This window comes from Ferribacterium limneticum, assembly GCF_020510625.1.
Classification (GTDB): Bacteria; Pseudomonadota; Gammaproteobacteria; order Burkholderiales; family Rhodocyclaceae; genus Azonexus; species Azonexus limneticus_A.
Map to the genome: position 1 here is coordinate 3731840 of NZ_CP075191.1, position 115343 is coordinate 3847182.

Annotated in this window: 103 protein-coding genes (2 of these 103 running past the window's edge); 28 read left to right on the plus strand and 75 right to left on the minus strand. The window is 58.4% G+C overall.

What is annotated here, in order from left to right; all coding sequences use genetic code 11:
• On the minus strand, positions 1 to 270 hold the 5' portion of the coding sequence (locus tag KI617_RS17935) for a C40 family peptidase (RefSeq protein WP_226448628.1). The gene continues 231 nt to the left of window position 1, outside the view; the window shows 270 of its 501 coding nt (coding positions 1-270); it begins with the start codon at positions 268 to 270; its stop codon lies beyond the left edge, outside the window.
• A 63-nt stretch (positions 271 to 333) separates the two neighbouring features.
• Between KI617_RS17935 and KI617_RS17940 the strand changes: the two genes are divergently transcribed.
• The gene (locus tag KI617_RS17940; protein WP_226448630.1) at positions 334 to 1788 is read left to right on the plus strand and encodes an NAD-dependent succinate-semialdehyde dehydrogenase; all 1455 of its coding nucleotides are present in this window, start codon (positions 334 to 336) and stop codon (positions 1786 to 1788) included.
• A gap of 4 nt (positions 1789 to 1792) precedes the next feature.
• Positions 1793 to 2443, plus strand: coding sequence for a glycine-rich domain-containing protein (locus KI617_RS17945; protein ID WP_226448632.1), 651 nt, complete (start codon positions 1793 to 1795; stop codon positions 2441 to 2443).
• Positions 2444 to 2456: 13 nt separating this feature from the next.
• Here the strand turns inward: KI617_RS17945 and KI617_RS17950 are convergent, their stop codons facing one another.
• The 11 genes from KI617_RS17950 to glnL are packed head-to-tail and all read right to left on the minus strand — an operon-like array spanning position 2457 to position 15173.
• Positions 2457 to 4499 (minus strand): diguanylate cyclase, encoded by a 2043-nt coding sequence (locus KI617_RS17950; RefSeq protein ID WP_226448634.1) that lies wholly within the window; start codon positions 4497 to 4499, stop codon positions 2457 to 2459.
• A 33-nt stretch (positions 4500 to 4532) separates the two neighbouring features.
• Complete coding sequence (locus KI617_RS17955; RefSeq protein ID WP_226448636.1) at positions 4533 to 4676, minus strand: hypothetical protein; 144 nt, start codon at positions 4674 to 4676, stop codon at positions 4533 to 4535.
• On the minus strand, positions 4676 to 6619 hold the full coding sequence (locus KI617_RS17960) for a DUF4178 domain-containing protein (RefSeq protein ID WP_226448637.1): 1944 nt from the start codon (positions 6617 to 6619) through the stop codon (positions 4676 to 4678). Before KI617_RS17960 ends, KI617_RS17955 begins: the two co-directional genes overlap by 1 nt.
• A 10-nt stretch (positions 6620 to 6629) precedes the next feature.
• A complete protein-coding gene (locus tag KI617_RS17965; protein WP_226448639.1) occupies positions 6630 to 7643 on the minus strand; it encodes an SPFH domain-containing protein in 1014 nt (337 codons plus the stop codon).
• Positions 7644 to 7661: 18 nt separating this feature from the next.
• Positions 7662 to 8063, minus strand: coding sequence for a DUF350 domain-containing protein (locus KI617_RS17970; protein ID WP_226448641.1), 402 nt, complete (start codon positions 8061 to 8063; stop codon positions 7662 to 7664).
• Between the two features lie 57 nt (positions 8064 to 8120).
• Positions 8121 to 9806, minus strand: a complete 1686-nt coding sequence (locus tag KI617_RS17975) for a putative bifunctional diguanylate cyclase/phosphodiesterase (protein ID WP_226448643.1) — start codon at positions 9804 to 9806, stop codon at positions 8121 to 8123.
• Positions 9787 to 11094 (minus strand): HD-GYP domain-containing protein, encoded by a 1308-nt coding sequence (locus KI617_RS17980; RefSeq protein WP_226448645.1) that lies wholly within the window; start codon positions 11092 to 11094, stop codon positions 9787 to 9789. The genes KI617_RS17975 and KI617_RS17980 overlap by 20 nt, the downstream gene beginning before the upstream one ends.
• 22 nt (positions 11095 to 11116) lie before the next feature.
• Entirely contained in the window at positions 11117 to 11833 is a 717-nt protein-coding gene (locus tag KI617_RS17985; protein WP_226448647.1) for a type III pantothenate kinase, read from the minus strand.
• Positions 11830 to 12618 (minus strand): biotin--[acetyl-CoA-carboxylase] ligase, encoded by a 789-nt coding sequence (locus KI617_RS17990; RefSeq protein WP_226448648.1) that lies wholly within the window; start codon positions 12616 to 12618, stop codon positions 11830 to 11832. The genes KI617_RS17985 and KI617_RS17990 overlap by 4 nt, the downstream gene beginning before the upstream one ends.
• 10 nt (positions 12619 to 12628) lie before the next feature.
• On the minus strand, positions 12629 to 14041 hold the full coding sequence (gene ntrC / locus KI617_RS17995; RefSeq protein WP_319004125.1) for a nitrogen regulation protein NR(I): 1413 nt from the start codon (positions 14039 to 14041) through the stop codon (positions 12629 to 12631).
• Between the two features lie 49 nt (positions 14042 to 14090).
• On the minus strand, positions 14091 to 15173 hold the full coding sequence (gene glnL, locus KI617_RS18000; RefSeq protein ID WP_226448652.1) for a nitrogen regulation protein NR(II): 1083 nt from the start codon (positions 15171 to 15173) through the stop codon (positions 14091 to 14093).
• Between the two features lie 102 nt (positions 15174 to 15275).
• Between glnL and KI617_RS18005 the strand changes: the two genes are divergently transcribed.
• Both KI617_RS18005 and KI617_RS18010 read left to right on the plus strand, forming a co-directional pair.
• Positions 15276 to 16352, plus strand: a complete 1077-nt coding sequence (locus KI617_RS18005; protein WP_226448654.1) for an efflux RND transporter periplasmic adaptor subunit — start codon at positions 15276 to 15278, stop codon at positions 16350 to 16352.
• Between the two features lie 3 nt (positions 16353 to 16355).
• Positions 16356 to 19493, plus strand: coding sequence for an efflux RND transporter permease subunit (locus tag KI617_RS18010; RefSeq protein WP_226448655.1), 3138 nt, complete (start codon positions 16356 to 16358; stop codon positions 19491 to 19493).
• Positions 19494 to 19596: 103 nt separating this feature from the next.
• Here the strand turns inward: KI617_RS18010 and KI617_RS18015 are convergent.
• From KI617_RS18015 to KI617_RS18030, 4 genes are all read right to left on the minus strand, one after another.
• A protein-coding gene (locus KI617_RS18015) for an IS5 family transposase (protein ID WP_226445962.1) occupies positions 19597 to 20348 on the minus strand; the annotation gives its coding sequence in 2 pieces (ribosomal slippage) (positions 19597 to 20021 and positions 20021 to 20348; 753 coding nt in all).
• A 77-nt stretch (positions 20349 to 20425) separates the two neighbouring features.
• Positions 20426 to 20647, minus strand: a complete 222-nt coding sequence (locus KI617_RS18020; protein WP_226448657.1) for a hypothetical protein — start codon at positions 20645 to 20647, stop codon at positions 20426 to 20428.
• Positions 20648 to 21285: 638 nt separating this feature from the next.
• Complete coding sequence (locus KI617_RS18025) at positions 21286 to 21726, minus strand: AlpA family phage regulatory protein (RefSeq protein WP_226448659.1); 441 nt, start codon at positions 21724 to 21726, stop codon at positions 21286 to 21288.
• A gap of 6 nt (positions 21727 to 21732) precedes the next feature.
• Positions 21733 to 22038, minus strand: a complete 306-nt coding sequence (locus tag KI617_RS18030) for a hypothetical protein (RefSeq protein ID WP_226448661.1) — start codon at positions 22036 to 22038, stop codon at positions 21733 to 21735.
• Positions 22039 to 22149: 111 nt separating this feature from the next.
• Between KI617_RS18030 and KI617_RS18035 the strand changes: the two genes are divergently transcribed.
• Positions 22150 to 22368, plus strand: coding sequence for a hypothetical protein (locus KI617_RS18035; RefSeq protein WP_226448663.1), 219 nt, complete (start codon positions 22150 to 22152; stop codon positions 22366 to 22368).
• The gene (locus tag KI617_RS18040; protein ID WP_226448665.1) at positions 22365 to 22763 is read left to right on the plus strand and encodes a hypothetical protein; all 399 of its coding nucleotides are present in this window, start codon (positions 22365 to 22367) and stop codon (positions 22761 to 22763) included. The genes KI617_RS18035 and KI617_RS18040 overlap by 4 nt, the downstream gene beginning before the upstream one ends.
• A 155-nt stretch (positions 22764 to 22918) precedes the next feature.
• On the opposite strand, the gene KI617_RS18045 is transcribed toward KI617_RS18040, so the two are convergent.
• The 15 genes from KI617_RS18045 to KI617_RS18115 form a co-directional block, all read right to left on the minus strand.
• Entirely contained in the window at positions 22919 to 23212 is a 294-nt protein-coding gene (locus tag KI617_RS18045; protein WP_226448667.1) for an outer membrane protein assembly factor BamE, read from the minus strand.
• 364 nt (positions 23213 to 23576) lie between these two features.
• A complete protein-coding gene (locus KI617_RS18050) occupies positions 23577 to 24227 on the minus strand; it encodes a hypothetical protein (protein ID WP_226448669.1) in 651 nt (216 codons plus the stop codon).
• The gene (locus KI617_RS18055; protein ID WP_226448670.1) at positions 24227 to 24526 is read right to left on the minus strand and encodes a hypothetical protein; all 300 of its coding nucleotides are present in this window, start codon (positions 24524 to 24526) and stop codon (positions 24227 to 24229) included. Before KI617_RS18055 ends, KI617_RS18050 begins: the two co-directional genes overlap by 1 nt.
• 18 nt (positions 24527 to 24544) lie before the next feature.
• A complete protein-coding gene (locus tag KI617_RS18060) occupies positions 24545 to 27094 on the minus strand; it encodes a phage tail tape measure protein (RefSeq protein WP_226452039.1) in 2550 nt (849 codons plus the stop codon).
• Between the two features lie 39 nt (positions 27095 to 27133).
• Positions 27134 to 27619, minus strand: a complete 486-nt coding sequence (locus tag KI617_RS18065; protein WP_226448674.1) for a hypothetical protein — start codon at positions 27617 to 27619, stop codon at positions 27134 to 27136.
• A 42-nt stretch (positions 27620 to 27661) separates the two neighbouring features.
• Positions 27662 to 28096, minus strand: a complete 435-nt coding sequence (locus KI617_RS18070) for a hypothetical protein (RefSeq protein ID WP_226448676.1) — start codon at positions 28094 to 28096, stop codon at positions 27662 to 27664.
• A complete protein-coding gene (locus KI617_RS18075) occupies positions 28093 to 28791 on the minus strand; it encodes a hypothetical protein (protein ID WP_226448678.1) in 699 nt (232 codons plus the stop codon). Before KI617_RS18075 ends, KI617_RS18070 begins: the two co-directional genes overlap by 4 nt.
• Positions 28792 to 28795: 4 nt before the next feature.
• Positions 28796 to 29359 carry a hypothetical protein gene (locus KI617_RS18080; protein WP_226448680.1) on the minus strand — a complete coding sequence of 188 codons (564 nt, stop codon included), beginning with the start codon at positions 29357 to 29359 and terminating at the stop codon, positions 28796 to 28798.
• The gene (gene dnaB, locus KI617_RS18085; protein WP_226448682.1) at positions 29356 to 30741 is read right to left on the minus strand and encodes a replicative DNA helicase; all 1386 of its coding nucleotides are present in this window, start codon (positions 30739 to 30741) and stop codon (positions 29356 to 29358) included. Before dnaB ends, KI617_RS18080 begins: the two co-directional genes overlap by 4 nt.
• Positions 30738 to 31517 (minus strand): hypothetical protein, encoded by a 780-nt coding sequence (locus KI617_RS18090; protein ID WP_226448684.1) that lies wholly within the window; start codon positions 31515 to 31517, stop codon positions 30738 to 30740. The genes dnaB and KI617_RS18090 overlap by 4 nt, the downstream gene beginning before the upstream one ends.
• 1 nt (position 31518) lies before the next feature.
• Positions 31519 to 32064 carry a helix-turn-helix domain-containing protein gene (locus KI617_RS18095; protein WP_226448685.1) on the minus strand — a complete coding sequence of 182 codons (546 nt, stop codon included), beginning with the start codon at positions 32062 to 32064 and terminating at the stop codon, positions 31519 to 31521.
• A 12-nt stretch (positions 32065 to 32076) separates the two neighbouring features.
• On the minus strand, positions 32077 to 32328 hold the full coding sequence (locus KI617_RS18100) for a helix-turn-helix domain-containing protein (RefSeq protein ID WP_226448687.1): 252 nt from the start codon (positions 32326 to 32328) through the stop codon (positions 32077 to 32079).
• A gap of 291 nt (positions 32329 to 32619) precedes the next feature.
• Positions 32620 to 33891 carry a tyrosine-type recombinase/integrase gene (locus KI617_RS18105; protein WP_226448689.1) on the minus strand — a complete coding sequence of 424 codons (1272 nt, stop codon included), beginning with the start codon at positions 33889 to 33891 and terminating at the stop codon, positions 32620 to 32622.
• A gap of 238 nt (positions 33892 to 34129) precedes the next feature.
• Positions 34130 to 35545 (minus strand): type I glutamate--ammonia ligase, encoded by a 1416-nt coding sequence (gene glnA / locus KI617_RS18110; RefSeq protein ID WP_226448691.1) that lies wholly within the window; start codon positions 35543 to 35545, stop codon positions 34130 to 34132.
• Between the two features lie 200 nt (positions 35546 to 35745).
• Positions 35746 to 36915: a cation diffusion facilitator family transporter gene (locus KI617_RS18115; RefSeq protein ID WP_226448693.1), complete on the minus strand. Its 1170-nt coding sequence runs from the start codon at positions 36913 to 36915 to the stop codon at positions 35746 to 35748.
• Between the two features lie 47 nt (positions 36916 to 36962).
• Here KI617_RS18115 and KI617_RS18120 point away from each other — a divergent pair, with 47 nt between their 5' ends.
• From KI617_RS18120 to clsB, 4 genes are all read left to right on the plus strand, one after another.
• Entirely contained in the window at positions 36963 to 37415 is a 453-nt protein-coding gene (locus KI617_RS18120; RefSeq protein ID WP_226448695.1) for a rhodanese-like domain-containing protein, read from the plus strand.
• 71 nt (positions 37416 to 37486) lie between these two features.
• Positions 37487 to 38584, plus strand: coding sequence for a quinolinate synthase NadA (nadA, locus tag KI617_RS18125; RefSeq protein WP_226448697.1), 1098 nt, complete (start codon positions 37487 to 37489; stop codon positions 38582 to 38584).
• A gap of 4 nt (positions 38585 to 38588) precedes the next feature.
• Positions 38589 to 39347, plus strand: a complete 759-nt coding sequence (locus KI617_RS18130) for an endonuclease/exonuclease/phosphatase family protein (protein ID WP_226448699.1) — start codon at positions 38589 to 38591, stop codon at positions 39345 to 39347.
• Entirely contained in the window at positions 39337 to 40530 is a 1194-nt protein-coding gene (gene clsB, locus KI617_RS18135; RefSeq protein ID WP_226448701.1) for a cardiolipin synthase ClsB, read from the plus strand. Before KI617_RS18130 ends, clsB begins: the two co-directional genes overlap by 11 nt.
• Here the strand turns inward: clsB and gluQRS are convergent.
• Positions 40511 to 41416: a tRNA glutamyl-Q(34) synthetase GluQRS gene (gene gluQRS / locus KI617_RS18140; protein WP_226448703.1), complete on the minus strand. Its 906-nt coding sequence runs from the start codon at positions 41414 to 41416 to the stop codon at positions 40511 to 40513. The two genes, clsB and gluQRS, sit on opposite strands and share 20 nt — an antisense overlap.
• A 430-nt stretch (positions 41417 to 41846) precedes the next feature.
• On the opposite strand from gluQRS, the gene KI617_RS18145 reads away from it, so the two are divergent.
• Positions 41847 to 42191 carry an amine oxidase gene (locus KI617_RS18145; protein WP_226448705.1) on the plus strand — a complete coding sequence of 115 codons (345 nt, stop codon included), beginning with the start codon at positions 41847 to 41849 and terminating at the stop codon, positions 42189 to 42191.
• A 114-nt stretch (positions 42192 to 42305) separates the two neighbouring features.
• On the opposite strand, the gene KI617_RS18150 is transcribed toward KI617_RS18145, so the two are convergent.
• The 6 genes from KI617_RS18150 to KI617_RS18175 all read right to left on the minus strand — a co-directional run bounded on the left by KI617_RS18150 (position 42306) and on the right by KI617_RS18175 (position 48406).
• Positions 42306 to 44321 (minus strand): CHASE2 domain-containing protein, encoded by a 2016-nt coding sequence (locus KI617_RS18150; protein ID WP_226448707.1) that lies wholly within the window; start codon positions 44319 to 44321, stop codon positions 42306 to 42308.
• Positions 44322 to 44360: 39 nt separating this feature from the next.
• On the minus strand, positions 44361 to 44999 hold the full coding sequence (locus KI617_RS18155) for an OmpA family protein (protein ID WP_226448709.1): 639 nt from the start codon (positions 44997 to 44999) through the stop codon (positions 44361 to 44363).
• A 2-nt stretch (positions 45000 to 45001) separates the two neighbouring features.
• Positions 45002 to 45448 carry a FecR family protein gene (locus tag KI617_RS18160; protein ID WP_226448710.1) on the minus strand — a complete coding sequence of 149 codons (447 nt, stop codon included), beginning with the start codon at positions 45446 to 45448 and terminating at the stop codon, positions 45002 to 45004.
• A 163-nt stretch (positions 45449 to 45611) separates the two neighbouring features.
• Positions 45612 to 46004, minus strand: coding sequence for a hypothetical protein (locus KI617_RS18165; RefSeq protein WP_226448712.1), 393 nt, complete (start codon positions 46002 to 46004; stop codon positions 45612 to 45614).
• The gene (locus KI617_RS18170; RefSeq protein ID WP_226448714.1) at positions 46001 to 47299 is read right to left on the minus strand and encodes an Hsp70 family protein; all 1299 of its coding nucleotides are present in this window, start codon (positions 47297 to 47299) and stop codon (positions 46001 to 46003) included. The genes KI617_RS18165 and KI617_RS18170 overlap by 4 nt, the downstream gene beginning before the upstream one ends.
• A gap of 390 nt (positions 47300 to 47689) precedes the next feature.
• Entirely contained in the window at positions 47690 to 48406 is a 717-nt protein-coding gene (locus KI617_RS18175; RefSeq protein WP_226448716.1) for a WYL domain-containing protein, read from the minus strand.
• 316 nt (positions 48407 to 48722) lie between these two features.
• Here KI617_RS18175 and KI617_RS18180 point away from each other — a divergent pair, with 316 nt between their 5' ends.
• Positions 48723 to 51848 carry an Eco57I restriction-modification methylase domain-containing protein gene (locus KI617_RS18180; RefSeq protein ID WP_226448718.1) on the plus strand — a complete coding sequence of 1042 codons (3126 nt, stop codon included), beginning with the start codon at positions 48723 to 48725 and terminating at the stop codon, positions 51846 to 51848.
• 2 nt (positions 51849 to 51850) lie between these two features.
• The gene (locus KI617_RS18185) at positions 51851 to 52549 is read left to right on the plus strand and encodes a hypothetical protein (RefSeq protein ID WP_226448719.1); all 699 of its coding nucleotides are present in this window, start codon (positions 51851 to 51853) and stop codon (positions 52547 to 52549) included.
• Between the two features lie 226 nt (positions 52550 to 52775).
• On the opposite strand, the gene KI617_RS18190 is transcribed toward KI617_RS18185, so the two are convergent.
• Entirely contained in the window at positions 52776 to 53273 is a 498-nt protein-coding gene (locus KI617_RS18190; RefSeq protein ID WP_226448721.1) for a hypothetical protein, read from the minus strand.
• Between the two features lie 109 nt (positions 53274 to 53382).
• Entirely contained in the window at positions 53383 to 54333 is a 951-nt protein-coding gene (locus KI617_RS18195; RefSeq protein ID WP_226448723.1) for a hypothetical protein, read from the minus strand.
• 94 nt (positions 54334 to 54427) lie between these two features.
• Between KI617_RS18195 and KI617_RS18200 the strand changes: the two genes are divergently transcribed.
• From KI617_RS18200 to KI617_RS18225, 6 genes are all read left to right on the plus strand, one after another.
• On the plus strand, positions 54428 to 54841 hold the full coding sequence (locus KI617_RS18200) for a helix-turn-helix domain-containing protein (RefSeq protein ID WP_226448725.1): 414 nt from the start codon (positions 54428 to 54430) through the stop codon (positions 54839 to 54841).
• Positions 54842 to 55088: 247 nt separating this feature from the next.
• A complete protein-coding gene (locus KI617_RS18205) occupies positions 55089 to 55775 on the plus strand; it encodes a Tn7 transposase TnsA N-terminal domain-containing protein (protein ID WP_226448727.1) in 687 nt (228 codons plus the stop codon).
• A gap of 60 nt (positions 55776 to 55835) precedes the next feature.
• Complete coding sequence (locus KI617_RS18210; RefSeq protein ID WP_226448729.1) at positions 55836 to 57797, plus strand: Mu transposase C-terminal domain-containing protein; 1962 nt, start codon at positions 55836 to 55838, stop codon at positions 57795 to 57797.
• The gene (locus KI617_RS18215) at positions 57794 to 58753 is read left to right on the plus strand and encodes a TniB family NTP-binding protein (protein ID WP_226448730.1); all 960 of its coding nucleotides are present in this window, start codon (positions 57794 to 57796) and stop codon (positions 58751 to 58753) included. Before KI617_RS18210 ends, KI617_RS18215 begins: the two co-directional genes overlap by 4 nt.
• Positions 58743 to 59711, plus strand: coding sequence for a TniQ family protein (locus KI617_RS18220; RefSeq protein ID WP_226448732.1), 969 nt, complete (start codon positions 58743 to 58745; stop codon positions 59709 to 59711). Before KI617_RS18215 ends, KI617_RS18220 begins: the two co-directional genes overlap by 11 nt.
• Positions 59712 to 59727: 16 nt before the next feature.
• Entirely contained in the window at positions 59728 to 60519 is a 792-nt protein-coding gene (locus KI617_RS18225; RefSeq protein ID WP_226448734.1) for a TniQ family protein, read from the plus strand.
• Between the two features lie 284 nt (positions 60520 to 60803).
• Here KI617_RS18225 and KI617_RS18230 read toward each other — a convergent pair whose 3' ends face one another.
• The 14 genes from KI617_RS18230 to KI617_RS18305 all read right to left on the minus strand — a co-directional run bounded on the left by KI617_RS18230 (position 60804) and on the right by KI617_RS18305 (position 86295).
• Entirely contained in the window at positions 60804 to 62084 is a 1281-nt protein-coding gene (locus KI617_RS18230; protein ID WP_226448736.1) for a hypothetical protein, read from the minus strand.
• 308 nt (positions 62085 to 62392) lie between these two features.
• A complete protein-coding gene (locus KI617_RS18235) occupies positions 62393 to 62878 on the minus strand; it encodes a hypothetical protein (protein WP_226448737.1) in 486 nt (161 codons plus the stop codon).
• A gap of 9 nt (positions 62879 to 62887) precedes the next feature.
• Positions 62888 to 64012, minus strand: coding sequence for a HigA family addiction module antitoxin (locus KI617_RS18240; RefSeq protein WP_226448739.1), 1125 nt, complete (start codon positions 64010 to 64012; stop codon positions 62888 to 62890).
• 545 nt (positions 64013 to 64557) lie between these two features.
• Positions 64558 to 64932 carry an ASCH domain-containing protein gene (locus tag KI617_RS18245; RefSeq protein ID WP_226448741.1) on the minus strand — a complete coding sequence of 125 codons (375 nt, stop codon included), beginning with the start codon at positions 64930 to 64932 and terminating at the stop codon, positions 64558 to 64560.
• Positions 64910 to 65959, minus strand: a complete 1050-nt coding sequence (locus tag KI617_RS18250) for a hypothetical protein (protein WP_226448743.1) — start codon at positions 65957 to 65959, stop codon at positions 64910 to 64912. The genes KI617_RS18245 and KI617_RS18250 overlap by 23 nt, the downstream gene beginning before the upstream one ends.
• A gap of 3 nt (positions 65960 to 65962) precedes the next feature.
• Positions 65963 to 66505 carry an ATP-binding protein gene (locus KI617_RS18255; protein WP_226448745.1) on the minus strand — a complete coding sequence of 181 codons (543 nt, stop codon included), beginning with the start codon at positions 66503 to 66505 and terminating at the stop codon, positions 65963 to 65965.
• The gene (locus tag KI617_RS18260) at positions 66502 to 66969 is read right to left on the minus strand and encodes an ASCH domain-containing protein (protein ID WP_226448747.1); all 468 of its coding nucleotides are present in this window, start codon (positions 66967 to 66969) and stop codon (positions 66502 to 66504) included. The genes KI617_RS18255 and KI617_RS18260 overlap by 4 nt, the downstream gene beginning before the upstream one ends.
• On the minus strand, positions 66929 to 68407 hold the full coding sequence (locus tag KI617_RS18265) for a PIN domain-containing protein (RefSeq protein ID WP_226448749.1): 1479 nt from the start codon (positions 68405 to 68407) through the stop codon (positions 66929 to 66931). The genes KI617_RS18260 and KI617_RS18265 overlap by 41 nt, the downstream gene beginning before the upstream one ends.
• A gap of 482 nt (positions 68408 to 68889) precedes the next feature.
• Entirely contained in the window at positions 68890 to 70257 is a 1368-nt protein-coding gene (locus tag KI617_RS18270; protein ID WP_226448751.1) for an HlyD family type I secretion periplasmic adaptor subunit, read from the minus strand.
• A 25-nt stretch (positions 70258 to 70282) separates the two neighbouring features.
• Positions 70283 to 71485, minus strand: a complete 1203-nt coding sequence (locus tag KI617_RS18275) for a glycosyltransferase (protein ID WP_226448753.1) — start codon at positions 71483 to 71485, stop codon at positions 70283 to 70285.
• A 60-nt stretch (positions 71486 to 71545) separates the two neighbouring features.
• Positions 71546 to 82144: a putative Ig domain-containing protein gene (locus tag KI617_RS20420; protein ID WP_404826746.1), complete on the minus strand. Its 10599-nt coding sequence runs from the start codon at positions 82142 to 82144 to the stop codon at positions 71546 to 71548.
• A gap of 6 nt (positions 82145 to 82150) precedes the next feature.
• Positions 82151 to 82612, minus strand: coding sequence for a hypothetical protein (locus tag KI617_RS18295; protein ID WP_226448755.1), 462 nt, complete (start codon positions 82610 to 82612; stop codon positions 82151 to 82153).
• 291 nt (positions 82613 to 82903) lie between these two features.
• A complete protein-coding gene (locus KI617_RS18300; protein WP_226448757.1) occupies positions 82904 to 85105 on the minus strand; it encodes a peptidase domain-containing ABC transporter in 2202 nt (733 codons plus the stop codon).
• A 50-nt stretch (positions 85106 to 85155) separates the two neighbouring features.
• Entirely contained in the window at positions 85156 to 86295 is a 1140-nt protein-coding gene (locus KI617_RS18305; RefSeq protein WP_226448759.1) for a helix-turn-helix domain-containing protein, read from the minus strand.
• Positions 86296 to 86378: 83 nt separating this feature from the next.
• Here KI617_RS18305 and KI617_RS18310 point away from each other — a divergent pair, with 83 nt between their 5' ends.
• From KI617_RS18310 to rpoH, 4 genes are all read left to right on the plus strand, one after another.
• Positions 86379 to 86633: a helix-turn-helix transcriptional regulator gene (locus KI617_RS18310; RefSeq protein ID WP_226448761.1), complete on the plus strand. Its 255-nt coding sequence runs from the start codon at positions 86379 to 86381 to the stop codon at positions 86631 to 86633.
• A 162-nt stretch (positions 86634 to 86795) separates the two neighbouring features.
• Complete coding sequence (gene istA / locus KI617_RS18315; RefSeq protein WP_226448763.1) at positions 86796 to 88445, plus strand: IS21 family transposase; 1650 nt, start codon at positions 86796 to 86798, stop codon at positions 88443 to 88445.
• Positions 88442 to 89194, plus strand: a complete 753-nt coding sequence (istB, locus tag KI617_RS18320; RefSeq protein ID WP_226448765.1) for an IS21-like element helper ATPase IstB — start codon at positions 88442 to 88444, stop codon at positions 89192 to 89194. Before istA ends, istB begins: the two co-directional genes overlap by 4 nt.
• A gap of 581 nt (positions 89195 to 89775) precedes the next feature.
• Entirely contained in the window at positions 89776 to 90636 is an 861-nt protein-coding gene (gene rpoH / locus KI617_RS18325) for an RNA polymerase sigma factor RpoH (RefSeq protein ID WP_226448767.1), read from the plus strand.
• A gap of 64 nt (positions 90637 to 90700) precedes the next feature.
• Here the strand turns inward: rpoH and KI617_RS18330 are convergent, their stop codons facing one another.
• The 12 genes from KI617_RS18330 to KI617_RS18385 form a co-directional block, all read right to left on the minus strand.
• Positions 90701 to 91195, minus strand: coding sequence for a nitrate reductase cytochrome c-type subunit (locus tag KI617_RS18330; protein WP_226448769.1), 495 nt, complete (start codon positions 91193 to 91195; stop codon positions 90701 to 90703).
• 30 nt (positions 91196 to 91225) lie between these two features.
• Positions 91226 to 92131 (minus strand): quinol dehydrogenase ferredoxin subunit NapH, encoded by a 906-nt coding sequence (napH, locus tag KI617_RS18335; RefSeq protein WP_226448771.1) that lies wholly within the window; start codon positions 92129 to 92131, stop codon positions 91226 to 91228.
• Positions 92128 to 93000: a ferredoxin-type protein NapG gene (napG, locus tag KI617_RS18340; RefSeq protein ID WP_226448773.1), complete on the minus strand. Its 873-nt coding sequence runs from the start codon at positions 92998 to 93000 to the stop codon at positions 92128 to 92130. Before napG ends, napH begins: the two co-directional genes overlap by 4 nt.
• Positions 93001 to 93088: 88 nt before the next feature.
• Positions 93089 to 95641: a nitrate reductase catalytic subunit NapA gene (gene napA, locus KI617_RS18345; RefSeq protein ID WP_404826748.1), complete on the minus strand. Its 2553-nt coding sequence runs from the start codon at positions 95639 to 95641 to the stop codon at positions 93089 to 93091.
• Between the two features lies 1 nt (position 95642).
• On the minus strand, positions 95643 to 95915 hold the full coding sequence (locus tag KI617_RS18350) for a chaperone NapD (protein WP_226448775.1): 273 nt from the start codon (positions 95913 to 95915) through the stop codon (positions 95643 to 95645).
• 120 nt (positions 95916 to 96035) lie between these two features.
• Positions 96036 to 96797: a TatD family hydrolase gene (locus tag KI617_RS18355; RefSeq protein WP_226448777.1), complete on the minus strand. Its 762-nt coding sequence runs from the start codon at positions 96795 to 96797 to the stop codon at positions 96036 to 96038.
• On the minus strand, positions 96791 to 98044 hold the full coding sequence (locus tag KI617_RS18360; RefSeq protein WP_226448779.1) for a D-amino acid dehydrogenase: 1254 nt from the start codon (positions 98042 to 98044) through the stop codon (positions 96791 to 96793). The genes KI617_RS18355 and KI617_RS18360 overlap by 7 nt, the downstream gene beginning before the upstream one ends.
• On the minus strand, positions 98041 to 100194 hold the full coding sequence (locus tag KI617_RS18365) for a RelA/SpoT family protein (protein WP_226448781.1): 2154 nt from the start codon (positions 100192 to 100194) through the stop codon (positions 98041 to 98043). Before KI617_RS18365 ends, KI617_RS18360 begins: the two co-directional genes overlap by 4 nt.
• A gap of 21 nt (positions 100195 to 100215) precedes the next feature.
• The gene (rpoZ, locus tag KI617_RS18370; RefSeq protein WP_226448783.1) at positions 100216 to 100422 is read right to left on the minus strand and encodes a DNA-directed RNA polymerase subunit omega; all 207 of its coding nucleotides are present in this window, start codon (positions 100420 to 100422) and stop codon (positions 100216 to 100218) included.
• Between the two features lie 15 nt (positions 100423 to 100437).
• Complete coding sequence (gmk, locus tag KI617_RS18375; RefSeq protein ID WP_226448785.1) at positions 100438 to 101046, minus strand: guanylate kinase; 609 nt, start codon at positions 101044 to 101046, stop codon at positions 100438 to 100440.
• A 42-nt stretch (positions 101047 to 101088) separates the two neighbouring features.
• On the minus strand, positions 101089 to 103674 hold the full coding sequence (locus KI617_RS18380; protein ID WP_226448787.1) for a response regulator: 2586 nt from the start codon (positions 103672 to 103674) through the stop codon (positions 101089 to 101091).
• A 10-nt stretch (positions 103675 to 103684) separates the two neighbouring features.
• Complete coding sequence (locus KI617_RS18385) at positions 103685 to 104551, minus strand: YicC/YloC family endoribonuclease (RefSeq protein WP_226448789.1); 867 nt, start codon at positions 104549 to 104551, stop codon at positions 103685 to 103687.
• A 77-nt stretch (positions 104552 to 104628) separates the two neighbouring features.
• Here KI617_RS18385 and KI617_RS18390 point away from each other — a divergent pair, with 77 nt between their 5' ends.
• From KI617_RS18390 to hemW, 5 genes are all read left to right on the plus strand, one after another.
• Positions 104629 to 105573, plus strand: coding sequence for a serine/threonine protein kinase (locus KI617_RS18390; protein ID WP_226448791.1), 945 nt, complete (start codon positions 104629 to 104631; stop codon positions 105571 to 105573).
• Complete coding sequence (locus tag KI617_RS18395; protein WP_226448793.1) at positions 105573 to 106493, plus strand: PP2C family protein-serine/threonine phosphatase; 921 nt, start codon at positions 105573 to 105575, stop codon at positions 106491 to 106493. Before KI617_RS18390 ends, KI617_RS18395 begins: the two co-directional genes overlap by 1 nt.
• Positions 106494 to 106502: 9 nt before the next feature.
• A complete protein-coding gene (gene rph, locus KI617_RS18400) occupies positions 106503 to 107219 on the plus strand; it encodes a ribonuclease PH (RefSeq protein WP_226448795.1) in 717 nt (238 codons plus the stop codon).
• A complete protein-coding gene (gene rdgB / locus KI617_RS18405) occupies positions 107216 to 107803 on the plus strand; it encodes an RdgB/HAM1 family non-canonical purine NTP pyrophosphatase (protein ID WP_226448797.1) in 588 nt (195 codons plus the stop codon). The genes rph and rdgB overlap by 4 nt, the downstream gene beginning before the upstream one ends.
• A gap of 102 nt (positions 107804 to 107905) precedes the next feature.
• Positions 107906 to 109105 carry a radical SAM family heme chaperone HemW gene (gene hemW, locus KI617_RS18410; protein ID WP_226448799.1) on the plus strand — a complete coding sequence of 400 codons (1200 nt, stop codon included), beginning with the start codon at positions 107906 to 107908 and terminating at the stop codon, positions 109103 to 109105.
• A gap of 30 nt (positions 109106 to 109135) precedes the next feature.
• On the opposite strand, the gene KI617_RS18415 is transcribed toward hemW, so the two are convergent.
• The 9 genes from KI617_RS18415 to KI617_RS18455 all read right to left on the minus strand — a co-directional run.
• Positions 109136 to 109801: an OmpA family protein gene (locus KI617_RS18415; protein WP_226448801.1), complete on the minus strand. Its 666-nt coding sequence runs from the start codon at positions 109799 to 109801 to the stop codon at positions 109136 to 109138.
• Positions 109802 to 109896: 95 nt separating this feature from the next.
• Positions 109897 to 110307 (minus strand): YidB family protein, encoded by a 411-nt coding sequence (locus KI617_RS18420; protein ID WP_226448803.1) that lies wholly within the window; start codon positions 110305 to 110307, stop codon positions 109897 to 109899.
• Positions 110308 to 110393: 86 nt separating this feature from the next.
• Positions 110394 to 112073, minus strand: a complete 1680-nt coding sequence (locus KI617_RS18425; protein WP_226448805.1) for an ABC-F family ATP-binding cassette domain-containing protein — start codon at positions 112071 to 112073, stop codon at positions 110394 to 110396.
• A gap of 41 nt (positions 112074 to 112114) precedes the next feature.
• A complete protein-coding gene (locus KI617_RS18430; RefSeq protein WP_226448807.1) occupies positions 112115 to 112504 on the minus strand; it encodes a YchJ family protein in 390 nt (129 codons plus the stop codon).
• Positions 112501 to 113415 (minus strand): recombination-associated protein RdgC, encoded by a 915-nt coding sequence (locus KI617_RS18435; RefSeq protein WP_226448808.1) that lies wholly within the window; start codon positions 113413 to 113415, stop codon positions 112501 to 112503. Before KI617_RS18435 ends, KI617_RS18430 begins: the two co-directional genes overlap by 4 nt.
• Before the next feature lie 25 nt (positions 113416 to 113440).
• Positions 113441 to 114244 carry a tRNA (guanosine(46)-N7)-methyltransferase TrmB gene (trmB, locus tag KI617_RS18440; RefSeq protein WP_226448809.1) on the minus strand — a complete coding sequence of 268 codons (804 nt, stop codon included), beginning with the start codon at positions 114242 to 114244 and terminating at the stop codon, positions 113441 to 113443.
• Positions 114241 to 115023: a thiazole synthase gene (locus KI617_RS18445; protein WP_226448810.1), complete on the minus strand. Its 783-nt coding sequence runs from the start codon at positions 115021 to 115023 to the stop codon at positions 114241 to 114243. The genes trmB and KI617_RS18445 overlap by 4 nt, the downstream gene beginning before the upstream one ends.
• An 80-nt stretch (positions 115024 to 115103) precedes the next feature.
• Positions 115104 to 115307: a sulfur carrier protein ThiS gene (thiS, locus tag KI617_RS18450; protein WP_226448811.1), complete on the minus strand. Its 204-nt coding sequence runs from the start codon at positions 115305 to 115307 to the stop codon at positions 115104 to 115106.
• Positions 115308 to 115311: 4 nt separating this feature from the next.
• Positions 115312 to 115343, minus strand: partial view of an SDR family oxidoreductase gene (locus tag KI617_RS18455; RefSeq protein ID WP_226448812.1) — the end only. 739 nt of this gene lie beyond the right edge of the window; only the last 32 of its 771 coding nucleotides appear in the window; its start codon lies off the right edge, out of view; the stop codon is at positions 115312 to 115314.

Consider the following 115343-nt stretch of genomic DNA (forward strand, 5'->3'; position numbering starts at 1 on the left):
GCCCTGCACCCTCAAGCCGGTAGCCTGTCCGTAGATGTAACTGACCATACCGCTGCAGTCGAGGCCGGCTTCCGGATTTTTGCCGCCAAAGCGGTAGCCGGTATCGATCAAGCCCATGGCGTAGAACACCACCTCATTGCCCTTCTCACTGACCGAACGCGAGGCTTGCGCTATAGTTTCCGTCGAGGCGGAAGAGCGCGGCTCCTTGCTGCCGCAGGCAGCGAGCAACAGGACGACAAGGGAAGCAAAAAACAGGGCCGGGATGCGCATTGAACTGAAGCACTTTCTTGGAACAACACATAACTTACCGTTTTTACAGGATTTTTCAAGACCATGAACCTACAAAATATGGATTTGCTGCGATCGACCAACCTGATTGGCGGGGCATGGTGTGGTGCGGATGATGGCGCACAACTGGCCGTGATCAACCCGGCCACCGGTGAAAAGCTGGCCGACGTGCCACTTTGCGGCGCGGCCGAAACCCGTCGCGCCATCGATGCCGCCAACGCCGCCTGGCCGGCCTGGCGCGCCCTGACCGCCCGCCGCCGCTCGCAATTGCTGCAAGCCTGGTTCAGTCTGATCATCAAGCATGTCGACGACCTGGCCCAACTGGTCACGGCCGAATGCGGCAAACCGTTGCAAGAAGCCAAGGGCGAGGTGATCTACGGCGCCTCGTTTGTCGAGTGGTTTGCCGAAGAGGGCAAGCGCACCTACGGCGAAAGCATCCCCAGCCCCGCTTCGAACACGCGCCTGCTGGTCGTCAAGCAGCCAATTGGCGTCTGTGCAGCGATCACGCCGTGGAATTTCCCGCTCGCCATGATCACCCGCAAAGTTGCCCCGGCGCTGGCTGCTGGCTGCCCGGTCGTCGTCAAGCCAGCCGAAGCAACGCCGCTGACTGCGCTGGCACTGGCCGTGCTGGCCGAGCAGGCAGGTTTCCCGGCTGGCGTATTCAACGTAGTGACCGGCAAGCCGGCCGAGATCGGTGGCGAGCTATGCGCCAACCCCATTGTGCGCAAGCTGTCCTTCACCGGCTCGACCGGCGTTGGCCGCCTGCTGATGGCGCAATGCGCGCCGACCATCAAGAAGCTGTCGCTGGAACTCGGTGGCAATGCCCCCTTCATCGTGTTCGACGATGCCGATGTGAATGCTGCGGTTGATGGCGCCATTGCAGCCAAATACCGCAACACCGGCCAGACCTGCGTCTGCGCCAACCGCTTTCTGATCCAGGCGGGAATCTACGAGGAATTCGCCGCCAAGTTCGCCGAGAAGGCGAGCGCCCTGAAAGTCGGTGCGGGTATTGAAGCCGGTGTTGCCCAAGGCCCGTTGATCAATGCCGCCGGGCTGAGCAAGGTCGAAGCGCACGTTGCCGATGCCGTTGGCAAGGGAGCCCGCGTACTCTGTGGTGGCAAGCGCCATGAACGTGGCGGCAACTTCTTCCAGCCGACCGTGCTGGCCGACGTAACGACCGCAATGAAAGTGGCCCGCGAGGAAACCTTCGGCCCGGTAGCGCCATTGTTCCGCTTCGAGACCGAGGAACAGGCCATCGCCATGGCCAACGACACCGAGTTCGGCCTCGCCGCCTATTTCTTCACCCGCAATGTCGGCCGCTGCTGGCGGGTTGGCGAGGCGCTGGAATACGGCATGGTCGGCATCAATACCGGCATGATTTCCAACGAGGTTTCGCCTTTCGGCGGCATCAAGCAATCCGGCCTTGGCCGTGAAGGCTCGAAGTACGGCATCGAAGAATATCTGGAAATCAAATACCTCTGCTTCGACGTCAATACCTGAGCCCATGCCTAAACTCATCGCTTTCACCCTGCTGCTGCTGGCACTCGTCCTGCTCTGGCGCAAGTGGGCTACCCGGCAGCGGGCCGGCTACATTGAGACCTATCCCTATCAGCGCTTTCTCGACAAGCGACTCGCGGCCCGGCGACCGGAGCTGAGTGCGGAACAGCGGGCCGAGGTCTTCGCCGGGCTGAACGACTATTTCCAGCTTTGCCGCGCGGCCGGACGCCGCATGGTGGCGATGCCCTCGCAGGCGGTCGATGATGCGTGGCACGAGTTCATTCTTTTCACCCGGCAATACGACAAGTTCTGCCGGCATGCTTTCGGCTGTTTCCTGCACCACACGCCGGCCGAGGCGATGAGTTCGCCAACCCAGGCCAGCGACGGCCTCAAGCGCGCCTGGCGCCTGGCCTGTGCGCGGGAGAAAATCGATCCGAAGAAACCAGAGCGTCTGCCCCATTTGTTTGCCCTGGACGCCAGCCTCGGTATCGCCGGCGGCTTCGTTTATCAGCTTGACTGCATGGCGGCACGAGGTGCCGCCGGGGATGGCTATTGCGCCAGCCATATCGGCTGCAGCAGCGGCTGCTCGGGCGATTCTGGCGGCAGCGACGGGGATGGTGGCAGTGGCTGCGGTGGAGGCTGCGGCGGCGGGGACTAAAACCCAAGCCGACTCAGGCGCGGCTCGCGGCTGCGATCACCACCCGGTTGCGCCCTTCGTTCTTGGCCACATAGAGGGCCTGGTCGGCCGCATGGGTCAGTTCATCGGGCATCTTGCCGTGATCGGGGTAGGCCGCAACCCCGGCCGAGGCGGTAAAGGAAAGCTCGAAATTGCCGAAGGTGACGCGGATTTCGGCAATCTTGCTGCGCCAGCATTCGGCCCGCTCGGCCGCTATGGCCAGGGGCATGCGCGGCATCAGGATGACGAATTCCTCGCCACCATAGCGGCAAAGCACGTCCTCATGCCGGATGTCGGCACTCAGGGTGGCAGCCAGCACGATCAGCGCCTGGTCGCCGGCCATATGGCCATAGGTGTCGTTGATCAGCTTGAAATGGTCGAGGTCGAGAATGACCAGGGAGAGCGGGTAGCCTTCGCGACGCGAGCGGGATAGCTCGCGCTCCAGCGTCTCGTCGAGATAACGGCGGTTGAAGCAACCCGTCAGGCTGTCGCGTATCGCCTGCTCCTGCAGGGCGACCTGGAGTTTCTCGATTTCTTCCAGTTGATGGCGCAGCTTTTCGTTGGCGCTACGCAATTCGGCCTCGGAGCGCCGCCGCTCGGAGATGTCACGGGCGATGCCGAGCAGGGCGAATGGCTTGCCTTGAGAATCGAGCAGGAAACTCCCAACCACTTCCGATGAAATGATCCCGCCGTTCTTGTGCGGCTGCTCAATTTCGGCCATCGCCGACTGGGCGCTGAGATCACCCTCCGCCAGTCGGGAGAGATGATCCTCAATTGCCGCCACGACCACCGCATAGGAGGCCGGCGTCATCGCTTCGGCCAGCGGTTGATTGATGACCTCGTCCGGCGTAAAGCCACGCACTGCTTCGACCGAAGGGCTGACATAGGTAAAGCGCATGGAGGCAAGATCGAGCGTCCAGATCACGTCCTTGCTGTGCTCGGCCAGTTGCCGGTAGCGTTCTTCACTATGACTCAGCGCGCGTTCGAACACCCGCCGCGAAATCATTTCGCGAGTCAGGCGCCGGTTCAAACGAGCGAAATAGAATGCCGCGCCGGCAACCACAATGATCAGCAGCGATCCGCCGGCCAGCGCGTAGCCGAACCACACCGGCAACTTCCGCTCCTCGGCCTCGAAGATCAAGCCGGCAATCGACGGCTTCTCCGGCAACATGCCCAGTTCGGCGTAAGTCAGGGCAATTTGCTGCCAGCGGCTGGCTGACTGCAAGCCGATCTCGACCAGGTCCGGCTGCATCAGGCGCTTCAGCTCCTTCGCTTCGAACAGCAAATGTGCGCGCTCATGCCGCTTGGAGTACTTGTTCAGGATCAGATCGGCGACTTCCTCCGGGTGCTCCAGCGCATATTTCCAGCCCTGGATCACCGCCGCGCGAAAGGCCCGGACGCGCTCCGGCGTTCCGCGCGCGCGCCCTTCCGTCGTAAACAGCGTGTCACCGTAAAAATTGATGCCCGCCGCCAAGGGACTGAAGGCCAGATAGGGAAAGCCTGCCGCCTGCAAGACATAGGGTTCGTCGGTGACATAGCCGGACAGCGCATCAACGCGGCCGGAGATCAGGTCTTTGGGATCGAAGCTGTGGGCCACCGCCTCGTACTTCGCCACCCCTTCGCGCCGCAGGTAGGCAAACAGTTCGGTTTCGTGCGGCGTCAGCATGATGCGGCTGCCGTTCAAGGCATCGATGCTGGTGATCTTTCGGCGATTGACCAGCAGCACCAGCGGTGAGTGCTGGACGATGGCCGCCAGGGCCACGACCTGTTTGCCCTGCGCACGGTACAGCGCCAGCTCCGAGGCGGCGACGCCGAAATCCGCCTCGCCACGCAGGACGGTATCGACGGGGTTGCCCCCTTCGTTCAGCTCACGCAGACTGACATCAAACCCCGCATCGCGAAAGTACCCCTTGTCGATGGCGACGTAATAGCCGGCAAACTGGAACTGATGTTTCCAGTTCAGTTGCAGGACGACCCTCTCCACGGCGGAAGCCGGAACAGCAAGCAACAGGAGGATCAGGGAGACAATGAGCTGCACGGAAAGCATTATCAGCCGGATCGGGTATTTTTGTTACTTGTGATAAGTCCGACTGCTGCCGGAACCGCCATTCCCCGAATTCGCCACGTTGTCGAACATGTTCCAGCCCTGATGCTGGGCATAGGCGAAAAGCAGCAAGGCGAACACCCCAGCCGTGATGTTGAATTTATCGAACATCAGTCGTCGCCTCCGTCAGAATCGTCGCTGCTCACCGGCGCATGGTCGCTTTCTGCCCAGCGGCGCCCTTCAAAAGCGGCTCGCCGCATGGTCGTGAAGATCGGGAAGACCAGCAGGAAAATCATGACCAATACGAAATTCGACCAGCCCGCCACGGCGGTATGAACTTCGAGCCGGTCGCGCACGGCCACCGACTTGTCCGGTGCCATGTCGGGATCGAGCGTCAGGTAGTAGGTGCCGGCAGGGATGTTCAGGAAGACCACCTCGTCCTCCCGACTGCCTTCGGTCCAGTGGCCGTCGTCGTAACCGCTGTAGAAGGACAGTTCGCGGGCCGCCGGCCATGCCTCGCCGGTAGTCTTGTTGACCAGCATCATGTCGATGCCGATCCAGTTGTTATCGAGCGAGGTCGAATTCTTGACGGCGATCTTGCGCGCCTTGCCGGTGAGCTCGAATTCGCGGCTCTGCACCTCGTCGCCACTCCGCGGCTCGAAGGTGAAATCCTGGCTCAGCAACTGCTTTCCGCCGGACAGCGAGACGAAGAAAACCTGCACGACAATGGCGACCAGCGCCAACTTCCAGAACAGGCGCCAGACACTGCGATTGGTCGCATCCCAGGCATTGGGCTGGTTGGCAAAGACGCCGATCGGCGCGGGCAGATCCTTCGGCAGCTTGAACGCCTCGCCTATCGTTTCGGGCGACACATAGAAACCCTGTGACCAGTTCAGGTCATTGCCGGTTGACTCGCGGGACAGCATCAGTGGCGGCGCGACATAATCGACGACCCGATTGGTTTCGCCACGCCTGACCCGCCAGGTGAATTCACCAGAAACCTGGATCACCTCGGCTATCGGCGTCGTCGAAAAATGCTTGAAGGTCTGGCTATTCCAACGCAGGTCGGCAAGTTCCATGGCGCCACCGCTGGCCGGCGGGTTGGACAGCACGTCGACGATATTCCAATGGCCGTTGTATTCGGTCAGCCAACGGTAGGTGCCGCGATTTTCCGTCCCATCACCCGCCAGCAGGTATTCGCTCCAGTCATAAGCGATGCCGTCGACCTTGCTCCGTTTGACCAGGAAACCGATCACTTCGACCGGCTTGTCCTCCAGTCGCCCCTTGCTGCCGAGCGGCAGGCGGGGGGTGTATTTTTCATCGCGATTGCCCAGCGCTCTCGACAGCACCTGGTAGTTCTGGTCGGCGGTATTGACCACGGCCCCACAGGAAACGCAGCCAACGGCGAGAATCTGCGTCGAGCGTGCCTGCATCGGCGCACCACAACTCGGGCAGCGGAAGACCCTGGCCTCGACGGTAGCCGTCGGCGTGGCCATGCCCTCGCGCAGATTGGCCATTTTCAGCGACTTGAAATCGACGGCCTGGCCGACAAACAACAGGGGTGGCGTTTCGGAGTAGTCGAGGGTGGCGAAATTGGCGCCATTGCGCAGGTCGACTGCGGCGACCGGATAGCCGCCCCCGACCTTGAACGGTAGTTCGCCCTGACCGGCCACGCACTCGGCGTTTTCGATATTGCTGACCGTCCAGGTCTGGCTGGCCAGCACGAATCGCTGGCCGATCTTCAGGGCATCGAATTGCGGCAGCGCCTCCGGAACATACTGGGCGAAGGTGAGCACATACTCACCGCCCGCCTCCGACAGCCAGCCAGTTCGCATGTCGTCGAACAGCAGGTGCCACTCGTTCCAGATGCCCTGGCTATACTTGATCTGGATGCGGCCGATCAGGGCGAAATGGACGCCCTTGTAGCTGCCCTCAGAGCCCAGCTGCAGCGGCGAACGGTCTTCGACCAGCGCCGCCATCTTGCCGATGTCTTCCAGATTCTGGTCATGACGGACCAGCGTGCTCTGGCAGTACTCGCAGACGGCAAAGACCGACGACGCCGATTTGAAGACAACCGGCGCGCCGCAGGAAGGACAGGACGCGTTGAGGGCCATAGGCCGTGGATCAGGTCAGTTTCTTCAGCAATTCGGCTTTCTTGGCTTCAAACTCATCCTTGCTCAGGATGCCTTTCTCGACCAGCCCATGCAGCTTTTCCAGTGTGGCCACCACGTCGTCAGCCGAAATCGCGGCGACCGCCGGGGCCGCTGCAGTCGGTTGTAACGCAGCGCCCATTGCCTGCCCCATGACCTGCCCGAATCCTACGCCGGCGCCGAGGCCGACGCCCATTGCCGCCAGCCCACCCTCGTTCTTGGCAGCATCCGGGATGCTGTTGGCGACCTGGTACTGCGTGTAACGCTGCATGTCGCCGATCATGTTCATGCCGATCTTCTGGTCGAGAATCTTCTGCAGTTCTTCCGGCAGCGAGACGTTCTGGACGACCAGCGAATCGAGCGCCAGGCCATACTCGGCAAACATCGGGGCGGCCTTGGCGAACATCGCCTTGCCGAACTCGTCCTGGTTGGCTGCCATGTCGATGAAGGGCACACCGGATTCGCCGAACAGGTCGGTCATTCCGGCGACCATGGTGTTGCGCAACTGGCCTTCGAGTTCTTCGCGGGTGTAGACGTCACGGGTACCAGAAATCTTCTGGTAGAAAGTCTTCGGGTCAGTCAGGTGATACGAATAGATGCCGAAGGCGCGCAGGCGGACGATGCCGAATTCCTTGTCGCGGATGGTGATCGGATTCGGCGTGCCCCATTTCTGGTCGAGCTGGGTCCGCGTCGAGAAGAAGTAAACATCGGACTTGAACGGGGATTCGAACAGCTTGTCCCAGTTCTTCAGGTAGGTCAGGACCGGCAGCGTCTGCGTCGTCAGCTTGTACATGCCCGGCGCGAAAACATCGGCCACGGTACCTTCGTTGACGAACAGCGCAACCTGCGAATCGCGTACGGTCAGGCTGGCGCCGTTCTGGATTTCCATTTCGGCCATCGGGAAACGCCAGGCCAGCGTGCCGTCGGCATCCTCGGTCCATTGCAGGATGTCGATAAACTGTTTCTTGATGAAGTCCATCAGAGCCATGAATTTCTCCTTGAATGGTCAGGCGATGCAGCCGGCGTTGAGGATGCCGATGCCGAGGGAAAGCGAAGCGAGGAAAATCCCCGAGGCGACCTTGCCCTGGGGAATGTTCAGAACGAGTTGCGGCAGCGCCAGACGCGCCACGATGTAGGCCAGCAGTTGCACGACACAGGCGACGACACCCCAGCCGATCATCGCAACAATGTTGTGGCTGACCGCAACGGAGACGGCAATCGGCATGGCATAGCCGACCATCGCGCCGCCCAGGCTGACGGCCGCAGCGGTGTTGCCCTCGCGAATCAGGGCCATTTCGTTGTACGGCGTGACAAAGACATAAAGCAGGACAAAGACGGCGAGCAGCCCGATCGCTGTCGCGAAGTAGCCGGCAAAGGCTGGCAGGCTGTTGATGACCGGATCGAACATGGAATCTCCCGGAGGTGGCGCAATGACAGCGGATTGTCACCGCTCGCCGAGCTTTGTTCAAGCCTGGCGGGCGCGATACCAGGCGACGAAGTCGGAAAACGGCATCGGTTTACCGTAAAAATAACCTTGAATCCTGTCGCACCCGAGGGCCAAGAGCTGATCTCGCTCACCCACCTCTTCGACCCCCTCCGCCAGCGAGATCATGCCAAGATCGTGCGTCAGGTCGATGATGGTGCGCACGATGCGCAGATTTTCAGCGGACGAGGTCATACCGACCACGAAGGATCGATCGATCTTGATCTCGTTCAGCGGCAGCGTAGCCAGATAACTCAATGAGGAATAACCGGTTCCGAAATCGTCCAGCGCCAGTCGGATGCCCATGTCGCGCAGTTTGGACATCACCGACAGGCCGCGCTCGCGATCGACCATCATCGCCGACTCGGTCAACTCGAATGTAAAACGCTCGGCCGGCAGGCGCCAGGTTTCAAGGCACTGCGCGACCAGTTCCGGCAGATCAGTGTCGAGCAGATCCCCAGCCGTCAGGTTGAGCGACAAGCGGACGTCGACGCCGGCCGCCGCAAGTTCCACGCCCATGCGCAAGGCGGTGCGGATCAGCCAGTCCGTGAACTGATCCCGCCAGCCATACTCCTCGATCATCTCCACGATCAAGGGCGGGGGCACCCACTCGCCATTCGCCCGCTGCCAACGCAGCAGAAGCTCGGCCCCGGGGCAGCACTCGGTTTCGACATCGACCTGCGGTTGCAGGTACATGGTCAGCCTGTCCTTGCGCAACGCCTCACGGAGCTCTTCAGCAAGCTGATGACGGCGCTGCCAATCCTCTTGCATGCGGGGCTCGTACATGGCGAACGCTTCATTGGAGGATTGCAGGCTTGCCCGCGCCAGGCGGGCAGCACGAATGATCTCTTCGGCATCGTCACCATGTTCCGGCGACATGGCCGCGCCGATCGCCACATCCAGCGAGACACCGCGACCACTGAGCAAGACCAGAGGATGCCCGAAGGCGCGGCGGATCTGGGAGGCCGCCAGCACCGGCTGAGCGGCCGATTGCACCTCGGGCAGCAGGAGCAGCCACTCGCCTTCATGGCCGACGAATACCTTGTCCTGCGGCCGCAGCAATGCAGCAAGGCGATCAGCCAGCAGCACCGGCAGGCTCTGCAGTTCGCCGGCCGTCAGGTGCGACAAGGCGCGACGATTGACCATCGACGCCGACAATACGGCGGCGCCTCGGCCATTTTCAGCAAGTTGGCGGAAAGTCCGCATGGCGGAAAGCTCGCCGGGCAGACCAACACCTGATCGATGCGCCTCTTCACCCAACTCGATAGCACAACTGATTGCTGCGACGACACTGCGTCGCAAAATGGCAAACAAGTCGAGTTGAACCCGGCTAACCTGAAGCTGCTCACCGAACAAATCTGCTTCGGCACAGGCAATCGCCCGGTTGAAAAAACCAAACATGTCGGCCAGCTCAAAACCGCGACCGCTCAGTTTGTACCAGGCTTGCGTCCAGCGCTGCTGCCAGGCGACATCATTGATCATCTGCGGCAATTCGAGCGAGCGTTGGCAAAATTCTTCAAAAGCCGCATTCGCACCATAATCGTCCGCTACCTTGAGCACCGCGGCGCGCCAAATTCCGGACAGCGCACGAAGCGAACGCAGGTTCTCGGGGCTGACCCCGAAGGCCGCATAGTCGATGAACCCGTCGTTATCCAAGGTAGTAGTCATTGGCCGACAGGCTGTAGGCATTGTGGGGCAATGCTTTGGCTATACGCAGTTTGGCATGCGCCGCTTCACGCAGATCGAGGATGCGATAAACCCTGACCGGCTGCTTCTCTGCATCGAGCATCAGCACCAGCCGCGGCTTGGAGCGCTGCACCCGGTTCTGCTGGATGACGACCCCGACTTCGCCGCTGCTCAATTCGACCAGCGTCCCCACCGGGTAAAGGCCGACGCACTGAACGAACTGCTCCATCAACACCGGATTGAATTTCCTGCCGCGCAGATCGTGCAGTTCTTCCAATGCCTCCTGATGCCCCAAAGCGCAGCGATAGGGCTTGTCCCTGAGCATTGCACAGAAGGAATCCATTAATCCGGCGATTTCCGCCGCCATCCCGATCTGCTCGAATTTCAGGCCACGCGGATAGCCGCTGCCATCCCAGCGCTCGTGGTGGCGGGAGACTATTTCGATCACTTCGGCGGCCACATCGGCTTGAGAAAATAGAATTTCCAGCGAGCTGGCAACGTGCGAACGCACCAGGGTACGCTCATCGGACGACAGGGCCGTCGTCTTCCGCAACAACTCAAGCGGCAACTGCGTTTTGCCGACATCCTGCATGACTCCGGCCAAGCCGAGGTCGAGCAACTGCTGATCGCGCCAGCCGATATGCGTACCGAGCATGATCATATTGACTGCCACGTCCATCGCATGATCGAAGCTGTATTGATCGCGCTGCCGCAAACGCAGCAGCCACATCACTGCATCGGCGTTGCGCAACAGGCTGCCGGAAATGTCGCGCAAACCTTCCCGAACGGGAATTACGTCGACCTCCTTGCCCTCGGCAAAAGCGTCGAAGGCTTGTTGCAAGGCACCGGAAAGTTCGTCGTAACGCGGCTCGATATAAGTGAGCTCGCGTGACAAGGCTCGAACGTGCTCATCCTCCTGCTGGGAATTCAGGAAATCGAGAAAGCGGCGGCGACGCGCCTGCTGCTTTTCCTGGGCGAATGAAGCAAATGGCCGCTTGCCGACCGGCCCAGCCCTACGCTCCACCTCGGGGCTCTGAAAGGGAGATGACTTCAGCGCACGGTCGAAACCCACTTTCGGCTCAGCATAGTGTTCATTCAGCGAACGCGAGCGATCGATGGAAACGAAGCGGCACTTCTGCTGAAAAATATCAACTTGCTCAGGGCTGGAAATCACGAAGCCCTGAAAAGCAAAGGAAAACTCGCTCCAGGGGCAATCCGGCTCGGCAACGAACATGCCGATTTTCAAATCGGCAACCGAAACAATCTCCATCGTCTCTCTATCTTCTTTTGTATCAGGTCTCGAGTGCGAGGTGCCTCAAGCCTTCAAGAGGAAGATTGTGCGTCAGACGATGTCGAATCACAAGGTGCCCGGCTAGTTGTTCGGCATATCCACCGGAGAGCAGACAGCAGGCAGCCGGGTCAGACAGGCGGGAAAAGATGCGCTCGATCGCTCCGGTTTGCGCCTCGATCACGCCGCTCACAATCGCGTCATCGGTACAGCGTGGATTAGCCGCATATTCGCCCTCGGCAAAAGGCAGGGCCGCCGTGCCGTGGGCCAGCGAGCGCAGCATCAAGCCGACCCCGGGCATGATGACGCCACCGAGAAAATTGCCGTCGGCATCGAGCGTATCGATGGTCGTTGCCGTCCCGGCCATGACGACCACGATGGCAGCACTGACCTGAGCCCGGGCGCCAAGCAGCGCACACCAGCGGTCGATCCCCAAGCGCTCCGGGGTTTTGTAAAGATTGGTAACCCCACAGCGCCGGAATTCGCTACGCGCCTCATGAATAACCGGCGACCATGCCGCGAGTTGCTCACGAATGCGCCCACCGGCTTCGGCACCTGCGACGTTGGCCAGGACGACTTTTTCAGGCTGCGGCCATTCGGCGACCAAGCGCGATAGCTGCCCGACATCTGCCTGGGCGACAGCCCCTTGGGCCAGCCACTCGATGCCGTCATGCACCCCCCATTTGATGCGGGTATTGCCGCTATCCAGACAGACGATCATGCGCGACGCAGGCTGACATCGCCCGAAAAAATGCGTTCGACACCACGCGCCGTCGCAAGCAACAACGAGCCGTCATCATCCACGCCGAGACAGTTGCCCAGCAAAGGCTCCGCGCCGTCGCCGAGGACCTGCACGGACTGATCCTGCCAGGCGTGGTAGCCCTGCCATTCGCTTTTCAGCCCGACAAAGCCTTCGGCTCCAAACGCATCAAGTACCCGGGCCAGACTGCCGAGAATCACTGCCAGCACCTCATGACGATCAGCCAGTACACCCGCTTGCTTCAAGCCGGCCGCCGGCTGCGGCAAGTCGGCCTCCGGCGCTGCGAGATTGAGGCCAACGCCGATGATCGCCTGCATCCCGCGGCGATCGCCGGAAAGCTCGATCAGGATGCCGGCCAGCTTGGCAAAATCATGGCCCGACTGGAGCAGGACATCATTCGGCCATTTGAGCCGGACGCCCACGGCACCAAGCTTTTCCAGCGCCTTGGCCAGTCCCAGACCGACCGCCAGCGACAGCCCGCTCAAAGCGGCGGCTTTGCCGGGAAAACGCCAAAGCAGCGAAAAAGTCAGACTGGCTTCCGGAGAGGATAACCAGCTACGGCCACGGCGACCGCGCCCGGCGTGCTGCCGGTCGGCGACGATCACCGTGCCGGCCGGCGCACCGTGGTCGGCACGGCGCATCAATTCACTGCTGGTCGAGTCGCACTCGTCCAGTGCGTCAACGTCAAAACGACCGGCCAGGGCCCCCAGCCGGGTCTTGAGCAAGATAGGATCGATCAGTGCCATGCGGCAGATTTTACTCCGCCACGTGCTCCTTGCCGCCATCGATACCCAGCTCGGCAATCTTGCGGGTGATCGTATTGCGGCCGATGCCCAGGGCCTGCGCCGCCTCAATCCGCCGGCCGCCGGTATGCGCCAGCGCCCGGGAAATCAGGATACGTTCGAAGGTCTGGGCCATAAGGCCATGCACATCCGGCACGCCGCGCGCCAGCATGCGGTCGACCTCGCCCTCCAGCGCACTTTCCCAGTCGGTCGCCAGCGCCACGGAAGAGGCCTCGCGCAACTCGGCCGGCAGGTCGCCGACGTCCACCTGCTGCCCCGGCGCCATCACGGTCAGCCAGTGACAAAGATTTTCCAGTTGCCGGACGTTGCCCTGAAATTCCAGGCCGGACAGATACTTCAATGCCCCGTCAGTCAGGCGCTTGGTTTCCACGCCCAGCTCACGCGCACTTTTCTGCAGGAAATGGCGGGTCAGCAGCGGAATATCTTCGTGCCGCTCGCGCAGCGCAGGCAGGCGAATCCGGATGACGTTCAGACGGTGGAACAAGTCCTCGCGGAACAAGCCGTCCTTGACGCGCGTTTCGAGATTCTGGTGCGTCGCGGCGATCACTCGCACATTGGCCTTGATCGGGGAATGACCGCCGACGCGATAAAAATGACCGTCCGACAAGACGCGCAGCAGGCGGGTCTGCAACTCCGAGGGCATGTCGCCGATTTCATCAAGGAACAAAGTGCCCGCTTCGGCCTGCTCGAAACGGCCGCGCCGCTGCGCCTGGGCGCCGGTAAAGGCACCGCGCTCATGGCCGAACAGTTCGGACTCCAGCAAATCCTTCGGAATCGCAGCCGTGTTGATCGCGATGAAAGGTTTGTCGGCCCGCGGGCTGTGCCGATGCAGGGCACGGGCGACCAGTTCCTTACCGGAACCGGACTCGCCGGTAATCAAAACGGTGGCGTGCGAGAGTGCCAGGCGGCCGATGGCGCGAAATACTTCCTGCATGGCCGGTGCCTGGCCGAGAATCTCCGGCACCAGCCCCTCTTCCTCCAATGCACCACTCTGGTGCATTGACTCGTCAATGGCGCGCCGGATCAGTTCGACCGCCTGATCAACATCGAAAGGTTTGGGCAGGTACTCGAAGGCCCCGCCCTGAAACGCCGCAACCGCACTTTCCAGATCGGAATAGGCCGTCATGATGATGACCGGCACTGACGGAAAGCGGGTTTTGACCTCCTGCAGCAACTCCAGCCCGGACTGGCCGGGCATGCGGATGTCGGACAGCAATACCTGCGGCGGCTCGACGCCCTGTTCAAGCTGCGAAATCGCCTCGCTGGCCGAGGCGTAGCTCTTGAACGGGACACCCTCGCGGGACAGGGTCTTCTCAAGCACCCAGCGGATGGAACGATCGTCGTCTACGATCCAGACTGGTTTCATATTTTGTCGGCTCATCTTGTCATTGGAATAGGCTGAACAAAAGCAAAACTCAGGCCTGTTCTACCGGCAGGCGCAGGGTGAAGACCGTATTACCGGGCCGGCTGGAACAATCGATCGTCCCGTGGTGGTGCTGGATGAAATTCTGGGCGATGGTCAGCCCCAATCCACTCCCCCCCTCGCGCCCGGAAACCAGTGGATAGAACATGCGTTCGCGGATTGCGTCGGGAATGCCCGGGCCGTTGTCGACCACCTTGATCTCCATGGCCAGGCGATAGCGCTTCTTGGCCAGTGTCACCTGGCGCAGGGAGCGCGTCTTGAGCACGATCTCGCCTTCACCGTTCATCGCCTGCGCCGCATTCCGGGCAATGTTCAGCACCGCCTGGATCAATTGCTCACGGTCGCCGACCAACTCCGGCAGGCTGGTGTCGTAATCGCGACGCACCTGCAGGGAACCGGGGAACTCGGCCGTCAACAGGCTGCGCACCCGCTCCAGAATTTCATGAATATTGACCGTCGTCGGCAACATCGCCCGGTGCGGCGTCAGCAGGCGCTGCATCAGATCCTGCAGGCGGTCCGCCTCCTTGATGATGACTTGCGTGTATTCCTTGAACGACGGCGCATTTTCCAGATGTGCCAGTTCATGTTCCAGCAGTTGCGCCGCTCCACGGATGCCACCCAGTGGATTCTTGATTTCATGCGCCAGATTGCGGATGAGTTCACGACTGGCCTGCTGCTGCTCGATCAATCGTTCTTCCCGCGTCGCCGTCAGGTGGTGCTCGATAGGCTGCAACTCAAGCAAGAGGCGCATGCCGGCCGCGACCTCCGGGCGCAGCGGCGTCACCGTGCAGTTCAAATGCAGGATTTCACCATCGCTGCGTCGCAACTCGATATTCTGGCCGGTATAGCCCCAGTTGTTGTTCAGGCCATTATCCAGCGCCGCCTGCAAGGTGGCGGAACAGGTGCACACTGTCGACAGGGTCTTGCCGATGACCGATCGGCTGCTGACCGCAAGCAGATTTTCGCCAGCCGCATTGATATAACGGATGGCCTGCCCATCATCGATCAGCAGCACCGCCGAGGCCAGCAGATCGAGCCCGGCAAAGGAAGCATGGGTGATATTCATGGCCGCCATTGTAGCGATTTGGTCGTACTACCAGCGACAACTTGCGTTACTGACCAATGGTTCATTATCATGCAGCACTGCTCACCGGATACCGGAACAATGCCGAAGACCATGCCTCGTTTACTTACCCTGCTGCTCGGCGCCAGCGCCCTCCTCGCCGGCTGCCAGGCCGGCGATCCGCCACCGCCGGCAGCACGCACCGTACTGGTCCAGGAGGCGAGCAGCGCGCCCTTGAGCAGCGGCATTTATACCGGTGAGATTCGCGCCCGCCACGAAGTCGACCTCGCCTTCCGCGTCGGCGGCAAGATCACTGCCCGGCTGGTCGATGCCGGCGCCGAGATCAAGGCCGGCCAGGCCCTTGCCCGCCTCGATCCGACCGATTTGCAACTGGCCGCCGCCGCCTCCCGGGCGCAATTGGCCGCCGCCGAAAGCGAGCTGACTACCACCCGCGCCGACCGTGAGCGCTACACCGGCCTGCTGGCCAAAAAGTTCGTGAGCCAGGGCGCCTTCGACGCCAAGGACAACGCTTTCAACAGTGCCCAGGCCCGCCTGGAACAGGCGCGCGCCCAAAACCAGATCAGCGGCAACCAGGCCGCCTACGGCACACTGAGTAGCGAATTCCCGGCCATCGTCACCGCCGTACTGGCCGATGCCGGGCAAGTCGTCAGCCCCGGCCAGGCGGTACTGCGCATCGCCCGCCCCGAGGAAAAGGAAGTCGCCATCGCCATTCCGGAAAACCGGCTGGCCGAGCTGAAGGCCGCGAAAAACCTGGTGGTTAACCTGTGGGCCGACCAGAAGACCACGCTGCGCGGTGAACTGCGCGAACTTTCTCCGGCCGCCGATCCGGCAACCCGCACCTACGCCGCCCGCATCCGCCTGCTCAATCCGCCGCCCGAAGTTCGTCTCGGCATGACCGCCCGCGTCGCACTGGACAACAGTGCAGACACCAGCCTGCTGATACCGCTCAGTGCCGTGTTCGATCTTGGCCAGGGGCCACTGGTCCGTGTCGTCAAGAATGGCAAGGTTGCCTCCCGTTCCGTGCGGGTTGCCCAGTTTCGCGAGGATGGCGTCGCCATTACAGGCGGCCTGCAAGCCGGCGAACTGGTCATCGTCAGCGGCGCCGGCAAGCTGGTCGACGGCCAGGAAGTCCAGCCGAAACCGGCAACACCGCCGGCCAGGCAGCGTTAAGCCGTGAGCCACCGCTTCAACCTTTCCGACTGGACGCTGCACCACCGGACGCTGGTCGGCTATTTCCTGTTCGCCATCGCCCTGATGGGGGTTTTCGCCTACGGCAAGCTGAGTCAGGCAGAGGACCCGCCCTTCACCTTCAAGCTGATGGTGATCCGGACCTTCTGGCCGGGCGCCACGGCCCGTCAGGTCGAGCAGCAACTGACCGACAAGATTGAGAAAAAACTGCAGGAAACCCCGTATATCGACCGGGTTTCGAGCTACTCGCGCCCCGGTGAATCGACCGTGATGTTCTTCGCCAAAGACAGCACACCACCCGCCAATGTGCCCGATGTCTTCTACCAGGTCCGCAAGAAGATCGGCGATATTCGCCAGACCTTGCCCGCCGGGATTCAGGGGCCTTATTTCAATGATGAGTTCGGCGACGTTTTCGGCAATATTTATGCACTGACTGCTGACGGTTTTGACTACCCGCAACTGAAAGACCTGGCCGAACGCATTCGTGATGAACTGCTGCACGTACCGAACGTTGGCAAGGTGGAAATCTTCGGCATTCAGGACGAAAGAATCTACGTCGAACTCTCGAATGCCAAGCTGGCGACGCTCGGCATTGACCAGACGACCATCGTTCAGGCGCTCGCCCAGCAAAACACGGTCGCCAGCGCCGGATTTTTCGAGACGCAGAGCGAACGCATCCAGATCCGCCCCGGTGGCGCCTTCGATAGCGTTCAGGCCGTGGCCGATACGCTGATCCGGGCCGGTAACCGCAGCTTCCGTCTGGGTGACATCGCCACGGTTCGCCGCGGCACGATAGATCCGCCGGCGACGCAGATCCGCTTCGGCGGCAAGCAAGCCATGGCCATCGCCGTCTCGATGGCCAAGGGCGGCGACGTCATCCAGCTCGGCAAGGATTTGCAGAACCGAATTGCCACCCTGCAGGCCGCCCTGCCGGTCGGCGTCGATATCGGCGAGGCGGCCAGCCAGCCAGAGGCGGTCAAGCGCTCGGTCAAGGCTTTCGTCCAGGCGCTGGCCGAGGCCGTCGCGGTCGTCATGCTGGTCACCTTCATCAGCCTCGGCATTCGCACCGGCCTGGTCGTTGCCATCTCCATTCCGCTGGTGCTGGCCGCCACCTTTCTCGCCATGCACTTCTTCAACGTCGGCCTGCACAAGGTTTCGCTGGGCGCCCTGGTCCTGGCACTTGGCCTGCTGGTGGACGACGCGATCATCGCCGTCGAGATGATGTGGGTGAAGATGGAACAAGGCTGGGAGCGCACCCGCGCAGCCTCTTTCGCCTACACCAGCACGGCCGGCCCGATGCTCTCCGGCACCCTGGTCACGGTTGCCGGCTTCATCCCCATCGCCCTGGCCAAATCATCGACCGGTGAATATGCCTTCGCCTTCTTCCAGATCAATGCCGTCGCCCTGCTGATTTCCTGGCTGGCCGCCGTCGTTGCCATTCCCTGGCTGGGCTACAAGCTGCTGCCCGATCCACACGCGACCCGCCGGGTCAGCCGTTTTGAGCAGAAGTGGCCCCGCCTCGCCCGCTTTGGCGACAAGATCGGTCTGAATGGTCCGGGACATGCCGAAGACCATGACGTTTATGGGACGCCCTTCTACCTCCGTTTCCGGCAACTGGTCAGCAGGTGTGTCGGCCGTCGCTGGCTGGTGATCGGCATCACCATCGCGCTGTTCGCCCTGTCCATCGTCGGCATGGGCAAGGTGCAGAAGCAGTTTTTCCCGAACTCGACACGCCTCGAACTCAACGTCGAATTGCGCCTGCCCGAGGGCGCCTCGATCGCCGCCATCGATGCCGAAACCAAGCGTCTGGAAGACTGGCTGAACAAGGACAAGGCGGAATTCGACCAGTTCGAGCACTACATCACCTACGTCGGTTCCGGCTCACCGCGCTATTACCTGGGCCTGGATCAGCAACTGCCGGCCAGCAACGTCAGCCAGCTCGTCATCGTGGCCCGCAACGTCGAGGCCCGCGAGGCCCTGCGTGGCCGGCTGATCAGCCTGTTCGAGCAGGATGGCTTTGGCGCCCGAGGCAATATCAGCCGCATCGAAAACGGCCCGCCAGTGGGCTATCCGGTGCAATACCGGGTGTCCGGCGAAGACATCATGACCTTGCGCAAGATTGCAGCACAGATATCCGAGGTCATGCGCAAGAACCCAGAGCTGTCGAACGTCAATCTGGACTGGAGCGAGCTGTCCAAGTCCGTCGAAATCGAAATCGACCAGGACAAGGCGCGCCTGCTCGGCGTCTCCAGCCAGGATGTCGCGGCACTGCTCAACATGTCGCTCACCGGCTATACGGTGACCAGTTTCCGCGAAGGCGAAAAGACCATCGACGTGGTCCTCCGTGGTGACCGCGAAGAACGCAGCCACCTCTCGGCGCTGGCCAACCTTTCCGTGCCGACCCGGGCCGGCAAGAGCGTGCCGCTCAGTCAGGTCGGCCACGTGAAATACGGCTTCGAGCCAGGACTGATCTGGCGCCGCGACCGCCTGCCGACGATCACGGTGCGCGGCAACCTTTACGGCAAAACCCAACCGGCTACCGTCGTCGATCGCATCAAGCCGGAAATCGATGCCATCCAGGCCAGCCTGCCGGAAGGCTACCGGATCGCCGTCGGCGGCTCGGTCGAGGAATCGGCCAAGGGTTCCAGCTCTGTCGTTGCCGGCATCCCGCTGTTCATCCTGGCGGTCATCACCATCCTGATGATCCAGTTGCAAAGCGTCTCGCGTGTCGTGATGGTGTTGCTGACGGCACCGCTGGGCATTATCGGCATCGCGCTGTTCCTGCTCGTCTTCAATCAGCCATTCGGTTTCATGGCGCTGCTCGGCACCATCGCGCTGTTCGGCATGATCATGCGCAATGCTGTGATTCTGGTCGACCAGATCGAACAGGACATGGCCGCCGGCAAGGCGCGGCGGGATGCGATCGTCGAATCGACGGTCCGGCGTTTCCGGCCCATCGTGCTGACCGCAGCCGCTGCGGTGCTGGCGATGATCCCGCTATCGAGAAACGATTTTTTCGGACCGATGGCCGTCGCCATCATGGGTGGCCTGATCGTCGCCACCGCGCTGACCTTGCTCTTCCTGCCGGCGCTTTACGCTGCCTGGTACAAGGTGAAAGGCTAGTTGCTAGTTATTGGTCGCTAGCTTTTAGCAAAAGCAAAGGGCGCCGCGGCGCCCTCAAACTTCGCTAACGACTAGGGGCTGTTAACAATTGGGTTTTTGGCGATCATGCCAGCCAGATATAGGCGGAAGCGAGGTTGAGCATGGACATGAAGTTCTGCGCTAGCTTCTCGTAGCGTGTGGCGATGCGCCTGAACTGCTTGAGTCGGCAGAAAAAGCGTTCGACGAGGTTGCGGTCTTTGTAAAGGTGACGATCATAGGCACGCTGAGTCAGGCGATTACCGCGTGGCGGAATCACCGCCTGTGCGCCCTGCGCTTCAATGGTGTCGACGAATGCGTTGGCATCGTAGCCCTTGTCGGCGATGACGCTCTGCGCCTCAATCCCCTCGATGAGAGCGGCTGCTTCGGTAATGTCGGCGATTTGCCCAGCGGTCAGGCGCAAACGCAAGGGATTACCCAGGGCCTCAACCGCCGCATGAATTTTGGTACTCAGTCCGCCCCGGCTACGCCCGATGGCTTGATCGCCCGCTTTTTTTGGGCGCCAGTCGCGTGTTGGTGGGCTCGCACGATGGTCGCGTCGACAAACAACTGCTCCAGATCGGCGTCGCTCTTGAGTGCTTCGGCCATCCGCGCCCAAACCCCTTTCTTGCTCCAGCGGGAAAAGCGCATGTACGTCGTGTGCCAAGCTCCGAAGTGCGTGGGCAGGTCGCGCCACGGCGAGCCCGTGCGGGCGATCCATAGCACCGCTTCGACAAAGAGTCGGTTGTCGCGCCCAGTTACCCCGCGCTCGTTGGCTCTGCCTGAGCACAGGGCTTCGATTCGCCGCCATTGGTCGTCTCGCAACATCTTCCGGTCCATCCTCGCAGACTCCAAAAAGCGAGAATGTACATAGTTTCGTCATTTGTGAACAGCCCCTAGCAACTAACAACTAACAACTACTTCAAATTGCCCAGTTCCTTCTGAATCGCCTGGATATTGCGCTCATGCTGCCCGACGCGGTCGCGATAGGGCGCTGCACGGTCACTGCTTGCGCCAGTAGCCAGGAGGTCGGCCAGCTCCTTCTTCGCCTGCTCAAGACTGCGCTGTTCGCCGGCCAGTTCCTGCTCAAGGATATGGCGACGATCGCCATCGCGTGCTTTCTGGGTATCTTCCTGCACGCGCGGAAAGCCTGAAGGCGAAGGATTCGCTGCGGCGCCCGCTGGCTTCGCCTTGGGCGCCGGCAAGGAGTTTTCGGGGCCACCGGCCATAACCTTGCAATTTTTATCACGCCGGACACTAGGCTCGGCGTTTGTGTTTGCAATTTTCCGGTGGCCATCGGGATAAACACAAACGTACGTCTCATCAGCAAGACAAAGTTGCGACCAAGCTAACAAAAATACTATGCCAGTACGCAAAATCGAATATCGAGCACTACAACGCATTTGTCTCATTAGGAACTCAGATTTCTACGACGAGAGGAATATACGACAAACACGTGGCTCAATACGTTCTTGATACAAAATCAGTCGACAAAAAAAGGGCGGGAAACCCGCCCTTTTTTTTGCACAGCGCCGATTGCAGCTGTAGTACAGATCAATAGCAATTACGCCGGCCAGAACTGAATATAAAAGCAATATAGACAGACGGGCTACCCAATGGGCTACCTAAAACCACTACGCTAGGCATCGAAATAGAAGTGGGCCGAGACCTGAGCCGGTGGTATCTCAAGCGAAAACGCACCGATTCAGTGCCTCAAGTCCCAAATTGGTGCGCACCTGTCCAAGCCACAGGCAATATTGCCCTTTCCTTCCAATCGCTATCGCCCGGGTACGCGGTTGCTCTTCGCCACCATACCTGGCAGATCGATGCCACACAGCTTCAGCCGGGAATAGAGACGCCCCACGATCAGCCGCCCTTCGTCGTTGTGATGGAATACCCATCCGTGCGAGACCAGCCATTTGGCTTGGCTGGGCATGTCTTGGCGTCCGGTGATGAGAGCAAGTTCGCCCGGGTTCAAGACCTCGCCATCCATTGGCATTCTGATGATTCTGGCCAGGCTCTCGTTACCTCTATCCCTGCCAATCTCTCCCCGTACGCGGACCCATTCATCAACATCCGCTTCAATCCAACCTACAGAGTTTTCTCCAAGTCGAATCTGAGCAGGAAATTCCCCCCGCTTGATCATGTTGTAAACGGCGGATTTCCTGAGTCCAACTTTCGCCATGACCTCGGGCATACGGATTATTTTGTCTTCCATGGACTCTTACCCCTTTTTGGCATCCTGAAAGTGCAACTCTTCGAATGCTTCATCGACCATGCTGGCGAGTGCCAAGGCACCGGCAAGCATAGCCTCAAGCTCAACCGATGAAAAACGCGGGGCCAAATCGCCGCCGGAATTCATCCGCATATGATGATCAGCGACCAGTTTTATGGTGCTCCTGACGCTGTGCACCGCTCGATATAGTTGGCCGGCCTGTGATTCCGGGATAGTTACCTGAGCATCAAAATCCTGCCAGTGCTGATTCGTTTCAGTGTTGCTGCAATGCTCAACGGGGCTCGCTTGTTCCATTTGAAAATTCTCCAGGGGGTAAATTCGAATCCATTTATTATATATGTCTGTGCAGTATTATCAATACATCCGTGCAGTATATGATTCGATCTAGAATTAGGAGCCAATGCCATGACTAAGAGCAAGACCCAGCAAGCCCTTGACCTGATGCAGCAGACCCCGGGGATGACCGCTTACGAAGCCGCTGCGGCTGTCGGTGTCGGCAATGCCGCTGTGTATCAGGCCCTGCGCCGGACCAAGGGCAAGACTGTTTGCCCCTGCTGCAATCAGGTGGTGCGCGATGGATTTGAAATTAACCGCTCGGCTCTGAAGGATGCCGGGCAGTTATGAGAACAGTCCTCTCTAGCATTCCGCTGCTTCTCGTTGCCGCCCTGGCAGCAACTGCGTATTCGGTTTATTTCGACTGGGGGACAAGCTCGTGGGTGTGGTTCCAGCGTTCTGGCTCTCTTCTGGCACTGGCTGGCGCCGTTCTCGGTTACCGCAGCATCGTTCGACTCGGAGTGCATGGCGTCGGTGGCGCGAGCCCGACTTTCCTCAAAGCCACCCTCGTCTCCATCGATGATTCAGGCCAGAGGCAAATGGCCAAGGTCTCCTATGACGAGGAAACGCTCTCGACGCTTCGCCAAGCTGCGGTTGATCGGAACGCCGGCTATGTTGGCGCCTACATGATGGTTTCCGGAACCGTTATCTGGGGGTATGGCGACCTGGCCGGAGCCCTCTTCTGAGGAAGGATCCCCGGCACGCGCCCCCTCGGCTGGGCCGGCTACGCTTCTCCCCTAGCCTGAAATTGCCGCAAGACATTTCGCTCGAGGCGCAATTCCTCGATTCCCGCTCGGACGCGGTTTGCGCAATTTAGCAAACTGATCCGATGCTTGACCGGTCAGTCTTGGAATTCGTCGGGGATCGGCGGCGCCTTGATGACCCTGCCGGCCTTGTCGAAATCAACAACCAGCGTTCGGGTGCTGCCGGCCATGGTATTCACCCACACCCAGACATAGCGCGTCGCGTCGTTCGGGATCGTGGCTACGCGGGTCGGTGCGCCGAGCTTGGCCGTTACTTCGGGCTTCGTCATCCCGGCCTCGATCTGTCGGGCATCCGCCCACTTGAACGGAGTACCGGCACAGCCGATCAGAAGCAAGGCGCAGTATGCAGCAATCAACATTTTGCGAAACATGGGGTTCCCTCCTTTGCGGGGGGATTGTGCGCGCACCGGCCGATAGTTGAAACCAGCCGAACGTCATAGCGGGCCGCGCCCCGCCTGTAGTGAATACAAGCGGTCACGATGCGCAACGGAAACCTGCGCGGAAACCCTGTTCGGAAACAGCGCAATAACCACACTGCAAGCCCCGCCAATTCACGATTTATCTGTTCGAAAACTGTTGCGATATGCGTACCGTCGTGCGTACCACCCTCAACGGACCCGCTCAAGAATCGCCCGGCCGCGTTTCAGCAAATCGTTGATGATCTTTCGGTCTTCCATCAACGCAGCAGACCGCCCTCCGTGCTTCAGGGCGTTCTGTGCGGATGCAGCTTTTCCGTCATTCGTGCGGGGCCCGGTCGACCGTCTCCACGGTTGCCATTGTTGGATCAGCGCCGCATGCTTGGCCCGGCGCTCCGGCGTCCATCCGTTTGCCATTCCCAACCTCCAATAGTTCGTTTGCTTGATTCGGCGATTCTCCCCGCGCGTGCGCGGTGGCCACACCGTTGTTCACCTGTTGATGCCCTTGGGAGATATTCGCCTGTTGCGCTCTCACGAAGGCAACGGGGCGCGGGTTCTTGATCTCAGCAAGGGTTTGCAACGTGCTCCGGCATTGGGCCTGGGCCTTGAAGGCGAGCCGCAGATATGTTTCAGTCGCCCCCAAGTGCTCACCCACATTCAGCGCCGCTCGCCTGGCCATCTCGTTGAATATCGAGTCCAAGGCAACCGACTGCGCGGTAAGCGTTGCTTCCAAAGCGGCCAGATCGCCGGAATTCGCTTTGGACACCCTTTCGGTCATCACGTCGAGCGCGTCAAATAGCTTCACGTTCCCAAGCGCTCCCTGAGCAAACAATGCAGCGGTGAAGGAATTCCTTACGGAAGGGGATAGGGCCGCAATTGCGCGATTGCGACCAGCCGCCACCTCCTTTTGCACTTGCTCAAGTTCAGGGGCTTTGCTGGTTCTGTCGGACTGCTTTATGACCTTCGCCATTACTCGCCGCCCCCAAGGTGGTAGTTTTCGACTGCAAGCGCGGCCATCTCTTCCAGAAGACCGGCGGTCACCTTGCGGAAGAAGGCATTAACCGCCTGCACCGCCTCTTCCCCTGTCTTGGCATTTACCTCCAAGTTGCTGTTGGCAGCCAATCTCATGAATGCCGGGCGCAGGCGGGCGCAAACGTGCTGTATTGCGTCTTCGCTCGCACCTTTGGCCCGCATGAATTGGGAAATATCCCCCTCGAATACCTTCCACTCGCGAACCGGGCGGTCTGGAAAATTGCTGATATTGGTCATCTTGTCGTGCTCCTATGGTTAGACGTTTCCGGTGCGCTGGGCTTCTTTGAGAGCTGCGACCAGCCCAGCCTTGTTCCCGATCAGGAAGCGTTTCACGTCCCGGCTGTCCCAAGCCTGGATATGGTTGTGGACATGAACCGTTCGACCGCCCCCGCCCCCTTCATCTGCCATGCTCCGAATTACGTTTGCATGTTTTTCCGGCAGAATCATTTCTGCTGAGTGGGTCTGGACTATCGGATTGATGCCGGCCGGAATGTCGTAGCCCCCTGCTGCCGATGGCAGGCTACCGACTATCCCGGCAACCGCTGCGAAGGCCGCTGCCCCTGCTCCAACCGCAAGGATCGGACCGACGTAGGGAATGCTGGCCATAGCCGCGAATGCACCGGCCATGGCCTCCCACGCACTGATCATGATCGAACTGATCGCCGACCCGAGGCGCATCATTACCGACTGGCCAGACGCCGCAGTTTCGGCAGTCGTTCGGGTTGTAACCCCTGCGAGCGTGGCTGCTGTCTTTGCGGTTTCCGTACCCGAATGGACGGCTGCGCCGGCTGCATCAAGGCCCTGTTTCGTTGCGAAGAACGTTCTGTAGAGCGCGGTTTCCTTGAGCAACTCGCCCGCGAACGCAATACCTCTTTTGACAACGAATTCACTGATGAAGGCGTTGGTCATTGACTGGAATATGCTGTTCAGCCCTTGGCGCCATGTCTGGGCACGGGTCAGCATGCCGGTCAGCGCGCCGGAGAATGAGTTTTCCATTGCCGCAAACATGTTCTTTGCCGGCATGGCCTGGGCAACGTCGATTTTTCCATCAATCGCTCGCTTGTCCATCATGTGCTTGCGGTCGATTTCGAGTAGCTGGTTCTTCAGCTTCTGGTACTCGACCGCGCTCATGTTCGGGTCTTTTGACATCAGGGTCATGCGCTCTTCGATTGCCTGGGCGGCGATTTCGTAGCGTTGCTGTTCGAACTGGCGGTCAAGCTGCAGGCGCTCGTCGTTGCTGATCTGCCCCAGCGAATAGGCGAGGTCGGCGGCCTGTTCCTGAACTTCAATCCCGGACGATGCCGCGCGCTTCCATTCGTCGATGTCCATCTGAGCGAAGGCCCGGCCCTCGACGGCCTTGTCCTTGAGGATTTTCAGCGCCATGTCCGCCGACTTCTTGGTCAGCGCGCCGTATTCCTTATCGTTTTTCTCGACCAGGGCCAGCTTTTCATCCCAGAACTTCTTTTCCTGCTCAAGCGTCATTTCGTACATGTCGTTTTGCAACATGAACGCGGCTTTCTGCTGGGCTAGTTCGGCTTCCCATGCCGGCATGCGGGTTTTCTCGCCGCTGCCGGCCTTCTCTTTCTTGGGCTTGTCCGGCTCGCCCACGTAGCCCTTGCCGCTTTTGTCGCCGGCCTCAACGTCGGTTGGCGCCCCGAAAATCGCGCCGATTCGCTGGCTGGTTTCCTCGCTGGACTTGGTCATTTCGTCCATGGCCTGCGACCAGGCGGCCGAGATATTGCCGCCGACACCCTTGATTTCAGCCGCGGCCCCGGCAAAGTCACCGGTCAGCGCCTTGCCAATTGCCGCCGCCATGGCCCGGATAGGCTCGGCAACGGTGACCACCATCGCGTTGATGGTTTCCCAGACCACGACGACGCCGTTCTTCAGCCCCCAGAACGCCGACACAAGCCCGCCGACCGCGCCCTTTGTCACGGTGATGGCGGCCGGCATTGCTGCTGAGAGCCATTCGGCCAGCTTGGCAATCACCGGCATGACCTCGTTGCCAATGGTGTTGCGGAAGGCGGTCATGCCCATGCCGACCTTATCCATGGCCGAGTCGTACAGTTCCCATGCGGCGACCGATTCGCCGCTCACCTGGCCGCCGAGGCTGCGGATGTATTCCTCGTCCTGCTTGAAGGCTTCGGCGTTGGCCAGCAGCAGCTTGGAGTTGCCGGCGACACCGCGCCCGAATATTTCCTGCGCTGCCATGTTGCGGTCGGTGCCTTCCTTGTGGGAATTCACCGTCGTAATCGCGCTCTTCATGAGGGTGTCCATGTCGAGCATGTTTCCCTTCGAATCCCGCGTGACCAGGCCAAGCCGGTTCAGGCCGTCCTCGTTGTCCTTGAGTTGGCGGGTCAATCCCTTGGCCGCGCCTTCGACTTCGCCGGTCGAACTGCCTAGTTCCTTGGCGACTTCCATCCAGATGCTGGCCTGCGTTGCGGTTGTGCCCATGGCCCGGCCGAGCTTTTGCGCTTCCTCTGTGTAATCGGCGGTTTCGTTGGCCATCTGCACCATCTTTCCACCGGCTATTGCCGCGAATGCTGTGCCGATCAGCCCGCCAACCTTGCCGAACATCCCGGCCATTCCGGACAGGCCTCCGCCGATGTCGTCATTTGCCGCCTTGACATGATTCGAGATGGTCGACATGTGGCTGCTGACCGCATCTTTCAGGCCGGCGATGCTTTGCTTCATCCGATCAGACGAACGCTCAACGTCGGACGCGGCCGACTCCATCCCTGGCTTCAGGTCGGACGTTTCGGCGGAAATCCGTACCTGAATCTCGTTTTCTTGTGCCATTCCCATTTTGAAACTCCTTTCCGGGCTGCACGCCCGATTGATTGACTATGGCTTGAGGTGCCCAAAGGCTGCTTCCCGTAGTTCGGCCAAGGTTTCTTTCTGCATGTCCTTGAGGGCGCTACGCAAAAACGAGCGCTCCGGCAGGTCGACGGTTCTCTGATGCGCCCCCACGGTTGCCCAAACCGGCGACTTCAACGTTTTCCCGAAGGCCTGCTTCACGAGCCGCAGATGCTCACGGACCGTTTCTGTCCTCAACCCGCCAAACTCGTGTGCCTTGCCATATCCCACGTTGGTGCTGACCACGCCGGCAATGACGTTGCCGTCGGTGATGACTTGCCGATCGATCGAGCGCCGCAGGGTGCCAGTGCGAACCTTCAGCACCTGGCCGGACAACTTGTCCCGCATCACCCTGGCCTGAAGGCGCAGCACGAGCCGCCCGACAGAGTCAGCAAGGCGCGATCTGGCACCCTCTGGCAGCGCGCGGAATCGTCGTCCAACTTCTTTGTCACCAATAACCCGGTCATCATTCATGCTGTTCTCCTATCGGGAGGGTTTCCCCTCCCGTTGCTGTGGTCAGTTGATGTGCGGGTTATTGGCCGCCGGTACCGTGGCATCAACTGGCGATGCTGCCGAAGTCCAGCCAAGCCCACTCAGAACGCCGCTCAGGACCGCCCCCTTGCTGTCCGGGATGTAGCACTCGAAATTGCTGTTGCAGTACAGGACGGGAAAGGCGTCGGAAATCTTGATCTCGAGATACGTGCCGGGCTTGCCGTTCTCCCAGAACTTTTTCGGGCTGGCCTGCGGTGGCGTGTAGGTCAGGGCTGCCGAATCGAGGCGCATTCGGAAATCTGCGCCGCCATCCGGGATACCGGATTCGGAGCCGCTTCCGGTGCCGACGTTTTGGGCATCCTTGGCCGCCCCCAGTCCCAAGATGGTGAAGGCCCGGGCAAGCATCTTCCCGGTCATGATCTTTTTTACGGTGTCGGCGTTTGCGCGATAGATGGTCATTTCGTTGCTCCAGGTTGCTTGGTGATGTTGGCTGCATGCATCGCGATGGCGTCAAGGTGGCGCTTTGCCTGTTCTTTGGCGGCAAAAACCAATCCGTCGGTATCGATAAGTGTCTTGAATCGAACGTTCTGGTTGAACGTCGGTACCGGTGGCACTTCGGGAGAATTCGGGTAGCCAAAAGCTGCCATGTAGCGGCCCGTTTGGGGGTCGGCAATCTCGTCGATAGCACGGCAACGGCCGATTACTTCCGCGTAGGCCTGGGCAAGGTTGTCGACTGCCTCCTGATAGGCTGGCAGCGCCGCTTTTGCATGCTCTTTCAGAGCGGCGTGATACAGGTCGAAGCGGTCTTTTCCAATCGCGTGGATTTCCTGAGCAATGGCGCTTGCCTGACGCTGCAGTTCCTCGATTGCGGCTTCCGCACCCTCCCGGTTCGGTGCACCGGCTTGCGCCGCAGCTTCGGCCTCTGCAATGGCTTTCTCGGTGCCCGAAAGCTCACTGTTGTCGCCGGTGCCCAAGAACACGCGGGCCAAGATGGAACGGCGTTTGGCTTTCAGCGTGGCCGCCTGCTGAGCCGGTGCCTGGGCCTCGTGGGCTATCCCCTGAATCTGACGAATCCGGGCGTTGATCTGATTTACCTGTTCGCCAAGGGTGGCGACTTCGGCTATGTGTTGCTTGAATGCTTCGATTGCTGACATGGTGCTATTTCCCTTTCACAAAGCGGGGTTGGTTGGTGGCAATACGGCCGGCGTGGATGGACTTGATCAGGGTTGCAACCTCGTTGGTGTCGCCCTTGTTGTCGGTGATCGGGGCAACCTTGGCGGTCGGTTCAAATGCAACGTGGAACCGGGTACCGATTGGCGATTTCTCCAGCCGATCGGACCGGGTACTGATTGGCAGTTTCTCCGGCCACTCGGCAATGAGTTTTCGAAGGCGGTCACCGCTCTGGGTGCGCTGGCCGCTGGATAGGTGTTTCATGTGCTGCTCCTTTCGTTGGTTGCTTCGCCATCGGCTTTCACAAATGGCCTCTGTTGCGTTTTTTCGCCCCCGACCACGCCGACTGTATAGACCGGCATCCGTTGGCGCACCCTTGGCCACCCGGCGCAACTCCCAGAGCAATGCAAGGGCGTCACACGAATGGGTAATTCCAAGTTCCTTGACCGCAGCGCCCGCCCCCTCCTCGGCAGACATGCCCGGCCTGCGGTAGCAATAGGGCGGCACCTGATCGATGCTTGCTGTCGTAGTGGTCGTCTTCGTCTTGCTCATGACTCAAAACCTTTCGTTGCTTTGCGTGCCAGTGGCTTGGCCAGTTGGCGGGCCTCGAATAGTTCGCGCCTTGCCTCGGCTGTCAGGTTTTCGAACCGGCTGAATTCGCCACGGAACAGCACCGGGATAATTCCGGTCTCGCCCATGCGCTGCTTGGCGACGATGATTTCGGCAATGCCTTTGTCTGGGGTGTCCGGGTGGTAGTACTCGTCCCGATACATCATCAGGATCAAGTCGGCGTCTTGCTCAATGGCGCCCGAGTCTCGAAGGTCGGACATGAGCGGCCGCTTGTTCGGTCGTTCGTCGACTTTTCGATTGAGCTGCGACAGGGCTATCACGGGGCAGTTGAATTCCTTGGCCAGCGCCTTCAGGCCTCGGCTGATGCTCGAAACCTCCTGCTCCCGGCTTTGCCCTTCGCCCGTGGCCAACTGGATGTAATCGACCACGATCAAGGAAAGGCCGTGCTTTTTCGCTGTGCGACGTGCCCGGGACCGCATATGTGCAACGGTCAGGGCCGGAGCGTCTTCAATCAGCAACGGCGCCTTGAATAACTTCCCGAGGGCGAACGACATCCGGCTAAAGTCGTCCTCTGTCAGCTGGCCGGAGCGAAGGGCGGTCATTGACACTCGCCCGATGCTGGCAATCGATCGCTCCGAGAGTTGGTTTTTTGCCATCTCCATTGAGAACACCAGCGCCGGCTTGCCTTCATTCACGGCGACGTGCTCTGCCACGTTGAGAGCAAAGGCAGTTTTGCCCATGCTTGGGCGGCCGGCAACAATCACCAGGTCACCGGGATTGAGACCGCAAGTCTTCGCGTCAAGGTCATGGAACCCGGTGGATAGCCCGGTGATAGCTCCCCCTCGATCAAATCGGGCTTGGATGTCCTCAACGACGCTGGGCAGCAATGCCCCGATGGCCTCCGGGTCGTCTGAGCCTTCACCGCGTCGTTCCGCTAGGGCAAAAATGACCGCCTGGGCCTCGTCTATTCGCTGATCGATCGGCTTTGACCCCTCCGCATTGGCGAGGTCGGCAATCTGCGCGGAGGCGGCCAGCAAGTCACGCCGCGCCCGTTTTTCGCTGACCACCGCGGCATAGCGCCGGATGTTGGCCGCCGATGGAGTGTTGTCCGCCAGTTCGCCAAGGTAGGCGAGGCCGGTGTGGTCTTCGTCAACTCCGGCAGATGCCAGCGATTCGGCGACGGTGATCACGTCGACCGGCTGCCGCTCTGCCAGCATCATCACGATATGCCGGAATATCAGCCGGTGGTCTTCGCGGTAAAAGTCGGATTCCGTCAGCCAGTCGATACGGTCAAAGGCTTTCGGATCGATCAGCAGGCCGCCAAGTACGGACTGCTCTGATTCGAGGTGGAAGAGGGGGCTCATTCGCCAACCTCCTGCGAGTGGTACTTTCCTTCGATGATCTTGACCAGATTGGCGGGGGTGATGATCCATTCAAGATCAAGCTCGAACGGGGTGCGCCCTGGGGTGTGTGTCTTCCCGGTCAGGAAATCGCTCCCAGCGATGTAGGAAAAGAGCTTTTCCCACCATTCGATAGATTGGCGCTTTTCGTCTTCTCTCCAACGGGCCCGCAGTTTGGTTTCACGTGCAGGAGTCCAAAGGCGAACTTGCCTGCCTGTTGGCAGGGTGCGGTGATACAGGTCGATTATTTCCTGATGCGGGCAATGGTCGGCGGCTTTGCCGGCGACAAGTGACGCGTCGGCGTCTTCCCCTACATCATTCCCTTCCTTTCCTTCCTTTCCTTTCCCTTCCCTTCCCATAAGCGGCGTGGTGGTCGCGTCGGTGACGCGTGGGTCACGCGTGCCTGACGCGTCGGTGACGCGTGGTGGAATCGTGCTTGCTGACTCGCGGTTGTTGATGACTTGATGCTTGGCGAAAGTCGGTATTTCGGCGAAGGTCTGGCCGTCGATTTCGTAGGTCACCACGAGGCCGGCAGACACCAATTCGTCAGCAAGTGCTTCGATGTCGCACTGATCGCCGGGCAGATAGCGCAGCTTCAATGTTTTAGGGCGCCAAACAAATCGGCCCTCGCGATCAGCCTCAAGCCAAGTGGCGACGTACAGCAGCCGTGCCAATGGCGAGATACCGACAATGTCTTCGCTGGTGAAAAAATCTGGCTTGATGGTGCGGATTCTTGCCATGTCACACCCCGCCCCCAGCCATGCGGATTGCTCGCGACAACTCAAGACAAGCCCGCCAGTTGCGCAGGATCGCGCGGCGATGGATCGGCTTTTCTTCGTCGGGTAGCGAGGCCATGCCGGCGGCAATACCATCGGCGCATTGCCTTATGCATTTCGCGCCCGACTCGAAAAAATCAGTGGGGAGAACAGGGTTTGCCGTTTCTCCACTGCGCTTTGGAAGAAAGCCAGGCTGCGGCCACTCAGGGGAGCCGAGTGAGTAACTTGCAACGTTTCGACGGATTTCCCCGCGAAACTCAACTGCCGGGTGAATTGTGGTCAGGACATTGAAGCCCATGCACCGGAGGTCATGCACACGTGCTGCCGTTTCCGGGATCGCGCGGTCGGCCGTCAGAGTGAGGGAAAGGACCGGCTGCAGCTCGCGGATCAGTTTCAGTACCTGGCCACGTTGCCCAGTTACTATCGGCGGCGTACGATGGTGCCTGTCGAGAGCAGTATCAGAGGCCGCCCGGTTCGCATCCGGAGCGGCTTTTTTGTTGTCTTGTCCCATGATTGCCGCCTGTTACGCTTGGCTGGCAAGTTCAATGGGCGAGTGCTTCAGCGCTTTTCCGCGTGGAGTGCGAGGTGCAGAAAGACGGCTGGTCAGGAAGTCGGCCAGGGAGTCGCCGTCAATGCGGGTCATCCGGTAGCCCAGCTTTACCGCAACGATCTTGCCGTCGCTAATCCAGCGGTGCACCTGGGAGATGCTTGATTCGGTTGCTTCCGCCGTCGTTTCCGGCGACAACATCCGGCCGCGAAATTGATCAAAAGCCATGGCGACGATTCCTTCAAAAAAGCAACGGCCCCGAATAGGTCCGTACTGCTGCTAAATCGAAGGCTAACAACGCCACCAATGATGTTCAACTAACTGTTTTTATGCGATTTTTTCCGCCAAAGTCCATTGACCTCCACCGGCTTCCGCTGCCGTCCTTGAAATATATTTTCATCAATCTTCAAATATTAATAGCCACTGACTATAAATAAATCAGAACCCCCCCCGATCGTCCTTGCCACTCACAACAAGTCCTTGTTTCCCGGATCGGTCCGGTGGTTTCCCCCGGTGGCTCTATGCCGCCATGGGCTTGAAGGGCAATATCTTGGTGCTTTCCTTGCCGCTTTCCAGGTTGCTCAAGAACGAAAGCCACAAATCGGCTGCAGCACGGCGGTGCTCAACGAAATCGGCCTTGTCGTAGATCGCATCCATGCCCTCAAGGGCGTGATCGAGGTATCGCTGCCGGGTTTCGTAATCGACGCGAAGTTCAGACAGCCACGATTTGCACGTCGACCGCAAGTCATGAGGGGTGATGCGGCGCCACTTGGCGCCAACCCCCTGCATCTTGTCGAGCCAATCGCCTACCGTTGTGCGCTTGCTCATGCTGTTGCGCCCGTCCGAATGGCGGCGAGACTCGACCGGGAGAAGGTGAGCGTCACGATCAGCTAGTTTGATCAATTCGCGCACCCACTCAACCGCCATCGGAGGAAGAGGAATCACGAAAGGCCCTGTGGTATGCCTGCGATTTTTACGCCGTTCCCAAGGAACCAACCAATGCCCTGCATCAAGATCAAATTCGGAAATCATTGCTTCGGTCAGCGTGCCAACACGAACGCCAGTCAGCAGGATCAACCGAATGGCAAGCGCGTACTGCCTCGGGATCGTTTCCAGCGCCGGCAGGAATGCGGCAAGCTCGGCGGCCGTGAGCGCTGTCCGCTGCTTCGGCGCATCCTGTTTGCCGACGATGGCGGATAGTTTCAGATCCCGGCAGGGATTCGACTCCCTGACTGCATTGCCAACCGCGTGCGCGAAGATCAGGCTGCAATGTGTGAGAGTGATATTCGGCAGCGTTTTACCGGCGGCCAAGCTCTTCTTGACCACATCAACAATCAGCGCCGGAGTGATGCTGTCGGCGCGGTAGGTGCCGATGTTCGGCGAAACGAATCGTTCATGGATGCTCTTGCGCTGGCCGAAGGTGTGCGGGCTAAGCTCCTTCTCGGCCTTCTCGAAATACGCCTTTGCCAGGGCATCGACCGTGACTGCTGATATGGCCTCCTGCTTCCGGCGCTGCTTCTCTTGAGCAACGTCAACGCCGTCATCAACGGCCCGGCGCAACTCCTTCGCCTTCTCTCTAGCGTCCGCAATCCCCCACGCCGGATACTGGCCGATGGTTGCTTCCTTGCGCTTGCCTTGGACGTAGTAACGCAACACCCATGAAGCGACGCCGGTTCTCGAAGCTCCAATAGTGAGACCCGGGACGGCTCCGTCTGCATGCGTGATCGTCCGCCCTTCACTCTTGGCCCTCGTGATGAGGCTCCGGACTTCCTTGTCTGTGATTCCTGCCATTGATCTTCCTCACGGGTAGCTTGCCGAACAGCCCGCCCACCCTTGCCAACGCTGGAGAAGGAGGGGCAACAGGTAGCTTGCATCAACATCACAGGTAGTTCGTACCCGCCAAGCTACCCGTTTAGTATGCATAGCACCGCGTCTTATGGCAACTTACAGACGTAAAAAAGCCCGGGATTGCCGGGCTTTCCTTGGGTTCAGTGCGCCTAACTGCTACGCACTGAGTATCAGTCAATTTTCAGCAGCTGTAGTACAGATCGAATTCGACCGGGTGGGTCGTCATACGAACCTTGTTCACTTCGTCCATCTTCAGGGAGATGAAGGCGTCGATCCAGTCATTGGAGAAGACACCGCCACGGGTCAGGAACTCGCGATCCTTGTCCAGAGCAGCCAGGGCTTCTTCCAGCGATGCGCAGACGGTCGGGATCTTTGCATCCTCTTCCGGCGGCAGATCGTACAGGTTCTTGTCAGCCGGATCGCCCGGGTGGATCTTGTTCTGGATACCATCCAGGCCGGCCATCAGCAGCGCGGCGAAGCACAGGTACGGGTTGGCGATCGGATCCGGGAAGCGCGTCTCGATACGACGAGCCTTGGTGGAGGCGACGTACGGAATGCGGATGGAAGCAGAACGGTTCTTGGCAGAGTAAGCCAGCTTGACCGGTGCTTCGTAGTGCGGGACCAGACGCTTGTAGGAGTTGGTACCCGGGTTGGTGATGGCGTTCAGTGCCTTGGCGTGCTTGATGATGCCGCCGATGTAGAACAGGGCCAGTTCAGACAGACCAGCATAGCCGTCGCCGGCGAACAGGTTCTTGCCATCCTTCCAGATGGACTGGTGAACGTGCATGCCGGAACCGTTGTCGCCAACGATGGGCTTCGGCATGAAGGTGGCGGTCTTGCCGTACTGGTGCGAAACGTTGTGCACCACGTACTTCAGGATCTGGGTCTGGTCGGCACGCTTGACCAGGGTATTGAACACGGTACCGATTTCGCACTGACCGGCAGTGGCGACTTCGTGGTGGTGAACTTCAACCGGGCAGCCGAGGGCTTCCAGGGTCAGGACCATGGCCGAACGGATGTCGTGCAGGCTGTCGACCGGGGGAACCGGGAAGTAGCCGCCCTTGACAGTCGGACGATGGCCGGTGGAGCCATTGCCGTCGTTCTTCTCGCCAGAACCCCAAGCTGCTTCAGCAGAGTGGATCTTCAGGGAGCAGCCGGACATGTCGACATTCCACTCGACGCCGTCAAAAATGAAGAATTCCGGTTCCGGACCGAAGTAGGCGGTGTCGCCAATGCCGGAGGACTTCAGGTAGGCTTCAGCGCGCTTGGCGATGGAGCGCGGGTCGCGGTCGTAGCCACGGCCATCGGCCGGATCAACGACGTCGCAGGTCAGGACAACGGTGGTTTCATCGAAGAACGGATCGATGTAGGCAGTGGCCGGATCCGGGTTCAGCTGCATGTCGGAAGCTTGAATGCCCTTCCAGCCAGCGATGGAGGAACCGTCGAAAGCGTGGCCGTTTTCGAACTTGTCTTCGCTGAAGGCGGAAACCGGCACGGTAACGTGCTGTTCCTTGCCACGGGTATCGGTGAAACGGAAATCGACGAACTTAGCGTCGTTTTCCTTGATCATCTTGATCACGTCTTGGGGGGTTGCCATAAGCGTCAGTCTCCTAAGAAAACAAGGTGCCGGGCGATCCGGCGACAATCAAAAAATTGTAACCCAGGAGCTTTAGCAGAAAGCATGCCAAACGCTCGGGAGCAATCTTTCTATTTTGCCACAAGGAGATGCCGGTTTTAAGCAAAGAATTCGTCGATCAACGCGAGCACCACGATTGTGCAAAGACGATAAAAATTGCACTATTTTGGTGCAATCAAACAATTCAACGAGACGCAACGCACGGCAGCATGGGCTTTCAGCTGCTCAGCCAGGGCTTCTTCAGCTCGCTTGAGCGCCTCGCCGTTCTCGAAAAAGGCATGGCTCAGAAAAACCTCAAGCTCGACCTGTCCGTTCAAATAATGCAAAACCACCTTTTCCGGCTTCGGCAACCCATCCAGCAAAGGCTTCAATTCGGCCAGCAAGGCATCGCGGCCTGGCAAGCGGGCAGCAAAGATATCCGGATCCATATCGTCTTCCGGATCGATATGGACCAGCACGTCGAGCACTTCCGGATGTTCGCGCAGCACTCGGGCACGCGCCGACTCGGCAATGCGATGCCCCTCGGAAACGCTGATCCGCGAATCGACCTGAACATGCGCATCGACCAGCGCCTGATGCGCCATGCGGCGTGTCCGCAACTGGTGCAAGCCACGCACGCCGGGCGTTTCCAGCAGCGTCGCGCGAATTGCCTCGACCTGCGACTCATCCAGCCCGGTATCAATCAATTCCTTGATCGCGCCCCACGCCAGGCTGGCGCCCATGCGCAGAATCATGAAGCCCATCAGGGCCGCTGCCAGCAGATCGAGAAAGGACCAGCCAAGCAGCGCGCCGCCGATACCGACCACGACGACCAGCGCCGACGCGGCGTCAGCGCGGGTGTGCAGCGCATTGGCGGTGAGCAACTGCGAACGCTGACGCTCGGCCACCCGGATCAAGTAGCGGTACAAGCCTTCTTTGGAAATGACCGTGGCGATGGCCACCCATAAAGCCGAGTACTCGACGACCTGCAAGGCGTCGATGTGCTGCAGACGCATACCCGACTCCCACAGGATGCCGCCGCCGATCAGCGTCAATGAGGCGCCGAGCACCAGCGTTGCCGCCGTTTCCATGCGGGCATGACCGTAGGGATGAGCCTCGTCGGCAGGATGGGCGCTTTGCCGACTGGCGTAGATGACCAGAAAATCGGACAACAGATCGGAAAACGAATGCAGGCCATGCGCCACCAGCGATTGCGAATGCGCCAGCCAGCCGACAATCAGCTGGGCGATGGTCATCACCAGATTGACCGCAACGCTGACCCACGTCGCCTTCTGCGCCTCGGCCGCACGCTCGGCGAGGGATGTTGCTGCGTGCTGATGCTCTTGCGCCATGTTGTCTGCCCTATACTGTTGGCTTGCGATTTTAGCAGTTCAAAATTATGGGAAAGTTAACCGAGATACTGAATCTGGCCCGGGCCCGCGGCGAAGCGCTTGGCCGCCCCTATCAGGGCGAACTTACGCCCCAGGAGGCCTTCCAGGTGCTGCAACTGGCGCCCGGCGCAAAGATCGTCGATGTTCGGACCCGTGCCGAATGGGATTGGGTCGGGCGCGTCACCGGCACCGTCGAGATCGAGTGGAACCAGTACCCGGGCGGCGTGCGCAATCCGAACTTCGTGGCCGAGCTGAAGCGCCAGGTTGATCCCGAGGCGCTGGTCATGTTCCTTTGCCGCAGCGGGGTACGCTCGGTCGGTGCGGCGGCTGCCGCGACCGAAGCTGGCTACAACACTTGCTACAACATCCTCGAAGGATTCGAGGGCGACAAGGACGCCAACGGCCACCGCAACAACATTGGCGGCTGGCGCAAAGCCGGCCTGCCCTGGATTCAGGGATAATCCGCACACCAAGGGCAACTGCCTGCGAGGTGCAGTTGATACCCAAATACGGCCAATTTTCAGAGTACAGCATGCAAACAGCGACCATCTCCTTCGATCCATTCAACAGCCTCTCCGACGAAGCCTGCCACGAACGCATCCGCGCCGCCCGCGCCAAGCTCGGCAAGAAGGCCGTCATCCTGTGCCACCACTACCAGCGTGCCGACGTTTATCAGTACGCCGACCTGACCGGTGATTCACTGAAGCTGTCGCGCCTGGCTTCGCAGACCGACTCGGAATACGTCATTTTCTGCGGTGTGCATTTCATGGCCGAAGTCGCCGACATCATGACCGCGCCGCACCAGAAGGCCATCCTGCCCGACCTCGCCGCCGGTTGCTCGATGGCCGACATGGCCAACCTGGCCAAGGTAGAACGCTGCTGGCGCGAGCTGAACGAAGTGCTGAATGCCGAAGAGGAAGTCACGCCGGTCACCTACATCAACTCAGCGGCCGACCTGAAGGCCTTCTGCGGCGAACATGGCGGCATCGTGTGCACCTCGTCGAATGCCGGCACGATTGCCAAGTGGGCCTTCGAACGTCGCCCGAAAGTCCTGTTCTTCCCTGACCAGCACCTCGGCCGGTGGACCGGCCACAACATGGGTTTCGCCATGGATGAGATGGTCGTCTGGGACCCGGACCTCGAACTCGGCGGCCTGACGCCGGCCCAGATCAAGAAAGCCCGCATCCTGTTGTGGAAGGGCCATTGCTCGGTTCACCAGATGTTCCAGAAATCGCACATCGATGCCTTCCGCGCCAAGTATCCGGAGGGCAAAGTCATCGCCCACCCGGAATGCAATTTCGAAGTCTGCGCCGCGTCGGATTACGTCGGCTCGACCGAACACATCGTCAAGACCATCAAGGAAGCGCCGGAAGGCACGCGCTGGCTGGTCGGCACCGAGCTGAACCTGGTCGATCGCCTGGCCAGGGAAGTGCTGCCGCAGAACAAGATCGTCCAGTTCATGGCCACCACCGTCTGCATGTGTTCAACCATGCAGCGCATCGACCCGCAGCATCTGGCCTGGACGCTGGAAAACCTGGCCGAGGGCAAGGTGGTCAATCAGATCGCCGTCCCCGAGCACGAGGCGAAGCTGGCCAAGCTGGCGCTCGACCGCATGCTGGCGATTTCCTGACCCCATGAATCAACCCGCGCTGCACATCACCACCTTCAACATCCACAAGGGCTTTTCGCAGTTCAACCGGCGGATGATGGTGCATGAGCTGCGCGAGCGCCTGCGCGACCTGAGCCCGGATATCGTCTTTCTGCAGGAGGTGCAGGGCCTGCATCTGGGCCATGCCGAGAACCACGATGACTGGCCCGATTCGCCGCAGCATGAATTCCTGGCTGAAGATGTCTGGGCGTCTTCCGCCTACGGCCGCAACATGATTTACGACCACGGCCATCACGGCAACGCGATCCTGTCGCGCTTCCCGATTCTGCACTCGCACAACCAGGACGTCACACACCTCCAATTCGAGAAGCGTGGCCTGCTGCATTGCCGGATCGAACTGCCGACCGGACCGGCGGCGCATTGCGTCTGCGTGCACCTCTCGCTGTTCGGCTATTCGCGCCGTCGGCAAATGGAAGCGCTGGCCGATTACCTCGACAAAATGGCCGAACCGGACGCACCGCTGATCATTGCTGGCGACTTCAACGACTGGAGCAACCGGGCCGGCGAGCATTTGCTGCGCCGCCTGAAGCTGCACGAAGTCTTCAGCGGCCCGAGCGGCCATCCGGCGCGCAGCTTCCCGGCCGCCATGCCGATGTTCCGCCTCGACCGCATTTACGTGCGCGGCTTCGACATCCAGCGCACCGAAGTCCATCACGGCCTGCCGTGGTCGAAAATTTCCGACCACGCCGCGCTGTCGGCCTATCTGGCCAGGCATGGCCGCTGAGTTTCTGCCGGGCAACCGGCTGACACTGCTCAATTCGGGCGACGACTATTTCCCGGCCCTGCTCGCCGCCATCGATTCGGCCAACCTTGAAATCTATCTGGAAAGCTATATCTTCGCCGACGACGAAATCGGCCATGAAGTCGCCGGTGCGCTTTGCCGTGCCGCCCAGCGCGGCGTGCAGGTCAGTGTTACCGTCGACGGCTTCGGCGCGAGCAATTTTGCCGCCGACTTTCTGCCCCGCCTAACCGAAGCGGGCGTTCGTGCCTTGTTCTACCGGCCGGAAATCGGGCGCTTCCATATCAAACGTCATCGCCTGCGCCGCCTGCATCGCAAGCTGGCCGTCATCGACCACCGGATTGCCTTCGTCGGTGGCATCAACATCGTCGATGACAACAATGCGCCGGAAGACATGCGCCCCCGCTTTGACTACGCCGTGTCGATCGAAGGCCCGACCCTGCAGCAGGTGCATCACGCCGTACGGCACATGTGGGAAATCGTTTCCTGGGCCAGCCTCAAGCGGCGCTTCCGGCTCAGCCCGGTCTCTTCCCCGCAATGCCAAGCAGTCGGCACACAGAGCGCCGCCTTCCTGATTCGCGACAACATCCGCCATCGCAACGACATCCTGCATGCTTACGTCGAGGCAATCGACAACGCCAAGGATGAAATCCTGATCGCCAATGCCTACTTCCTGCCCGGTGTGCGTTTTGGTCGCGCCCTGTACGCGGCCGCCAAGCGTGGCGTCAGGATCACCGTGCTGCTCCAGGGCAAGACCGACCACCAGTTGCTCCGTTACGCCACCCAGACGCTCTATGCGACCGCCCTCGAAACCGGCATCCGCATCTTCGAATACGAAAAAAGCTTCATGCACGCCAAGGTGGCGGTCATTGACAGCGCTTGGGCGACGGTCGGTTCATCCAACATCGACCCGTTCAGTCTGCTGCTCAACAAGGAAGCCAACATTGTCGTGCGCGATCCGCGCTTCGGCGGAGAGCTGAGAGACAGCCTGCTGAACGCCATCGAGCACGGCGCCCGCGAATTGCAGCCCGAAGAACTGTCCCGCCAGCCGTGGCACTCACGCCTGTTGCGCTGGCTGGCCTACGGCGTTGTGCGCGCCATGGTCGGTATCGCCGGGTACGGCCAGCATCACTGGCAAAACCAGGACACTAAGCCGGAACAACAATAGCCGGCTGACGGGGAACGGCCGCGAACGACCAGCCCTCTCTCGCCCAAGCCCAGACTTCAGCTACCGGAGCGCGGGCCAGTTCCGCCGGCACCCTCTGGCCAAGAAATCTGAGCGCCTGAACCAACTCACCCGCTGCGGCCTCGGGTCGCAATGGCGCCGCCCGGGTTTGCTTGGACAGTTTTTCACCGGCCGAGTTGGCCGCAACCGGCAAATGGGCGTAAGTCGGCGTGGCGAAATTCAGGCAGCGCTGCAGCCAGATCTGGCGCGGCGTTGAAGCCAGCAGGTCGGCCCCGCGAACAATGCTGGAAATACCCTGGAATTCGTCATCGACCACCACCGCCAATTGATAGGCGAACAGGCCATCGGCCCGGCGCAGCACAAAATCGCCGACGTCGCGTTCAAGCCGCTGGGCCACACGGCCCTGCACACGATCATCGAAAGCAATTTCGTCGTCATTGACCAATAGGCGCCAGGCTCGCACCGCCCGGCCGGCCGCCAAGCCAGCCCGGCAACTCCCCGGATAGGCCAGCCCGCCATCGACCGCCGGGCGCGTGGCTGAATCGGCAATTTCCTTGCGCGAGCAGGCACAGCCATAAGCCAGACCGGCACTTTTGAGTTGCTCCAGCGCGGCAGCATAGTCCTCGCTGCGGGTGCTCTGATACAGCACCGGCCCATCCCATTCGAAGCCGAAAAGCGCCAGCGTTTTCAGAATGGAATCGGCTGCCCCCGGCACGTTGCGCGGTGTATCGACATCCTCCATCCGGACCAGCCATTCGCCGCCTTGGGCGCGTGCATCCAGATAGCTGCCAACAGCGGCAACCAGCGATCCAAAGTGGAGCGGGCCACTCGGTGAAGGGGCAAAACGCCCGCGCGAGGTCAATTTCATGAGTTCAAAAAGCGGCTACGGGGCGGCCGTGACGGCCAACCCGGTCATTATCGCTCCGCCCGGATGAAGTCTTGAGCGAGCCGTCGCGATAAGTTGCGATGGCGCGATGGAAGACCGGTGTTTCCGCTGTTGGCGCACTGATTTATCCCTTGCCGAAAATCAGGATTGCTCAGCGCCCGAGCAGAGCCGATTCCGGCCATTGCCCTTGGCCCGGCATCGCGCCTGGTCAGCCATCGCATGGCCAGGGCTCAAATGAGCCGTTGATCATGACAGGAATCATTCGAAACAATTCGGTCACCGACGGATACACAGCATTACGTTTCTACTGACATCCATCGGTCAGGCAGGCGCGTTATTCGGCACAAGGCGCTGCAAATTGTTGTCAGCACCGAATACCGAACAAACCACCTACCCATTCAGGAGAATCAAAATGCAAGTTTCCAAAATCATCGTTGCTCTGACCGTTGCTGCTGGTTTCGCTTCCGCTTCTTTCGCCCAGGGTACTGCCGCCCCGGCCCCCCAAGCCGCTCCGGCTGCCAAGCAAGCTGCTCCGGCACCGGTAGCTGCCGAGAAAAAGGTCGAAGCCCCGAAAGCGGCTGAGCCGGCCAAGGTCGAGGTAGTAAACACCGAGACGCCGAAGGCCGAAGCCGCCAAGCCGGTCGAAAAGCCGGCGAAGGCCAAGGTAAAGGCTCACAAGGCTGAAAAGTCTGCCCCCGCAGCCGAAGTGAAGGCTGAAGCCAAGCCTGCTGCCGCCCCGGCCGCTGCTGCGAAGTAAGCGAATTTCTCCGGCTGACAGGGCTGGAGAAATGGGCTGATCGGAAAGTCCAGGAAAGGGTCCGCAGAGGTGGGCCCTTTCTGCATTCCAGCGCCTGGAAATGCGTGCTCGCCGCTACTCCACGGGGTCAGCAAATTCCTGGGCTACCTGGTAAAACTCGGCGTTCCGGGCCACAAATGCCGCGACGACCTCGGGATCGAACTGCGTACCGGCTTTCTGGAGGATGAAATCGCAGACTTCGGCATGGGTAAAAGGCTTTTTGTAAACGCGGCGACTGATCAGGGCGTCGTAAACATCGGCCAGGGCCATTAATCGACCGGCCAGAGGAATGTTCTCGCCCTGCAATTGATGTGGATAGCCGCGACCATCCCAGTGCTCGTGGTGGGACTCGGTCATTTGCCGGGCGTAATCAAGAAAACTTTGTTTCTCCGGGTGGCCGCTGCCGCCAACGACCCGGGCCAGCGCTTCGGCGCCGATCAAGGTGTGGGATTGCATGATTCCGTATTCGGCCTCGGTCAATTTCCCCGGTTTTTGCAGGATGCTGTCGGGAATGCCCACCTTGCCGATGTCGTGCAACGGAGCTGACTTGGCGAGCAACTCGATATCGAACGGCGTCAGAGATGCGTACCGGGGGGATGCCGCCAACTGCCTGGCCAGTATCTCGACGTAACGCTGCGTACGAAGAATGTGGCCGCCGGTTTCCTTGTCACGCGCTTCGGCCAGCACGGACATGGCGACGATGATCTCGTCCTGAGCATCGAGCAGATCCTGGGTGCGGAGACGCAATTTGTGCGCCTCGATGCCATATTTCAGCAAGCTCAAGGCAGTGCTGATCAAGACCAGCGCCAGCATGGGCAACAGCGGTGAAAGGTGGATGCCCTGACTGATCATCAGCTGGCGCGCCCCCCAATAGAAGCCGATCGTTCCGATGATCATCGTGACTGACGAAACGACGAATCCGGACCGGCTCAAGAGCAAGGTGGCGAGAAGGCCGGCCATCAGAACGCAGGCCAACTCCACCCCCCTAGCCCAATTCGGCCGCATGACGAAGGTGCCGGCCAGAATGTTGTCGATGACCGTGGCGTGCACATCCAGCCCGCTGACCGAGCCCCCCAAAGCGGTACGATGCTGGTCGCCGAGCCCCTTGGCCCAGGCGCCGACCAGAACGATCCGCCCACGCAGACTTTCAGGCGGCAATTCACCGCGCAGCACGCTCAGGGCGGAAAGCGGCTGATGCGGCATGCTGCGAAAATCGAGCAGCAGGTTGCCGGCCGCATCCAGCGGAATAGTCCGCTGGCCCCAGCGCAAAACGTTTTCCCCGTGATCGGTCAGCAGATGCAGTTGGCGCTCCTGCGAGGCGGCGAGCAGGGCCGCGAACGCCAGTGACGGATACTCCCGGCCATCCACGGCAAGCAGCAGGGGAACACGACGCAAGCTGCCATCGATATCCTCCTGGGCATTCGTAAATCCCTCGGCAGCGGCGGCTTTGGTCAGCATCGGCAGGCTGCGGATCTGGCCCGGAGGCAGGCGCCGGGCCGGGTGATTTTCTGCGGAGCGCGCCACCACCATGCCATCCGGTGCCGCGGGTGGCGGCCGAAGCTGATCCTGGTTGCCGGGCTGGACAAAATCCAGGTAATAACCCAGCACGACCGGGCTTTGCGCCATGGCCCGGGCAAGGCGTTGGGAATTGCTGTCCGTTTCGTTCGGCGAGGCCGCCGCGGCCGGTTCGACCAGATCCCGCCGGCGCTCCTGGCGAATCACCTCGGGAGAGGTTCTATCCGATTCCGGCATCAGGAAATCCAGCGCGATCACCCCGGCACCCAGGCTTTGCAAACGCTCAACCAGCATGGCCAGCCGATAGCGCGGCCAGGGCCACTGCCCAAAAGCCGCCAGGCTTTCTTCATCGATACCGACCAGCACCGGCTCGGCAGACTGCGGCGGCATGGCACGACTGGCCAGCAACTGGTCATAGACGAACAGATCGGCCTTTTGCAGCGTTACCGGCGGAAAGACTGAGAGCATGGCCACCGCCAGCGTCAGGCCGAATCCGGTGAGCAGGATCAGCAGCCGGCTCCGCCACCAGCCAGCGGATTCGGAAAGGGATTTATCCCTGGTGCTGCGCTCGGTCATGGCAGAAGGAAGCTTTAAACCCGGCAGGGCTCGCCTCTTTTAGTGGACGATGACCACGACGCGCCGATTGCGCGGCTCGGGCACGCCATCCGGCGTGGGAATAGCCGGATTGCCCTTGCCGTGGGAAGAGACCGAGATCAGCCGGGGATTGACGCCTTTTTGCTGCAACAAGGTTTTGACCTGCATGGCGCGGTCGAGCGACAAGGCATCGTTCACCTTGTCGGAGCCTGTCGCGTCGGTATGACCGGTAATGCTGACGCTGACTGCCCCTCGCCGTTCACTGGCGGCAACGACCGCTGGAATCAGCTTGAGCGAACTCTCGGTCAGCGTGGCAGTGCCGGTTTCAAACATCAGCGTGAAGGTCTGGGCCGGTGGCGGCTCGATTGCCAAAGCCTCGGCAAAGGTGCTGGCGATAAACGCCGGGTCGGCTGTGCTGACTGCCGATGGCGCGTTTGATCCGCCGCTGGTGCGCGTCATTTCGCCGGGGCGCTCCAGTCGCTGCTTGCCGCCGGAGGTCACCACCTCCGCCTTGCCGACGTGACCTTCGGGGTCCGCCACCAGAACGATGGTCTGTCCGCCACAGGCGCCCAGAAGCGCGGGGATCGCCGCGACCAGCACCAAGTGGCGAAGGCCGGCTGTTAGCGACGCCAGCACCGCTGTTGCATTTTGCTTAGCCATGACTACTCCTTGATCTGGACAAGCAGTTTGGTTCCGCGCACCGCGATGGTCGCATCCGGCGTCAGAACACGCGCTGAATCCGGCGCCAGTTTGACGATCTGCCCGGTGATGTAAGAGAAGCTTCCCTTGACCATCTTGATGGCCAGCGCGAATTTGCCCTGCTTCGGCTCAAACACGTATTCGTTCAGTGACAGTTCGCTGCCTGAGCCCAGGGAGACCGTCGTGTCATCCGTCAACACGATACCGACGGCTCCCGGCTTGCCGGTCCGGATCAGGTCATTGCGCTGAAGTGCCGCCCCCGCCGTAGCGGGCAGCGTTGTTCCGGCTCGCTGGATGAATGCCTGCCCGTCTAGGGTCTGGATATAACCGATCGTTTCTGTGCTTTGGTCCGCCAAGACTGGCGCCGACAACAGGATTGCGACAGAAAAAACACATGCCGAAGTTTTCATGACAGTGAACTCCAAGGGCCGCACATATCAAGCAGACTCATCCGGTGATTCCGTCATGGGTGGAGACGGGTCCAAAACCGAGTAAAGCCACTGTATCAAACTCGACCCCGGCCGGGGGAGTGCCGGACGGAAATGCCAAACAAATGTAGCGAAGGCGGCCCGCTTATTTCGCCGGCGGCCGGGAAGCTGCCTTCAACGCTGCCCGGCGCTTCAGCCAGAAAATCACCTCGTCAATATCCTCAGCCTCGTCCGCCCAGGACGCTGAGAACGCAGTAAAGTCGTCGGGATCGACCAAGGCGCTTTCGGCCAGCCGTAAAAAGCCGGAAAGCGCTTCGGGCACATGCAATTGTCTGACGGCAATGTTGAACGCCGGCTGGCAGCAATAAAAGATGTCGTAATAGAGATCGATCAGCCCGGCTGCAGGAACGACAGGCAGCCGATCAGCCAGCCCCTGGATGAACTCGGGCTCGGGCTGGTAGGCCAGCAGGTTGTCCAGTTCGGCCCGGACATCGGCGCTCTGCCTGTCCAGCCAGTCATTTATCCGAACATCCATCATGCGCTCCTGTGGCGAGGCGGCGTATCCACGGTGCCATATCGGCGCGCCGCATCCACCGCCAGACCCGCCCCGATGCTGCCAAACAGGTCGCCCTCGACCACCCTGGCCTGTGGCATCAAAGCCGAGATACGGCGGCGCAGACTGGGGATTCCGCTTGAGCCGCCGGTAAAGAAAATGGTGTCGATGCCGGCTGCTGCCAGCCCTGCCTCGGCCAGCAGACGGGAGACCGCGGCTTCGACTTTTTCCACGAGCATTCCCGTCGCCAGATCAAACTCAAGGCGCGTCAGCGTCTTTTGCTCGCCCGGGGCAAAGCGCTCCAAGGGGAGGGCTGCTGTCTCACCATCGGAAAGGGCGATCTTGGCCTGTTCGACTTGATGCGCCAGCCAGTGACCGGCCCGCTCCTGGATCAGGGCCAGCAGACGATTGAGGCTTTCCGGCTCCAGGGCATCGAGGAGCAGACGCTGCTGCTCGCTCCACACCTGGCGGGCGTAAGCGAAATTGATCGTGTGCCAGGTGGCGAGGTTGAAGTAGATGCTGGAGGGAATTTCCCGACCGCTCTTGAGTCGGCTGCGGTAGCCCAGCAAAGGCATGGCAGTGGCCAGACTCAACTGCTTGTCGAAATCAGTCCCGCCGATATGGACCCCGGTGTTGGCCAGCACATCGCTCCAGCGCTCCACCGCCCGGGCTCGCGCCGGAGAAAGGCGGACAATGGAAAAATCGGAGGTTCCCCCACCGATATCAGCCACCAGCACCACTTCTTCATGCGCCAGCGTGGTTTCGTAGTGAAAGGCGGCGGCAATCGGCTCGTACTGAAAACTGACCTCGCTGAAACCGACATCACGGGCAATATCGGCCAGCGTCTGCTCGGCCAGGCGGTCGGCCGCAGGATCATCATCAACGAAGAACACCGGCCGCCCGAGAACCGCCTGCTCGAAGCCACGGCCACCTTGTGCTTCGGCCCGTTCCTTCAAGGTGGCGATGAACCGGGTCAGCAAGTCACGAAATGCGACGACCGTGCCCTGAACCTCGGTGCGACCGTCAATCAGGCTGCTCCCCAGCAAGCTTTTTAGGGAACGCATCAGGCGGCCCTCATACCCGTCGAGATACTCCCTGAGCCCGGCCCGGCCAAAACTCACCGAACTCTCTTCGGCATTGAAGAAAACGACCGAAGGCAGCGTTGGCCGGCTGTCTTCCAGCGACAACAGGGTCGCATGCCCCGGCCTCAGCCAGCCAACGGTGGAATTGGATGTGCCGAAATCGATACCACAAGCGCGGGCGAAAGAAGAGTGAGACATCGGAAGGAATTGCAGAAGGGGCGGCGATACTACGTGGCCGCGGCGACGCTGTCCAGAATGAATTCTGGCTGGTTTGCTGATGCAACAGTGAGACTTTAGAAGCCCCAGACCGTTCCCCCAACGAAGGAACCCCCCTCAGTGTCGGTTTTCATTGAGTAGCAAAGTGCTGCCTCTTGTAATTCAATACGATAGTGGAAAACAAACCAGAGCCCTCTGAACTGGTTTCTCAATTAACTCTGAATTTTCACCAAACTCTGTCACTTAATTCTGAATTTTCACCCTAAGCTGAAGAATTTCCAGATGGGTTTCGATTACTCAAAGAAGCTCCACAAGGAAAATGGACAAGTTCTTGCGAATAAAACTGATACAACGGGGCGCTGGGGGAAATCACTATTTTTTGTAGCCCCGGTCAAATTCAGCAACATCTGAATAGTTACGAAGACATATCGGGCTTGCGGCAGCAAACGCGTCACTCGGCCTCAAACGGAGATAGTCGAGAACGTAAGGAAGCACAGCCCGTCGTAACTTGAGCTCAACGAGATAACCCCCATCCCCATCGGGTTTCATCCCATATTCACGAGCGGTCACTTCCGCTTGACCACAAGAGAGCCCCTTGGCAGTCGCAATATGCAAGCTAACTAGCTCAAACCAATCCTCATCTCGCGGCCCCCTCTCAAATGTGGATGTTTCTCTAGCGCTTACAAAACGTGCGAGGGCCAAATCCCTATAAGCTTTGTGACGACCATCCCATCCTCGAACCAACCAGCGCAGACCTGTAAAAATTAGAGCATGCGGTACGAAGTAGCGACTTACAGGCTCCGGGGTTGTCAATGACTGATAACTCACCTGAAGCGCTGTCTCCCCTGTAATGCAGCGGCAAATCGCCGCAAGCAACTCTCGGTCGATTGCGACGGCAAAAGGAGGCATCCCGTCGACGGGAAGCGCAAAGCCAAGCAAGCGTCCGCGCTCCTGGTCGGGCAACCAGGCAGTTGCAGCAATTGTAGTCAGCAGATTCGCAGGATTATCAATTGCGAAGATTGGTTTGAACTGCTTCGTTGGACGGAAACACTTCTCCGCGATGTCATAGCTTAGGTTCTGAGGTGCCATCGCTCGATATCGCTGAAAATCAAGCGATACGTGGCTAACACTTACACCAAACGTAGAGGCCACTGCACGTCGACCAATACGGCCGACCCACAGAGCAGCTCGCTCGATGAACTCAAGTCTCCTCAACTGATCTGGAGATGGTGCGGCATCTGCGCTTTTTCGCGGCCTGCCACGCTTTACTGCATCCACAGTCGGCTCGCGCTCCACGGAAAGTGTTCTCGACACAGTATTAATTTAATGACATGTAATATTTAAAATGATATCATTATTTTAATACACACTAGCAACAAAGAGCTGCATACGCCAAAGTTAGAAAATGGATAAGCGACCAGAATCTCTCGGACCTTGGGTCGCAGAGCTCGGCTACGATAGAGTAGATGGGGCACTGGTGCGCGGTGGCGCCCAGACAGTAGACCTTCACCCATTTGCACCAGAACTTCGCGCAATTCTGACGCCAAATTACGGCCTTCCCGCGCAAGCGGTGTTTTGCGTCGACCGGGTGCCAACCGTGTGCCTACTCGACCAACAACAGCTTAGTTCCGACCCTCAAGTTCGGCGCAACGAATTGCGTCAATTTTGCGAGCGCCTATGGAATCAGAATCTGGCTCGTGTAGTACTCATTACCGACACCAACTCGCTTGAGGCATGGTCAGTCGACAACCCTAACGCCACTCCCTTGCTCTATTCGTCACAAGAGCGCGAAGAGGCGACTCGCGCGTGGTCCGTTTCCGGTTTGCTTGGCGGAGAGGCCCTAAATGGCCGTGACGATTGGTTTGATCCCCACAAGCGCGTCGACAAGGTTCTGCTAGATAACATTATTGTGTTGGTTGAGAACCTTGTGCGATGTGACCTTGATGCGTCCGCCGCTCGTAGACTGGTGGCTCGGCTCATCTTCATCACATACCTCGAAGATCGCGGGATTGTCGGCGAAACCTACCGGTCACAACACCATGTCCGGCCTTTGTTCGATGTCATCCGCGAACGCGATAGCACGGGGCTGCGCAAGCTGATCAAGCGCCTACGTACGGATTTCAACGGAGATTTTCTTACTTCTGCCGACAGTGAGATTGGTTGGGAAAATCTTTCCCACGATGCATTTGACTGGATTTCCAAGTTTCTTAGCCAGACAACACTTCGCACTGGACAGGCCAGTTTCTGGCGATATGATTTTAGCCAGATCCCAATCGAGCTAATTGCCGGCATTTACGAAACCTTTCTGGCCACCAAGGAGGCCGGGGAAAATCAACTGCCTTCCGAAAAGGAGAAACGCAAACGAGGCGCCTATTACACACCGCGTCTGCTTGCCGACTGGGTTGTTGATCTAGCTATTCAGGATCGAGACGTACTGAGCGAGTACATCTTCGACGGCGCATGCGGTTCGGGAATGTTGCTGACTGCAGCTTTCCGCCGTCTTATTCGCGCCTTCGAAACCCAAAGCGCGCGCAATGGTTTGCCTGCCGAAGCTGACTTCATAACTCGGCGCAACCTGCTCACGGAGCATATCTTTGGTGGCGACATAGATGAAGACGCCTGTCAACTAACTGCCTTCAGTCTATATCTTGCACTTCTAACCGATTTGAATCCGCGCGATCTCGCAGAGCTGCGCAGAGGGGGCCATAAATTACCGAGCCTCACGCACAACATTAGGCGAGGTGCAGAGGGCGATTTTTTCTCTAACGCCAGTGAAATCGCGAATTGCAAGCAGTACAGCATTTTCCTGTCAAACCCACCTTGGCGCGAACTAACAGCGAATGAGCCTGCGGCCGAAGCGATGCGCTCTTGGCAGTTGCGACAAAAAAAACCGAGACCGCACGTACCGAAGCGTCAGATTGCAGCAGCATTTGCTTTGGGCGCTGCCGACACGCTCAAACCTGGCGGAAGAGTCGCACTTATCCTGCCGGTCAATCCATTTGTATCAGCAGATCCTACGCAACGCGATTTCAGAGCACACTTGCTCGGCAGGTACCGCATTGAAAAAATTATCAACTTCGCAGATATGCGTCGACTGATATTCGCTGACGCAATTCACCCATTCGTTGTGCTAATTGCACAGGCACGCCCGCCCGAAGAACGCTTCACCAGTGTGGAAGCCGAGAGTTTTGAGTACTGGACTCCAAAGACAGATATTTCACTTGCTTTTGGTCGCCTCGCAGTACATGGCGGTGATCGCGAAGACCTATCCGCCTCTATGCTTATCAGCGATGAAGCGCAACTCGCAATTCGTTACTGGGGCTCGAAAACAGACATTGCGTTACTACAAAAACTCAAGCGCTACGGCTGCATTGGCGACCTTGTGCAGGACGGTTGGCTAGATGCAAAGGGGTTTCATGCACGTGACGAGGACCGACGTCGCCCGGAGGAGACTTGGTACACGGAGGTCCCTGACTGGATGGCAACAAACCGCTTCCTCCCCACCACTGGACTAACCAGAGACTTACCGTTTGTACCGAAATCAGCTCTCCGCGACTTTCCCTTCGATAAGATTGCTCGTATCACCCCCAAACGCCTTTTCGAGGGGCCGCGAGTCCTCTGGACCGATGGAGCTCACCCTGAAGATGGCGTCAAAGCAGCGTATGCAGAAATGCTGTTTACGTATCAACACTCGGTCGCTGTATTGTCAGCGCCAAACAATCTCGATGGCCGACTAACAGCCCGCTTCCTTACCGCCTATATTCGATCCCCCATGGGCCTTTGGCTCCTGCTACTCCTGAGTAGCAGTGTTGCATCTGAACGCCCAAAATTGCATGTTTGCGAGGCTATGGATTGGCCATTTTGGTCACTTGAGCGACATCCAGAACCAGCTCATGCCCGCTGTGTTATGGAGGAAACAGATAGGTTGCTTGCGGTAGTAGAAGAGAGCAACGAAATATTCCAAACACACGAATGGGAACAACTACAGCCGCAGCTTAACGCACTCGTTTACTCTTACTTCAAGCTAACGGTCGATGAGGTTGCGTTGATTGAAGAGCTTGCGACACTGGTGGGACCAGCTTTACAGCCAACTAGCTTGCGCCACCGCGCGCTGATGAGACCGCTACGCCAAGCACCTACCGCCGAATTGATGCACAACTATTGTGTAGCTCTCACTCAAACACTTGAAAAGTGGCGCGATGCGACCGGTGGCGAAGGAGAAATTCATGCCGCAACTTGGACTGGCCACAGTGTCCCGCTGGCAGCTGCAGTCCTTACACTTGGTGGCAATGCTCCCAATGATCGATACGGCGATGATTGTTTAATCGAGGAGCTTAGTGCTGCGTTGCGTCGTGCGGCCGATTTGCCTGCGGAAACCCTCCTAACAATACCAGACCTTGCGATTGTGGATGGCAATCGCATATTCCTGATAAAGCCTATGATTGCGCGTTTTTGGATGCGACGATGCGCTATCGAAGATGCGAATCGCCTCGCGATGCAATTCCAAAGCCTTTCTAAATCACGGACGTAAAAGTGACGCGATTGCTTGGGCTCCACAAAGCATCAGACTGGACATGGGTTGTGCGGCGCCCACCGGCCGCACAAATACTCGAATATCTCGTCAATAAGTGGCTGGATTACGAGACAAAATACTCCGGAATTGGAGAACCATTCGCCAGCCGTAACGAGCCTGCGCTAACGGAAGGTTTGGCCGCGTATCTCGATGCCGAGTATCAGGCAGGGGCTCAACCTTTTGACGGAGAATTCTTCGCCGAACTGAACCACTACGATCTACTGCCCGATGGCAAGCGGAGCATTATTGGCCGATCGGACATTGAGTGGCGATTATCTGGTGCCCCAAATTTCATAATCGAATTCAAGGTCATCGGTGGCGGCCGTCCCGCCAAGGCATATATCACTGATGGGATGATTCGCTTTGTGGATGGCAGGTATGCACCGAAAGCGGCGGAAGGGGCAATGTGGGCTTTTTTTCGGCCAAACTCAACAGAAACTGTAACCGATATTGAAGCAATCATCGATGAACATGTAGCGCACCTACGGTGTCAGCCCGAAAATGGAATGCATCGGATTTCGCCTTCCGTGCTGGCGCCCAATATTGCGAGCTTTGACTCCGTTCACGAACGAGTTCATCCGGCGATTTCTATTCGCTTAGCACACATTTTTGTTAGCATTTCCGACAAGTCAATGCTGCTCCCAAATCCTATCAAATAAAGAGACAGCGATGGGGTTTTCGTGCTCAAGACATTTTTGCGCCACTTCCTTGTTGTTCTTGTTCCGGTTTGCTCAAGAATACATAAGGCGATATTATCGAATCAAAGCAAGCCTCCGGTGTGACCTCTGCGCAAGCATGCCCCCGGGGGCATAGTCTTTTCTGGGCCGCCGCTACACACGCGATAGCCTACCGCCTGACACTAGGCGCAGCAGGTTATCTGTTACTTTAGTATCCCGACTCTGCTCGCAGGTAGGCGTTGCGGATCGCGCGGGCGTCCGATAAGGCAAAGTGCGGTTTTTGATCCGGATGGCGCAGGAAAAAGGCCGCCATTTCATCGTTGAACAAATTGCGCTGCGTGCCGTTTGTAAAGTTGTCCGGGGTTTTCTGAAAACGCCAGTTGCCTGGCATGGTTTTGCCGAGCGAAGTGAAGGTCTTATTCAGTATCTTCTGGTCCCAATTAGAATCGGCAATGAACAGGAAATCGCCACCTAAGTTGCGGAGCCAATCGGTCAGCGAGGAAAGAAAGTCAGCCGTTGAAATCGGGGACAAGGACAGTAGAGGCAAAACCGTTGCCTTCACAAAATCATTGCAGGCGTCTTCTTCGTAATCTGAAAGCTCGGCGTAAAAGTGATCACCCGATTGGGTAATAAACCCCGCAGAGATCAACGATGCTGAACTGCTCAGATCGGTGAATTCACAGTCGAAGAAAAGTAATGTGATCATCTTTATCAATTTCCGTGACATAAAACTGGTTTCGATAGGCAATTCTCTTCGGAAATATTTCCTTGAACGGCAGAGGAGCCAATCACTTCTACATTGAGCACGAACGTTCTCAGGGAATGATCGGTCGTGGATTGTCTAGGTTAGTAGGTGTGACAAGGCTCTCCAGCATCCTCTCTGCGGCCATTACCAACCAGCTGGTCGGCAATCCAATTCCATAACAAGGCGCTTGACTGTATCGCATTGGGGCGAACTCCTCCGCTTTCAGCTTAAGCATCAATTGGCGTTCCAAAGCACTACCGATCCGCTGGCAACCAGGGTAACTCGCTATGCCTTTCAATAGGACCATCGCACCTTCGCGTGCCCTGCCGAAACGAAGGCCGTCTCCGATCTTCACGGCCTCATCTGTAAGCAGCGCGAGGGCGCAGAGCGAATCTACCCCCGGATTTTCCAACAGCATTTGGATTTGACGCTTCCCGCCATAGCGACGCGTCCAGCCCATGGTTAATCCCTGTCGTTCAAATAGCTGGGACATGATTGGCTCTGGCAATCGCATCATCGACAAATGAATGAGCGCTAGGTCGTTCAGCGGAACGTTGATCTTGCGCCGATGCCGAAGTTTGGACTGGCCTCGGTTTATCGCTCGCCATTCCTGAACCAACGTCACATCCCCTCGACGTGCAGCGTCGGCAATCCAGGGTTCTGGAATTTTCCGGAAATGTGCATCCCAGAATATCGCCGATTCAACCTGTCCAAACAGCCAGTCGAATATCGGGTGGAAAAAGGCCAGCGATGATCCGGGAAATTCAAGTTCGGCGGCCAGCAGCCAAGGGGCTATCACAGACCTCCCCAAGCGAGGTTCAAACGCAACGGCACGATGCAGGCGGAAATAATCGCGCACCAGATCGACTGAAGGAGGAGTGAGTCCTCTTGCCTCGTATTGCCGCTCACGGATTCGCCGCTCCAGCCGGACCATCCCCAGACCTGTCTCGGCCCGCAGGCGATCGATGAAATAGCCTGATCGCAAATACAGCGAAGGTTGTGCAATTTTTGCCGATGACAAATCGTTTCTCCTGCGATTTATGGGGGGAAATTGCACCCTATTCCCGGGGACTGGCAACTGATATTTGTTGACTCACTTGTTTCCATTGTCAGCCATGTCGCCCCAACCCCATCCTGAGACCTTTCCGAAAATCCTCGTCACCTTGAGGAAGGCTCGCGGCTTGTCGCAAAAGGCGCTGGCCATTTCGGCAGGCATGGATCAATCCTACGTAGCCGGACTTGAGAATGGCAGGCGTCCACCACCTAGGGATCGGCAGATTGCCAGATTGGCTCAGGCCCTGCAGGCCAGCCAGGAAGAACACGCCCGTCTACTGGAAGCCAAAACGGCTGCATTGCTTGCCCGCGTATCCGCGGAGGCGGGTGGCCCGCATCGGGACATGCTGGCGCAACTGATCATGATCGCAAGTCGCTTGAGTGCCACCGACCTCGCGATACTGGACCGGGTCGCCGGAGCCATGTGTTCCTCATCCAACATTTCGACATGCGAGGAGAGACATATGAGCCCGTAAAAAAAACCGGCCTGCGAGGGCAGGCCGGCTCTTTCCCTATGAGGGGTACTGCGGATCGACAACTTCAGTATCGCCCTCCACCAAGGCCAGGTCAACGCCCTTCGTTGGATGGAAGAGAGTCCTATTGCGCCTCGTCGGCCATTCCGCCGAATCCCCGAGTCCGTTTTCGTCAGGATGGTGTCGGCAGCACTAGCTGCCTCAACACGCCTGTGAACGATCAATCCGATCTTCAAGCGCAAGGACCATCATGGAACCTTCCAATCGCAAAATCATTTCCCGCTCCCCCTCGCGAACGGTCCGGATCATCAACCTGCCTGGCTTGCTGCAGACCCCGGTTGCCGCCGAATCCTCCCTGGAGGCCGATTACGTACACCGGGCCGCCCTGGTTCCCCAGACCAGTGCGCTGCTGGCACAACCATTCCGCCTACCCGTCAGCCCCCAAGGCTATACCCCGGACTACCTGCAGACATTTTCGAACTCGACCTTGAAAGCCGTCATCGAGATCAAAATCGAACGCAAGCTGGCCGACTACAAATCCTTGTTCGACAGTGCCGCTGCCTTTCTGCGTGATAAGGGCTACACCTTCTACGTGGTCACCGAAAAGGTATTGCGCCGTCATAACATTGACCTACGCACCAAGCGGATTCTGCGATACGCCAAGGCAATCTTCCCGCAACCGGATTGCAAGCACGTCGAGCAACTACTGGCGGAGTACCCCGAAGGTCTCCCCATGGGAACACTGCGCCGCAAGGCCCGCATTAGCCTTGAGCTCATCCTGCATCTGATCGCTACCAAGCGAATCTCGACTGGCCATCGCCTTCTGCTCGACGACTCGGTTGTCGTCAGGCAGCCGCCCAAGCCGGGGAGCTACGCCGACAACCCACTAGAGGAAGCACTCGGCATAAAGCCCTGGAAATCGGCCACCCAATCCTGAACCAAGCTCCCTCCGCATCCCTTCTAGCAATGCGAGGGAATCATTCAATCGGACAATTACATGCGAATCACATTTTCCGCAGGCCTCGTCCTGCGCCATGGACAACGGACACTGGAACTGATCCGCCAACTCAATCCCGACGAATATCAGTTTGAAGACTGTCTCACCCGTCGGCCCATCGTTCTCAGCTGCGCGACCCTGACCAAGCGAATCTGGGACAACACCTACGAAGTGCTGGTCGGCACCAACACTTCATCGAAAGAGCCTGGGGTGCCCCTGGCTCAGCCAAATTTGATCGACCTGCGTTCACTTAAGGATGAGGTACGCACCGGCATTGAGCGTCGGATGCATTACGTCAAGGCAGCCCAAAAAGCTCATATCGGACGAGGACAGCGCGCGCGTATCGAAAAGCTGATTCCAACCGTTGCCACGCGCATCAAGGACGAGAAGCCGCCATCGGCCAGCTCGGTGATGGCGTGGATCCGCAGTTACCAGAATACGAATCTCAATCCTCTCGCGTTGCGCAACGGTAACACCATGCGCGGCCCTCACCGCCGCACTCACCCTTTGATGGATGAAATCGTCAAACGCAACATCATCAAGGAATACCTGACCCGGTCACGCAATTCCTTGCAACACACGCTTCGCTTCATCCTCCGGGAAGCGCGGCGGCTGGTTGAACAGAAAAAACTGGAAGAATCGGAAGCCGTTTTCAGTTTATCGAGCCTCTCACGGCGCGTGAGGGAAATCGACCTGTTCCGACGGATCGCCGCTAGGGAAGGGCATGCCCGAGCCCGGATGGTTTGTCGGACGGTCATGGATGGTGCCGGGGCCGCTTACCCTTTGCAGAGAGTCGAAGCCGATCACACCCCCCTTAACTGGGTCGTGGTCTGCGACCGGACTGGGCTCCCCCTAGGTCGCCCATTGCTAACGGTCATTATCGATTCCTATAGCAATTACGTACTCGGCATCTACATCAGCTTCTATGGGGCCGGGATTTCCTCCCTTAGCGGCGTCCTGCGCAATGCAATCATGCCTAAGGATCAGTTCGTGTCCGGACTTTCCCTCCAGCACCCCTGGCTTGCCAGCGGCGTACCGGACGAAATCATCGTAGACAACGGCCTTGAATTCCACGCCTCGGTCTTCAAGCTGATGGCTTGGGAACTCGCTTCCGACCTGACCTATTGCCGCGTCCGCACACCGTGGCTGAAACCTCACGTCGAGCGCTTTTTTGCGACGCTGGACCATCTCTCGCTCAACCGCGGTCGCATCCACAAGCGTGTCGCGAACGTGATGAACATCGACCCACGCAAGGATGCCGCCATCAAGTTCTCCGATCTTGTTAAAGGTCTGGTGATGTTCGTAACCGACGTCCATCCCTTCGAGATCAACGAGCGGAAGCTGGCACGCCCCTACGATCTCTTGATGGAGGGGCTGGAATACTGCCCCCCTGCTTCGTTCCCGCTCAGTTTCGACAACCTGCGCCTGACGACTGCGCTGTCGAAAACAACGACGCTGGGCCCTGGCGGCATTGAGTTGCGTGGGCTGCCCTATGGACGTCAGGAATTGCTGCCCTTACGCAAACGCTATGGCCAAACGTTCAAGGTGCAGGTGAAGTGGGATCCCGACAACATGAGCCACATTTGGGTTCGCCATCCGGAAGAGGAGGGCTGGATTCAAAGCCCATGCCGCTGGTTCGAGTACGCCAATGGCCTGAGCTGGAACCAGCATCTGATCATCCGGAACTTCACCCGGCGCGAATTGAAACTCAAGGGGGCTCACGAAGACCTGATGCAGGCGCACCTGCGTCTCCACGACTTCTGGATGGAGGCCACCTCCTACAAGACCAGTGCCGACGCCAAACTGGCCGCCAGGTTTTCTGGCGCCACTTCCGCCAAGGTCATGGAGCCCCCATCAGATCCCGACAGTCCCGAACGCATATCGACGACAGCCATCGCCGACATCGAAATCTCTCAGGCCCAGCCTTCCATTCCCGACTTTGAATCCTTCGTCATGCCATGAAAAACAACGAATTCAACTTTATCGACATCGATGACCCGGTCGAAGCCGAGGAACGCCAAATCAATACCCGCCGCCTGGCGGAATATGGGGCTGAAGCGTTGCGAGTAGGCAGCCAGGTCGAAAGCCTGTATGTCACCTATTCCGAATTCAAAGCAGCGCTGGCCGCCTGCGACCGAATATTCAGCCTATCCAAGATACTGGAAACACCACAGGGCATGATCATCACGGGACCTCCGGGCTCCGCGAAGACATCGCTTGCCCAGTATTTCATCGCTTCATTGCCGCCGAGTGACCTGTTTGAAACTGGCTTCGGCGCCATCTTCCTTCGACTGCGGGTCGCCCCTACCCAAGGGCACATCATTTCGGCCCTCCTGCATGCGTTGAAATATCCGTTCACGCAAATTCGACGAGGGAGAACCTACGCTATGCGTGACATCTCCTTTGAAGCCCTGCGCCAGCGCGGAACCAAAGTCGTTTTTGTCGACCAGGGGCATTGCCTGGCAACTCAAGCACGGCCACGCCATTCCGACGTTCTGGAAAGCGGCGCTTCGGATACGCTGCGGGAAATGATGGAGGAGACGGGCGTTGGCCTGATTCTACTGGCCGACGCCAGCTTTGGCGGGCTGCAGCACGTGGACCGTGCGCTGGATGACCGGATCACGGTCCGGATGGATTTTTCGCATTTTTCTGATGACAACGAATGGAAGGGATTCCTGAGCGCTTTCGTCAAAGGAATTCCGGCCATTGATCTCTCGATTCTGAACGTCCCAGATATCGCCACACTCACGCATACGGCAACCAACGGCAACCGCAGATCCTTCCGCCGCCTCATCGTAGAAACCGCGATGCTCGCCACCGAATCGAAGGTCAGCGCAGTTCAGGTGGAGCATCTTCGGAAAGCGTTCGACACGGTCAACGGTAACGCGCCTGGCAGGAGCAATCCGTATGCAGCGTGAACCACTATCCCCCCTCCCGGTCCGACTTGCCCCAGGCGACGACGAGTCAATAATCAGCCTGCTTTATCGAACGGCACAAGCGAACGGCATGGATCTTCAGCATCTCAGGCAGTGGCTCGGACTGCCGTACTGGGTGCCGTTGCCAACGCGAAGTTGTCCCGCACTGGCCTGGATATCGGGCGTTTCAACCGCCTGGCTGGCGCGGCGAGCCATCCAGACCACGCTGCTTAGCGGCGCGCAGCGCTATTTGTTCATGGACCATGAGTTTGGGAAGGGTTCCATCAACTTCGCCTGCCGGGCACGCATTTGCCCTTTCTGCGTAAAGCGTCAGAAATATACGCGCGCTGCTTGGCAACTCCGCACTATCTGCGGCTGCGTCGAACATGCATGCATCCTGATGGACAGTTGTCCGGTATGTGGCGCGCTATTGGATTGGCAACGTCCGGCCATCGATATCTGCCGCTGCGGTCGATTCTTGACTGCTCCCGCTCAGCAGCCGCCGCCGCTGCCAGAGAGGGTATCGAACTGGATTCGCTGGAATGAAGCCCGCCTGAAAAACCCCGAGACGACGATTCCGGCAGAAACCTTTGGCCTACCAAAACTGCTCTCAACGCTGTCGATCGATGGAGCTTTACGCTTTGTTCTGTCCATTGGACTGCACCCACATCCCGCGGCTTTGGAGCATGCCGATGATCGCCGACATTTGAGCAGCGAGGGTACCTGTGTACAGGTCGGGCGAGCGCTCGAGCGTCTTACCGCCATAGGCGATCAACTGGGTAATTTGGCATCGCTGGGTCCGCTTGCTCACCAACCGGCTCTGGAACGCTTGCGTTCACACGGCATTTCAGAAAGTGATCGCCGCTATGCGGCTTGGCTACTCGCCACGTTGCAGGGAGGCCGTGACGCTGCAAGCGGAAGCGGGCGTCGTCAGCGGGGCCAATTGAGCTTATTCGAATGACTACGGGGAGAACGTAATGACAAACTTCCTGGTCAACGTGCCGGAACCCCAATTGTTCGAGGCAGCTAGTTCCTGGTTGAGCCGCTTGGCATTGTCACAAGGGATCAGTCTGACAGAACTGATGGCGTTTCTTCACCTCGACCCACGCGATCGCATGCATCTGGACCGTGACCTGCGTGACGCTCGCCTTTCCGAATTGCGGGCGTTGTGCAAACTGCCACAAACGGTACTCCAAGTGCACGAAAGAATCGCGTGCTCGCTGGAGAAACTGGATCCGGAGCGACTTGTTGGCTTCCTCAACATGTCCGAATCCAAGGCCATTTTTCGTTATTGCCCTGCCTGTCTCCGGGAAATGAGGGTGCCACATGTTCCGATCCATTGGCGATTCATAGCCTGGCGCTGGTGCCCGATGCATGATTGCCTAATGGAGGAGGTCTGCCATCATTGCGGCCGAGCGCAACACAGCCCTGTCGACCTAGCCATTGCCGATAGCGGGAAAAGTGGCTTTCCATGGTTCAGCCGATGCCAGCATTGCAGTCGTTCGCTGGGCGAGGCCATTCCTATTTCTGCGCGCGAACTGTCTCATGCAGAACGCTACGTGCTAGAGCAAGGGCGAGCTTTTTTGGCGTCAATGTTTCATGGACACTACAGAAATGGGGGCATTGGCGCCATTTCTGACTTGGTCAATCTCAGCTCACACGTAAGATTGAAGACGTTTTCTCAGGAATTGAAATTCCTGTCTCCAGCGTGGAGAAGGGAATGGATGTCTGAAAATGGTCGTACGCCCCGCAATTTCAACCTGTTCTGATGAGATCTTAACCGGATGCTTCGGCAAGTTCGTTCCTGCCGTAGAAGAATGAGGATACGAGGTATATCTACCTCCGACGCTGAACAGTCTCTCGACTACTTCAGGCAGTTCGTTGAAAGCGGTCTCTCAACGAAACCATGCCCCGTTGGTGAGTGAAGAGTTTCTGATTTGCCTATTGCAACAGGTTAGACGCAAGGGTTAATGCAGGCTGTGCCAGCTTCGGCATTCGAGGGCTCGGACCATGCAACTAATTTGCAAACAGTCCGGACGGCCCGAGTTCGATATCAGCCCTTCTTTTGGCGGATTAACTGCATCAGCTTGTTGCGGTCTGCTTCTAGAATAGACTGGACTGAAGTCGATGGTCGGCGGTGCGCTCGATCAAGGAATGCTTCCGGCAGGAAGTAGTCCGACAGCGCATCCATACGTTTTGGCCCGAGGCGATTGCCTAACCACTCGGCGACATCGCTATCGAAGAATGGGATATTCATCTTAGAGGGCCGATGCACTGCAATCGCCCGTAACTTCGTAGTGTTGATGATGTCAGATACATCGCCGTCGAAGCTGAGCACCTCCGCCACATAGAAGTCCACGTGAGGAGATTGGTCAGGAGTAACGGAGGTCAAGGCATCCAGAGCGCGAGGAATGTACATGTCCCAAGCGCAGTTTCTGATCAGCGCCAGAGGATCGGCATGGTTCTGAATAGAGTTGAGCTTCTTCGAAATTCTTGACCGGTTACTACGAAGCAAGATGTCACCGCAAACAATCAGCTCCCTTAGCATGACGGTGGACAGTTCTTCGTGCATGTAGGCGACCAACTGCGCCAGCTTGTGCTCCTTAGCCTTCTTGGAAGTCAGCTCGATGAGTTGGCTCCTAATCAGGACGGCCTCAATGAGATCGAGTTGATTCTCCAAGCCGGCAAAAAGCCCAGCCTTCAGGTTTCGTTCGAACTCCACAATCAGGCCGGTGGCAAAATTCTCGGCGCTCACACGGAAGTCTGAGCGGAAACGCCGGCCCCATTCCGCAGTCAGCTTGCTTCCTGAGGACGATAGTGCGTGGATCGCGGCCACTGATTCTTTGCATCTGGCAACTGTCTCATCGTTCCAGCTGCGGAGCGATTCCCACAGATAGAGATAGGGGTTGAGATGTTGCAGCCTTGCCCCGACCTGGTTAATCAGATCGGCTCTGATCAGCGCTTCTGGCGATGGAGCGTCCTGGTAAGCGAGATGGCGAATATAGGTGGCCGCATTGGAGTCTACGAACATGGCAGAGCCGCCATGAAAACCCATTGGGCTGGACTGCGAGACAAATGGCGCATCCATCAACCATAGCGATTTTCCCCGGAATACAGATGTCGCAACGCCGGAGGTACCTAGTGTCTGGTCCAGCAGCTTAATGGACCCGGCGTCGCTCTCCTCTGCAAAGAGGATCTGCCATTCCTGCAATGCGCCCGCGTTCCTCTCGAACAGGCGGTGGGCTTCCAGCGCATTGGGAGCTGAACAGATCTCCTTTACCAGTTGCAGTTCAAAGAGTTCTTGGGATGGTGTTCGTTCGGACGATGCGGACATTGGAGCGGGGGGAAAGCTGAGCCCGAAGAAAAGGAAGAACTACCTTACTCACTCCAGGAAGCTGGAGTCCAAAATTGTTGCTTCAGTCGTAATTTCTCGTCACATTTACGTGTGTATTTCACACGTATGCGCCGCACCGTAATTTTGCTCTCAGACGACATGTCAAAGAAGGGCAGAAAAGTGGGGCGCTCCTCGGCCTGAGCAGCCATCCAGTTGCCAACTGTCGCCCGGCCGTTTCAGGTGGCCTCTGACTTTAGTGAGCGACATGCGTACACAACGCCTACTCCAATCAGTACTGAGTTTCCAAATTACGCGGCTTCGCCGGTACCATAGCCAGGTGAATTCAAGCGCTCTTCCACGTCGTACGTGAAATCCATCTCCTGCTGAATCGGCTCTTCGTCGGGGTGCTTACTGTTCCAGATCATCTCGTCGATCTTGAGGTGCACAGCATCCCCAACCATTTGCTGCCGGCGATCGGCGAGGGACCACAACATCTGCGGGCGAGTGGCATCTTCCATATCAACCCACAGCACCATCTGCCGGCCATCGCGCGTTCTTTTGCGCAGTGCATGGTTTGCACGATAAGACAAGCCAGTCTTTGGGTCGACACGATACTCGGCACGTGCTGCATCGGCCAATTGGGCTGCGAATAGCTCACGCGCAGTCTTAGGCTTTGGAAGAATGGCTCCTTGGCTGATCGCCCAGTCGGCAACTTTTTCCAAATCGACGACCTTCTCTCCGGTTTCCTGCTTGTACCGATTGATCAGTGCTTGCAACTTCTGATTTTTGGTCATGCTGCTTCCTTAGCTTAAGCCCACTGGGGCGACGTCGCCCCAGCCATCCACAACCGCACTGGGCAATATGCGATCACGAATCTTCGCCAGATGAGACCGGAACAGGTCATACCTGCCCGTCTTGAATTGAATCTGTCCGGCCACGAGAGCCGGGTGCACGCCAAGCACCTTCGCCAGTCCCAGAAAGTCACGCTCTGGAAAGAGGGGGGCTTTGCGCTTGATGAAGCTGTCGATGCGCGCCTTAGGCGCACAAAACTCAGAAGCAGCCGCATTGGCCAACTTCTCTTCTTCATCGACGACATCCCCATTGAGATCAACATCAAGCGAGGGCTCGACCTTGCCGTGGCCCAGCAAAACGTGTTCCAGTTCATGGCGAAGCACAAACCAAAAATTATCCATACGGTCGAACCTCATCGTCATGCCGATCACGGGCGAGTGCTCGTCCAGCCACAGACAGACACCGTCGATCTTGGACGACTTGAGCGCTTCCACGACGACAAATCGGATGCCGCATTCCTGCAAGATGCGTGGCACGTGCCGTGCCTCTTCGGGAGCACTGAGTAAGGCCTGGAGCCTAGGGAGCGCAGCGCGCGCAACGGATTCCTGATACTTGGGTACCAGTAGCTCTTTGGCGATCTGTCGAACCCGGTACAGCCAAGCCAACTGTGCAGCCGACGCTTGTTCGCCTGCGGAGGTCTTCTTAGCCGCATGCGGCGTGCGTACGATCTGGCTCGGGCTCTGGCCGTCAAAAAATGTGCAGAGCGCCTGATCTACGGCATCCAAGTCGCGAATGTTCTCGGCCTTGATCCATTGGCGCTTGATCAGCTCGGCCACGGGCAGTTCGGCGAACACCTGGGCCCGTTCGGCGCGCACCGGATTGGGAATTGTGACGATGCGTGCTTTGGCCAAATCAAGGTTGCGCTGAAGCTCAAGAAACCGCTCGGCGGGTATACCAAACACTTCCTCCAGAGAGATCGCCACCTCCGGTGTGACAGCCTTCTTGCTGGAGATCAGCTTGCTGATGCCCGTTTCTTCGACTTCAAGCACAGCGGCAAGGATGCGGTTGTTCCACCCGCGTTCGTTGAGCAATGCCTCGATGAGCTGGCCAGGGGTGCGGTATTGGGTCTTTTCCATTTGTTTGCGATAGTACTCAAACTTGCACCAAATCGCAAACTAAAATTTTCGCAAACAGATGCCACCATGCCTGCGTGGCACGACCGTGCCGCTGCACGAGAGCGCCCAAGCTGTCAAGTCAGATTCGGCCGAAAAACGGTCTCATGCTCACGCCAACAGTCGGTACCTCGGCCATTGCAGCCCTTTAACGTGTGGCAGAGATCAGTCCGCTTCGCGCTGGCTAGCGGGAGCGACGCCGGTTTGATCATGAGATTTTTCCTGCTGCTGGGGCAGGCTATAGAAGTGATACGGTTTTCCGGCCTTCCCTACTGGGAATATCTCAGCGAGGCGAATGAGCGAGGCTCCGAGCTCACATATTCGGCCACAGACGCCCCTCCGCCTTATTTGTCGGAGATCATTGGATTACGTCAAATTGGAAACCCTGGCAACTGCCTAAGAAAAAAATCAGTACAAAGCATATTTGCCTTGCACTGATTCGGTTCTCAAAATGCCACCTTGTAACGCTCACGCCAAGCGCAATCGGTTGGCTAGGCCCGCGAAGGCGATTAAGTCAAATAACAAAATGATTGAGGTGCAACGCCACTACGTAAAACAGAACCAAGCTCTAGGGGTTCATCGTAGCGTCTGGCCTCCTTGACCTTAATCGCATAGGCTCTATTACGGCCGTGAAAATATTCATTGAAGAAGCGCTTCGTAATACCTGAGTACTCTGCCGTGATTGACCAGAGGTCGTTCGGTCTTTCAGACAGGAATTGGTCGATATCAAATTCGCCTACCACCTTGCCAACCGGCTTGGTGGCATATATTACGATGGTGGTAACGCCTGGTGCTTTGGGGATCACTTTACGGAATTCGTAGTGCTTATTGCCCTCGAGAATTTTCTCAGCATATTCAGGCTTAATGGACAATAAGACTTTCATCAATCTTTCCTCGTTGGATGATTTCTGTAAATTGTTGATGGGTGATTGGCATGAAACCCCAGTACGCATTGCCATCGAGGCCAACCTCTTCAATCATAGTGCCTCGAGTAACGCGCTTTTTTAATGCCACGTTGTAGGTGAATCGGATCACATGGGGATACTTCTTGTCCGTCCAAAACCCAATTAACTCTTTTTCTGTAAACACGCTATACGGCCGGCAATAGTCGAGGAATTCCTCGCGCGATGCAAAGGAATGGATCGAGCGATATTCCTCAACTACGCAAATTGACGTCGCTACCGAGCGAAAATGGGCCGCGCCGAGACCATCGTTTGTACGGTAAATAAGAAGGACATCTCCACGTTTTAGAGCCTGCATCCCTTCCATCTTGGCAAGGTACACCTTATGGATGCTATTAGTGTGAGAGATGTCTTGAACAACGTCGGTGTTCTCGTTTGCCAAGATCGAATCCGGCAGCAGGCGCGTGTGCCATTTTGGGTAAAGCGATAGCAAGTATACGCGTTCTTGATTCAAATGGAACTGCGGATAGCTCGTAACAACATCAATGTACTTACCGTGTAATTCCCTTACTAACACTAGCTCAGTACCGTTTGGCGTGGTCTTCTTCGCTCGACATTCGAATCCATATCGCTGAAGGAGACCAAGCAAGCTCTGGTGGTGTTCAAATACGGTGAGATAGATTTCCTCCGCGCTTTCGTAAAGAGCATTGTCGAAGATTTTTTTGATGAAACGCTCACCAAGCTTGGTGCCGTGTGCATTGATCTTAAGGGTACCTACCTTAATTCTTCTCGCCGGAGGCAATGGCGGTTCGGCATCAGCAACGGGCCCGTCTTCACCTTTCAGGTAAAGAAAGCCATCGAGCAAGCCAGTGTCTCCCGTAAAAACGTATGCGTATTCTTCAGCCTTCTTAGCGAACCAATTAGAGAACTCCGCGTAGTCCGCCTTAAGAGAATCAAAAAAAGGGTCTTGGAGGTTTGTGTGCTTGAACTTTTTGTATTCAAGTAGCATGCGTTACTTCCCCCCTGCTGGTTTTGATACTGTGGCAGAAATTGTTTCGGCAAAAATATCAGCGCTTGGCGTATTTAGAGTATGCAACGGAATTCCGAGTGCATGACACACCGCCTGCGCTTGTGTGCGCTCCGCTTCGATGAATTTCCCTGTCTCGCCAATATCAATCTCTCTCTCGTCACGCTTGCGGATACGCATAGCGATGGTATGTGGATCGGCTTCAATCAGCACCGCGGCATTCAGATTTAAGGATCTAAAAACGTCTGGGCTTAGAGGAGTGAACTCGCCTTCTTTATTTAGAAGAACAAAATGTCCATCTAGAAGCAGGCGGGTACCAGCATCGTTGTAGCGCTTGACTGCGGTGGCAAGTGCGATTTGGTTGGCGTCGACATCGCCAACCCTCTTGTCGCTCCCCCATTCAGGCATCTCGCGTTCTTCCTTGATTAGCTTACTGGCAGATGTATGCAAAAGACCGAAATCGGGTGGAAGCTTGGATGCCAAGTACGTCTTGCCAACGCCATGTACGCCAGCGACAAAGATATTCATACCTGTTCCTCATTTGGAAACATTGCCCGCATGGTACGGTGGAAATCTAAAGGCTCTAGGTAAGCGAATGATTGAGGCGGTGTGAAGTCAGGGAATAGATCTTTGGGGTCGATCTGGACATCGGCAACCCTTACACGGCTTATCAAGATCCCAAATGCCGTCTTCTTACCCTCAACATAGGCTTTTAACTCGTCGTACGTCACTCCCCCCCCGTTGGCGTCGGCGATAGACCACAAACTCTCAAAATCGCACTCTACAACATCGTCTATGAAGACCAAGCCAACCAATTTTTGGACTGGAGCAGACGAATACAACACCATGACCCCTATGTCGCTAAATGGCCAACTACGGCGCAACTCAACTCGCTTAGTTCCGGCGAGGATGAGGTCGGCGTACTTTGGCTTAATCGATAGCAGGACCGCCCTACCGCTCGGCTGCTCGGAGGATTCGGGAAAAAGACTCATCAGAAATACTCGTAATGGATTGAATAGGCCCCGTAACTACCCGTAGGCGGCGCAATTGTTCGAACGACACGGAGGGCTCAAAGTGCTTGATCAGCCGGAAGAGCATCACTTTGGTTTCGGTCTGCGCCATCTCCTCTATTTGCTGGTCGGAATAAACCGTCCGGCGACTCACAATACGTGCGATCTCGTCAGCGGATTCGGAGTACTGATAACTTTCAACAATTCCCAGTGTTGTCACCGCGCGCATATCGTGGCTTCGGTAAAACAGAACCACATCACCCGGCCGGGGCTGTTTGCTGGGAGTGTGGCAGAGATAGGCAAGTTTAATGGCGTTCCCGACATGGCGTTGAGGATGGCCCTCAGGTAGTGCGTGCCCGGGCGCTAAGTAATCTGGGAAAAGAACGTCATGGAAGCGCGGCTGGACAGGCACTAGGAACTTTTGGACTTCGAGGCCCGCCACATAGTGCGGGTAATACAACCGCACATATTGGAATGGGTCAATTTGGAGCGCTAATGGATTAACTGGGTGCATTTTTACGTAGACACCATCCCCCTTGTAGTCACCCGTATATCTGAAGCCGAAATCTTCAATTAGGCTCTTTAAATGGCTTTGCTGCTCGTCATTCGCATGCAGGAAAATCCACTCGCAACGATGGGTGGTCGCGTACTGGAAGGCCGCCCGCAAGAATAGTTCGCCGATCTTACGCCCTCTAACGGAATCGCCAACCTTGAACGTGCAAAGCTTTAATGCGTCGCCTTCGAGGACATCACCATCATCGGTGATTTGCACGTCTGTCTGAACAGTGTAAATACAGATAGCCGCTACACCCTGATTTGCGCCATCTCGGTATACCCAAGCTCTTCGACCTTCTCTGGCTATGCGCTCGAACCAAGCGTCAAAGCCAGCGTAGTCCCCCCGGATACTGTCAAAAAAAGGTTGGGCAAGTTGATTGGTGATTGTGTGCAGTTCAACGTCGTCAATGTTTGGTAGTCGAACATCACCGGGTTCATGCAGACGGCGAAGCCAGTCATCAGCAGATTGGATGAAATAAACACGATCGTTCAGACCACGTTCGCGCGCTTTGCGATGTAATCCCTGATCTTCAGTTACGAGCGCGTGAGCGGCGTTCCGCTCAAGGGCATACAGAATTTCGTTGTCACAAGCATCGTTAACTGACGTTTGCGGGGTATTCCAGGGGCAACTGGGGCCTTTCTGCAATTGCGTGTATTGGCCTAGTCTGGCTAACGTCCGATCGCGGCGCTCTACATTGGTGTCCCGTCGGATGTCCTCCATTGACGCGGGGTGGTACAGCATTTGGTGGCCGTACGCATTACACAATCGAACGAAGTTGGTAAGGCTTGGCCGGAGCACAACCATGGAATCCTGAAGAGGGATCAAGATGTTGGTGTCCAGCAAAAATCGAAGACGCAGTGACAAGGATTCCTCCCATCGGTATTTCACCGGCGCACGACAGTTGCAGTCGCTTGCGACATCGTTGGCGCCCCTTTATGCCGTATCCAACGTAGCCTTAGTCGGCAGCCCAATTAGAACAGCCTTTTTGTGACAGGCATTTTATGCAATTAGTCTAGTAGCCACAACCGAGCTGTTTATAGCCAAGCGCGACATCGTCGCTAATGACATGGATAAATATGGGGGCAACCGTTCAGACTGATAGAAACTTGATAGTTGCACGTGCAGCAATCGTGTATATTCCAGTGAATATGAGCAACCCGCCCGGCGTCATGAGCATCCATCCCGTTGCTCATGAGCAGTGTTGAAGGACAGCGGTTAATTCGATACCAAATTTGTGTTATTTAATAAAATTAATGGTTTTCCCACCGAGCTCCCCCTGGGCTCGGATCGGCGAAGCCGAACGAGCCAGGCGGCAAGCGAAGCGCGGCAGTTTAATGCGATACGTACTATCGCTCTCGCCCAGCTTCATGCCAGGCCTTACGAACGGGTGAGAGCAGATACTCCATAACCGTTCGGTCACCTAACCATATCTCAGCATTAGCCTGCATCCCTGCAGAGAGTTGGAAACGCTGCTGATCCATCTCCAGTGTCATCTGCTTCAATTTGACCAACGCTTTGTAGACCAATGGCTGATTTTTCTTGGCGGGATCATTTTGCGTATTACCTCCGCCAGTATTGGTATCAGCAGCATCAGCGCTGACATGCTCAACAACTCCTTCTGCCATCCCGTATTTCTGGAATGGGAATGCCGCAAACTTGAGCTTGACGCGCTGCCCTTCCCGAACAAAACCGATGTCCTCGTTCGAAACCCAGACCTCAGCACGTAGAGTTTCATCTTTCGGCACCAAGGTTAAAAGCACCGTGCCCGGCTGGACCACAGTGCCGGATGTATGCGTGGCCAAGTCTTTAACGAAGCCATCCTGCGGCGCCTTGAGTTCAAGTAGGTCTTGTTTGTGTTCCTGCTTGGTAACTTCCTGCGCCAGCTTGTCGAACTGTCCCTGAATTTCGTTGCGTTCAGCATGTAGTTGTCGCCGATAATCTGAGTCAATCTGGGCTAGCTTCTTCTCTGATTGGAGGATGCTCGCCTTGGCGGATTCAATCAGAAAGCCTTGCGTTTGTAGTTCCTGTTCTTTCTCCAGGCGTTCGCGCTTTTTGTCGCTACCCATTAGCGCTCCGGCAAAGCCATCCTTGACGAGCTTCTCGTAGGCTTTGTCCTGCTCCCGGTAATGCGGCAGGGTTTCCTCGAGCTTTTTCTTGACTTGCTGCGCTGCGGCCATTTCCTGGCGCGCTTTGATCAGGCGGGACCGCTCTTCCGCCAATGCTGCTTCGAATGCCGCACGATTAGCCCGATATTGCGCAGCTACGTCCTCAGCCAATGCCGATGGATCATCCTTTTCGGGGATGAATGGCTGACCAGACAACTCCGCTTTGATTCGCCTTAGGGTCAGCCGCTTGCGTTGATATTCCCCTTCGACCGACTGGGTGTCGGCATCCGTGATCAAGGCATCCATGCGCATCAGGATCTGTCCGGCCTTGACGCTCTGCCCCTCCCTGACCAGGATATCTTTAACTATGCCGGACTCGGCCGGCTGGACAATCTTCACGTAGCTCTCCGGGATCAGCTTGCCTTCAGCGACAGCGACGATGTCGAGACGGCCAATCAATGCCCAGATCAGCAATCCTGCCAAAAGGCCAAGTAGCGTCCAAAGCACTTTTCGCCCCAGCGGATTGGGGGGCTCATCCTGTAGGCGAAGTAGCGGAGGAGAGAAATCGTGGTAGTCAGTTTCGCCGCCAAAAATTGTTTTGCTGGTCATATTGAATGTCACTGCTTTCTTTCAGTCAGTGAAGCTTGCGTTGACTGTAATCGTGGGCCATTAGCGTTTCCAAAACGTTCACTGTCGCCACAACCGCTTGATCCGGGTGGAAGCCCTCATGTGCCCGAGAGAACGCTTGTGCCCCTCTGCGAAAACTAGGTGTTTCAATCAAAGTCTTAATCATTCGCTTGAAGGTGTCTTGGTTACGATCTGTGCCCATGCTCATGCCGGCTCCGAGCTGTTCTACACGCTGTGCCGCCCAATATTGTTCGACATGAGCGGGGACGCCCAACAGTGGAACGCCTGCCAGTAGCGCTTCATTCATCGTGCCACCACCTGCTTGGCAGATCATCAGGTCTGCCTCTTTGAGCAAAGCGCCAAATGCGAGAGGCTTCAAGGAAATTCTCGTTTGCCGGTTAGCGAGTTGCCTGGCCGCTTTCGGCGACAAACCGGGGATGACACAAATTTTTTCGGCATCGATGTCAGCAAGCGCGCTCATCAATATTTTGAAACCGGCTATCTCGGGCCGAACATACAGCAGGATTTTTCGGGCCTCCGGATTCTGCCAAGTCGCATGAAGCCCATTGGATATGCCAAAAATAGGCCCGATATACTGTCCATGCTCTCTGGCTCCGAAATGATCAAGTTCAGGGAAGGTATCGAGCAGGCTGGATTGTCCAAATAGCGCTTGCAATGATATCGGCTGAGTCACTCCAAAGCGTGTCGCCAAAGCATCCAGGTTCTGTTGCAACCGTTGATCGGCCTGCTGCAGCCGTTGTGTCGAAACATCGTCCCATGGACGAATTGAGGGTAATGGTGACTGATCGGGAGGAATAGCAAAACCGTTCCCGATCGCCACCTTGGGAATATCCATGAGATGGGCTGCCAGCAATGCTGTCGGCGAGTGATCTGCCAGAAGCACGGACGAGCCATGAAGATTCAGAAGTGTTTTCCAGGCCTGGGTCATGCCGAGCAACACATTTGCCTCCTGGTACCCTCCACCCAAGAGAATTTCGGCATAGCTTGTAGGAGGAGAACGCGGTATCGCTCGACACTGGGAAACGGGCGCCTGGCAATAGGCAAGGCCGTCGGCAGCCAGCATTTCTGCGGCAGTACGCAAATCCCGAACGGCCAACATGACCTCATGCCCACGACTGCGCAATGCCTTGGCAATCGGCAGGCAACGGGCTATATGGCCATAATTGCCACCGAGTTCCCAAGCAATCATGATCCTGCTCACTCCGGCACCTGCCGGAGTGAGCGGAAATTAGAACGAGTGATCAAGCGATTATCCGAGCGTCTTCACGCCTTCCTGAAGCCCTCGGAAGCCATTGAGTTGGGTGCCGCTGCTACCGCACAGAGACACCGTGTCCGGCGCATGTGCCGCTGAACCGGAATTCGACAGCCCAGCCAGCCAACGCATATCCGCGCCATGCGAGTCACTCGTCCAACCCTTGTCTTGTTGGCTGTCCGCCATAAGTTTGGCAAGCGCTTTATCCATTTCGGCCCAGCGATGATAGAAGTCATCATTACTTGCCCCCGAATCGTGACCACGATTTGTATCGGTCTCCCGGTCACGCAAACTTGTGTGGTTCAGATCCAGATAGGCAAAATCGCCTTCACGAGTTTTGCTCTTACCCCAATCATCGAACCAGTCGTCGCGCTTATCGCTCTTGGACTCCTTGGCATCATCGTGACTATCCTGATCGCGTCCGTGATGTCCTGAGTTTCCTGGTCCGCTGCCAGCGCCATCGTTCTGGTTTTCCGAATGTCCGGGCGGTGGTGGATCTTCGCCGTTACCAAGCCCCTCATTGCCATGGACGCAATTTGTTTTACCAAAGTCGACCTTGAAGGTATCACTGGCAACGGATGCCGAACCATGACCATCACTAGCCGTTACCGTGATGTCGATACCGTCCTTCGCATTTGCCGGAACGTGGCCACTGAAGGTTTGTGTCGCCGCGTCGAACTTCAGCCAACTGGGCAGCGCCTTCCCATTTGAAAGCGTTGCCTTGTAGGTCAGAGTATCCCCTGCGTCAATGTCCTTGAAGGTTCCCGCTGGAATCTGCCAACTGACATCCGAGTTCTTGGCCAGGGTCCGATCAAATAGTGACTTTTGCAACCACGGCTTGTCGTTTGCTCCCGCAACAGCAACGCTCAACTCACCGATGCTGGAATCCACACCATCGCTGGCGGTGTAGCTGAAACGGTCAATAGCAGATTTGCCTTCGGCGAGCGCCTGGACGGCAGTCGAAGCATTGTTCAGAACATAGCTATAACTCCCGTTGTTCATCAGGTACAAGGTGCCGAATTCGCCTTTCCGAATTCCGGCATCCGCAACCTTGAGTTGGGAGCCAGCATCGGCATCCCGATCATTGGTCAGGACATTGCCACAAGCCAGAAGCTTGCAGTCCTCCTTGACGCTGGCACTATCCGGATTAGCGACGGGAACGGAATTTCCGCCCGTAACGGCCAGAGAGAAAGTTTGACTGGCTGTAGCCCCCGATGGATCGGTTGCTGTCACGGCAAAGCTGAAAGTACCACTGACGTTGGTAGTGGATCCGTTGAAGACCCCACTGACCGCGTCGAAGCTCAACCACGATGGCAATGCACTTCCATTGGAAAGCGTCGCACTGTAGGTTAGTTGATCGCCGTCAATGTCGGTAAAGGCTCCGTTCGGCAAGGCATAGTTAAACGCTGTGCCGCCACGTATTGTTTGATCCGACAAACGGAACCCGGTGCCTGGAGCATCGTTGACCGGGGCAACATCGATCAGCACCTGTCCTTGCGTCAATCCGCCGCGACCATCGGCAACCGTATAGCTGAAGCCAGCCTGACCATTGAAATTGGCATCTGGCGTAAACAGGATCGCACCAGTATCACTCAACGAAACCATCCCATGCGATGCATCACCAACAGCCTCAATACTGAGGACGTCATTCGTCGGGTCAATATCGAGGTCATTAGCCAGCAAGGCTGCCGAAGTCAGACTCAAGGCATTGTCCTCGTTGATCGAATACGACTCGCTATAGACTGTCGGCACATCATTGACATTCTCTACGGCGATGTTCAACCCCGTACTGACACTGGTGCCTGCCAGATCGGTAGCTGTCACAAGAACCGACCAACTCCCGACCTTGCCGTTGTCTGGTTGCCCGGAGAACGTTGCAGTCAGCGCATCGAAGGCCAGCCAATTCGGCAGCTGCGATCCGTCCCCCAGCGTTGCCGACAAGGTCAGCGTGTCGCCCTGGTCGATATCGGAGAACGTATTGCCAGGAACACTGAAGGTAAAAGATTGATCCTCCTGCACTGAGAGATCCGCCAGTGGCTGATTCACGACCGGTGCATCGTTGGTATTGGCTACCGTGAGATTAAACGTCTGACCAACTGACGCGCCAGCCAGATCGGTAGCGACGATGCGAAGACCCAAGCTGCCGACGTCGCCATTGGTGGGGACGCCACTAAATATCCCGGTGGCCGCATCAAAGCTCAGCCAAGAAGGCAATGCGTCGCCATTGGCCAGTTCTGCGGAAAGTGTCAGTTGATCGCCTTTGTCGACATCCCGGAACGCATTTTCGGGAAGCGTGTAAGCAAAGGCCTGCCCCTGTACTGCTATCCGGTCAGTGATTTGAGTGGCTACTTCTGGCGCATCGTTCGTATTCGCAATATTGACCTTGAAGGTATGTGCAGCAGAGGTTCCCATCGTATCTGTTGCACTAATGGTGACGTTGAATTCGCCGACGTCGGCGTTTTCCGGGGTGCCGTACAGCGTCCGCGTTGTCGGGTCGTATTTCAGCCAGGCGGGCGCTTGGTCGTAGCCGGATACCGAGACGCGCTCGATCAAGGCATCGCCGTCGGCGTCGATAAATAGATCGGCCGGCAATGCCAGAAGGAATGGCGCATCTTCGAGAATCGCTTGGTCGGCAATCGCGCTATTGACCTCAGGTACATGATTGAGGAATTCACGGAGGCTGATCGTCGAACCATCGGCAAATTCAAACGTGTCCACGACCGTCCCTGCATCAACGCCATCAGGTGCGTAATTCGTGATACGGATGCTGTCGCCAAGCGCGCCATACTGTACAACCAGATCGGCGCCATCTTGCTCGAAACGAACATCCTCGCGTGCAATGCCTGCTCCGAAGGTAACGATGTTGCCGACGCCGGATTCGACGGTGTCGAAAATGACATCCTGCCCGTCACCCAGATTAACGACATACGCATCACGACCCGCGCCACCATCCAGTTCGTCGTCACCACTTCCGCCAGTCAAAACATCATTGCCGGCACCAGCCTCCAGCAAGTCGTCGCCGGCGTAGCCGTATAGGCGGTCGCCTACCGACGTCCCGCTCAGTCCATTGGCCGTGTTGTCGCCTTCGACCACGAAGGTCCAGGAAATCAGGGTTGCGTAGTCGACCACCGTGCCATCGGCAAACTCGAACTGCTCAACGGCATGGCCGCCGTTTTCAACGTCGTCCGGATTGAATCCGAGCAAGCGCACCACGTCGCCTTCGTTACCATAGGGCAGGAGCAGCACGTATCCGCCCAGGCCATCAGCCTCGAAGCGCAGATTGGTACGCAGGTTGTCAGTGGAAATACCGTCGCCAAACCGCAGGACATTGCCTTCGCCCTGCAACGCATTGTCGTCAATGGTGACAATGCCATCCCCCAGATTGACAACGTACTGATCGTTTCCTGCACCACCGGTTAGCAGATCTCCTCCTGGCGTTGCATCGATCAAATCCGATCCTGCCAAGCCTTGAATCCGGTCCTGCAATGTCGTTCCCGATAGTTGGTCACTTTCGGCGGTACCAATGATGTCAAAGCCCCGTGAGAGCAATTCTTCGTAACTGATCTCGGGACCGCCTTCGCCAAAGCGGAAGCGCTCGACAGCTCGGGCTCCCAGCGGATCTGCCGGATCAAAACCGGACAGGCGAACTGTGTTGCCTGTCGCGCTTGATTCGATAATCAGGTACCCCTCGTTGGCATCGAACGACAAGCGAATGTCATCGAGAGTAACGCCATCCGGGAAAATTACCAGATTGTCCTCTGTTCCGTTGGCTAGATCGATGATGGTGTCGACACCACCATCCGGCTCCACCAGATAGGTATCGCTGCCGGCTCCGCCACTCATCTGGTCGTTGCTTTCCAGTCCAACGAAGAAATCATCAAGCGCCGTACCTGACAGGATATCGCTCTGCGGCGTGCCAATAATGCGAATGCCGCGCGAAAGCAGTTCGTCGAAGCTCAGCGTGACACCGGAATTCCAAAACGAGACTTGATCGACAGGGGCCTGCATGCCCGGAGCACGGGGATCGAAACCGGCGAAACGAACCGTGTCGCCACCATCGCCCAGTTGAAGCAGCAGATCCTTGCCGTCAAATTCCAGGAATGCTTCATCCGGATTTACATTGCCATCGATTTGGAGCTGATTGCTGTCACCCGCTTGCCAGACCTCTTCAATCGTCGTTTCGGAAACGATAGAACGGTCATAGTTCTGATAAACCGTGTAGGTGTCGCTACCTGCTCCCCCGACCAAACGGTCGCTACCACCGCCGCCGGAAAGTTGGTCATTACCTTCGCCGCCAATCAATCTATCGGCCAGATCGCTGCCGTATAGCCAATCATCGCCATCGGTACCTGTTTCGTTCAGACCGGCATACTCCAGGCTGTCAGCCGCAATCTCTGTCCCATCGGCAAACCGGAAAATATCGACCGACCGCGTCTGCGTCGCCCGATCCGGGCGATAGCCCCGAAGAATGACTCGATCTTGCGAATGTGCGAACTCAATCAACAAGTCGCCGTTCAGTTCGGAATAACGCAAATCTTCCGGTCGGATTCCAGCGCCAAATGCGAGGACGTTCGGCACATTATCGACCAGCATGCCGCCATATCCTCCACCGTAACCGCCTCCGTAACCACCGCCATAATCTCCGCCATAGGCAAACTCAGAGGCCGCAAAAGCCGCCATTTCACCGCCGTACCCCAGGTTTCGGACCCAATGGTCGTCGTCGATAATCACTTCGCCATCGCCCAACTGAACGGTATAGGTGTCGCCACCCCATTCACCGAACAACTGGTCGTTACCGCCGCCACCCGTCAGGCTATCTGCACCGTAGCCTCCGTACACGATGTCGTCACCTACGCCACCATTGAGAGAGTCGTCGCCGTCCAAGCCGAGAATGATGTCGTTTCCGGCGTTACCGTCGATGTTGTCTGATACATCGGTGCCGAACAGGACATCGTTACCAGAGGTCGGACTATTGTTGGTCAGCATTGGCTGGGCAAACAAATCACCGGTTTGGGCATAAGCAATCGCTTCAAGCCCGCCAGCCGGCGCAACCGTACCAGTGAGTTCGAATCCAACGCCGGCAAATGCTAAAGGCGCATTTTCGCTGCTCGACGCCAGCGCCGCAGCCTGATTCCGAACCCAGTCTGCAAAATCAAAAATACGAACATTGCCGTCGGTGGCGACAAACTGAAGTCGTTTGGCAACACCCGCCTGAGTGCTGGAAATGCTTTCCAGGGAAGCATCTTCCAAGGAAATGGCACCGGCAGTGCCGGCATCGACATACAAGGTCAGACGGCCTTGCGAGTCGAAGGCGACCGTGATTTGCTCCGGCAAAATCCCTACGCCAAAGGAAAGCGTATCCGTGCCATTACTGTTCCCGACAGCCACGACGTCGTGGCCATCACCACGGTTGAAGACGAAGGTGTCGTTGCCGGCTCCGCCGTATAGCTGATCGTCGCCCGCTTCGCCCGCGATCAGGTCATTCCCGCCACTGCCATCAACGCGGTCGTCACCGGTACCGGCGCTGATAATGTCGTCACCGCCAGAGAGATATACAGAGTCGTCATTTCCACGGGCACGGACAATCAGATCGGCATCCCCGGTGTAGTCATTGATGTAGTCATCTGCTTCACTACCGACCAGCGTTGAAGCATCACCCTGATAGTGATACTGACTTCCCACTGTGCCGTCCACCTTGGCAGCCATGTCACCCAGAGATAGTTCTGTACCATCCTCGAATCGGAAGCGGCGAATACCCCCTTCATTCAGATCGGACCAGTTCGCATTCTGGATCAGGAAAGCATCGTTGCCGCCAATACCGACGACCATCTGTAGGTAACCGATAGCGCCAACATTGCCACTCCAGGAACGATTACCCAACTGAACAGTAATATCTTCCGGACGAATGCCCACCCCAAAAACCACCGTATCATCGGCCACAGCAACCTGATCCGTATAGACCGTGTCCAAGCCGGTGCCGGCTTCCAGCACATAGGTATTATTGCCAGCATCCCCTTGGAGGGTATCTCGACCGCTACCGCCAATCAGCAGGTCGTTGCCGTCGCCGCCGTTCAAGGTATCGCGACCGCTATCGCCTCGTAGCGTGTCATTGCCGACATCGCCCACAAGATAGTCATCGCCGTCTCCACCACGAAGTTCGTCGTCGCCACCCAAGGCATACAGCGTCGAGTTGGCCGCAGTCCCCGTCAGAACGTCGTCGCCCGGCGAGCCGTAAATGATTTCAGCGCCACTGGCGATGTTGATGAGTTCGGAAACGTTCAGAGCCGAGAGCGTCGTGCCGTTGTCGAAAGCAAAGGCATCGATTCGCGACCAGGTAGCTTGCCAATCCTTGATCCGCAAGGTCTCGCCGGAAGCGTTCAGGGTAGCGACAAGATCGTTGCCGTCAGCAGAGAAACTCACATCATTGGGGCCGATGCCACTCTTGAACGAGATCCGACCACTCGGATCGATAACCGTATCATTGCCATCACCAATGCCAAAACGGTAGGTGTCGTAACCACCAAGATCCCGGAAGCTGTCATCGCCAGCGAGGCCTTCCAAAGTTTCGTCGCCATAGCCGCTAACGATCTCGTCGTTGCCATTCGTTGCCGAGATAGCGAGCGCCTCCAATGTGGCACGATCCCAGGTTGTTCCGTCGGTGAAGCGCAGGGCCTCGATGCCCGTACCAACGCTGGCCCACGGTTGTAACTGCCCCTGAACAATCAGGCGATCATCTCCCTGCTTCAACTGGATGGACAAGTCGCTTTGTAGCGTACGGCGAACAAGGACGTCGGCCGGTACGATATCCGCTGCCAACTCGATGACATCGGTACTGGCAGCATCGCCATACGCTTCACTGATCAAATCCTTGCCCGAACCGTTGCCGAAGCGGTAGGTGTCACTGCCGGCGCCACCGGCCATCTGATCATCGCCGGTGCCACCATCCAGCAGGTCGTCACCGCTGTTGCCGTACAATTTATCGTTGCCACCAGCCCCAACAAGAACGTCATCGCGGTTAGCGTAACCAAGCAGGAGATCATCTGTCGAGTCGCCAATCAATACCTGCTTCTCAATTTCATCGAGATTGAGCAGGGTACCGTCGGCCAGGGCCAGTTCTTCAATCCTGAATCGCGCGTCGGCAAACTGGTTCTTGACCGTCAGCGTGTCGCCGGTATCGCGAATGGTCAGCACAAGGTCGCCGTTCACACGTTGCAGACGGATATCTGCCAGCGTAATGCCGGATTTCAGTTCGATGCGATCAAGGGCACCGGTGCTCCAGGAGTCGTCAATTACCGTGTCGTGACCATCGCCCCGACCAAAGCGATAGGTATCAGCCTCGTTGCCAGCTTCATAGACGTAGCTGCCACCCCACTCTACGCTATTGCCGCGCAGGATGTCGTCGCCAGAACCGCCATCGAGAATATCGCTGCCAGCCCCTCCGAGCAGTACGTCGTCGCCGGCACCACCTTCGAGAAGATCATTGCCGGCATCGCCCAGTAATTTGTCGTTGCCGGCTTGCCCGGCAAGATGGTCGTCCAGACGGGAGCCAGTGATCGTTTCGGCGTTATCCGAACCGGCAAACAGGATGTCCTGGACGTCACCATATTGCCATGTTGTGCCGTCAGCAAAGGTGATGTTTTCGATCAGGTAAGTGGTGTTGCGCCCGTCATCCCAATTGCCAAAATAGTCGCGCAGCGTCACGCTGTCGGTGCTCCCCCGAATGGAGAGCAACAGGTCGTTGTCTGCGCGGGAAACGCTGATATCGGAGGGCGTGATGCCTTCTTTGAAACGCAAGGTGTCGTTATTGCCGGCTGTCCAGTCGCTGTCGATGATCGTGTCTTGACCATCGCCGCGTCCAAAGAGATAAGTGTCGTTGCCGTTGGCTGAGGTTTGCTCGCCCAGTCCGCGCTCGATACGCCAGGTGCCGTTGTCGTTGATCCAATTCAGGGCGGTGCTGCCGATCAGTAGGTCGTTGCCAGCGCCGCCATCGACGGTGTCGTTGCCGGCGCCGCCGACCAAGGTGTCGTTGCCTGCCAGTCCGCTGATCGTATCGCCGGCACTGCTGCCGAAGATCACATCGTCATTTTCTGTGGCGGCAGTCACGGTGGCGCGCAGGGCATCGTCATGACTCCAGACCGTGCCATCGTCGAAGACATACTGACCGACCCCGTTGTTGCTCCACCAGTTGCCCGAGCGCGGTACGCTCAAGGTATCGCCGGTGGCTTTGACGGTGAAGACGAGGTTGTCGTTGAGATCGGCGGTGACTGCTATATCGGCCGGATTGAGGCCGAGGAAGCGTACGGAGTCGAGTTTCTGACCATTCTGTTCGTGGTCGAGGATGGTGTCGTGACCACCACCCGTACCGAAGACGTAAGTATCGGCGCCGTTGTCGCCGTACAGGACGTCGTCGCCAGTGCCGCCTGAGAGTAGGTCGCTGCCTTCGCCGCCGAACAAACGATCATTGCCGGCCTGGCCGTACAAGCGGTCGTTACCGTTATTGCCATAAACCGTATCGTCGCCGGCATTGGCGAGAACGATGTCATTTTCGCTGCTGAGCCATGGGCTATCGTTACCGGCTGACAGACGTTGCACCTTGAATTCGTCGAGCAGTGCTGTGATGGCGGGGGTTTGGGACAGGCTTTCTATCAGGCTGTCGAAACCGCTCATACCGTCCCAGTTGGTGCCGGACAGGATATTGCCGGCGTAGCGGTCGAGGTCGAGCAGGTCGCCGAGGGCGTTTTCCGGGTCAGAGGTGAGTTTTGTCCGAATGCTTTGGTTGAGGGCGTTGGCATCAAAATGTAGCCCTGTCTCATCGAAGACTAGATCAATCTGATCAAGGTAGGGCTTGAGGCGGGTTTGCAGCACGAGCGCGCCATAAACACTATCCTTCAGTGCCGCGTAAGCTTGATCAAGCAGATCGAGTTGTTGCTGGGCAAAACCGATGGCCAATACGGGTTTGAAATTGGCGGCATCTATGGCGATGGCGCTGTAGTACGCCGCCTGCTGGCTGCTAGCAGCCAGGGTGAAACCAACGTTGGCGCTGGGGGTCTCGCTTTTTTGCTCGGGAAGATTGAAAAAATACTGACCGTTGAAGGCCTCTAGAATATGAAGTTTCTGGTTCCACGAGGCGATCAGGTTTCGATAGCTCGCATCAAACATTGCATTGTCAACATTGAGCGGCCGATTCAGGTAAATCTCATTCAGGGTGCCGATGGAAAATGGATCAGTCAGCAGAGTCGTATTCATGTGACTACTGCGCCGTTCGTTGCCGAAAGCCATATATTCGATGCGGTATTGGCCGGCGGCGCGCTCGTCGAGCGTCTTGGCCATGCCGGAGGTATCAGCCCACGCAGAAAGCAGTTGATCAACTTGTGCTAATTGTTGAGTGCGAGTGGTTGCCGACTGGAACTGAACCAACTTTCCAGCCAAGGCATCCGACTGGGCCGCTGCTTGTTGCATTTCGCGAATATAGCCTGTGCCACCGATGGTCGGCAGCGACTGGAGTGCATCCGGAATGTCCACCTGTTGGGCGAACCGGGTTTCGAAAGTATTTGTGGCTAGATTGAATTCACCCATGCCACTGCTTGAACCGTTGGTCCGAGTAAATGTGCCTTCGCGCCGGAGGGTATTCCCATTGGGCAGGGCTTGATTTTTGAGTGTATTAGCGAGATTTAGGCTGGCAATGCCCGCATCGGCCAACGAGATTAGCTCGCCGGTACCGGTCCGGCCATCTCGTGACATATCGCGCCAGAGCTTGAGTTCGCCAAATGCGGGGTCGGAGGCATCTATTATGCCGTCGCCGTTGGAGTCAAGGGCAGCCAGCGCAGAAAAGCCGTTAGGAGCCAACGTGCCGTTGGGCAGCATTGTGAAATCGCCAAAGAGTTCGGCGCCGGTATCAATAGCGCCATTGGCGTTTCTATCCCAAACTAGCAAGGCGTCGTCCTTACCTACCCAGCCAGTTTTGCTGAGCACTCCGTCGCCATTGTGGTCAAAAAACACATTAGCAATTAACCCAACCGTTTCTAGGCCATCGCCGTCAAGATCGAGAATAATTGGGTCCCTCGGCCAAATCCAATTTTTAGCTCTATCAAATAGCTTCTTTGTTGAATCAAAAACCTCCGAAGATTTTTCTTTTGATTTTTTCCAAAGGGCTTCCCACCACGACGTTACTTGCTCCGACCCGGTAGGGTCGGGCTCAACCCACTTTCTTGTTTCTTTTTCGTCGTAAGGGTCATTAATGGTTTTCCCATCTTTGACTCGGTCATATATCCATTTGCTTAGTGAGTCGTCCGTCTCCCCATTCTCTTTTGCCTGCTTCCAGTTTTCCCATTCCTTTCGGCCAACATCATTATTCCAATCATCCATATTGCGCTCTTTTGGATTATTTGGGTTTTCCCTTTCATGCTGGTCCATCTTGTATTTAGAATAATCCGGCCCAAAAGTATCCGCCAACTCCGCGCTAACAAGCGCATGTCGGAACGCATCATATGCGTCGTCAGACCCGCGACCGGTAGGAGAGTTGGACGAGTATCCTCCGTAACTATCAGCAATGTCTTTTGTGCTTCCAACCTGAAAAAGAATAAATGTTACAGACATATAACCTCAATAAATATCTATAAAACAAACTGCGCTGCTCTTTCCAAGAAAAAAATCAGCGCCCGGTTTGCAGGCTGAAGAAATTGGCTTCCGTATGTAAAAGCCGCCCCTTAAGTAAATTCTCCCAACAATGCTGCTCTCAGAAATTGCGTAAATGGCTACATCCCCGTCTTTCACATTTTCGAAAGCATCGCCACGAATCCCGTAAATATCCTTCAAATAACCTTTATCTGCATATGAATCATGAAAACAAATACGGCTGGTGTTGGCATATGTGTTTCTGAGATCAATCAATGTACGCTCTCCCTCATTTAGCAAGGTGCATTTCTGATCAATTTGACGCGCGATATCGGTGGCTGAATATAAAAAAATTAACCACAAAACAACTCCTATTGCGAATAAAACTAACGCCGCACCGGACTTGCTTAATATATATTGATTGTTTTTTACTTTGTGTTTTTCTGTCATGTTTAAATTGATCAAATCGGGCCATTAATATAATACTTGACGCTCACTCTTCACCGCTTCAAGCATGCCTGGATTCAAAGCCTTCCTGACTGAAAACCTGCCCCTAAACGATCACTCGGGCCGATCAAAAATACGGCGGCGACATTTAAGTTTTTTCGCTCAAACGCCTTTTAATTTCTGTTTAAATCAATATCTTGTATTACCAAGAAGTTAAACATATTTCGTTTCTGCGCATTATTTCCAGTCGACCGCACTAATCCCTGTTGGCTGCCTTAGTCCATATCAACTGATTCATTTCTCTTCCTCCACTACTTCCATCTGTCGTGTTGTATTCGCTCCAAGCTCAATAACCTCATCCACCGCCAGCCCCCGCGGAATCTGATGCGTAATAAACAACATCGTCACCTTCCCTTTGAGCTTGTTGATCGTTCTCGCGAAGTGCTCGGCCGTCTGCCCGTCGAGATTCGACACCGCTTCATCGAAGACCAGAATCTTCGGCCGCTTAAGCAGCGCCCGGGCAATGGCAATGCGCTGCCGCTGTCCACCCGATAGCCCGGTTCCGCGCTCCCCGATCTCCGTCTGATACCCGTCATTGAGCTTCTCGATCACCTCATGAATCTCCGCCGCCTTGCAGGCCTGGATCACGTCCTCAAAGCTGGCATGAGGATGGGCCATGACCAGATTGTCGTAGAGAGTGCCAGCGAAGAGCACGGTTTCCTGTGGCACCACACCGAAGGTTTGCCGAAGTTCGTTGGCTGCGAGGTGGCGAATATCCTTGCCATCGAGATTGATCTGCCCTTCATTCGGCTGATAGAAACCAAGCAGCAGTTTGGCCAACGTGCTTTTGCCACAGCCGGAGGGGCCCATCAACACGGTCAGGTGTCCGGGCTTCAGTGTCAGGCTGAGATTCCTGTACAACCATGGGTGGTGTTCCGAATAACGGAAGGCAAGGTGTTGTAGATCGATTCGGCCGGGGCCTTGGTTTTCTCTCGATGGCGTCAGGGTGTGGGGTTCCTGCGGCATGTCGAGAATGTCGCCCAGGCGTTTGACAGCGATATTGGCCTGCTGGAACTCCTGCCAAAGGCCAACGAGTCTCAGCAGCGGCTGACTCATCCGGCCGGCGAACATTTGAAAGGCGACCAGCATGCCGACAGTAAAGCCGTCGTTTTGCATGACCAGCAAAGCGCCGACAATCAGGATGGCTAGGGTCATCACTTGTTCGATACCATTGCTGATGACGTTGTAGGTGTTGCCGACTTGCTTGGTGGAGAAACCGGCAGCCAGATACTGCGCCAGAAAGTCGCCGTACTTCTTGTCGATATCAGCCTCCATTTGCAGGGATTTGACTGTAGCCATCCCTGAGACGTATTCAGTCAGAAAAGCCTGGTTTCTCGCGCCGAGCATGAACTGCTGATTCAGCCTGTCACGGAAGACCGGAGCGACGAAGAAACTGATGGCTGCGATGGCCCCCAGCAGGCCGACAGCGATCAACGACAGTTGCCAGCTATAGGCAAACATCACTGCCAGGAAGATGAACAGGAAGGGAAGATCGAGTACCAAGGTGACGGCCGCGCCGGAAACGAATTCCCGTATCGTTTCCACGCCATGCAGGCGGGCGACCAGTGTGCCGGTCGGACGATTCTCAAAGTACGGCAAGGGCAACCTGAGCATGTGGCGGAAGACCTGGCTCCCCAGGACCGCATCGATGCGGTTACCTGTATGGAGTACGAGATATTGCCGCAGCCAAGTCATACCGCTGGTGAAGAGCATGAACATAACCAGTGCCACACCAAGCACAATCAGCGTGCTATTTGTCTGGTGCACGACGACCTTGTCGACAATGACCTGGGTGAACAGCGGGGTGGCTAAGCCGACCAACTGGATGGCCAAGCTGGCGAGCAGGACGTCGCGCCAGATGGTCTTGTGCTTGAGAAGTTCAGGAATGAACCACTTGAAGCCGAATGATTTTTTCTCGGATTCAAAACCGGGGATATCGTCGTCTTTGCCAGTTCCAGCAGCTTCGCGAGCGACAAGGATCAGTTCCGGCTCGAACTGTTTAGCGGCCTCATCGACGGTCAGGGTTTCCGGAGATTGACTGCCACTACGAAAATAGACCAGCTTGTGCCCATCCGTTTTGAGAATGAGGACGGGAATGCTCGGGATGTCATCCTCGAGCGTTTCTTCGGGCACGGCGAGAAGAAAAGCAATGGCCGGTAGCGGGAGCTTTTGCCAGTCGGCTGGCCGTTCGGTACTACCTGTTTTGAAACCAAGCGCACGAGCGGCCTCATGGAGGGTTTCCCGCGAATAGGGCGGCGGAAAAGATTGCTCGACCAGATGCGGATCAAAAGGCAGGCGATAAAGGCTACTTAGGCTGCCGAGCAGCCACAGCACATCCTTGTTCTCCAGCACTCCCCCTGAAGTCTGCATGACCTGATTGCTTATTATGATAAGCGGGCATGATAACCTTGGGTATATGCGGCGGCAATATGCCAAACGATATATGTGTTGTGATAACCCAATTCAGGCATTCCACCAAAACCCAGTCAGGTTGAGAACCTTCTCCTTGCGATCCATTTTGAAACGGCTGACGGCGAGACGCCCAACTCTCGAGCAATCTGGCTCCGTCCAACCCCTTGGTTAATCAGCCCCTTGGCCTGATCGATTTTTACCTGAGCCGCGAGACCATGTCCGCGCTTGCCAGGGGCTGATTCTTCCTCAAGGCTAAACCAGAGTTCCGCTTGTAGGATGGTCAGGCCCCAGTGCATCGGATCCCAGTGATAGGGGTCCAATGTTTCGCGCAGGATTTCGGTGAGGGTCTCGAAATCGAGATTGAGGACACCCGTGTCGAGTTTGCGCAGGACGCACGGCGCCACGGATAACATGTCATGCAGAGTCCGTAGTTCGTCCGCGACTGCGTGGGCTTCGTACTCCCATTCAAAGATTACATCGGAGAGTGCCAGACGGCGGCGAGCCTCGCGCAACATTAAATTCCCACGCAGGAATTCCAGCTTGCCGCGTTGCTCGGCCAGGTGATGCACTTTTCTTCCAAGACGATATCGCCGGTAGGCGGCAGAGCGCTCGCTGCCCTGCGTTTGGCTTTGCGTGTGTTCGTAACAGAAGCGGGAGCCGGGTCGGGTAAAGCGAAAGCACAATTCGCAGGTGGCAACCTGTTTCCAGTGATGCGCCGACCAGCCGATCAGCGCCAACCCCCAGAGCAAGCGTTCAAGTTGCTCCAAATGGTGATGATCAGTCTGCCATATCAGTTTGTAACCATGACGTGCCGCCAGGATGGGCGACATAGGAACAATCGTCGCCAAGCTCGATTGAACGGTTTGCTGCATCTGGTGGTATTCCTGCACCGGATCACTGACTTGGCCATCCTCCACCAATAGGCGCCACAGGTCGGGGTGGCGATGCCGGCCCAGCACTCGTAATTTTCGCCAGACCAGTATTCGGGCCGGCTCGGCACGCATTGAGGGCGTTTCAAGCGTCTGATCGAGTAGATGTACCAGGGGCTGGACTAAGGCTTGGTAACAGCCAGTATCGGCGATGGGGCGGTTACGAAGTTCGGGAAACTCCCATCGCTCGTAGCTGACTTCCGCGCCGACGTCGAGGGTGGCGCGGTGCAGGGCATTCCAGCCAGCCAGGACCCAGTTTGTTTTGCGGCACCAGGCTTTTGACATTTGCTGTTTTCACACCCCATTCCGTGAAGGGAGGAATTGTACCGAGAATGCAATCCACTGAAACGCTCTGCACAGGAGGAACCATGGACTGCGAACCGATGATGGATGCCCGCAAGGTCGCCAGCTTGCTCGGCATCAGCCTGCGCACGCTCGATACCTTGGTCGCGCGTGGCGAAGCCCCGGCTTTCATTCGTATTGGTCAAATCCGCCGCTGGCGAATGGCTGAAATCACAACCTGGATCGAGGCCAGGCTCGGCACTGCAGAGCCCGGCCACCAGCCGCCATCCCCAGGCGGCATTCGTGCTGCGGGGATGCCATCCGCAAGATTCGGCGGCTAAGCGCCTACCCCATTCTCAAACCACAACCACAAGGAGCGCCGATGGCTTAAGAACTGATCTGAAATTTCCGGCCCATAAAACGCAAAACCCGAGGTGACTGCCTCGGGTTGCGCACTGCCATTTCAAGTTTGCGACTTGGAGTGTGCAGTATCAGCAACGTCCATGAAGAAGTCAAGTCATGGGCGATGGGTTTATTTATCTCGTCGTTTCGCGACAGCGAAACATGGAACCGAGGCGCTTCATGCGCCCTTCAAGGAGATATCCATGCGGATACCTGTACTTCAGCAGCGTGAGATTGCACGTCTGCATTTTCATCATCCTCAATCGGCCCGGGCGATCAGCAGGATCACCGGGGTATGTGCCAATTCGGTCGGCGAATTGCGCAAGTTGATTCAGGCCAGCGGCAAGAACTGGCCCGACATCGCCAACCTCGACGACGACCAGTGGGAACTGGCGCTTGAGACCCAAAACCGCTCCGTCGCTCAGCGTAAGGAATCACCGGATTGGTCGTGGGTCCATGAGCAGATGCAGCTCGCCGATGCGACCCGGGAGCAATTGTGGCAGGAATGGCGCGCCGAACACCCGAATGGCATCGGCCAATCACAATTCAACGAAGGCTATCGAAAATGGATTGGACAGCAACGTGTCGTCATGCGCCAGATTCACCGGCCGGGCGATAGGATGTTTACCGACTTCGCCGGGCGCAAGGTGGAGATTCGGGGCGGCCCGGGCGAGGAGGTACGCGAGGCCAATCTTTTTGTCGCTGTGATGGGCTGTTCAAGCCACACCTATCTGGAACTGGTCTGGCAGCAGAGCACGGCCTGCTGGTTGCAGGCTCAGGCGAATGCCTTCGAGTATTTCGGAGGCGTACCGAACTGGGTAGTCAGCGACAATTTGAAGGCGGCTGTGATTCGGCGCGAGAAGGAGCGGATCGTTCTCAACCCGCAATATCTGGAGTGCTTGAAGCATTACGGCACGGCGCCGATGCCGACCAAGCAACGTTCGCCGAAACAGAATGCGAAGGCCGAGGCTGGCGTCAAGATCGCGCAACGCTGGGTGCTGTTTGCGCTGCGTAATCGGGTGTTCTTTAGCCTAGAAGAGGCCAATGTCGAGATTCGGCGATTGAACGAGATGCTGAACGACAAGAACTTTTCCAAGCACGACGATACGCGGCGTAGCCGGTTCGTAGCCCTGGATGCACCGGCCCTGCGGCCGTTGCCGACCACGCGCTATGAATTGTCTGAGTGGCGTCACAGCGTGCGGGTTGGCGACGACTACCTAGTCGAGCATGGTAAATCCTTTTATTCCGTCCCTTGGCAATATCGAGGCGATCTGGTCGATCTACGCATTACCGCCAATGCGCTAGAAATTTTTCGGCGTAACAAGCGGCTGGCGACGCATAGTTTGATGGCAGAGCCCGGTGAGATTTCCCGCTACGAGGAACACATGCCGGTCGCTCATCGCCGGGTGATGGAAGGGGAACCTCACGCTTTGCTGGCTTGGGCCAAGGCTCATGGGCCGGTGGTGGAACAATTGTTCACGCATCACCTGATGGAACGACACGACCTGACCAACGGCCTGAAGGCGGCACGCAAGTTGCGGGATTTAGCGCGGGAGCATGGTGATGAGCGCTTTCTGGCCGCGTGTCGCTATGCCCAAACCTGCAACATCACCGCGTTGCGTAGCATCGAGTCGATCTTGAAGAAAAAGGCCGATTTGATGGCACAACAAGGAACTCCGCAAAAAGATCAGGACGTTCGCGAATCCCATGAGGACGTTCGTGGTCCTGAGTATTTTGGAGAAGAAGCATGAGCACGGCCCAGCAAACCTTGAACCGCCTGCGGCAACTGAAGCTCGGCGGCATGGCCGATGCCTACGAACTCCAGTTGGATCAGCCGAAACTGCATGGGACTTCTTTCGATGATCGATTGGCCATGCTGGTCGATCACGAGATGTCGAATCGCGACACACGCCGGATCCAGCGCCTGCTGCGGGGGACCGGATTTCCGGAATCTGCGGCTCTGGAGGATATCGATGACCGGGCCGGTCGTGGGGTGGAGAAGTCACTGCTGGCAACTCTGGCGGGGTGCCAGTGGATTTATCGGCACCAGAACTTGGTCATTCTGGGGGCAACCGGCGTCGGGAAGACTTGGTTGGGATGTGCCCTGGGAACGCAAGCCTGCCGGTTGGGAATTTCAGTGCTCTATTACCGGTGTTCGCAATTATTCTCGGATATTGCGGTGGCCATGGCCGATGGTTCGATTGCCACCCTGAAGTCCCGGCTGGTCAAGCCGGCCTTGCTGATGATCGACGACTTTGGAAATGGCGAGATGAATCTGGCCGTCGGCCATATCTTGCTCGATGTCATCGATCGGCGTATGCGTTGTGGTTCTTTGCTGATCACCAGCCAGTATCCGCGGACTCAATGGCATGGGCTGTTTCCTGACCCGACGCTGGCGGATGCGGTTCTGGATCGCGTGGTGCATCAGTCGCACCAGATGCATCTGAAGGGAGAGTCGATGCGCAAGATGTTGGCGAAGGAGCGGATGGCTACGGAGTAAGCCCGGACGCGAAATGATGCTCACGGGTAGCAATGCTCGTGAGCATCACTTTTTATAGATGCTCGTGGTACCGGGCTTGATGCCGTTGCTCACGGCCATCGGGCAATCTGCTCATGGGGAACTGGGCGAACTGCTCACCTCGAACCGGTTTGGGTGCTCGTGAAAATCCGGCGTCAACAAATCGAAATGTCCGCTCAGCGCTTTTATCAAACCGTTGCATCCACCGGTTGAATCCGCAGCTACAAAGCAGATTTTGGAATACATCGGGGCTAGGACCGCTTTGGCCGAGAAGTTGCCTGATCAAGACGGGGAAAAATTTGATCCGTTCTCCACCAAAAGCGAAAGAATTATGGACAGAGAAAACATACAAACACGCTGAAAGCATTGGCTGGCGAGTGTTTCAGCGATCCAAAAATTCAGAACTAAGTGCAAATAGTTCGAAACTCGGTGAGAACCGACACTCAGAAAAGGAAGGCAAGTCGCAGGAACAAAAGCAATCATCGCGAAACTTTTTTCAGGCTTAGCACTCTTATGCAGCGAGTGCTAAAATGAAGTTGTAACTTGAAGGAGAAAATTACGCTATGACCTACGCCTTGGCGCTTCCCATCCCCTCGTCAGTTGGAAACATTGATGCCTATATCCAGGCAGCGAATCGTTATCCCATGCTGACCGAGGCCGAGGAGTCCCGGCTGGCCGAGCGTCTCCACAATGATGGCGATGTGGAGGCCGCGCGTCAGCTTGTGCTCTCACATCTACGCCTCGTGATCTCCATTGCCCGCGGCTACCTGGGTTACGGCCTGCCGCATGCCGACCTGATTCAGGAAGGCAACATCGGCCTGATGAAGGCGGTCAAGCGCTTCGACCCGTCGCGCGGTGTGCGTCTGGTGTCCTTTGCCATGCACTGGATCAAGGCCGAAATTCACGAGTACATCCTGAAGAACTGGCGCCTGGTCAAGGTGGCAACGACCAAGGCCCAGCGCAAGCTGTTCTTCAACCTGCGCAGCATGAAGAGCGGCTACGAGGGCGTCGATACGCTATCCGGCACGCAGGCGGCCGAAGTCGCCGCCCGCCTCGGCGTCAAACAGGATGAAGTGGTCGAGATGGAAACCCGCCTGTCCGGTCGCGATATTGCGCTGGAAGGCAATCCGGACGACGGCGACGAAGCCTTCGCCCCGATCGACTATCTGGCCGACTCGCGCTACGAGCCGACCCGCGTTCTGGAAAACAAGGCGCTGGCCTACCAGCAGAACGAAGGCCTGCACGCCGCGCTGGAAGGGCTCGACCCGCGCAGCCGCCGCATCATCGAAGCGCGCTGGCTGCATGATGGCGAAGCGGCAACGCTGCATGATCTGGCCGCCGAATTTGATGTTTCCGCCGAGCGGATTCGCCAGATTGAGGTCAAGGCACTGCAAAAAATGCGCGGCGTGCTCGCTGCCGCTTGACAATCACGCGTTGCCAACACAAAAGGGGAGCCTCGGCTCCCCTTTGCTTTTGCTGCGCAGCCGTTCAGTTCTTTTTCTTGGCGCCTGCTTTGCTGCCCTTGGCCGCGATATCGCCCTTGAAATCATTTTCAACCAGCGGCGGCGCATCGACCTGCGGTACGTGACACTGCGTGCAGTTGTGGCGTAGCGCCGAGCTCTCCGGCAGCACCTTGCCTTCACGATCCCGGAAGTGGCTGTCACCGATTTTCGGCGCTTTCTTCTTCTGGTAATTGGCCGTGCTGTGGCAGGTCAGACACTGGTTTTCTTCCAGCGTGATTTCGTCAAAGTTCTCAACCGCGTGCGGGATCACCGGCGGCTGGCTGTTGAAGGTACGCGCCACCTTTTCCTGCCCTCCAGGTTTCCCCCCGAGGTATTTCTTGGCCTCGGGAGCCTGGTCGACGGCCGCGACATCGGCCCCGCGCATCGGTTTCGGCGACTCCTGCGCCAAGGCAGGCGAGGCGAAGGCCCAGCAGGCGACGGATGCCAGAACGGCACAGGACAGCTTCAGGGTTTGTTTCATGATGGGCGCTCCTCCTCTAAGACTCGAACATCACTTGGCTTCGGACTGTACCGTCATGGCAACCGTCGAGGCCGGGTTATTGGTACGCAATCCGAAGGTAAAGACATCCTTCGAGCAGACATCGATGCAACGACCACAGTTGGTGCAACTTGGCGCCAGGATGACCGGGCCAACGCCCTTTCCCTCCCCCTTCAGGGCCGGGCGTATGACCTGCGGTTCCGGGCAGACTTCGAAACAATCCATGCAATCGTTGCACGCCGCACGCTTGGTAGCCGTCACACGCAGTGGACTCCACCGGCCGATCAGGCTGTAGAAGGCGCCGACCGGGCACAGGCGGCCGCACCAGCCACGGCTCATCACGAACAGGTCGAACAGGAAAATGGCGATGACGATCATCCACGCCGTGCCAAGGCCGAAGATCAACCCGCGATGCAGCATCGACACCGGATTGATCAGTTCCCACAGCACCACGCCGGTCACGGCGGAGCCGACCAGCGTCATGCCGAGAATCCAGTAGCGCGTGCGGGCCGACAGGCTACTCGCCCCCTTGATGCCTAGGCGGTCACGCAGCCAGCCGGCAGCATCGGTCACAACATTGACCGGGCAGACCCAACTGCAATAAACCCGGCCGCCGACCAGCAAATAGAAGACCAAAGCGATGCCGACGCCAATCAGGCCCAGCTTTTCCGGCACATGGCCGCTCATCAGCGATTGCAGGGCGACGTAGGGATCGGTCAGCGGCAGGATGTTCAGCGTGTAGCTGTAATTGAGGTTGCCCTTGACGATCCAGATGCCGGCCAATGGCCCGAGCAAAAACAGCGCAAGGATGCTGAACTGGGACAGGCGGCGCAGGATCAGCCACTTGTGTGCCCCAAACCAGCCTTTTTCCTCAACAGCTTCGGCGCCGATGCGTTTCTTGTTGGCTATCTGGCTCATGGCTTGCCCCCCAATCCGGGTGGCGTGCTCGGGATGACACCCGCCTCGCTACCGGCCATGCCACGCATCGATTCGGTTTGACCTGAGGCCGGATCGTAGTGACCGGGCAAAACAGCGCCCTCGGGCACGCGGTCAGGCAGATCGATCATCTTGGATTCATCGATCAGCGATTGGCCGGCCTTCTTCTGTTCATCCCAGCCGACGCGATAGTGGTGACCGAGTTCGCCCTTGGCCAGCTTGGGCGGCAGGACACGAATGGCGGACTCTTCCAGTACGCACGACTTCTCGCATTTGCCACAGCCGGTGCAATGCTCGGAATGGACGGTCGGCAGGAACATGGCATGACGACCGGTGCGCGTATTGGGCACCATGTCGAGCGTGATTGCCTTGTCGATGACCGGGCAAACGCGGTAGCAGACGTCGCAGCGCAGGCCGAGGAAATTCAGGCAGGTTTCGTGGTCGATCAGCACCGCCACGCCCATCTTGGCTTTGTTGATGTCGGTCAGCGCATGGTCCAGCGCCTTGGTCGGGCAGGCCTTGACGCAAGGGATGTCGTCGCACATCTCACACGGAATATTCCGCGCATTGAAGAACGGCGTACCGGTGGCAACCGGCGTTTCCGGCTTGGCCAGTTCCAGGGTGTTGTAGGGGCAATCGCGGACGCATAGCCCGCAACGTATGCATGCCCCCAGGAAATCGTCCTCGGGCAGCGCTCCGGGCGGCCGCAGGGCAAGGGCCGGCAAGGCCTTCGATTGCTTGGCATAGAGGCCCAGACCCAGGCCCAGCATGCCGACGCCGCACGCCATGCGGGCGGTGTCGAACATGAACTGGCGGCGGGCGGCGCTGCTTTTTGGGGTGTCGCTTTTCATCTCTTTCTCATCGTTCGGTTATGTCGGCCACGGGCGGGCCCCTTTCCCACCCGTTTCCGACACTCCCTGATTGCCTCGGTTGATTCGTTTATGCCTTGACGACCTTGCAGGCGCATTTCTTGTAGTCGGTCTCTTTCGAGATCGGACAGGTCGCATCCAGCGTCAGCTTGTTGACCAGACGATGCTCGTCGAAGAAGGGCGCGAAGACCAGCCCGACCGGCGGCTTGTTGCGTCCCTTGGTTTCGACGCGCAACTGGATTTCGCCGCGGCGGGTCGACAGCTTGACCACGTCGTTGCGGGCCAGGCCGCGCTTCTTGGCATCTTCCGGGTGCATGTAAACCACGGCATCCGGCATTGCCTTGTACAACTCGGGAACGCGGCGGGTCATCGAACCGGTATGCCAGTGTTCGAGCACGCGACCGGTGCAAAGCCAGAGGTCGTAATCGGCATCAGGCATTTCGGCTGCTGGCTGGTAGGGCAGCGCGAAAGCGATCGCCTTGCCGTCCGGGTAACCGTAGAAACGCACGCCTTCGCCCTTCGGCACATAGGTGTCGTAGCCCTCGCGGAAGCGCCACAGCGTTTCCTTGCCATCGACCACCGGCCAGCGCAGGCCACGCGCCTTGTGATAGACGTCGAAATTGGCCAGGTCATGCGCCTTGCCACGGCCAAAGCTGGCGTATTCCTCGAACAAGCCTTTCTGCACGTAGAAACCGAAGGCCTGGGACTCGTCGTTCATGTAGTCCTTGATGCCGTGGGCGTTGACCTTCTTCACCTCGTCCAGCCCGAACTTGTTGACCTGGCCGTTGGCAAAGAGCACGTCGTAAAGGGTCTTGCCCTTGTATTCGGGATTCTTGTCGAGCAACTCGGCCGGCCACACTTCCTCGACCTTGAAGCGCTTCGAGAACTCCATGTACTGCCACAGATCGGACTTGCCCTCGCCCGGCGCCTTGACCTGCTGGCGCCACATCTGGCCGCGGCGCTCGGCATTGCCGTACATGCCTTCCTTCTCCATCCACATGGCGCAGGGCAGGATCAAATCGGAGGACATGGCGGAGACGGTCGGATAAACGTCGGAAACCACCACGAAGGCCTTGGGATTGCGCCAACCCGGGTAGATTTCATCATTGACGTTCGGCCCGGCTTGCATGTTGTTGGTCGTCGACGTCCAGTAGAAGCCGAGCTTGCCGTCCTTCAGCGCCCGGCTCTGGGCCACGGCGTGCAGGCCGATCCAGTCGGGGATCGTACCGGCTGGCAGCTTCCACAGCTTTTCGGACAATTCGCGGTGCTTGGGATTCATCACCACCATGTCGGCCGGCAGGCGATGGGCGAAGGTGCCCACTTCGCGTGCCGTACCGCACGCTGACGGCTGACCGGTCAGCGAGAACGGCCCGTTGCCCGGCTCGGAAATCTTGCCGACCAGCAGGTGCACGTTGTAGATCATGTTGTTCACCCAGGTACCCCGGGTGTGCTGGTTAAAGCCCATGGTCCAGTAGGAAACGACCTTGACCTTCGGGTCGGCGTAGGCCTTGGCCAGCGCTTCGAGATTTTCCTTGGGCACACCGGAAATTTCGTGCGCCTTGTCCAGCGTGTATTCGGAGACGAAGGCGGCAAACTCGTCGAAAGTCATCGGCGCTGAGTTGTTCGGATTGCCCTTCGGTTTGCCATCCTCGCCCGGGTAGCCGTTGTTCATGGCGACCTTTTCCAGCGGGTGATTCGGGCGCAGGCCGTAGCCGATGTCGGTCACGCCCTTGGCGAACTTGACGTGCTTGGCGACGAAATCCTTGTTGACCGCACCGGTCGTGATGATGTGATTACAGATGTAGTTGAGGATGGCCAGGTCGGACTGCGGCTTGAAGATCAGCGTGTTGTCGGCCAGCTCGCAGGAGCGGTGGCTGAAGGTGGACAACACATGCACCTTGACGTGCTTGGCACTGAGCCGGCGATCGGTGATGCGCGACCAGAGGATCGGGTGCATCTCGGCCATGTTCGAGCCCCACAGCGCGAAAACGTCGGCGTGCTCGGCGTCGTCATAGCAACCCATCGGCTCGTCGATGCCGAAGGTGCGCATGAAGCCGGCAACGGCCGAGGCCATGCAGTGGCGGGCGTTGGGGTCGAGGTTGTTGGTGCGGAAGCCGGCCTTCATCAGCTTGGCGGCGGCGTAGCCTTCCCACACGGTCCACTGGCCGGAGCCGAACATGGCGATATTGCGCGGCCCGCCTTCCTTGAGTGCGGCCTTGCACTTCTCTTCCATGATGTCGAGCGCCTGGGTCCAGGTGATCGGCTTGAAGTCGCCATTCTTGTCGTACTTGCCGTCCTTCATGCGCAACATCGGCGACATCAGGCGGTCTTTGCCGTATTGAATCTTCGAGAGGAAATAGCCCTTGATGCAGTTCAGGCCGCGATTGACCGGTGCATCCGGATCGCCCTGGGTGGCCACGACACGGCCTTCCTTGACGCCGACCAGCACACCGCAACCGGTACCGCAGTAACGGCAGACGCCCTTGTCCCAACGGACACCGTCATCCTTGCCCTTTTGCTGCGCCTGAACGAGGCCGGGAACTGCAATCCCCGCCGTCGCAGCTGCTGCAGCCACCGCATTGCTCTTGATGAAATCACGCCGGGTCAGTTTCACTTGCAGCATCTCAGGCCTCCTCGTCTGGATCGGATTCGTATTGGTGATACACCAGCGAGGCCGAGAGAACTCCCGGCATCTGGCGTATTTCCTCAAAGATTTCGACTGTGGCGCCTTCAGAGGCTGTCTCGATGGAAACGATCATCCGCCCATCTTCGGCTACGGCATGAACCCCAACCCCGGCAAGAAGCCGCAATTGCGCGGCCACTTGATCTGCATCCGTCGGCAATACGCCGAGGATCAGGCTGGAGATATTGACTCCTTCAGAGACCTTCATGTCCATACAACGCCCAGTCAGTTTGATGTCAGCCAGCGCAATCTACGCCCATAAGCCGGCGCTTCTTTAGCGCACATCAAAATGACGGAAATACCCCTAAATTTATTACAGGTATGTTGACGACTATCAAGTGCGCAGAAGCACCCGGCGCGCGTTGGCGGTAGTCGCCGACATTATCTCGGCCCGGCTGAGGCTGCGCAGTTCGGCCAAGACATCGGCAATACGGGCCAATTCAGCCGGCGAGTTGCGCCCGCCGTTCAGCCAGGCGGGCGGAATGTCCGGCGCGTCGGTTTCAAGAACGATGGATTCGAGCAGCAAGCTTTTCGCCAGTTCCCGGATACGCGTCGAACCGCTGAACGTCATCGCCCCGCCGAAACCCAGCACAAAGCCCAGCTTGATGAACTCGTCGGCCTGCTGAGCGCTGCCATTGAAGGCATGAGCAATCCCACCGCGGACGCGGATGCGGCGCAATTGTTTGAGGATGGGATCGACGGCCCGCCGGACATGCAGCAGTACCGGCAGGTCGAATTCGCGCGCCAGCTTCAGTTGCTCGACAAAGAAGAATTCCTGACGAGCCGGATCGATGTCGCCGACAAAAAGGTCCAGACCAATTTCACCCACAGCGACTGGCCGCTCCCGCGCCAGCCAGTCGCGCAGCAGTGCCAGATCACCTTCCTGGGCCTGCATGACAAGCATCGGGTGAATGCCGTAGGCGGCAAGGCAGCCGGCGTAACGTTCGACCGTCGCCTTGGTCTTTTCGAACCCCGCTACCGCCACCGCCGGTACGACGATACGCTCGACCCCCACCGCCAGTGCCGCCGCATGCACAGCATCACGATCAGCGTCGAACTCGGCTGCATCGAGATGGCAGTGCGTGTCGATCAGCATCGCAGGAAGGGGAAATCCGGATCGGGCAGGGTGCCGCTCATCAACTCGGCCAACGAGGCCGCCGAGCCGCAGGCCATCGTCCACCCCAGCGTGCCGTGGCCGGTATTGAGCCACAGGTTGCGATAGCGGGTCTGGCCGATATACGGCACGTTCGATGGGGTGGCCGGACGCAAGCCGCACCACATGGCCGGTTCGCCAAGAATTTCCAGACGCGGGAAAAGCTGGCGAGTACGATCAATCAGGGCCTGGCAGCGGACCTGGTTGAGTTCGAGGTTATAGCCATTGAATTCAGCAGTACCGGCAATGCGCAGGCGATTACCGAGCCGGGAAAAGACCAGCTTGCGCTCGTCGTCGGTCAGGCTGACCGTCGGCGCCAGCGAACCTTCGGCCAGCGTCAGCGTGGCCGAATAGCCCTTGGCCGGATAGACCGGCAGGCCGACCCCGATTGGTTTGAGCAACAAGGGCGAATAGCTGCCGAGGGCGACGACATAGGCATCGGCCGTCAGCAGTTCGCTGCCCCCTTCACCGCGCACCAGCACCCCGGCGATCTTGCTGCCACCCGGCGCGATCTGCTCGACGCTCAGGCCAAAGCGAAAATCAACGCCGGCGGCTTGAGCCCGTTCAGCCAGGGCACAGGTAAATTTGTGGGCATCACCGGATTCGTCCGAACGCGTGTAGTCGCCACCGACCAGCAGATGCCGCGCCCCGGCTAGGGCCGGTTCAATTTCCAGGCATTTGTCGACATCGACCGTGTCACGATCGAGCCCGAACTGGCGCATGACACGCGCCGCCTTGATCGCCGCTGAAAGCTCGGCGCGATCAGTGTAGATATGCAGAATGCCGCGTTCGAGATGATCGTATTGCAGCCCCAGCTCTTCGCGCAGGGCCTGCAGCCGTCCCCGGCTGTAAAGAGCCATGGCGACGATGGCGGCGATGTTGCGCCGGGTCCGGCCGGGCAAGCATTCACCGAGAAAGCGCAAACCCCAGGCCAACTGGGCCGGGTCGGCCCGCCAGCGCCACAACAGCGGGGCATCCTCACGCCCAAGCCACTTGAGGACGCGCGGCAGGACATGCGGATTGGCCCACGGTTCGGCATGCGAAACCGAGATCTGGCCGCCGTTGGCGAAGCTGGTTTCATTACCGGCCACCGGCTGACGGTCGACCACTGTGACCTGGTGCCCGGCTCGAGCGAGATACCACGCGCTCGTTGTGCCGACAACGCCGGCACCCAGCACGAGCACTCTCAAGTGTCGCCTCCCCTTTCACGGGTAATCCGGGTCACCTCCGGAATATGGCGCATGCCGCGCATCACGGCTGCCAGGTGGTTGCGGTGGGCGACCTGGATGGTAAAACGCAAGGAGGTGAACAGGCGTTCCGGGTCGGCATCCATGGCGACATGCTCGATATTCGAACCCGCTTCGGCAATCGCCGCGGCCACCTGGGCCAGCACGCCGCGCGCATTCTTGACCTCGACTGTGATGCGAATATCGAACAGCTTGCCCTCTTCGGGCTCCCATTCGACATCGATCCACTTCTGCGGCTCGGACGAACGTGACTTGCGTATGGCCGGACAGTCGTGGGTATGAATGACCAGGCCACTGCCCTTCTTGATCGAACCGATGATCGGATCGCCCGGAATCGGCTGGCAGCAACGCGCCAGCTGGATGGCCATGCCCTCGGTCCCGTGGATGGCCAGCGTCATGCTGCTCGGCGAATCGTGCGACATGTCTTCGCGCGCCAGCAGTCGGCGGGCGACGACCGAAGGAAGCCGTTTACCGAGGCCGATATCGGTGTAAATCTCTTCCATCGACTTCTGGCCACCGGACTTGACCAGTTGATCCCAGGCATCGGTCGGAATCGAGATCGGCACAACGCCGAGCGACAGCAGTTCCTGGCGCAGCAGGCGCTCGCCAAGGCGGGCCGATTCCTCATTCTGCATGGTGCGCAGGAAATGGCGGATCTTGCTGCGCGCCCGGCCGGTCTTGACGTAGGTCAGCCAAACCGGATTGGGCGTGGCCTGGCCGGAGGTAATGATCTCGACCAGATCGCCATTGCGCAACTCGGTGCGCAGCGGTGAAAGCTCATGATTGATCCGCGCTGCCGAACAGTGATGGCCCACGTCGGTGTGCACCGCGTAGGCAAAATCGACCACGGTCGCCCCGTGCGGCATGGCCATGATCTTGCCCTTGGGCGTGAAGACATAGACCTCGTCAGGGAAGAGGTCGATCTTGACGTTCTCGAAGAACTCCGACGAATCGCTGGTCTGCATTTCGAGCAGCGACTGCAGCCACTTGTGCGTCTTGATCTGCAGATCGGCGCTGCTCTCGTCCATGTCCTTGTACAGCCAGTGCGCCGCCACACCCTCCTGCGCCACATTGTGCATTTCGCGGGTCCGGATCTGGACTTCGACCGGCGTACCGTAGGGGCCGATCAGCGTCGTGTGCAGCGACTGGTAGCCGTTGGCCTTGGGGATCGCGATGTAGTCCTTGAACTTGCCGGGCACCGGCTTGAACAGGCTGTGCAGGGCGCCAAGCGCCAGATAGCAGGTCGGCACGTTATCGACCACGACGCGGAAACCGTAGATATCGAGCACCTGCGAAAACGACAGGTGCTTTTCCTTCATCTTGCGGAAAATGGAATAGAGGCTCTTCTCGCGGCCGAAAACCTCGGCCCGCAAACCGGCGTGCTGAAGTTTTTCCTGAATGCCGTCGAGAATCTGGGTCAGCAACTCCCGACGGTTACCGCGTGCCGCACTGAGCGCCTTGGACAGTACCTCGGCGCGATGCGGATGGATCAGCTCGAACGACGTATCCTGCAACTCGCGGTAAAGCTTGTTCAAGCCCAGCCGGAGGGCAATCGGCGCGTAGATTTCCAGCGTTTCACGGGCAATGCGGGCGCGCTTGTCGGCGCGCATGGCCGACATTGTCGCCAGGTTGTGCTGGCGGTCGGCGAGCTTGATCAGCACGACGCGCAAATCGCGCGCCATGGCCATCAGCATCTTGCGGAAATTTTCGGCCTGCGCCTCCTGATAGGAAGCGAACTCCATCTTGTCGAGCTTGGAAAGGCCATCGACCAGCTCAGCGACTTCCTTGCCGAACTTTTCGGCCAGTTCGTGCTTGGTGGCGCCGGTATCTTCCAGCACGTCGTGCAGAAGCGCGGCAGCGACCGCATCGGCATCCATCCGCCACTCGACCACCGCACCGGCCACGGCCAGCGGATGGGTAATGTAGGGTTCCCCGGACATGCGCCGCTGACTGGCGTGCGCGCGGGCTGCGTAGGCATACGCAGCCTTGATTCTCTCTACATCAACGGGGGGGAGGTACTCGAGACTATCGAGGAAGACCTGGTAGGCAGCTTCCTCATAAGCAGGCGGTTGAGTTGACGGTACGGAACCCATCAGTCTTCACCGCCCCTGCTTTCAGGCCTGGCCGCGATTCAGCACTTCCAGACCCACTTTGCCGGCACCCATTTCCTTCAGGGCAACGACGGTCGGCTTGTGCTTTTCGGCATCAACCAAGGGGGTGGCACCATTGGCCAGCTGGCGGGCACGGTGTGCAGCAGCCAAGGTCATCTGGAAACGGTTCGGAATTCTTTTCAGGCAATCATCAACGGTAACGCGGGCCATGGCAAACCTCAAAAATCAGATCATTCTTTCAAACAGGGCGGCGTGGCGTGCACGTTGCGCCCCAAAGCTCAGGCTGGATGCACGTACAACAGCACGCAAATCATCCAGCGCCTGTGCTAACTGGTCGTTAATAATAACATAGTCAAATTCCCCGACATGGCGCATTTCCGCCTGCGCTGCGGCAAGGCGGCGGGCGATCACATCGGCGCTGTCGGTCCCGCGGCCGGTCAGACGACGGGTCAGTTCCTCCATCGAAGGTGGCAGGATGAAAACCCCGATCGCCTGTGGAAACAGGGCACGAACCTGCTGCGCACCTTGCCAGTCGATTTCCAGCAACACATCGCGGCCGGCGGCCAACTGGTCAGCAATCCATTTCTTCGATGTCCCGTAGAAATTGCCGTGCACCTCGGCCCATTCAAGAAATTCCTGGCGGGCAATCATGGCGTGAAACTCCGTGGCCTCGACGAAGTGGTATTCGCGCCCGTTCTGCTCACCCGACCGCGGGTCCCGCGTCGTATAGGAAATGGAAAGATGCACACTCGATTCCTGGTCCAGCAGCATGCGGACCAGCGTGGTCTTGCCCGCCCCGGACGGGGCTGCGACGACAAAGAGATTTCCGGCCATTGATTCGTTCCTGAGCTAAATGGCGCCTGGCGCCAAAGACAATTATTTTAACGTTCCCGGTACCAGCCAGTATTCGAGCACGGCTTGCAGCCGCGCCGGATCAAGCGGCTTGGCGAGGTGATCATTCATCCCGGCTGCCAGGCAACGCGCCCTGTCCTCGGCAAAGGCATTGGCAGTCAGCGCGACGATCGGAACTGTCGCGCCACCCGGCAAGGCCCGGATGCGTTGCGTCGCTTCCAGACCGTCGATGCCGGGCATCAACAGATCCATCAGGATCAGATCGTAAGCGGTGCGCTGCACCTGGGCGATGGCCTGTTCGGCATTCTCGGCCAGATCAACCGGCATGCCAGTCATCTCGCCGATGAGTTGGGCGGCCACCTCCTGATTCAGCAGATCATCTTCAACCAGCAGGATGCGTGCTGACAACGACGATGAAGCGCCAGCACCCGCCTCGCCCCGGGACGGCACGGCCAAGCCGGAGTTATCTGCCGCAGCCACCTTGCCGAAACGCGCCGTCAGCCAAAAGGTGCTACCCGCCCCCGGCTTGCTTTCCACGCCGGCCTGCCCACCCATCAGTTCGGCCAGACGCTGCGTAATGGCCAGGCCAAGTCCGGTGCCACCGTATTTGCGGGTGGTCGAATTATCAGCCTGCTCAAAGGGATGGAACAGTCTCGACAGCACGTCTCCATCGATCCCGATACCCGTGTCCTGAACCTCGAAGCGGGCCAGCAACGCATGCTCATCCTCTTCCAGCACCGAGGCGCGGAGCGTGATCGTGCCGGCTTCGGTGAATTTGATGGCATTGCCGACGTAATTCAACAAGGCCTGGCTCAGCCTTGTGCAATCGCCGAGAAGTACCGGTGGCAGGGCATCGACCATGGTCCGGAAGGGCAGCCCCTTGGCCTGCGCGCGCTCGGCGCACAGGCCGACCAGTCGCTCGACCACGTCGACGACGCGGAAAGGCTTGGACTCCAGCACCAGCTTGCCCGATTCAATTTTCGAGATATCGAGCACGTCGTTGATGATCGACAGCAAGTGCTCGGCCGACCCCATCATCTTGCCCAGGCGATCGGCCTGCTTTGGGGTCACGCCGTCACGCAGAAGTAGGTGGGTAAAACCGATGATGGCATTCATCGGCGTCCGTATCTCATGGCTCATGTTGGCCAGGAAGGTGCTCTTGGCCCGGTTTGCCGACTCGGCTACATTCTTGGCCGCTTCCAGTTCAGCAGTACGCGCCTGCACCAGTTCCTCAAGATGCTGACGATAGCTTTCCAGTTCCCGGGCATTGCGCTTCCGCTCGTCAATATCGGCAATCAAGCCAACCAGCCCGACTAACGCCCCCTGCTCGTCAAGCAGGCGACGGCCGCACAGGAAGCCCCAGAAAACCGTACCGTCGCGCCTGACATACTCCCGCTCCAGACGGACAAAGGGAATCTCACTGGCCATCAGCTTGAGCATCTTCTCGCGCCCGACGTCCCTCTCCTCAGGATGGATCAGCGAGACGTATTCGCTGCCAAGCAAGTCATCGAGCGGCGTCCCCCACATGGCCGACATCCGCTCATTGGCCAGCACGATCCTGCCGGCCGGATCGACCAGAAAAATTGCCCCGTCCGACGTATCGAAAATAGTCCGCAGCATGCGCTCGCGCTCACCGAGCCGGCTGGCATAGCCGTACAGCAGATAGACAGTGCCGCCACTGAGCACCAGGAACAGGGCTAGCAGTGCCAGCACCCCGTACAACTGGTGCCGCCAGGGGGCGAGGTAAGAATCTTCAGGCACGCCAACGTTGATGAAAAAGTGGTAGCCCGGATTGAAACGATAGGCATGCAGGCGACGTACGCCATCGATACTGGTTGCACCGGAAACATAGACACCAACCTGCGGATTGGCCTCCAGGGAAGCACGAAAATCTTCCGAGATTTTCGTCGAACCATAGTCGGCGACGGCAGCGTTCCAGGGCACCCGGGCCAGCAAGGCAAGATCGCCCCCACGCATGGCAACCGACCCACGCGACCCCATCTGGAGCGCAGTGAATTGCTGGGCAAAATGCTCCAGTCCGACACTGGCCAGGGCAATTCCGGAAAACTTGCCGCCGATATCGGGCAGACGGCGCGCCAGAACGATCGCCCACTTGCCGCTGATCCGCCCCTGGATAGGCTGCGAAATCAGCAGCCCGGCCGCCGGATCGGCCCGCAGTTGCTTGAAATAGTCACGGTCATCGATGATGGTTCTCGAGCCCGTTCCGCCATCGGTACCCAGGATGACCTCTCCCGCGGCGTTGGCAATGCGAAGCGCCACCAGGGGCTTGAGGCGATCACGCTGGCGAGCCAGAAAGCGATCCACGGCAGCCGCGTCGACTGCACCTTTTTCAGCCAGCCCCGCATACTCATCAATGGCGGCCCGCAAAACAAGATCAACTTTTTCCAGATTGGCGGCGACATCGCGTTCCAGCAGCATCGACAGATTCTCGACTTCAAGCTGCGAGCGCTGCCGTTGCTGCTCGAAACTGGCATGCATGAAGTAAGCAACCAGCGCCACGACCGACAAGACAACAATCAGCCAGCCGAGCACAAACCGCTGGGTCAGCGCCGTGGCGGAGAGTGACGAAAACCGGCTGGCCAGCTGCATGTTCGCCGGTTTATTCGAGATTCTGAATTTGCTCGCGCATCTGTTCGATCAGCAGTTTTAGGTCCATCGAAGCCTGAGAAACCTCGGTGATTGCCGACTTGGAACCCAATGTATTGGCTTCGCGGTTGAGTTCCTGCATCAGGAAATCGAGACGCTTGCCACAGGCACCGCCCTGCTTCAGCACCCGCTCGACTTCGTCGAGGTGAGTCGTCAGCCGGGAAAGCTCTTCGGCGACATCGATTCGGGTCGCGAAGACAGCCACTTCCTGCAGGATGCGGTCGTCGCTGGCGTTGCCCAAAGCCTCGGTCAGACGCTGGCGCAGCTTGTCGGTAAATAAGGCCTGCGCTTCGGGAATGCGGGGCGCCACTCGACGCACGATGTCGCGCATGCCGTTGACACGTTCGACGATCATCGCCGCCAGTTTGTCGCCTTCACGCCCACGGCTGGCGGTGAATTCATCAAGCACTTCGCGAGCCAGCGCCATGACAACCGGACCGAAAGCAGCGAAATCGACGCTTTGGTCACCGAACATGCCGGGCCAGCGCAGGGTTTCGTTGACCGATAGCGGGCTGGCGCCGGGCATTTCGCGAAGTACTTGCTCGCTCAACTGCTTCAGCGACGCCAGAAGCTCGGCATTGAGTTGCAACTGATCGGCGCGGGCCGCCGAGGCATTGAAAGAGAGCCGGCATTCGACTTTGCCGCGTGATAATCTCGCGGCCAGCAATTCACGCAAGGGCATTTCCAGCGAGCGCAACTCATCAGTAACGCGGAAATGGAAATCGAGGTAGCGGGAATTAACGCTTTTAAGCTCAAGTTGCAGTGTTCCGCGCTCAATATCGCGCGTTTTAACTGCATATCCAGTCATACTACAGATCATGATCAGGGGTTCTCCACCTTTACAGGCCGGACAACACGCCCGAAAATGCCTGAAATTGCATCATAACCGCGAGATCCATGGCGCAACAAGCCAATCAGGCCCTACCTAACGGCCACCCGCTCGAAGAATACATCATCGACCGCCAGCTCTCGCTTGGTGGCTTTTCGATTGTGTATCTCGCCACGGATCCCGAGGGCCGCCAGGTCGCAATCAAGGAATATCTGCCCAATAGCCTCGCCCTGCGCAGCAAGGGTGAAATCAAGCCGGTCATCACCTCTGAGCACCTCGGCGCCTTCCGCTACGGCATGAAGTGCTTCTTCGAGGAAGGCCGCGCGCTGGCCCGTCTGTCCCACCCCAACGTGATCCGCGTGCTGAATTTCTTCCGCGCCAACGACACTGTCTATATGGTGATGGAGTACGAACACGGCCGGACGCTGCAGGAATTCATCCAGAAGCATCAGGGTCACATCTCCGAACGCTTCATGCGCGGCGTGTTCACCCGCATGCTGAACGGCTTGCGCGAAGTCCATTCGAACAAGTTGCTGCATCTCGACCTGAAGCCATCGAACATCTATCTGCGGGGTGACAACACGCCGGTCCTGATCGACTTCGGTGCCGCCCGCCAGACCCTGGTCACCGATCAGCCCATCCTCAAACCGATGTACACACCGGGCTTCGCTTCACCGGAACATTACGGCAACCGCAAGGATCTCGGGCCGTGGAGCGACATCTACAGTGTCGGCGCCTCGATGTATGCCTGCCTGGCCGGTGTTGCACCGCAGGCGGCCGATGCCCGCATGAAAAAAGACACGCTCCCCCCGGCCATGATGCGCTGGGATGGCCAGTACTCTGATCGCCTGCTCGAGATCATCGACTGGTGCCTCAACCTGAACCACCTTTACCGTCCGCAAAGCGTCTTTGCCCTGCAGAAGGCGCTCGTCGAAACCATCACGCCGCCCCGGCCGAAGGCTAATCCGAACTGGCTTGGTCGCTTCGTCGAAAAACTCAGGAAGCCGATTTAATGAGATTCACCATCTATCAGGAAAGCCGCCAAGGCGGCCGCGCCAACAACGAGGACCGCACCACCTACTGCTATTCCCGCGACGCCCTGCTGATGGTGGTCGCCGACGGCATGGGCGGCCATCACTATGGCGAAATCGCCGCGCAGATCGCGGTCCAGACACTGGCCGACTCGTTTCAGCGCGAAGCCAGGCCGGTCCTCAACGACCCCTTCCGTTTCCTGCAGAAGGGCATGACCAATGCCCATCATGCGATTCTCGACTACACGGCCCGCCACCGTCTGAAAGACACGCCGCGCACAACCTGTGTCGCCTGCGTCATTCAGGACAACGTCGCCTACTGGGCCCATGCCGGTGATTCCCGCCTGTTCCTGATGCGGGATGGCCGCGTCGTCGCCCAGACCCGCGACCATTCGCGCATTCGCCTGCTGGTCGAGGAAGGCATGATCACCGAAGCACAGGCTGCCTTCCACCCGGACCGCAACAAGATCTACAGTTGCCTGGGCAGCCCGACGCCGCCGGAAATCGAGTTCTCACGCAAGACGCCGCTCGATCACGGCGACATTCTCCTGCTATGTTCGGATGGTCTGTGGGGCGAAATGTCCGGCGAAATGATCGCGGTCGCCCTGAAAGGCGCCAACCTGCTGCAGGCCGTGCCGATGGTGCTCAATCAGGCCGAGCTCAAGGGCGGCGCTCATGGCGACAACCTGTCGGTCGTCGCCGTGCGCTGGGAAGACACCTATGTCGAAGAAGCAAGCAGCGCCATCTCGACCCAGACCATGAGCCAGGACGAAGTGACCACCCGCCTTGAGGAATTCGGCCGCAACCCGGCCTACAAGAGCGAACTGAGCGACGACGAAATCGAGGACGCGATCGAGGAAATCCGCTCCGCCATCGAAAAATATTCACCCCCGAAAAAATAAGGATCACCCATGCGCCCCAGCCAACGCCAGTCGGACCAGCTTCGCACTGTCCGCATTACCCGCAATTTCACGCGCCACGCCGAAGGCTCGGTACTGATTGAAATGGGTGACACCCGCGTGCTGTGCACGGCCAGCGTCGAAGAGAACGTGCCGCCCTTCCTGCGCGGCAAGGGCCAAGGCTGGGTCACGGCCGAATACGGCATGCTGCCGCGCGCCACGCACACCCGTTCGTCCCGTGAAGCCGCCAAGGGCAAGCAGACCGGCCGCACCCAGGAAATCCAGCGGCTGATCGGCCGCGCCCTGCGATCTGTGGTCGATTTGAAGGCTCTCGGCGAGCGCCAGATCACCCTCGACTGCGACGTCCTGCAGGCCGACGGTGGCACCCGCTGCGCCTCGATCACCGGCGCCTGGGTGGCACTCTACGAAGCCTGTGACAAGCTGGTGCAGGCCGGCAAACTGCCCGCCAACCCGGTACGTGATCACGTCGCCGCCATTTCGGTCGGCATCTACAAAGGTAGTCCAGTTCTCGACCTCGACTATCCGGAAGACTCTGACTGCGACACCGACATGAACGTCGTGATGACTGGTGCCGGCGGCATCGTTGAAATCCAGGGCACCGCCGAAGGCGAGCCCTTCACCCGTGAGCAGATGAGCGTGCTGGTCGACCTTGCCACACTCGGCGTTCGCCACCTCGTCGCCGCCCAGCAATCCGCCCTCGCCTCATGAAAAAGCTCGTCCTCGCCTCGAACAACGCCAAGAAGATCAAGGAGCTGAATGCCCTTCTGGCACCGCTCGGCTTTGAAGTCATTCCGCAGGGCCTGCTCGGCATTCCCGAGGCTGAAGAGCCGCACTGCACCTTTGTCGAGAACGCCCTGGCCAAGGCTCGCCATGCCGCCGGGCATAGCGGCCTGCCGGCGCTGGCCGACGATTCCGGCCTCTGCGTCGAGGCGCTGCACGGCGCCCCCGGCGTGCTCTCCGCCCGCTATGCCGGCGATCCGAAATCGGATGCCCGCAACAACGAAAAGCTGCTGTCCCACCTCGCCGGACAGGCCAACCGCAAGGCGCATTTCTACTGCGTGCTGGTGCTGGTTCGCTCGGCCCACGATCCGCAGCCGATCATCGCCGAAGGCGAATGGCACGGCGAGATTCTGCCGGAACAGCAAGGCGAAGGCGGCTTCGGCTACGACCCGCTGTTCTTCGTGCCAGAATTTGGCCAAACCGCGGCCGAAATGGATGCTGAAGCCAAAAACAAGGTTTCCCACCGCGGCCGGGCCATGCAGAAATTGATCGAGCGTCTGCCGACGCTGTAGGTCGATATCTCCTGTCACTCCCGCGCAGCCGTGAGTCCAGGAATGCCACTCTGGATTCCCGCCTGCGCGGGGATGACGACCACCCCGAATCCCTTACTCCCCATGGCACGCACCATCCCCATCTTCACCGCCGGCAAGGCACCGTCCGCCACCAACGCCCTCGAATTCCGCGTCTCGCCGCCGCTCGCCCTTTACGTGCATGTGCCGTGGTGCGTGCAGAAGTGCCCATATTGCGATTTCAACTCGCACGAGGCCAACGGCACGATTCCCGAGCGCGAATACGTCGATGCCCTGATCGCCGACCTGCAGTCCGCCCTGCCGCTGATCTGGGGCCGGCCGGTGGTCAGCGTGTTTTTCGGTGGCGGCACGCCCAGCCTGCTCTCGCCGGCGGCCATCGACGAGTTGATCGCCGCCTTTCGGGCGCTGGCCATGCTGGCGCCGGACGCCGAGATCACGCTCGAAGCCAACCCGGGCACGGTCGAGGCCGAGAAGTTCGCCGGTTTCCGCGCCGCTGGCGTCAATCGCCTGTCGCTCGGTATCCAGAGCTTCAACGATGAACACCTGAAAGCGCTCGGCCGCATCCACGGTGCGGCCGAAGCCAAGCGGGCGGCGCAACTGGCCGGGGAGCATTTTGACTCGTTCAATCTGGACCTGATGTACGGCCTGCCTGCCCAGACGCATGAGCAAGCGCTCGCTGACGTCGAAACGGCGCTGAGTTTTTCGCCCTCGCATCTGTCCTGCTACCAGCTGACGCTGGAACCGAACACCCGCTTCGCCGCCTTCCCGCCGGAACTGCCGGAAGGCGACACCTGTGCCGACATGCAGGAGAGCATCGAGGCCCGGTTGGCCGCTGCCGGTTTCACCAATTACGAAACCTCGGCCTTCGCCCGTAGCGGCAAGCAGTGCAAGCACAACCTGAATTACTGGTATTTCGGCGACTATCTCGGCATCGGCGCCGGGGCCCATTCGAAATTAACACTGCACGACCGCGTGCTGCGCCAGATGCGCTGGAAGCACCCGAAGGCTTACCTCGACAACATCCGCAGCGGCAATCCGGTGCAGGAAGAAAACCAGGTCGAAGCGGCCAGCCTGCCTTTCGAATTCATGATGAATGCGCTGCGTCTGGCCGATGGCTTCCACCCGTCGCAGTTCGAGGCGCGCACCGCCCAGTCGCTGAACAGCGTGTTACCGCAACTGAAGGCTGCCGAAGCCGAGGGGCTGTTGATCGTCGGCCCGGAAAAAATTGCGCCGACCGCGAAGGGTCGGCGCTTTCTGAACGTTCTGCTCGAACGCTTTCTCTAGCCTTCAGGGCGTAATGCCGCCATCTCGTCTTTAGCGCGGCGCCTCGGCGACGAATATTTCGACCCGCCGGTTCTTGGCCCGCCCGGCCACGGTCGAGTTATCGGCAATCGGTTCATGCGAGCCGCGGCCATCAATACTGATCCGGTTGCTCGCCACCCCACGCGACCCCAGGTAATCGCGAGTCGCCGCAGCACGGTTGACCGATAGCGGATTGTTGACCGCATCGCTCCCGACATTGTCGGTATGCCCGACGATGCGGACATTGGTCACCGGATTCTGGTTCAGCGTCGTGGCAAAACGATCAAGCACCGCATGTAGTGCCGGTGTGATATCGTAACGACCGGAATCGAAGGAGAGATCGCTGGGGATGTCCAGCTTGAGCTGATTGTCGGCCGTCTGGGTCACGCCGATACCTGTGCCCTGGGTCGCCTGTTCCATTGCCGCTTTCTGTTCCTGCATGTGCCGCGACCACAGGTAGCCACCACCGGCGCCAAGCGCGGCGCCAACCGCCGCCCCGGTTGCTGCGCTCTTGCCCTTGTTGCCACCGGCCGTCACGGTACCGAGAAGCGCACCGGCCACCGCACCGACTGCAGCACCCGTTGCTGTGGTGCGCTGTGTCTCGTCCATGTTGGCGCAACCTGACAGAGTGCCACCAAAAATGGCACACGCGACCAACTTCACCAAGATGTTTTTCATGTACGACGCTCCTCAAAATACAGCAATTGAGTACTCAGCCTAGGCCAGCCCGAGCGGTAGCGCAAACTGACCCAGCCGATAACGGGAGCGCAGGCTCAGCCGAAGAGGCCGCCTTTTTTCAGCATATCCAGCCCCTGCGCGAGCAGGTCGCCGCCTTCGGGCAGCTGGCCGTTCGGCGTCAGCTTGTCGACCACCTGCGGCAGCAGATCGGCCAGGCTGCCGGAGGCCTGCTCGGTGGAAACCCCCAACTGTGAGGCGATATTCTGCAACTGACCGCCACCCAGAATCTCCTGAATCTGCTCGGCCGAAATCGGCAGATTCTGGCCCGTAGAAACCCATGAATTGACGATATTGCCCAAGCCACCCTGCTGGAAGGACTGGACCAGCCCGCCCAGACCGCCAGTCTGCGGGTTGTTGATCAATTGCATGACGATGTTCAACAAGGGATTGTCGCCACCGGACTGACCGCCAGCCAGAGCGCCGACGACGGAATCAAGAAGACCCATGATTGTTCCTCCAAAGGGGATTAAGAATGGGTCATCCTACGCCTTCGGCATGACGGCGATTGTGAATATTTGCGAACAGTCGAGCCCTACGCTGCCAGTTTCTTCTGCGCCGCCGACGCCTCTTCGCGCACGCGCTTGGCTTCGTCGAGCAGGTAGCGCTGGTAATCCTCCAGGTCGCCGTCGAACGGTGCGACGCCGCCCTTGGAGACCAGCCAGAACTCGTCGCAGACCGAGCGCAGCAGGGCGCGGTCATGGCTGACCAGCATGACGGTGCCTTCGAACTCATTAAGCGCGACGGCCAGTGCTTCGCGGGTGTTAAGGTCGAGGTGGTTAGTCGGCTCGTCGAGCAGCAGCAGGTTGGGGCGTTGCCAGACGATCATGCACAGCACGAGGCGCGCCTTCTCGCCGCCGCTCATGGTGCCGACGGCCTGCTTGACCATTTCGCCGCCGAAATTGAAGGTGCCGAGGAAATTGCGCAGTTCCTGTTCGCGACCCGGCACATTGCTGCGACCGCTGGCAATCGCTTCCTTGGCCAGACGAACCATGTGTTCGAGCGGCGTGTCCTGCGGGCGCAGCACATCGAGTTCCTGCTGGGCGAAGTAGCCGATGTTGAGGCCCTTGCCTTCGGTCACGTCGCCACTGATGGCCTGGAGGTCGCGGGCGATGGTCTTGACCAGCGTGGACTTACCCTGGCCGTTCGCACCGAGGATGCCGATGCGCTGGCCGGCCATCACCGAGCGGTTGATGCCGCGCACGATAACGGTCGGCGGCGTGCCGGCCGGTGCTTCCTCAGCCGGCGGGTAGCCAATGGTGACGTCCATCATCGACAGCATCGGGTTGGGCAGGTTCTGCGGCTCCTGGAATTCGAAGCTGAATTCGGCATCGGCCAGCACCGGCGCGATCTTTTCCATGCGGTCCAGCGCCTTGACCCGGCTTTGCGCCTGCTTAGCCTTGCTGGCCTTGGCCTTGAAGCGATTGATGAAGGACTGCAGGTGGGCGATCTTCTCGGCCTGCTTGGCCATCGTTGCCTGTTGCAGCAGCATCTGCTCGGCGCGCATGTCCTCGAACTTGCTGTAGTTGCCGCCGTAACGAACCAGCTTGGCGTTGTCGATATGCAGCGTGACGCCGGTGATGGCGTCGAGGAATTCGCGGTCGTGGCTGATCATGACCAGCGTGCCCTGATAGCGCTTCAGCCACGCCTCCAACCAGACGAGAGCGTCCAAGTCGAGGTGATTGGTCGGTTCGTCGAGCAGCAGGATGTCGGACGGGCACATCAGGGCGCGGGCCAGTTGCAGGCGCATGCGCCAGCCGCCCGAGAAGCTGTTGACCGGGTTGTGCAGTTCGGCAACCTTGAAGCCGAGGCCGAGGATCAGCGACTGGGCGCGGGCTTCGGCGTCGTGCTCGCCGGCGTCGTTGAGCGCCATGTAGGCTTCGGCCATGCGCATGCCGTCGTCGCTCATTTCGGCGTCGTGCACCTCGTTGCGGGCTGCAAGCAGTTTGGTGTCGCCATCGATGACGAAGTCGGTGGCCGATTGCTCGGTTTCCGGCATGTCCTGCGCCACCTGGCCCATCTGCCATTGCTTGGGAATCGAATAGTCGCCGCCATCCTCATGCAGCGTGCCGTTGAGCAGCGCGAACAGCGTCGATTTGCCGGCCCCGTTGCGGCCGACCAGGCCGACCTTCTCACCCGGGTTGATGGTGACGGAGGCCTTGTCGAGCAGCACTTTCGAGCTGCGGCGCAGGGTGACGTTCTTGAGGATGATCATGGGGTATTCGTTTTCTTCAGAGGGTGGGCGCGCACGCCCGGTCAGGCAATGATGTCGCCATCGACATAGAACCAGCGGCCGTCTTCGCGGACGAAGCGGCTTATTTCGTGGAGGCGGTGGCCGCGTCCGTCGATACGGTAGCGGGCGACGAATTCGACGGTGGCGTTATTTTCATCCTGCTGCTGGTGGCGTTTGACCTCCAGGCCAAGCCACTTGGTCCCATCGTCTTCAGCCAGATCGAGATTGACCGGCCGGGTCGATGGATGCCAGCTGGCCTGCAGGTAATCGTCCAGCTTCAACACATAGGCACTGTAGCGCGAGCGCATCAGGGCTTCGGCCGTCCGGGCGATTTCAGCCCCGGCGTGCAGTCGACCGCAGCAATCGGCGTAACGCCTGCCGCTGCCACAGGGGCAGGCGTCGTCCGTTTTCACTTGGCTTCGACGACTTCGCCGCCAAGGGCGTCGATCAGTTGCGGCAGGAAGCGCGACAGTTCGCCAGTCATCAGCGCGAAATCGGCATCGAACTGCTCATCGGCGTGTTCGGCGCTTTTCTCGGCTTCTTCCTTGAGGATATCGAGGAAGGCGAGGCGCTTCACTTCCAGCTTTTCGCCGAGCACGAAGGAAATACGGTCGTCCCAAGTCAGGGCCAGCTTGGTCGGCATCTTGCCGGCGGCCAGGTGGGCCTTGATCTCGCCGCTGATTTCGTCGCCCAGCGGATGACGGACATAACGCACGGCGGCTTTCTCTTCACCGGCCGCCTTCAGTTCGCAATCGCGGTCGATGGTGAAACCGGCCGGCGCCTCACCACCGGCCAGCCAGTCGGCCATTGCCGCTTGCGGCGAAACCTGGGTGTGCAACATAGTCAGCGGGAAGTCGTCGAGGCAATGACGCAGATGTTCGATGACCTCTTCGGCTTTGGCCGGGCTGCCGGCATCGACGCAGAACCAGCCATTTTGCGGATCGAGCCAGACGTAAGTGGTGCGGCGACGGGTGAAGGCGCGCGGCATCAACTCTTCGGTGACGCGCTCGCGCAATTCCTTCAACTGCTTGCGACCGGGGGCATAGCCCTGCTGGGCTTCCATCAGTTCGGCCCGTTCCTTGACTTCATCATTGACCACTGAGGAAGGCAACAGGCGCTGTTCGACGCTCAGGGCGATCATCCATTGCTGGCCGAGCGAGTAGACCAGCGCGCCATCGCGGCGCGGCGATACCCAGCCACGGCTCATCGGCTGGTTGCTCGGGCACTTCACGAACGGCCCGCGGGAGAGTTGTTCGTCAAATTTGGCGAGGTCGATATTCCACGGCGTCGGCAAACGGTAAAGCTGGAGATTCTTGAACCACATGTGTTGTATTCCTTGCAGGCGCTGTTCAGCGCTTCTTGAAAATGACGTCCCAGACGCCATGACCGAGGCGCAGGCCGCGGTTTTCGAATTTGGTCAGCGGGCGGTAGTCGGGGCGCGGGGCGAAACCGGCCAGACCATTGCTGCTGTCGGCTTCCAGCGCAGCAGCCAAGGCCGCCGGTGCCGGAGCGGCGACGCTGTTTTGCAGACTGGCTTCGCGCCCGAGCACATCCAGCATCTGCAGCGCGTAGTTTTCCCAATCGGTTGCACAGTGGAAATAGCCACCGGGCTTCAGGCGCGAGGCGAGCAGTTCGACGAAAGCCGGCTGGATCAGCCGGCGCTTCTTGTGGCGCGTCTTGTGCCACGGATCGGGGAAGAAGACGTGGATGCCATCGAGCGAAGCTTCCGGCAGCATGTCGCGCACCACCTCGACGGCATCGTGATTGCCGATGCGCAGGTTGGAGAGATTCTTCTCGGCGATCAACTTGCACAGGGCACCGACACCCGGCACGTGCACTTCCAGCCCGAAGTAGTCGTTCTGCGGATTGGCTTCGGCGATCCTAGCGGTTGTCTCGCCCATACCGCAGCCGATTTCGAGAATCTTCGGGTTATCGCGGCCAAACACGGCGTTCAGGTCGATATTCGCCGACTGATAGGCGATGCCGATTTTCGGCATCATGTCGTCGAAATAGCGATGCTGGGCCTCCGACATGCGGCCGGCCCGGCGCACGAAGCTCTTGATATGGCCGTGCGTATCGTGACCCTCGCGACCTTCGTTGTAGACGCCGTCGTCGTGCGCGGCGCCGGACTCGATCAGCGGTGCGCCGCTCATGAGCCGATCAACCCGGTGGTCGGCGAGGACGGGTCGGCCGAGTAATATTTGCGGGCCATGCGGCCGGCCAGATAGGCCTCGCGCCCAGCTTCGATGCCCTTCTTCATGGCCGAAGCCATCAGCACCGGGTTTTTCGCATGAGCGATGGCGGTATTCATCAGCACGCCGTCGCAGCCCAGTTCCATGGCGATGGTCGCATCCGACGCGGTACCGACGCCAGCATCGACGATGATCGGCACCTTGGCGTTGTCGATGATCAGGCGCAGGTTCCACGGATTGACGATGCCCATGCCGGAGCCGATCAGCGAGGCGAGCGGCATGACCGCGACACAGCCGATTTCTTCCAGCATCTTGCACTGGATGGGGTCGTCGGCACAGTAAACCATGACCTGAAAGCCCTCCTTGACCAGCGTTTCGGCAGCTTTCAGGGTTTCCGGCATGTTCGGGAACAGGTTGGTCGGGTCGCCAAGCACTTCCAGCTTGCACAGCGGGTGGCCGTCGAGCAGTTCGCGGGCCAGGCGCAGCGTCCGCACGGCATCGTCGGCGGTATAGCAGCCGGCGGTATTGGGCAGGATGGTGAATCTGGACGGCGGGATGGCATCGAGCAGGTTAGGCTGGGTGGCATCCTGGCCGATATTGACGCGGCGCACCGCGACAGTAACGATCTCGGCCCCGGAAGCGTCGATGGTCGCACGCGTTTCGGCGAAATCCTTGTACTTGCCAGTGCCGACCAGCAAACGGGAGCGGTACGCCGTGCCGGCGATAGTCAGTTGGTGCATGTGTTTAGTCGCTAGTTGCTAGTCGTTAGTCATTAGCTGTCTGTCGCTAGTAACTGAGCACTAGCGACTAACAACTATCCTTAGCCGCCGCCGACGGCGACGACGATTTCAAGTTGATCGCCCGTCGCCAGTAGCGTCGTGGCGTGCTGGCTCTTGGGGACGATTTCGCCGTTCCGTTCAACGGCAATGCGCTTGCCGGCATAACCAAGCTGATCGATCAGCCCGGCCACGGTCAGCGCATCGGGGAACTGGCGGGATTCGCCATTGATTTTGAGTTCAAGCATCGGGCTATTTTAACAAGCCGCGTGGCTTTCTCGGTG

What these genes read in the sequence shown, in the direction of transcription:
- KI617_RS17940 (WP_226448630.1), top strand. Translation starts at nt 334, where the DNA reads ATGAACCTACAAAATATGGATTTGCTGCGATCGACCAACCTGATTGGC.
- KI617_RS17945 (WP_226448632.1), top strand. Translation starts at nt 1,793, where the DNA reads ATGCCTAAACTCATCGCTTTCACCCTGCTGCTGCTGGCACTCGTCCTG.
- KI617_RS17955 (WP_226448636.1), bottom strand. Translation starts at nt 4,676, where the DNA reads ATGTTCGATAAATTCAACATCACGGCTGGGGTGTTCGCCTTGCTGCTT.
- KI617_RS17960 (WP_226448637.1), bottom strand. Translation starts at nt 6,619, where the DNA reads ATGGCCCTCAACGCGTCCTGTCCTTCCTGCGGCGCGCCGGTTGTCTTC.
- KI617_RS17965 (WP_226448639.1), bottom strand. Translation starts at nt 7,643, where the DNA reads ATGGCTCTGATGGACTTCATCAAGAAACAGTTTATCGACATCCTGCAA.
- KI617_RS17970 (WP_226448641.1), bottom strand. Translation starts at nt 8,063, where the DNA reads ATGTTCGATCCGGTCATCAACAGCCTGCCAGCCTTTGCCGGCTACTTC.
- KI617_RS17975 (WP_226448643.1), bottom strand. Translation starts at nt 9,806, where the DNA reads ATGACTACTACCTTGGATAACGACGGGTTCATCGACTATGCGGCCTTC.
- KI617_RS17980 (WP_226448645.1), bottom strand. Translation starts at nt 11,094, where the DNA reads ATGGAGATTGTTTCGGTTGCCGATTTGAAAATCGGCATGTTCGTTGCC.
- KI617_RS17985 (WP_226448647.1), bottom strand. Translation starts at nt 11,833, where the DNA reads ATGATCGTCTGTCTGGATAGCGGCAATACCCGCATCAAATGGGGGGTG.
- KI617_RS17990 (WP_226448648.1), bottom strand. Translation starts at nt 12,618, where the DNA reads ATGGCACTGATCGATCCTATCTTGCTCAAGACCCGGCTGGGGGCCCTG.
- ntrC (WP_319004125.1), bottom strand. Translation starts at nt 14,041, where the DNA reads ATGAAACCAGTCTGGATCGTAGACGACGATCGTTCCATCCGCTGGGTG.
- glnL (WP_226448652.1), bottom strand. Translation starts at nt 15,173, where the DNA reads ATGGCGGCCATGAATATCACCCATGCTTCCTTTGCCGGGCTCGATCTG.
- KI617_RS18005 (WP_226448654.1), top strand. Translation starts at nt 15,276, where the DNA reads ATGCCTCGTTTACTTACCCTGCTGCTCGGCGCCAGCGCCCTCCTCGCC.
- KI617_RS18025 (WP_226448659.1), bottom strand. Translation starts at nt 21,726, where the DNA reads ATGGAAGACAAAATAATCCGTATGCCCGAGGTCATGGCGAAAGTTGGA.
- KI617_RS18030 (WP_226448661.1), bottom strand. Translation starts at nt 22,038, where the DNA reads ATGGAACAAGCGAGCCCCGTTGAGCATTGCAGCAACACTGAAACGAAT.
- KI617_RS18035 (WP_226448663.1), top strand. Translation starts at nt 22,150, where the DNA reads ATGACTAAGAGCAAGACCCAGCAAGCCCTTGACCTGATGCAGCAGACC.
- KI617_RS18040 (WP_226448665.1), top strand. Translation starts at nt 22,365, where the DNA reads ATGAGAACAGTCCTCTCTAGCATTCCGCTGCTTCTCGTTGCCGCCCTG.
- KI617_RS18045 (WP_226448667.1), bottom strand. Translation starts at nt 23,212, where the DNA reads ATGTTTCGCAAAATGTTGATTGCTGCATACTGCGCCTTGCTTCTGATC.
- KI617_RS18050 (WP_226448669.1), bottom strand. Translation starts at nt 24,227, where the DNA reads ATGGCGAAGGTCATAAAGCAGTCCGACAGAACCAGCAAAGCCCCTGAA.
- KI617_RS18055 (WP_226448670.1), bottom strand. Translation starts at nt 24,526, where the DNA reads ATGACCAATATCAGCAATTTTCCAGACCGCCCGGTTCGCGAGTGGAAG.
- KI617_RS18060 (WP_226452039.1), bottom strand. Translation starts at nt 27,094, where the DNA reads ATGGGAATGGCACAAGAAAACGAGATTCAGGTACGGATTTCCGCCGAA.
- KI617_RS18065 (WP_226448674.1), bottom strand. Translation starts at nt 27,619, where the DNA reads ATGAATGATGACCGGGTTATTGGTGACAAAGAAGTTGGACGACGATTC.
- KI617_RS18070 (WP_226448676.1), bottom strand. Translation starts at nt 28,096, where the DNA reads ATGACCATCTATCGCGCAAACGCCGACACCGTAAAAAAGATCATGACC.
- KI617_RS18075 (WP_226448678.1), bottom strand. Translation starts at nt 28,791, where the DNA reads ATGTCAGCAATCGAAGCATTCAAGCAACACATAGCCGAAGTCGCCACC.
- KI617_RS18080 (WP_226448680.1), bottom strand. Translation starts at nt 29,359, where the DNA reads ATGAGCAAGACGAAGACGACCACTACGACAGCAAGCATCGATCAGGTG.
- dnaB (WP_226448682.1), bottom strand. Translation starts at nt 30,741, where the DNA reads ATGAGCCCCCTCTTCCACCTCGAATCAGAGCAGTCCGTACTTGGCGGC.
- KI617_RS18090 (WP_226448684.1), bottom strand. Translation starts at nt 31,517, where the DNA reads ATGGCAAGAATCCGCACCATCAAGCCAGATTTTTTCACCAGCGAAGAC.
- KI617_RS18095 (WP_226448685.1), bottom strand. Translation starts at nt 32,064, where the DNA reads ATGGGACAAGACAACAAAAAAGCCGCTCCGGATGCGAACCGGGCGGCC.
- KI617_RS18100 (WP_226448687.1), bottom strand. Translation starts at nt 32,328, where the DNA reads ATGGCTTTTGATCAATTTCGCGGCCGGATGTTGTCGCCGGAAACGACG.
- KI617_RS18105 (WP_226448689.1), bottom strand. Translation starts at nt 33,891, where the DNA reads ATGGCAGGAATCACAGACAAGGAAGTCCGGAGCCTCATCACGAGGGCC.
- glnA (WP_226448691.1), bottom strand. Translation starts at nt 35,545, where the DNA reads ATGGCAACCCCCCAAGACGTGATCAAGATGATCAAGGAAAACGACGCT.
- KI617_RS18115 (WP_226448693.1), bottom strand. Translation starts at nt 36,915, where the DNA reads ATGGCGCAAGAGCATCAGCACGCAGCAACATCCCTCGCCGAGCGTGCG.
- KI617_RS18120 (WP_226448695.1), top strand. Translation starts at nt 36,963, where the DNA reads ATGGGAAAGTTAACCGAGATACTGAATCTGGCCCGGGCCCGCGGCGAA.
- nadA (WP_226448697.1), top strand. Translation starts at nt 37,487, where the DNA reads ATGCAAACAGCGACCATCTCCTTCGATCCATTCAACAGCCTCTCCGAC.
- KI617_RS18130 (WP_226448699.1), top strand. Translation starts at nt 38,589, where the DNA reads ATGAATCAACCCGCGCTGCACATCACCACCTTCAACATCCACAAGGGC.
- clsB (WP_226448701.1), top strand. Translation starts at nt 39,337, where the DNA reads ATGGCCGCTGAGTTTCTGCCGGGCAACCGGCTGACACTGCTCAATTCG.
- gluQRS (WP_226448703.1), bottom strand. Translation starts at nt 41,416, where the DNA reads ATGAAATTGACCTCGCGCGGGCGTTTTGCCCCTTCACCGAGTGGCCCG.
- KI617_RS18145 (WP_226448705.1), top strand. Translation starts at nt 41,847, where the DNA reads ATGCAAGTTTCCAAAATCATCGTTGCTCTGACCGTTGCTGCTGGTTTC.
- KI617_RS18150 (WP_226448707.1), bottom strand. Translation starts at nt 44,321, where the DNA reads ATGACCGAGCGCAGCACCAGGGATAAATCCCTTTCCGAATCCGCTGGC.
- KI617_RS18155 (WP_226448709.1), bottom strand. Translation starts at nt 44,999, where the DNA reads ATGGCTAAGCAAAATGCAACAGCGGTGCTGGCGTCGCTAACAGCCGGC.
- KI617_RS18160 (WP_226448710.1), bottom strand. Translation starts at nt 45,448, where the DNA reads ATGAAAACTTCGGCATGTGTTTTTTCTGTCGCAATCCTGTTGTCGGCG.
- KI617_RS18165 (WP_226448712.1), bottom strand. Translation starts at nt 46,004, where the DNA reads ATGATGGATGTTCGGATAAATGACTGGCTGGACAGGCAGAGCGCCGAT.
- KI617_RS18170 (WP_226448714.1), bottom strand. Translation starts at nt 47,299, where the DNA reads ATGTCTCACTCTTCTTTCGCCCGCGCTTGTGGTATCGATTTCGGCACA.
- KI617_RS18175 (WP_226448716.1), bottom strand. Translation starts at nt 48,406, where the DNA reads ATGGCACCTCAGAACCTAAGCTATGACATCGCGGAGAAGTGTTTCCGT.
- KI617_RS18180 (WP_226448718.1), top strand. Translation starts at nt 48,723, where the DNA reads ATGGATAAGCGACCAGAATCTCTCGGACCTTGGGTCGCAGAGCTCGGC.
- KI617_RS18190 (WP_226448721.1), bottom strand. Translation starts at nt 53,273, where the DNA reads ATGATCACATTACTTTTCTTCGACTGTGAATTCACCGATCTGAGCAGT.
- KI617_RS18200 (WP_226448725.1), top strand. Translation starts at nt 54,428, where the DNA reads ATGTCGCCCCAACCCCATCCTGAGACCTTTCCGAAAATCCTCGTCACC.
- KI617_RS18205 (WP_226448727.1), top strand. Translation starts at nt 55,089, where the DNA reads ATGGAACCTTCCAATCGCAAAATCATTTCCCGCTCCCCCTCGCGAACG.
- KI617_RS18210 (WP_226448729.1), top strand. Translation starts at nt 55,836, where the DNA reads ATGCGAATCACATTTTCCGCAGGCCTCGTCCTGCGCCATGGACAACGG.
- KI617_RS18215 (WP_226448730.1), top strand. Translation starts at nt 57,794, where the DNA reads ATGAAAAACAACGAATTCAACTTTATCGACATCGATGACCCGGTCGAA.
- KI617_RS18220 (WP_226448732.1), top strand. Translation starts at nt 58,743, where the DNA reads ATGCAGCGTGAACCACTATCCCCCCTCCCGGTCCGACTTGCCCCAGGC.
- KI617_RS18225 (WP_226448734.1), top strand. Translation starts at nt 59,728, where the DNA reads ATGACAAACTTCCTGGTCAACGTGCCGGAACCCCAATTGTTCGAGGCA.
- KI617_RS18230 (WP_226448736.1), bottom strand. Translation starts at nt 62,084, where the DNA reads ATGTCCGCATCGTCCGAACGAACACCATCCCAAGAACTCTTTGAACTG.
- KI617_RS18235 (WP_226448737.1), bottom strand. Translation starts at nt 62,878, where the DNA reads ATGACCAAAAATCAGAAGTTGCAAGCACTGATCAATCGGTACAAGCAG.
- KI617_RS18240 (WP_226448739.1), bottom strand. Translation starts at nt 64,012, where the DNA reads ATGGAAAAGACCCAATACCGCACCCCTGGCCAGCTCATCGAGGCATTG.
- KI617_RS18245 (WP_226448741.1), bottom strand. Translation starts at nt 64,932, where the DNA reads ATGAAAGTCTTATTGTCCATTAAGCCTGAATATGCTGAGAAAATTCTC.
- KI617_RS18250 (WP_226448743.1), bottom strand. Translation starts at nt 65,959, where the DNA reads ATGCTACTTGAATACAAAAAGTTCAAGCACACAAACCTCCAAGACCCT.
- KI617_RS18255 (WP_226448745.1), bottom strand. Translation starts at nt 66,505, where the DNA reads ATGAATATCTTTGTCGCTGGCGTACATGGCGTTGGCAAGACGTACTTG.
- KI617_RS18260 (WP_226448747.1), bottom strand. Translation starts at nt 66,969, where the DNA reads ATGAGTCTTTTTCCCGAATCCTCCGAGCAGCCGAGCGGTAGGGCGGTC.
- KI617_RS18270 (WP_226448751.1), bottom strand. Translation starts at nt 70,257, where the DNA reads ATGACCAGCAAAACAATTTTTGGCGGCGAAACTGACTACCACGATTTC.
- KI617_RS18275 (WP_226448753.1), bottom strand. Translation starts at nt 71,485, where the DNA reads ATGATTGCTTGGGAACTCGGTGGCAATTATGGCCATATAGCCCGTTGC.
- KI617_RS20420 (WP_404826746.1), bottom strand. Translation starts at nt 82,144, where the DNA reads ATGTCTGTAACATTTATTCTTTTTCAGGTTGGAAGCACAAAAGACATT.
- KI617_RS18295 (WP_226448755.1), bottom strand. Translation starts at nt 82,612, where the DNA reads ATGACAGAAAAACACAAAGTAAAAAACAATCAATATATATTAAGCAAG.
- KI617_RS18305 (WP_226448759.1), bottom strand. Translation starts at nt 86,295, where the DNA reads ATGTCAAAAGCCTGGTGCCGCAAAACAAACTGGGTCCTGGCTGGCTGG.
- KI617_RS18310 (WP_226448761.1), top strand. Translation starts at nt 86,379, where the DNA reads ATGGACTGCGAACCGATGATGGATGCCCGCAAGGTCGCCAGCTTGCTC.
- istA (WP_226448763.1), top strand. Translation starts at nt 86,796, where the DNA reads ATGAAGAAGTCAAGTCATGGGCGATGGGTTTATTTATCTCGTCGTTTC.
- istB (WP_226448765.1), top strand. Translation starts at nt 88,442, where the DNA reads ATGAGCACGGCCCAGCAAACCTTGAACCGCCTGCGGCAACTGAAGCTC.
- rpoH (WP_226448767.1), top strand. Translation starts at nt 89,776, where the DNA reads ATGACCTACGCCTTGGCGCTTCCCATCCCCTCGTCAGTTGGAAACATT.
- KI617_RS18330 (WP_226448769.1), bottom strand. Translation starts at nt 91,195, where the DNA reads ATGAAACAAACCCTGAAGCTGTCCTGTGCCGTTCTGGCATCCGTCGCC.
- napH (WP_226448771.1), bottom strand. Translation starts at nt 92,131, where the DNA reads ATGAGCCAGATAGCCAACAAGAAACGCATCGGCGCCGAAGCTGTTGAG.
- napG (WP_226448773.1), bottom strand. Translation starts at nt 93,000, where the DNA reads ATGAAAAGCGACACCCCAAAAAGCAGCGCCGCCCGCCGCCAGTTCATG.
- napA (WP_404826748.1), bottom strand. Translation starts at nt 95,641, where the DNA reads ATGCTGCAAGTGAAACTGACCCGGCGTGATTTCATCAAGAGCAATGCG.
- KI617_RS18350 (WP_226448775.1), bottom strand. Translation starts at nt 95,915, where the DNA reads ATGGACATGAAGGTCTCTGAAGGAGTCAATATCTCCAGCCTGATCCTC.
- KI617_RS18355 (WP_226448777.1), bottom strand. Translation starts at nt 96,797, where the DNA reads ATGCTGATCGACACGCACTGCCATCTCGATGCAGCCGAGTTCGACGCT.
- KI617_RS18365 (WP_226448781.1), bottom strand. Translation starts at nt 100,194, where the DNA reads ATGGGTTCCGTACCGTCAACTCAACCGCCTGCTTATGAGGAAGCTGCC.
- rpoZ (WP_226448783.1), bottom strand. Translation starts at nt 100,422, where the DNA reads ATGGCCCGCGTTACCGTTGATGATTGCCTGAAAAGAATTCCGAACCGT.
- gmk (WP_226448785.1), bottom strand. Translation starts at nt 101,046, where the DNA reads ATGGCCGGAAATCTCTTTGTCGTCGCAGCCCCGTCCGGGGCGGGCAAG.
- KI617_RS18380 (WP_226448787.1), bottom strand. Translation starts at nt 103,674, where the DNA reads ATGCAGCTGGCCAGCCGGTTTTCGTCACTCTCCGCCACGGCGCTGACC.
- KI617_RS18385 (WP_226448789.1), bottom strand. Translation starts at nt 104,551, where the DNA reads ATGATCTGTAGTATGACTGGATATGCAGTTAAAACGCGCGATATTGAG.
- KI617_RS18390 (WP_226448791.1), top strand. Translation starts at nt 104,629, where the DNA reads ATGGCGCAACAAGCCAATCAGGCCCTACCTAACGGCCACCCGCTCGAA.
- KI617_RS18395 (WP_226448793.1), top strand. Translation starts at nt 105,573, where the DNA reads ATGAGATTCACCATCTATCAGGAAAGCCGCCAAGGCGGCCGCGCCAAC.
- rph (WP_226448795.1), top strand. Translation starts at nt 106,503, where the DNA reads ATGCGCCCCAGCCAACGCCAGTCGGACCAGCTTCGCACTGTCCGCATT.
- rdgB (WP_226448797.1), top strand. Translation starts at nt 107,216, where the DNA reads ATGAAAAAGCTCGTCCTCGCCTCGAACAACGCCAAGAAGATCAAGGAG.
- hemW (WP_226448799.1), top strand. Translation starts at nt 107,906, where the DNA reads ATGGCACGCACCATCCCCATCTTCACCGCCGGCAAGGCACCGTCCGCC.
- KI617_RS18415 (WP_226448801.1), bottom strand. Translation starts at nt 109,801, where the DNA reads ATGAAAAACATCTTGGTGAAGTTGGTCGCGTGTGCCATTTTTGGTGGC.
- KI617_RS18420 (WP_226448803.1), bottom strand. Translation starts at nt 110,307, where the DNA reads ATGGGTCTTCTTGATTCCGTCGTCGGCGCTCTGGCTGGCGGTCAGTCC.
- KI617_RS18425 (WP_226448805.1), bottom strand. Translation starts at nt 112,073, where the DNA reads ATGATCATCCTCAAGAACGTCACCCTGCGCCGCAGCTCGAAAGTGCTG.
- KI617_RS18435 (WP_226448808.1), bottom strand. Translation starts at nt 113,415, where the DNA reads ATGTGGTTCAAGAATCTCCAGCTTTACCGTTTGCCGACGCCGTGGAAT.
- trmB (WP_226448809.1), bottom strand. Translation starts at nt 114,244, where the DNA reads ATGAGCGGCGCACCGCTGATCGAGTCCGGCGCCGCGCACGACGACGGC.
- KI617_RS18445 (WP_226448810.1), bottom strand. Translation starts at nt 115,023, where the DNA reads ATGCACCAACTGACTATCGCCGGCACGGCGTACCGCTCCCGTTTGCTG.
- thiS (WP_226448811.1), bottom strand. Translation starts at nt 115,307, where the DNA reads ATGCTTGAACTCAAAATCAATGGCGAATCCCGCCAGTTCCCCGATGCG.